Here is a 114,939-nt window from a genome sequence, read left to right on the forward strand (position 1 = left end):
TATAGGTAAGAAGACCGTTAAACGTTGTTGAGACAACTTCATTACCCGCAGCACCAAGTGCTGATTACTTACTAATTCCAGATTCTGGGTGACGCGATCAAACGCGGCGCCCACACAAGTCAAAGCTTGATGACCATAGCAAGTTGGTCCCACCCCTTCCCATCCCGAACAGGACCGTGAAACAACTCTGCGCCGATGATAGTGCTGCAACCAGTGTGAAAGTAGGTTATCGTCAAGCTAGTTATACTAAAAAGCCCCATTTGTCTGAGTACCGTAGCGTATTCAGTGCAAATGGGGCTTTTTTCCGTCTGTCGCCAGCCTTTGTGCTTTAGAATAACTTGCATAGCGTAGGAGCAATTCCATGGCAGGTTATGTAGCACGCGTTCTTGTTCTGTTAAGCCTGTTCTGGACTGGTGCCTCACTAGCCCTTGCTGCGCCGTTGAGTTTGCGCTTCGAACATCTGGGCGTGGAACAGGGCTTAACTCAGGAAACCGTTACCGCCATCCTGCAGGATAAGCAGGGCTATCTCTGGCTGGGTACGCAAGCGGGTCTGAACCGCTACGACGGCTACCGCATTACCGCATTCAAAAACACTCCCAATGACAGCGCCAGTCTGCAAGATAACTATATTCAGGCGCTCTACGAAGACGCGCAAGGCGCTATCTGGGTCGGTAGTCGCGGCGGACTGGATCGCTACGATGCCGCCACGCGGACTTTTGCACATTTGCTGGGACGTGAGCGCAGTATTTCCGTGACGGCCATCATCAGCGATGGCAAGCAGGGTCTGTGGCTGGCGACCACCGGGAACGGACTACTGCATTTCGATATCGCCAGCGGCGAGGTGCAGAGCTATCGTCATGCCGACCACGATGCGACCAGCATCATTCACGACCGGGTGAATGTGCTGCAGCTTGATCGCGCCGGCCAGCTGTGGATAGGGACGGATGCCGGACTCGATATGCTGCCGGCTGGCGCCAGCCGGTTCGAGCACATCACCATGGGCGATGGCAGTAATCCTGCCACGGTGATACAGGCTATTACGCTGTCCTCTGATGGCGTGCTGTGGGTGGGGAGTCGCGATGGTCTGCAGGCATGGCGTCTGCAGGGGAGCCGCGCCAGCCGGATGACGCTGGGCGCGCGCGATGATCTACATGGCGAACGGGTAGAAGCACTGCTGATAGACCGCGATGGTGTGCTCTGGGCAGGTACTTATGAGAATGGTCTGAAGCGGCGCAATACCGTTAGCGGCGGCTTTTATAGCTACCGCCATGTGGGACAGGACCGCCATAGTCTAGGGGACAATCAGGTCAATTCGCTGTATCAGGATCGCACCGGTACGCTATGGATAGGCAATTGGTACAACGGCCTCGATAGGGTGGACCTGCGCAGTGGCGGCTTTGAGCATTTTTCCGAACAGTCGGGTGTGCTGCCCAATGTGAGTAATAATAAGGTGCGGGCGATAGTTGCGGCGGGGCCTGATCAAGTTTGGATGGCGACGGCCCGTGGCCTGACGCTGGTCGATCTGGCGCGGGGCACCAGTAAGACAGACTTCCATGACGAGCACGATGCCACCAGCCTGCCCAGCAATGAAGTGCTGACGCTGGATACCGATACGCGCGGACGTCTATGGGTCGGCACGGTGAACGGACTGGCATGGCGCGATCCTCGCAGTGGCCGCTACACCCGGGTCGAACTGGATACGCTGCCAGAGTCGCGTCTATTGCAGCGTGTGCTGGCAGCACGCGATGGCACCGTGTGGGCCGCTTCACGGGCTGGCTTGCATCGTATCGCCGCCAGTGATGGCGCAGTGACGAGCTGGCATCATCAGGCTAGCGATCCCGATGTGCTCGATGGCCGCATCTATGCACTGCTGGAAGACCGCCAAGGCAAGCTGTGGATCGGTACCCAGAATGGTCTGGACTGTTTTGATCCGGCCACGGGCAGCTTCCGTAATTACCGCCATGTGGCCGGCGCCAGCGATAGTCTGATCCATTCGCGTGTGCACCATCTGTATGAAGACGAACAGGGGCGCTTATGGATAGGCACAGCGGCAGGGCTGTCCGTGGCCGAGCGCGCTGCCGACGGGGCACTGCATTTTCGCACTGTGCCGATGACGGCGGCGCGCGCGGCCGATCCTATCGGCGGCATACTGGGTGACCAGCAGGGTCGTCTGTGGATCAGTACCACGGCCGGCCTGACCATGCTTGATCCGCGCAGTGGCGCGTTCCGAGAATACACCGCGCGTGACGGACTGATTAACGGCTCCTACTTCATCGGTTCGGCCTATAAAGGGCCGGACAATATGCTGTACTTCGGTGGCCTGAGTGGTGTGACAGCTTTCAATCCGGCGAATATCCACGGCAATCCCGATGCCCCCGTTGTCGTGGTGACGGACTTCCTGCTGTTTAACCGTTCTATACTGAGCGGCACGGACCCGCGCACCAGAGTGCTGCCGGATGCGCTAACGCATGGCAAAGCACTCACGCTCGACTACCGTGACACGGTATTCTCCATCGAGTTCGCCGCGCTGCATTTTGCCGATCCGGGACGCAACCTGTATGCCTACAAGCTAGAGGGCTTTGATCCCGAGTGGCTGACGGTGGATGCGGGCAAGCGCTATGTGACCTATACCAATCTCGATCCGGGCCGCTATATTTTCCGCGTCAAGGCGGCCAATAAAGACGGCGTGTGGAGTCAGGAAGCCACGACGCTGGAAGTGATTATCGCGCCGCCCTACTGGAAGACCTGGTGGTTCCGGCTGGGATTGCTGGGCTGCGTGCTGGGCGGGGTGTATGGGCTGTTCCGTTTCCGCATGCGTATGCTGATCCAGCAGAAGCATGTGCTGGAAGCCACAGTGGGTAGCCGCACGCGCGAGCTGGTGCAGCAGAAGGAGTCGGTGGAACGGCAGAAGCGCGAAGTCGAGCATCAGAAGGAAAGCGTGGAGATTGCGCACCGGAATATTTCGCTGCTGTCGGAAATCGGCCGAGCCATCACGGCGAATCTGGATAGCGAAGCCATCATGCAGATGCTGTACAAGCATGTGCATGCGCTGATGGATGCCAGCGTCTTCGGCATCGGTATTTATCGCCCCGAGCAGGAGCTGATCGAATATCCGTTCGCGATGGAGAAGGGCAAGCGCTATGCGCCGTATGTGCGCAGCATGCGCGAGCCTAACCAGCTGGCCGTATGGTGCATCCAGCATGGCAAGGAAGTCTTCATCAATGACCTAGAACTGGAATACGGCCTGTATATCGCTCACCTCGAACATGTGACCAGCGCGGAGGATATGGGGACGCTGGAAGATGGTTCGCTGCCGACTGCGCCGCGCTCGCTGATCTATGTGCCGATCACGGTGGGCGGGCAGGTGCGCGGCACTATCACTGTGCATAGCTATCGTCCGCACGCCTATCATCGCATCGATGTGGACATGCTGACCACGCTGGCCTCGTATGTGGGGGTGGCGTTTGCCAATGCCGATTCCTACCGCAAGCTGCTGGACACCCAGCAGCAGCTGGTGGAGCAGGAGAAGCTGGCCGCGCTGGGGGCGCTGGTGGCCGGTGTGGCGCATGAGCTGAATACGCCCATCGGAAATAGTCTGGTGGTGGCCAGCACGCTGGAAGACAAGACGGAAGACATCCATCAGCTGCAGCAGACTAATTCGCTGCGCCGCTCCGATCTGGTCAGCTTCATCGATGCTGCACGCGAAGCTTCGACGCTGCTGATGCGCAGCCTGCAAGGTGCGGCCGAACTGGTGAACAGCTTCAAGCAGGTGGCGGTAGATCAGGCCAGTGCCAAGCGGCGGCCGTTCAATCTGCTGCAGGCTAGTCAGGAAATTGTGACGACCATGCGTAATCAGATCCGCAAGGCGGGCCACTCGATCGTGCTGGAAATGCCGGAAGATATACAGATGGATAGCTTTCCCGGTCCGTATGGTCAGGTGATTATCAACCTGATTAACAACACCCTGCTACATGCTTTCGAAGGGCGTAGCGGTGGCGAGATTCGTCTGTGGGCGGTGCGGCTGGGTACGGAGCGGGTACGTATCGTGTTTCAGGATGATGGCAAGGGCATCGCGCCCGAGCATCAGCTGCGTATTTTCGATCCCTTCTTTACCACCAAGCTGGGGCAGGGCGGTAATGGTCTGGGCCTGAGCATCACCTATAACATCGTCACGTCACTGCTCGATGGCAGCATACGGGTCGATAGCGAAGTCGATGTGGGCACGCGCTTCACCATGGACCTGCCGCTTAAAGCTAGCAAGGCTGGTGATTAGCGCGCGGCGCAAGCGCGAGGCGCAAGCGCGTGGCCGCTCAATTCAATTTGAACGAAGTCAGATAGGTGTCGATCTGTTCGGCCGCTAGCGACTGCGCCCGTCCCAGTATGATGACCTGATAGATGCGCTGATCGCGGGCGATCAGTTTGCCGATCAGGCGCGCGGGCTGGCCTTGCTGGCTGCCGTCCGCTTCGAATTCCAGCATGGACTGCAGGCCGGTGCTGCTGTCCTTGTTGCTGCGCAGGGTGGCACCGATATTTCTCAGTAATGCGCTCTGCATGGTCTGCAAAACTGTCATGGCACTGGCACCGTCGGGCAGGCGCGCGCTGCCTACGGCGAATACTACGCCGTCGATTTCTACCGCCGTCATGGTCATTTCCAGCTGCAGCGTATCGAGCGTGACGCTGCGCGTCTGGCTGGCCGGTTTGCCGGGGAATAGTATGCTGTAGGGCGCATCCTTGCTGCGGTAGTCGCGCCAGTCGTATTTGGGGCTGCAGCCGGCCAGCGTGGCGGCCAGCACCAAGGCCAGCATCGGGGCTAGCGTGGAACGGTAGATCATCGCTTAACCTTTTTTCTTGGATTGATTCTGCTCGGCTTTCCATGCATCGATGTGGGGCGCATGGCGCAGCACGCGCGAAGCCGGATCGATGGTGACGCGCGCATGTGGTGGCAGCGTCAGCGTGCCCTGGCCGTTAGTCATGGGCAGCCGTTCGATGCGGTCATTGACGCGCACTTCCAGCGGCATGGGGAAGTTGCCGCCATCTTTGAGCTTCCACGTCAGCGTCAGCTGGTCGCCATCGCGCTGCTCCAGCAGTTCCGGCAGCGCAGCGTGGTATAGATAGGCGTTGAAGAACCAGTCCAGATCCTGCTGGCTGATCTCCTTGCACAGGGCGATGAACTCTTTGCTGCTGCTGTAGCGCGGCACAAATTTGCCCGGCAGCGGCTGGTCGGTGCCGTACACCATGCGGCGCGTGGCGGCGAAGAAGGCTTCGTCGCCGATCAGGTTGCGCAGGGTGTGCAGGATCAGCGAGCCTTTGGTGTAGATGTCGTTGCCGGGGCCGCCGCGGCTTTCGTCATACACATCTTCGATGCGCTGGGTTTTGCCGCTGACGATGGGGGCTTTGTTGAGCAGCGATTTGCGGTGGTTGAACAGTTCGGACTGGAATTCGCGCTCGCCGCGCAACTGCTGCAGATACAGCGGCTGCATATAGCTGCCGAAGCCTTCGTGTAGCCACATGTCGTCCCAGTCGGCGTTGGTCATCTGGTTGCCGAACCATTCGTGCGACAGTTCGTGATGCAGCAGCCAGTCATAGCCTAGCGGTGATTTGACGTAGCCATTGCCGTAGGCGTTGATGGTCTGGTGCTCCATGCCCAGATGGGGCGTTTCGACCACGCCCATCTTCTCGTCACCGAAAGGATAGGGCCCGATGCGGCTCTCGAAAAAGTCCAGCATGGGGGCAAACTCGGTGAATAGCGCCTTGGCTTTTTCTTCATGGCCTCGCAGATACCATAGCCGCAGCGGGATGCGGTTGCCGTAGCGGCTGGCGTATTCGCCCGCCAGCACTTCGTAGGGGCCGATATTCAGTGCCACACCATAGGTACTGGGGTGCTTGGCGCGCCAGTGATAGGTGCGCCAGCCGTTGGCCTCCTCCATGCCCATCGCCACGCCATTGCCGGCCACCACCAGCGGTGCCGGTACGCTGATGTGTAGATCGATCAGTTCCGGCTTGCCCTGCGGGTGATCGATGCAGGGCCAGAAGAGATCGCAGCCTTCGCCTTCTACCGTGGTGCTGATCCATGGCTGGCCGTCGGCAGTTTTGCTCCAGGTGAAACCGCCATCCCATGGTGCGCGCTTGGCGACGTGGGGCACGCCGTGGTAGCGCAGGCGGATGCTGGTCTGGGCGCCAGCTGCCAGCGGCGCGGGCAGCGTCAGCGATAGCCGGCCCTCCGGATTGCTGATGGCAGTGGCGGGCAGGGCCACACCATCGGCCAGCGCTGCGTCGATGCTGAAGTTACGGTCCAGTTCCAGCACGATGCGATCGAGCGGGGCGCTGGCCGTAAAGGTCAGGGTGGCATCGCCCTGTATGCTGCGGGTGGCCGGATCGATCCGTAGCGCCAGATCGACATGCTGGAAGCGCACGGCCAGTTGTTCGCTGCTGCGCGGGCTGCCGGAATTAGCGGTGAAGTCGGTCAGGCTGGCGGGCGTGCTGGCGCAGCCTGCCAGTAGCGCGCTGCTGGCGATGGCGATGGCGAGTGTGTGGCGCAGGGGAAGACGGTTCATTGCGGCGTTGTGAGTTGAGGAGCTGCGCACAATATAGCAGCAAGGCCGGCGTAGGAGTGATGCTTAGCCGGCACTTAGACAGAATTTAGCATGGCAGATCGCGTTCACGCAGGGCGCGCTGATACTGGATGGCTTCGCGGATGTGGGGGCGCTGTATGTCCTTGCTGGCTGCCAGATCGGCGATGCTGCGGGCGATACGCAGGATGCGGTGGTAGGCGCGGCCGCTCCACTGGAAGCGCGCCATGCTGCGCTGTAGCACGGTGTGGCTGGCAGCATCGAGTCGGCAGTGCTGTTCCAGTTCCTGCGGGCTGAGTGCCTGATTGGGTTTGCCCTGGCGCTGGCACTGCCGCTCTGCTGCCTGCTGCACGCGGGCGGCAATGGCGCTGCTGCTTTCTGCGGCGCCGGCGGCGGCCAGCTGCAGTGGATCGAGCGCCGCGACTTCGAGCTGGATGTCGATACGGTCCAGCAGCGGGCCGGAAATGCGGCGCTGGTAGCGGGCGATCTGTTCGGGGCTGCAGTGGCAACGCGCGCTGCTATGGCCGGCATAACCGCAGGGACAGGGGTTCATGGCGGCGATCAGCTGGAAGCGGGCGGGAAAGTCGGCCTGTCGGGCCGCGCGCGAAATAGTGATCTGGCCTGATTCGAGTGGCTGGCGTAGTACGTCCAACACGCGCTGTTCGAACTCGGGCAGTTCGTCGAGGAATAGCACGCCATGGTGGGCCAGCGAAATTTCGCCGGGACGTGGGACGCTGCCGCCACCCACCAGTGCCACGCCGGAAGCTGTGTGATGCGGTGCGCGGAACGGGCGCTGGCGCCACAGGTCGAGGCGGAATTGGCCGCTGAGCGATTGCACGGCAGCCGCTTCCAGTGCTTCGGCATCGCTCATGGCGGGCAGCAGGCCGGGAAAGCGCATGGCCAGCATGGTTTTGCCGGCTCCGGGTGGGCCTACCAGCAGCACGTTGTGGCGACCGGCGGCCGCAATTTCCAGTCCCCGCTTTACCGCCTGCTGGCCTTTGACATCGGCGAAGTCGGGATAACGGCCCAGCTGGCGCAAGGGCGGCGGCGGGTGACGCTGCAGGCGGGCAGCGCTACCCTGCGCGCTGAAGTGGCGGCACACCTGCTGAAGCGAACTGGCCGGATAGATGGCGGCCGCGCTGACCAGCGCGGCTTCGTCGGCATTATCGATGGGCAGGATCAGGCCGCGCTGGCTGCCGTAGCGGCTACAGGCCACGGCCATGGCCAGGGTACCGCGGATGGGGCGCAAGGCGCCCGACAGTGATAGCTCACCGGCGAATTCGTATTCGTTCAGCTGGCGTGCCGGTATCTGGCCGGAAGCTGCCAGTACACCGATGGCGATGGGCAGGTCGAAGCGGCCGGATTCCTTGGGCAGGTCGGCCGGGGCGAGGTTGACGGTGATGCGCTGGGCGGGAAACTCGAAGCCGCTATTGATGATGGCGGCGCGCACGCGGTCGCGCGCTTCTTTGACTTCGGTATCAGCCAGACCCACGATGGCCAAGGCGGGCAGGCCATTGGCGAGATGGACTTCCACGCTGACTTCCTGCGCATCCATGCCTTCGAGGGCGCGGCTTTTAAGTACGGCGAGGCTCATGGCGGGCGTGATCGCTGGTGATCGCTGGATGGCTAGGCGCTGCGGTGAAACAGCATGCCGCCAGCGTAGGCCGATCGCGCCTTGGGATGTTGCGCCAGCCCAAACGGGTGGCGCGGCAGGGCAGACTTACTTGCCTCGATAGGGGCTTAGTTGCCGGCCTTGGCTTCCAGCTCGGCCAGACGGGCTTCCAGTGCTTCCAGTTTGGCACGGGTCTTGGCCAGCACCTGGGCCTGGATCTCGAATTCCTCGCGGGTCACCAGATCGAGTTTGGCGAAGCCCTGGGTCATCATCGATTTGACGTTTTTTTCGATGTCCTTGGCGGGCGAGTTTTCGATGGCCTGGCTGACCTTGCTTTGCAAATCATTAAAAAAAGTATTCATGTCCATCATGGTCCTCGGTCGGTGTTGCCACCCGCGCACCATTGCGGTGCGCGGGTGGCGTTAATCTGGTGCGAATGTTGCCTTGGAGATATGCGTCAACGAGAAAATTCTCACGTTTGGCCCACTGTTCCCAAGTTTGGCGCGTTGCAGGCCACATTTTGAGGCATCTCAAAAGCTGGCACGCAATCTGCTAAAGAAGGAGTGAACGCTGTTCATCGCTTCGAACAAACAGGATTTTAAACCGCAACTGCCATCTAAGTTCAACTTCAAGAGGAAAACTATTATGAAAAACCCGGGCAAGAACTTCACCCTGATCGCTGCGTTGACCTTAGCATTCGCCTCCATGAGCGCCTCCGTGGCGCAGGCCGAGGAAGCGACACCCGCTGCCGAAGCTAAACCCGACAATGAAGTGACGTTTAACGCGGCCATTGTCAGCGACTACCGCTATCGCGGCGTATCGCAAACCCGTCTGAAACCTGCTCTGCTGGGCGGCGCGGACTATACCAATAATCCGACCGGCTTCTACGCCGGTACCTGGCTGTCCACCATCAAGTGGACCAAGGACGCAGGCGGTTCCGGCGATGTTGAATGGGATCTGTACGCTGGTAAGCGTGGCGAGCTCGTCAAGGATGTGACCTATGACGTGGGCGGCCTGTACTACTTCTACCCATCGAATGGTCTGCACCCTAGCGCCAATACCTTCGAACTGTACGGCCAGATCGGCTACGGTCCGTTCACGGTCAAATATTCGCAATCGACCACCAATCTGTTCGGCTTTGCCGACAGTAAGAACAGTGGTTATCTGGACGGCAGCGCCAACTTCGAGCTGAGCGAAGGTCTGGTACTGAACCTGCACGCCGGTCACCAGAACGTGAAGAACAACGGTGCCGCCAGCTATAGCGACTACAAAGTCGGCGTGACCAAAGATTTGGGTGTGGCAACGGTGGCTCTGGCGGCGATCTACGCCGATTCCGATGCCTACACTGCAAAAGGTAAGAATCTGGCCAAGAAGGCGCTGGTTCTGACTGTCTCTAAAACCTTCTAAGCGAGGCCTGTATGAAACTGATTACCGCCATCATCAAGCCGTTTAAGCTCGACGAAGTCCGCGAGGCTCTGTCGGCAATTAACGTGCAAGGCATTACCGTGACCGAAGTGAAAGGCTTCGGTCGCCAGAAAGGTCACACCGAGCTGTATCGCGGTGCGGAATATGTGGTCGATTTCCTGCCTAAGACCAAAATCGAAGCCGCCGTCGATGACGCGGTGGTCGAGCAGGCCATCGAAGCGATCGAAGGGGCCGCCCGTACCGGTAAAATCGGCGACGGTAAGATCTTCGTATACAACCTGGAACAAGTTATCCGTATCCGTACCGGCGAAACCGGCAACGACGCTCTTTAAGGGGAAGCTAGATGAAGAAATTTGTTACGTCCTGGCTGGCTGGCGCCGCCGTACTGTGTGCGCTATCGGCGCCCGTGTGGGCCGAAGAGGCTAAACCGGCCGCTGCGGCGCCTGTGGCGGCGGCATCGGCCCCGGCCCCGGCCCCGGCTGATGCTGCCGCACCGGCCGCCGCTGCAGCCGCCTCGGCAGCGGCCCCAGCCGCTGCACCTGCTGCCGAAGCTGCAGCGCCAGCCGAAGCGGCTGCCGCACCGGCTCCTACCCCTAACAAGGGTGATACGGCCTGGATGATGGTCTCCACCATTCTGGTCATCATGATGTCGATTCCCGGTCTGGCTCTGTTCTACGGCGGTCTGGTACGCTCGAAAAACATGCTGTCGATTCTGCTGCAGGTGTTCACCATCTTCGCCCTGATCATCGTGCTGTGGTGCGTCTACGGCTACTCGCTGGCCTTTACCGAAGGCAATGCCTTCATCGGTAAATTCGACCGCCTGTTCCTGAACGGTATTTTCGATCCTGCCAAGGCCGCCTTCTCCACGGCTGCCACCTTCAGCAAGGGTGTGGTGATTCCTGAATATGTCTACGTGGTATTCCAGGCCACGTTCGCGGCAATTACCTGCGGCCTGATCGTTGGTTCCTTCGCCGAGCGCGCCAAGTTCAGCGCCGTGCTGGCCTTCGTGGTGCTGTGGTTCACCTTCGCCTACCTGCCAGTGGCTCACATGGTCTGGTTCTGGACCGGCCCTGACGCGATCAAGGATGCGGCCACTGCCGCCACCGAAGGCGCCAAAGCAGGCTTCCTGTTCCAGAAAGGTGCGCTCGACTTCGCTGGTGGCACCGTGGTGCACATCAACGCCGCCGTGGCTGGTCTGGTCGGTGCTTACATGATGGGCAAACGCGTGGGCTATGGCCGTGAAGCGATGGCACCGCACTCGCTGACCATGACCATGATCGGCGCTTCGCTGCTGTGGGTGGGCTGGTTCGGTTTCAATGCTGGTTCGGCACTGGAAGCTGGCGATGTGGCTGCGCTGGCCTTCGTCAACACGCTGCTGGCAACCGCTGCCGCTACCATGTCGTGGCTGTTCGGCGAGTGGATCATGAAAGGCAAGCCTTCCATGCTGGGCGCTGCTTCTGGCGCAGTAGCCGGTCTGGTGGCGATTACCCCCGCTTGCGGCTTCGTCGGTCCTATGGGTGCGCTGATCATGGGTCTGCTGGCCGGTGTGGTCTGCCTGTGGGGTGTGAATGGTCTGAAACGCCTGCTGGGCGCGGACGACTCGCTGGACGTGTTCGGTGTGCACGGCGTGGGCGGTATCCTCGGTGCGCTGCTGACCGGTGTGTTCGCTGCGCCATCGCTGGGCGGTCAGGGCATCTTCGACTACGTCACCAACAAAATGTCGGCTGATCCTTACTCCATCATCGGTCAGGTGACCACCCAGGCAACGGCGGTAGGTACCACCATCCTGTGGTCGGGCATCGTGTCGCTGATCGCTTACAAGCTGGTCGACATCGTGATCGGTCTGCGCGTACCGGAAGAAGAGGAACGCGAAGGTCTGGACATCACCAGCCATGGCGAGTCGGCCTACCACGCTTAAGCCAGACCTAGTCAGTATCTCGTAGTGCCCGCCCGTCGCGGCGGGTCTCCCCTCGGCGCCCCTCATTCGATGACGGGGCGCTTTTTTTATTTCCCGTCTTTAAATTAAGGTTTTTGCCCCGATATAGGCCATCTGCACGGTAATATCGACATTCCGGCATCCTCCCGCATCATTTAAGGACGTAAGTATGGTTCCCCATCTCGTTACGGCGCTCACCGGCCCGCTACTAGACCTCGAAGAGAAAATTCTGGCGGCCACGCCCGCCATCGAACGCTGGTTCCGGCTGGAGTGGCAGGAACATACCCCGCCGTTTTATTGCTCCGTGGACATGCGGAATGCGGGTTACAAGCTGGCGCCCGTGGATACCAATCTCTTCCCCGGCGGCTTCAACCATCTGGCCACGGAAATGCTGCCCCTGTCCGTGCAGGCGGCCATGGCGGCCATCGATAAATACTGTCCCGATGCGCGCAATCTGCTGTTGATTCCTGAAATCAAGCAGCGCCATCCTTCCTATTTGCAAAATGTTGCGCGGCTGATGCAGATTTTCCGCCAGACGGGGCTGCATGTACGGCTGGGTTCTTTGTCACCGGAAATTACCGAACCGACCCCGCTTGCATTGCCTGATGGGAATATGCTGGTGATCGAACCGCTGGTGCGTTCGCCTAACGGGCGCCGGCTGGGGCTGAAAGATTTCGATCCCTGCACGATTTTGCTGAACAACGATCTGTCGGATGGTATCCCCGAGATTCTGCAGAACATCCACGAGCAGAGCCTGTTGCCGCCGCTGCACGCAGGCTGGGCGCTGCGGCGCAAGAGCAACCATATGAACGCCTATGACGAGGTGGTCAAGAAGTTCGGCAAGCTGATCGGGGTCGATCCGTGGATGCTCAATCCTTTCCACGCCAAGTGCGATGCAGTGAATTTCCGCACGGGTGAGGGCTATGACTGTCTGGCCGCCAATGTCGATGCGCTGCTGTCCAAGATCAAGAAGAAGTACAAGGAATACGGCATCAAGGATCAGAAGCCGTTCGTGATTGTGAAACCCGATGCGGGCACCTATGGCACCAGTGTGCTGACCATCAAGGATTCCAGTGAAATCAAGGACTTGAGTCAGGAGCAGCGCGATCGCATGATCGTCTTCAAGGATGGCAAGGAAGTCACGGATTTCATCATTCAGGAAGGCGTGCCGACATTCGAGAGCATCAAGGACGATGTGGCCGAGCCCGTGGTCTACATGATAGACCGCTATGTGGTGGGCGGTTTCTACCGTGTGCATGCGGAAAAAGGCAAGGATCAGAATCTGAAAGCACCGGGTTCGCACTATGTGTCGCTGGCGTTTGCCCAGCAGCATGCCGTGCCCGACCTGAAAGCCAAACCCGGTACGGCCGCGCCTAACCGCTTCTATGTGTACGGTGTGGTGGCGCGGCTGGCGCTGCTGGCCGCTTCGCTGGAAATGGAACGCACCGACCCGAATCCCGAAGTGTATTAAGCACCTCCCCGATTACCCCAGAATGGACCTCTCATGAAGATCGCTTTCCTCGCCGACCCGCTGGCCAGTTTCAAGACCTATAAGGATTCCACCTACGCCATGATGGTGGAAGCGGCGCGTCGTGGCCATGCCGTGTATGCCTTCGAACAGCGCGATATGGCGCTGGAAAACGGCCGGGTGACGGCGCGCGTGGCCGCCATCACCCTGACTGGCGATGCGAGCGACTGGTACCGTGCGGCGCCGGCCGAAGAATGCGATCTGGGCCAGTTCGATGCCATCATCCAGCGCAAGGACCCGCCGTTCGATATGGAATACATCTACGGTACCTATCTGCTGGAACTGGCCGAGAAGCAGGGCGCGCGCGTCTACAACAAGCCGTCGGCGATCCGCGACCATAACGAGAAACTGTCGATTGCCCAGTTCAGCGAATTCACCACGCCGACGCTGGTGACCAGCGACGAGGCGCGCATTCGTGCCTTCCAGCAGCAGCATGGCGATATCATCCTCAAGCCGCTGGACGGCATGGGCGGCGCGGGCATCTTCCGCGTCACGGCCGACGGCATGAATCTGGGCTCCATCATCGAAACCCTGACCCGTCAGGGCAGCCAGACCATCATGGCGCAGCGCTATATCCCTGCCATCGTCAAGGGCGACAAGCGCATCCTCGTCATCGGCGGCAAGCCGGTGCCGTTTGCGCTGGCGCGCATCCCCCAGAATGGCGAAGTACGGGGCAATCTGGCGGCCGGCGGCGTTGGCGTAGCGCAACCTCTGAGCGAGCGCGATTATGAAATTGCCAATACGCTGGGACCGAAACTGGCCGCTCGGGGGCTGTTGCTGGTAGGATTAGATGTAATCGGCGAGAACCTGACCGAAGTCAATGTCACCAGTCCGACCTGCTTCCAGGAGATTACGGCGCAGACGGGCTTCCACGTGGCGGCCATGTTTGTCGATGCGGTGGAAGCGGCGGTGGCGCAGGATCTTGCAACCAATAATTAACATTTTTGCCGGAAAGTATTAAAAAATTCCGGTACTGACTGGCGGTTTAAGAATATGGTTGGCATACTGCTTATGACACATGCGCCGCTGGGGCAGGCTTTTATGGCTGCCTGCGCGCACGTGTTCCGTAGCCCCACCGAGCAACTGGAAGCGATCGATGTGATCGCCGATCAGGATCTGGGCGAAGTGCAGGCGCTGGCTGCGGCCGCCATCAAGCGGCTCGATACGGGCAGCGGCGTACTGGTGATGACGGATGTGAAGGGCGGTACTCCCGCCAATTGCTGCAACTGTCTGGCCGATGCGGGACGGGTGGAAGTCATCGCCGGCATCAGTCTGCCCATGCTGCTGCGTGCCATCACTTACCGGCGCGAAGCGCTCGATGTGGTGGTAGAAATGGCGCTGGCCGGTGCCCAGAGTGGGGCGGTGCGGGTGGATAACCGTATCCGCGTGGGTGCGGTGTAGGCGCCGCTTAGGCGCATTTCTGATTGAGATAAAACAAAAATGATTCAGCAAGAACTCGAGATTATCAACAAGCTTGGTTTGCATGCGCGTGCTTCCGCTAAATTCACCCAACTGGCAGCAAAATATCAGAGCGATGTCTGGCTCACCCGCAATGCGCGCCGCGTCAATGCCAAATCCATCATGGGCGTGATGATGCTGGCCGCCGGCAAAGGCGCCAAAGTGCTGCTGGAAGCCGATGGTGCCGACGAAGGCGATTGCATCACGGCGCTGACGGCGCTGGTCAACGACAAATTCGGCGAAGGCGAGTAATGCCGGGCGAACGCAGCCGCCTACGTAGCCCGAGCGGAGCGCCGGTCGCTTCGTTCACTCTGCACGGTATTCCTGTCTCGCGCGGGATTGCGATCGGTCGCGCCCACAAGCTGGCGCCAGCCGCACTCGATGTGCAGCATTATCTGGTGGCCGAGGAACTGCTGGAAGCGGAAGTACGGCGCCTGCAGGAAGCGCTGGCGCAGGTGCATGTGGAGCTACAGACGCTGTGGAACGAATTGCCCAAGGATGCCCCCACCGAGCTGGGCGCCTTCATCGATGTGCATGCGCTGATTCTGTCCGATCCCATGATCTCGGAAGAGCCGCTGGACATTATCCGTACCCGCCACTACAACGCCGAATGGGCGCTGCTGACCCAGATCGATGAGCTGTCGGCCCAGTTCGACGAAATCGAAGACCCCTATCTGCGCGAGCGCAAGGCCGATATCCAGCAGGTGGCCGAGCGGGTGCTGAAAGTGTTGCTGGGCACGGCCCAGACCCTGCCTGCACCGAGTGCGGGCGAGGATGATTTCCAGGCCCAGATGATCATCGTGGCGCACGATATCTCGCCGGCCGATATGCTGCAGTTCCGCGACCGCTCCTTCATCGGTTTCGTGACCGATGTGGGCGGGCAGAACTCGCACACGGCGATTGTGGCGCGCAGTCTGGATATTCCGGCGGCCGTGGGCATGGCCGGCGCGTCGACGCTGATCGAGCAGGACGACTGGCTGATCATCGACGGCGATGCCGGTGTGGTGATCGCCAACCCCAGTGCGCTGGTGCTGGAGCAGTATCGCGAGCGCCAGGCGGTGGCAGCGCGTGCGCGCAAGAAGCTGAATAAACTCAAGAAGACCCCGGCCATCACCAAGGATGGTACGGAGATCACCTTGCTGGCCAATATCGAACTGCCGGACGACTGTGCGGCGGCGATGGAGGCGGGCGCCAATGGCGTCGGGCTGTTCCGCTCGGAATTCCTGTTCATGGGGCGCGATAGCCGGATTCCGTCCGAGGACGAGCAGTTCGAGCAGTACAAGCGCGCCGTGGTGGCCATGAAGGGCCGCCCTGTTACCATCCGTACCCTCGATATCGGCGCCGACAAGCCGCTCGATCAGGGCGAGCAGACGGCGCTCAATCCCGCGCTGGGCTTGCGCGCGATCCGTTATTGTCTGGCCGAACCGCAGATTTTCCTGACCCAGTTGCGCGCCATCCTGCGCGCGTCGGCGTTTGGCAAGGTGCGGATACTGATTCCCATGCTGGCGCATGCGTTCGAGATCGACCAGTCGCTGGCCATGGTGGAGCAGGCCAAGGCGGCGCTGCGCGAACGGGGCGAGAAATTCGATGAGAATGTCGATGTGGGCGCCATGATCGAAATCCCGGCGGCGGCACTGGCGCTGCCCATGTTCGTCAAACGCATGGACTTCCTGTCGATCGGTACCAATGACCTGATCCAGTACACGCTGGCCATCGACCGGGTTGATTATGAGGTCGCACACCTTTACAATCCCCTCCATCCGGCCGTGCTGCAGTTAATCTCCATGACGATCGCAGCAGGGCATAAGGCCGGAATCGACGTGGCGGTGTGCGGCGAAATGGCGGGCGATATCAAGCTTACCCGTCTGCTGCTCGGCATGGGGTTGCGCGAATTTTCGATGCACCCGGCACAGCTGCTGTCGGTCAAGCAGGAAATCCTGAACAGCGACCTTGCGCGCATCATGCCGCAAACCCGCAAGATCATGCGCTCGATGGAACCCAACGTAATTGCAGACGCGGTCGAACAATTGCAGTTGATGTAGCCGAGGGGCTACCCAGACGGCGGAACCCATCCTCGCGGTTCCGCCTTGATAGATGGCCCGTGGGGCCGCCCCCTAAAAATACTGAAATAATGTCATCCTTAGGATACGTTTCTCCGCAAACCATGCATTTTGCGCAGCCGCTGCCGTTGCAGAGCGGTGCTTCGCTGCGCGACTACATGCTGATGTATGAGACCTACGGCACGCTGAATGCCGACAAATCGAACGCGGTACTGGTATGCCACGCGCTCAACGCTTCGCACCATGTGGCCGGCGTGTATGAAGGCCAGCCGAAAAGTCAGGGCTGGTGGGACAATATGGTCGGTCCCGGCAAGCCGCTGGACACCGATAAATTCTTCGTCATCGGAATTAACAATCTGGGCTCCTGCTTTGGTTCGACGGGGCCTATGCACACCAACCCCGCTACCGGCAAGCCTTATGGCGCGGCCTTCCCCGTGGTGACGGTGGAGGACTGGGTGGCGGCGCAGGCGCGTCTGGCCGATGCGCTGGGCATTACCCAGTTCGCCGCCGTGATGGGCGGTTCGCTGGGCGGCATGCAGGCGCTGGCCTGGTCCATCATGTATCCGGAACGGCTGCGCCACTGCATCGTGATCGCGTCTACTGCCAAGCTGTCGGCGCAGAATATCGCTTTCAATGATGTGGCGCGGCAGGCCATTCTGTCCGATCCTGATTACCATGGTGGCGACTTCTACGAACATGGCGTGGTGCCGAAAAACGGTCTGCGCGTAGCGCGCATGGTGGGTCACATTACTTACCTGTCGGATGACGACATGGCAGAGAAATTCGGTCGCCGCCTGCGCGATGCGGAAGCGGATGGCGCCGGCGATGGCGACTATAAATTCGGCTTCGGGGTGGATTTCGAGATCGAGTCGTATCTGCGCTATCAGGGCGACAAGTTCAGCGAATACTTCGATGCCAACACCTATCTCTTGATTACCAAGGCGCTCGACTACTTCGATCCGGCGCGCGCCCACGGCGGCGATCTGGCGAAAACGCTGGCTGTGACCCGTGCCAAGTTCTTCCTCGCTTCCTTTACCACTGACTGGCGTTTCTCGCCCGAGCGTAGTCAGGAAATCGTGCAGGCGCTGATTAGCAACCGCCGTCAGGTCACCTATGCGGAAATCGATGCGCCGCACGGCCACGATGCCTTCCTGCTGGACGACTCGCGCTACATGAATATGGTGCGGGCTTATTACGGCCAGGTGTGGGACGAGATCGGGGGCGGCAAATGAACTTTAACGATTTAAGCAAGGCGCGGCCGGATCTGGCCTTTATCGCTCACTGGGTGTCCGCCGGCGCGCATGTGCTGGACGTGGGCTGCGGCGATGGCGTGATGATGGAGTACCTGCAGAGCGATAAGCAGTGCAGCGGCTACGGCATCGAGATCGCCGACGACAAGGTACTGGAAAGTACCCGGCGTGGTGTGCGTGTGATCCAGCAGGATATGGAGAAGGGGCTGGCGCTGTTCGGCGATAACAGCTTCGATACGGTGCTGTGTCTGTCGTCGCTGCAGATGATGAAGCAGGTGGAAGCGCTGCTGCGCGACATCGTCCGGGTCGGCAAGGAAGCCATCGTGTCCTTCCCCAACTTCGCCTACTGGCCGCACCGTGTGGCGCTGCTCAAGGGCCGCATGCCGGTGTCCGAATCGCTGCCTTACGAATGGTATGACACGCCCAACGTGCGCTGCGCGACGATTAACGATTTCCGCGATCTGGCCGAGGAGTGCGGGCTGGAAGTGATGGAATGTGTGGCGTTGGCCGAGGGAGAGCGGGTAAACTTCCTGCCTAACTTGCGCGGCGATCTGGCCGTGTTCCGCTTACGTAGAAAGGCCTGACACTCATGACGACACAGGAAGCCGCAGGGGCGGCGCGCCACTGGCGCACCTATTTCAACCGCCGCACGGTGGCTATCCTGTTCTTCGGTTTCAGCTCCGGCCTGCCGCTGTACACGCTGATCTATCTGATGCAGGCCTGGCTGGCCAAGTCCGGTCTGGATGTAAAGGCGCTGGGGCTGTTCGCGCTGGTGACCTTCCCCTATACCTTCAAGTTCCTCTGGGCGCCCTTTATGGACCGCTACGCGCTGGGCGCGCTGGGGCGCCGGCGTGGCTGGATGGCGCTGACCCAGCTGGCGCTGTTCGTCGTGATCGGTGCGCTCGGCATGCTGGACCCGCAGCAGCAATTGCCGCTGATTGCGGGCGGGGTATTCCTGATCGCCTTCCTGTCGGCCAGTCAGGACGTGGTGATCGATGCCTACCGGCGCGAAATTCTGGCCGAGAACGAGCAGGGGCTGGGCGCGGCCATCATCGTCAATGCCTACAAGGCGGCCAGTCTGATTCCCAGCGCGCTGGGGCTGGTGCTGGCCGACAGCATGCCGTGGCAGGCGGTGTTCTGGATCGTCGCCGCGTTCATGCTGCCCGGTCTGGTCTGCACGCTGCTGGCGCACGAGCCGGCCGTGTATGGCGCGCCACCGAAGAATCTGCAGGAAGCCGTGGTGCTGCCGTTCCGCGAATTCATCGAGCGCGATGGCTGGCGTCAGGCCATGCTGATCATCGCTTTCGTGCTGCTGTATAAAATCGGCGACAGCATGTCGACCGCGCTGTCCACCAAGTTCTTCCTCGATATCGGTTTTACTACCAAGCAGATCGGGCTGGCCGCCAACGCCACGGGCTGGTGGGCTGCGCTGGCCGGTGGTGCCGTGGGCGGCATCTGGATGATTAAGCTGGGCATTAACCGTGCCCTGTGGGTGTTCGGCGTGCTGCAGGCGCTGGCCATCCTCGGCTTTGCCTGGCTGGCCAAGGTGGGGCCGGATATGTGGCTGCTCAGTGCTGCTTTCGGCTTCGAGGCGTTTGCCAGTCTGGGACTGGGCGCGGCTGCACTGGTGGCCTTTATGTCGCGTGCTACCGATCCGCGTTACACTGCCACCCAGTACGCATTATTTTCCAGTCTGGCTGCTGTGCCGCGTACGTTTATCAACTCTTCGGTAGGCTATATCGTGGCGCAGACGGGCTGGTTCTGGTTCTTTATTGTGTGCTTTATCATGGCCTTTCCTGCCATGATGATGTTGCCCAAAATCGCTCCATGGAACACTCGTGATGAAAAAGTCTAAATCTCTGACAGCCACGCTGGCGCTGGCCAGCTTGTGCGCCAGCCTGTGCGTCGGCCTGCCGGCGGCGGCGCAGGATGATGGCATCCCCGTTACCCGTATGTCGCGCCTGCGCGGCCTCGGTGGCGATGCGCGCCAGTTCGATCAGCAATCCAAGCTGCAGTACGACCAGATGCTGGCACAGGCGCACCAGAAGGATGCCGTGGCCACCGAGCGCAATCCGCAACTGATCCGCCTGCGCGCCATTGCCCAGCGCCTGATTCCGTTCACCACGCGCTGGAATCCCGATTCCGCCAACTGGAAGTGGGAAGTCAATCTGCTCAATTCGCCCACCGTGAATGCGTTCTGCATGCCCGGTGGTCGTATCGCTTTCTACAACGGCATTCTGACCAAGCTGAATCTGACCGATGATGAAGTGGCGATGGTGATGGGACATGAGATCGCCCATGCGCTGCGCGAACATGCGCGCGAACAGGCGGGCAAGAATGCCATCACGTCGGTTGGTGCGCGCATATTCGGTGCCATCGGTTCGGCCTATTTCGGGGTCGATCCGCGCTTGGGTGATGCGGCTGCTGGTGCCGTGGCCCAGGGCGCGGCGCTGAGCTTCTCGCGCGATGATGAAAGCGAAGCCGATCTGGTCGGCCTCGATCTGGCCGCCCGTGCCGGCTTCGATCCCCGTGCCGGTATCGCCCTGTGGCAGAAGATGGGTGCCGTGAACAAGAGCCAGCCTTTGCCTTTCCTGTCGACCCACCCAAGTGGCAGCAAGCGTATCGACGACATGGACAAGAATATGTATCTGGTGCTGCCGGTGTTCGCTCGTGCACGTGGTCTGGATCCGAATAATCTGCCGCCTTACCGCTCGCTGGCGCTGCCTAAATCCTGATGGCTGCAGCCCCACTGCCCATGCGCGACGGCGTCGCGCCCAGCTATCTATGGCTGCCGGAAGGGCAGTGGCCAGACTTGCTGACCTTTCTGCTGGCGCGTTTTCCCGATGTGGCCGAAGCCAGCTGGCGCGACCGCATGGCGCGTGGTGAAGTGGTCGATGGCGAAGGCAGGGTACTGGCGCCGGACAGCGCGTTCCGGCGTGGCATGCGGATTTTCTACTACCGCGAGCTGGCAGCGGAAACGCCGATACCGTTCAAGGAAGAAGTGCTGTTCATGGACCCGCATCTGCTGGTGGTGGACAAGCCGCACTTCCTGCCCATGATACCGTCCGGCCGCTTTCTGCACGAGACGCTGCTGGTGCGGCTGAAAAAGCAGTTCAATGAAGAGGAACTCACGCCTATCCACCGGCTCGACCGCGAAACAGCCGGGGTGGTGATCTTCTCGCGCCGGCAGGAAAGCCGTGGCGCCTATCAGTCGCTATTCCAGCAGCGCGTGATCGAGAAGGAGTACGAGGCGCTGGCAGCCCATCTGCATGGGCGCAGCTTCCCCTTTACCTACCGCAGCCGCATGGTGGAAGGCGATAAATTCTTCACGATGAAACAAGTCGAGGGTGAGCCAAATTCGGAGACGGTGATCGATGTGATCGAACAGCGTGCCGACTGCACGCTGTATCGTTTGCTGCCGCACACGGGGCGCCAGCACCAGTTGCGCGTGCATCTGGCGGCGCTGGGCATCCCGATTATCAATGATGCGTTCTATCCCGTTGCGCTCCCGTGCAAGCAGGACGATGTGTCGGCGCCCCTGAAACTGCTGGCGCGCCGCATCGCTTTCGATGATCCGCTGACGGGCCAGCGGCGCGAGTTTTTCAGCCGCCGCGCCTTGTGAGGCGGCACGGCGGTGCGGCGACCAAGCCGGGCCTTCAGGCGTAGGTGATGGTCAGCGGCGCGTGGTCGGAGAAGCGCTGCTCTTTGTAGATGGCGACCGTGGTGGCGGTAGCGGCGATGCCGGGCGTGGCCACCTGATAGTCGATACGCCAGCCTACGTTTTTGGCCCAGGCCTGACCGCGGTTACTCCACCACGTGTACTGTTCTTCGCGCGGGTCCAGACCGCGGTGCACGTCGACAAAGCCCACCTCGTCGAAGATGCGCGTCATCCAGGCACGTTCCTCCGGCAGGAAGCCGGAATTCTTCTTGTTGCCCTTCCAGTTCTTCAGGTCGATCTCTTTGTGGGCGATGTTCCAGTCGCCGCAGATCACCACTTCGCGGCCTTCTGCGTGCAGCGTTTGCAGGTGGGGCAGGAACAGATCCATGAAGCGGAACTTGGCTTCCTGCCGCTCCGGACCCGAGGAGCCGGATGGGCAGTAGACCGAGATCACCGTCAGATTGCCGAAATCGCAACGCACGTAGCGGCCTTCGGCATCGAACTCCGGTGCGCCGAAACCGATCACCACGCGGTCCGGTGCTACCTTGCTGTACACGCCCGTACCGGAATAGCCTTTTTTCTCGGCATAGTGGAAGTGGCCGTGATAGCCCTGCGGATTGAGGAACTCCGGCTGCATGTCAGGCGCTTGCGCCTTGAGTTCCTGTACGCAGACGAAATCGGCGTCCTGTTCGGCCATCCAGGTGAAAAAGCCTTTGCTGGCGGCGGAGCGGATGCCATTCAGATTGGCAGAGATAATTTTCGGCATAGTCAGTTCAGTGCAGTGAGACGCGCATAAATGCGACATTTTTTCGGAATGCGATAGTGTAGCGTTAAAATACGGGCATCATCACAATTAGGCAGAAATGAGGCAGCATGAATAACTTACGTCAGGACTTTATCGCGTTCTCCGTCAAAACCGGCGTTCTGCGCTTCGGCGAATTCACCACCAAGGCCGGCCGCCAGTCGCCTTACTTCTTCAACGCGGGCCTGTTCCATGACGGCGCCACGCTGGCCCAGCTGGCGCAGTTCTACGCCCAGACGCTGCTCGATTCGGGCGTGGAATTCGATATGCTGTTCGGCCCTGCCTACAAAGGCATTACGCTGGCTTCGGCCACCGCTGTGGCGCTGGCAGGCAAAGGCCGTAATACTTCCTTCGCGTTTAACCGCAAGGAAGCCAAGGACCACGGCGAAGGCGGTACCATCGTCGGCGCTAAGCTGCAGGGTAAAGTGGTGATCATCGACGACGTGATTTCGGCCGGTACTTCGGTGCGCGAGTCGGTCGACATGATCCGCGCTGCCGGCGCCGAACCATGCGCCGTACTGATTGCGCTGGACCGTATGGAACGTTCGGGCAAGGATGGCGAGCTGTCGCCTAATTCGGCAGTGCAGGAAGTGGCCAATACCTACAACATTCCCGTGATTTCGATCGGTAATCTGGATGACCTGTTCAGCTATCTGAATGGCGCTGGCGCTGATCCGCAACTGCTGCAATACAAGGATGCGGTGGCAGCCTACCGTACCCGCTACGGCGTCGCCTGAGCCGCGCCCGCCATGATGCGTTTTTCCGAAGACCGGCTAGCCAGTTTCCGTTGCGCGCAGGGTGAGCGCCGTATCCATATCTGGGAGCCGGAAGATTCGGCGCCGCGCGCGGTGATACTGGCCATACACGGCGGCATGGCGCATGGCGGTGACTATGTCACGCCAGCGCTGTACTTCCGCCAGCATGGCATTGCTACCGTGGCCTATGATTTGTGCGGCCATCAGGATGCGCGCCGCGTGGATATCCCCGGCTTTCACGTCTTCCTCGACGATAGTGTGCAGTTCCTGCAGTGGGTGAAGCAGAGCTATCCCGCTGTGCCGATCTATGTGATGGGCCATTCGATGGGGGCGCTGATTGCGACCCATCTGGGGCTGGGCCACTTCGCTGGCGATGCTGCTATCAAGGGCTTTATTCTGTCGTCGCCGTACTACGTGAATGCCATCAAGGTGTCGCCGGTGCTGCTGGCGCTGTCCGGTGTGCTGGGCGCGCTGGTACCACGCATGAAAGTGCCGCTGGCATCGCTGACCGATATGCTCACGCATGACAGCACGATCACGGCACGCCATCATGCCGATGAACGCGATGGCATCCGCGCGACGGAAATCACGGTGCGCTTCGGGAATGCGCTGACCCACGCCCAGCAAGGGCTGGCAGCACGGATGCCGGCATGGTCGCACCGGCTGTTTGCCGTTGTCGCTGGCGCTGATCAACTGGCCGATGCCGACGCGGGCGAGGCCATGCTGAAGCTGGTGCCGCCAGCGCTGCTGACCTATCAGCGCTATCCCGAGAATTTCCACGAGAACTTCAACGAACTCAATCGCGAGCAGATCTTCGCCGATATTCTGCAGTGGATGGCGCTGCCTGCCTGATTTAAAGCGTCAGGTGACACATGCATGCTGAGCGAGCAAGAACAGCAAGCAGATCAGACTGGTAGGCAGGCACGCATGCAGACGAGTCAGTCAGTAGGCGAGTTGGAGGGCAGTGGTAGGCGGGGCGGGTATTCTCTTTCTTTAATTTTGTCTATTTCGGTCTAAAACGGGCGGTTCCGGTCTAAATCAGTCCAGAAGTAGTAGAGTTTCCGAGATTTGAGACTAAAATCGCGCTTTATTACATTTCTTTAGACCTTTTTAGACTCTTCTCGGAAATTTTTAGACTGTTCCCGCTAGCGCCTCCTTAGTCATCAAGCGCTGTTGCTGGTTTAGTTCGAGGCGTGAGCGGTATTGATCGGCGCGGACCCAGTAGTCATCGCCAGGCAGTCGCAGCCATACAAAGCGCCATGCATTGCGTGCGCTGGCTTGCCGGTTGGTGAACTGGGATGGCGTCAGCGATTGTCCATCTTCGGCAATGATTTGCTCGCCGACTACGATGGCAAATTCCACCTTATTGCGATGGCTAGTACGCAGCTGGGTGCCGGCAGGCAGAAAGACATTTTTCCACTGAAATCCATGCAGCGCTTGCCCGTTCTTACGGGCAACAAGCCGTTCCTTATCCAGTGTCAGCCAGCGATGCAGCAGTTCCTGAATAAAAGCCTCCGGCTGGATGTCAGGCCGCGTTACCAGCAGATGCAGTTCGAGATCGAGATAGATATCGTAAGGCAGATAGATAGCCTGTTTCGCCACATAAGTCATATCCCTGTCCTCCCGGTAAGTGTCTAAAAGTTGGACAGACGAATCAAAAACTAGTTCGTTTTAGACTTTTTGAGGAAATTTCTAGACCGATTTAGACCGCAACTTCCCAGTTCTAGATCGGATTAGACTCAAACAGACCTAATTAGACTGAATTAGACTGTAGTTTTGTTTGGCAATCCCGGCACAGGTGGTCTTGCCTCATGCGGCTAGCGTATCAGGTGCTGATGGCGCTGGTGAAGGTAAGCCGGTTGCCGAACGGATCATGTACCGTCATATCGCGTGTACCCCACGGCATATCCTGCAATTCTGACTGGACGTGCGGGTAGTATGGACGAAAAAAAGGGACGCCATATGTGCGGCGTCCCTGATTTTGCCCTATCGGGTCTGGCGCTTGCTGTGTACCAGCTTAGCCGGCCAGCTTGGCTTTCAGCAGTTCCGTTAGCTGGGCCGGATTGGCTTTGCCGCGCGAAGCTTTCATGGCCTGACCGATCAGCGCATTGATGGCCGCTTCCTTGCCGGCGCGGTACTGCTCGACCGATTTCGCATTGTTGGCGATCACCTCGTTGACGATGGCTTCCAGCGCGCCCGTGTCGGAGATCTGTTTCAGACCTTTCGACTCGATCAGCTCATCGACCAGATTGTCGTTGGCCGATTTGGCCGCCCACATATCGCCGAACAGTTCCTTGGCGGTCTTGTTGTTGATGGTGCCGTCAGCGATACGCTTGATCATCAGAGCCAGCTGGGCTGGCGAGACGGGTGCGTCCGCGATATCCACGCCTTCGCGGTTCAGGGTGGACGACACATCGCCCATCAGCCAGTTAGCGGCAGCTTTAGCGTTTTCCTTGCCGGCGCTTTCCACTACGGCGACGAAGTAGGTCGCCATGGCTTTGGAGGCCGTCAGGATCAGCGCATCGTATTCCGGCAGCGCGTATTCGCTGATGAAGCGGGCGCGCATAGCCGCTGGCAGTTCCGGCATCGAAGCTTTGACTTGCTCGATCCACGCATCGGAAATAATCAGCGGTGGCAGGTCCGGGTCAGGGAAGTAGCGGTAATCCTGCGCGTCTTCCTTGCTGCGCATTTCGCGGGTTTCCTTGCGATCCGGATCGTACAGACGGGTCGCCTGCACCACCTTGCCGCCGTCTTCGATCAGCTCGATCTGGCGCCGCACTTCCACGTGCACGGCTTCCTCGATGAAGCGGAACGAGTTCAGGTTCTTGATCTCGCAGCGGGTGCCGAATTCCTTCTGGCCCTTCGGACGCACGGACACGTTGACGTCGCAGCGGAACGAACCTTCCTGCATATTGCCGTCGCAAACGCCCAGCCACATCACCAGCGAGTGCAGTGCCTTGGCGTAGGCCACGGCTTCCGCTGCGCTGCGGATTTCCGGTTCCGAGACGATTTCCAGCAGCGGCGTACCGGCGCGGTTCAGGTCGATGCCGCTCATGCCGGCGTAGTCTTCATGCAGCGATTTGCCGGCGTCTTCTTCCAGGTGGGCGCGGGTCAGGTTGACGGTCTTGGTGACGAATTCGCCATCCTTCTCGTAGCCGAAGGTCAGCGCGCCGCCGATCACCACAGGGTCTTCGAACTGGCTGATCTGGTAGCCCTTAGGCAGGTCCGGATAGAAGTAGTTCTTACGGGCGAACACCGATTGCGGCGCCACCTTGGCGCCCACGGCCAGACCGAAGCGGATCGCACGATCCACCGCCTGCTTGTTCATCACCGGCAGAACGCCGGGCAGAGCCAGATCCACCGGGCTGGCCTGGGTGTTGGCTTCGGCGCCGAACTTGATCGGCGAACCGCTGAAAATTTTAGATTCGGTCGTGAGCTGCACGTGGTTCTCAAGACCGATGACGACTTCCCATTCCATATTCTTCTCGCTGTATTGTGTGTCGTTGTTTGCTTAGATGCCGGCTGGCGCGCGCTTGTGCCAGTCAGTCGCCAGCTGGTACTGGTGGGCGACGTTGAGCAGCTTGGCTTCGCCAAAGTGTTTGCCGATGATCTGCAGACCCACGGGACGGTTGGCGTTTTTCTCGCCCTGACCGAAACCGCAAGGGATGGACATGCCGGGCAGACCGGCCAGACTGGTCGACAGGGTGAAGATGTCGGCCAGATAGGCGGCCACCGGATCATCCGATTTGTCGCCCAGATCCCATGCCACGGTCGGTGCCACTGGTCCCATGATGACGTCGCACACGGCGTTCGGGCCATTCAGCACGGCTTCGAAATCCTGCGCGATCAGGCGGCGGATTTTCTGTGCTTTCAGGTAGTAGGCATCGTAGTAGCCGTGGCACAGCACATAGGTGCCCACCATGATGCGGCGCTTGACTTCGGCACCGAAACCTTCGGCGCGGGTCTTGCGGTACATATCGGCCAGATCCTTGTAGTCGGCTGCGCGGTGGCCGTAGCGCACACCGTCGAAACGCGACAGATTGGACGACGCTTCGGCCGGTGCAATCATGTAGTAGGCCGGAATCGACAGCGCCGTATTCGGCAGCGAAATGTCGACCAGCGTGGCGCCCAGCTTTTCGTACTGTGCCAGTGCGGCGCGCACGGCCTGTTCCACGTCAGCAGCCAGACCTGCGCCGAAGTATTCTTTCGGTACGCCGATGCGCAGGCCCGTCAGCGGCTGGCCCAGTTCACGCGTAAAGTCTTCGTCCACGCCGCCCAGTTCCGGCGCCAGCGAAGTCGAATCACGTTCGTCGAAGCCGGCCATGGCGTTCAGCAGCAGCGCACAGTCTTCTGCCGTCTGTGCCATCGGGCCGCCCTGATCGAGCGAGGAAGCAAACGCGATCATGCCGAAGCGCGATACGCGGCCATAGGTCGGCTTGATACCGGTGATGCCGCAGAACGCAGCCGGCTGGCGGATCGAACCGCCCGTGTCGGTGCCCGTCACGGCCGGTGCCAGACGGGCTGCCACGGCCGCGGCCGAACCGCCCGAGGAGCCGCCCGGTACGGCGTTCTTGTCCCACGGGTTTTTTACGGCGCCGAAGGCCGAGTTTTCATTGGCCGAGCCCATGGCGAATTCGTCGCAATTGAGCTTGCCCAGCGTGACCATGCCGGCCGCGCGGAATTTTTCCACCACGGTGGCGTCGAACGGGCTCACATAGTTGGCCAGCATCTTCGAGCCGGCCGTGGAGCGCCAGTCGCGCGTGACGAAAATATCCTTGTGGGCGATCGGCACACCGGTCAGCGGGGTGGCGGTGCCGTTGGCGATGCGGGCATCGGCTTCGGCGGCCTGCGCCAGCGTCAGGGCGCGGTCCACGTGCAGGAAGGCGTTCAGATCGCTCTGTTCGATACGGTCTAAGAACTGGGTGGCCAGTTCGGTGGCGGTGATGGCTTTGCTTTGCAGCAGAGCGGATAACTCTTTAACGGTTTTGGTATGCATGTCGATTTCTAACGTTGATCGGTGTGTACAGAGTGGCGAGTAGCGCGCGGCCAAGGTGGCCGCACCCACTTACTCGATCACTTTCGGCACCAGATACAGGCCATCCTGGGTTTTCGGTGCCACCACCTGATAGTCGTCGCGGCGATTCGGCTCGCTGGCCACGTCTTCGCGCAGGCGCAGGGCGATGTTATTCATGTGCGCGGCCAGCGGGTGGCTGAGCGGTGCGACGCCGTCGGTGTCGACCGCCTGCATCTGCTCGGCCAGCGCGAAAATGCCATTGAGTTGTTCCAGCGCGGTGGCGGATTGCGCCTCGTTCATTTCAAGCTGGGCCAGTTTGGCAATGCGGGTTACGTCGGATAAGGTCAGAGACATGGCAAATGGCGCGGTCTAGCCGCGCAGGTTGTGTTATTTTAATGATAAAAATCCGCGGCCCTGGTCCGCAGGTGGATAAATTACGGACAAAAGCACGGAACAGCCGCCCAAACAGCGGCTTTCACCGATACACTTTAGGGTGGATATTCGGCAAATCGCAGTCAAATTATAAGGTAGAATGGCGGGTTGATGCGTTGTCGGCGCTGAATCATTGCTGCCGCCGCTACAAGACAGGATTTCTTTCTAACGGATTACGCGCACATTAGTGGCGCCACAGGACACACATGTTTGGTTTTTTACGTAGGTATATTTCCACCGATCTGGCCATCGACTTGGGCACGGCCAACACTTTGATTTACGTCCGCGGTCAGGGCATCGTTCTGGATGAACCCTCGGTCGTTGCGATCCGTCAGGAAGGCGGCCCGAACGGCAAGAAGACGATACAGGCAGTTGGTAAAGAAGCAAAACAGATGCTGGGTAAAGTGCCCGGCAACATCGAGGCGATCCGCCCGATGAAAGACGGCGTGATCGCCGACTTCACCGTCACCGAGCAGATGCTCAAGCAGTTCATCCGCATGGTGCACGACTCGAAATTCTTCCGCCCATCGCCACGTATCATCATCTGCGTACCGTGCGGCTCGACCCAGGTGGAACGCCGTGCGATCCGCGAATCGGCACTGGGTGCCGGCGCCTCGCAGGTTTACCTGATCGAAGAACCGATGGCCGCTGCCATCGGCGCCGGCCTGCCGGTATCGGATGCAACCGGCTCGATGGTGGTCGACATCGGTGGCGGTACCACCGAAGTGGGCATCATCTCGCTGGGCGGCATGGTCTACAAAGGCTCGGTGCGCGTGGGCGGCGATAAATTCGACGAAGCCATCGTCAACTACATCCGCCGTAACTACGGCATGCTGATCGGCGAACAGACCGCGGAAGCGATCAAGAAAGCCATCGGCTCGGCCTTCCCTGGCTCCGAAGTCAAGGAAATGGAAGTCAAAGGCCGCAACCTGTCGGAAGGTATTCCACGTTCGTTCACGATTTCGTCCAACGAAATTCTGGAAGCACTGACCGACCCGCTGAACAACATCGTCTCGGCCGTGAAGAACGCGCTGGAACAGACCCCGCCGGAACTGGGCGCCGACATCGCCGAAAAAGGCATGATGCTGACCGGCGGTGGCGCACTGCTGCGTGATCTGGATCGCTTGCTGATGGAAGAAACCGGCCTGCCGGTGCTGGTGGCGGAAGATCCGCTGACCTGCGTGGTACGCGGCTCCGGCATGGCACTGGAGCGGATGGACCAACTGGGCTCGATCTTCTCCTACGAATGATCCGACAAGACGGGGCCGCAGTGAGCGGCCCCGGTTTTTGGTGCTGAGTTGTTAGTCTCGTAGGCGCGCGAGCGCCGGATTACTGGAAGTCATGGAATACAGTCCTCCGCCACTTTTCAAGCAAGGTGCTCCGGCCCGGGTGAAGATGATGGTGTTTGCGTGCATCTCGATTGCACTGCTGCTGGCCGACTCGCGCGTGCGTACCCTGCAGACCGTGCGCAAGGTTGCCGGCACCATGCTGTACCCATTGCAGATGGCGGCCCTGATGCCGCGCGACGCTATCTATGGCGTCGGTGATTATTTCTCCTCGCTGTCCGCGCTGGAAAAACAGGTGCGCGAACTGAAACGCCAGCAGATTGCCAGCGCCTTGCTGCTGCAGCAGGCGCAGCAGCGCGTAGCGGAAAACAACCAGCTGCGCCGCCTGATCGACGCGCGCGAACATCTGCCCATCAAATCCATGCTGGCAGAAATCCTGTACGACGCGCGCGACGTCAACAGCCGCAAAATCATCCTCGACCGTGGTAGCCAGCAAGGGCTGGTACTGGGCCTGCCCGTGATCGACCATCAGGGCGTGGTAGGGCAGGTGACGCGGGTATTTCCCTTCACCTCCGAAGTCACCCTGCTGACCGACAAGGAACAGGCGATCCCCGTCCAGCTGCTGCGCAACGGCTTGCGCAGCGTAGCCTACGGACGTGGCAAAGCGGGTACGCTGGAACTGCGTTTCACGGCGCCTAACGCGGATATCCAGGTGGGCGACATCGTCGTCACCTCGGGTCTGGACGGGGTATATCCGGCCGGTCTGGCAGTGGCGCGCGTGACCCAGGTGGAAAACAGCGCAGCCGGCTCCTTCGGCGGCGTGATCTGCCAGCCGCTGGGCGGGATTTCGAATAACACCCAGCTGCTGGTGCTGCTGTCGCTGCCGGACATGCCACCCCGTCCGCCTGACGAAGAACAACGCCAGCTGCGCAAACACAATAACAAGATGGCGCCGATCAAGGATGCGCCCAAGGAGCCCGATGCTGCAGCTGCTGCGGCTGCCGCCGCCGCGCCAGTCGCTGCCGCTGGTGCTGCCGCCGCGCCAGCCGCAGCCGCTCCCGCTGGCGGCGCCGCCACTCCCACAGCCGCCGGCACGCCGCCAGCCGCTGCGGCGGGCAATGCTGCTACGCCTGTTGCCAACAATGCTGCCCCCGGCCTCATGCCGGTGATGCCGGCGGCACGTCCGGCAGCGGTCCCCACCGGCGTGACGGAAACCGCCACTCCGGCCGCTGGCGCCGCGCTGACAGGCGCGCCACCGGGAGCACGACCTGCCGCCGCTGGCGCAGCGACCGCGCCGCACGCCACACCGGCTGCGCCCCATGCTGCAGCGGCCGCGCCGCGCGCCGCTGCACCTGCACCTGCACCTGCACCTGCACCTGCACCTGAACGCGCCAAAGCCAAGGAGCCAGTACGATGAACCGTCCTTACTACATCCTGCTGCCGGTGAGCCCCATGTTCATCGCCTTCAGCCTGTTCTGCGCCTTTCTGCTTAACCTCCTGCCGTGGGGGAATTTCATCGGCGTGCCCGACTTCGTCGCGCTGGTGCTGGTGTTCTGGGGTATCCACCAGCCGCGCCGGGTCGGCATCGGCACCGCCTTCTGTCTGGGCCTGCTGATGGACGTGCATGATTCCACCCTGCTGGGCGAGAATGCGCTGGCCTACACCCTGCTGTCCTACTTCGCCATCATGCTGCACCGCCGGGTACTGTGGTTCCCGCTGGTGACCCAGGCCATGCATGTGTTCCCGCTGCTGCTGATGGCGCAGTCGGTGCAGCTGCTGGTGCGTTTCATCGTGTCGGGCAAATTCCCCGGCTGGTTCTATTTTGTCGAAAGTGCCGTCTCGGTGGTGCTGTGGCCACTGGCGACCTGGATACTGCTGGCGCCGCAGCGGCGTGCAGTGGACCGCGACCATACCCGTCCGATCTGATCCCGCACCGGCAGTATGACTGAGCTCAAGGACAATCAGCGCGAACTCTACCAGTTCCGCCTGCGCCTGACGGTGCTGGGCGGGCTGGTGTTCATCTGTTTCGGCCTGCTGCTGGCCCGCTTCATCTGGCTGCAAGTCTACAAGCACAGCGACTATGTGGCGCAGGCGGAAGAGAACCGCATCGCCATCGTCCCGATCGAACCGAATCGCGGCCTGATCCTCGACCGCAACGGCGTCATCCTGGCGCGCAACTACTCGGCCTTCACGCTGGAGATCACCCCGTCCAAGCTGAATGCCACGCTGGACGAAACCATCGACGAGCTGTCCAAGCTGATCACCATCGAAACCAAGGATCGCAAGCACTTCAAGAAGCTGCTGGAAGAATCGCGCGGCTTCGAGAGCGTGCCGCTGCGTAACCGCCTGACGGACGAAGAAGTGGCCCGCTTTACGGCGCAGCGCTTCCGCTTCCCCGGCGTAGAAGTGCAGGCGCGTCTGTTCCGCCAGTATCCGCTCGGTGAAATCGCTTCCCACGTGATCGGCTTCATTGGCCGCATCAACCAGTCCGAAGCCAAACTGATCGCCCAGATGGACGATGCCGCCAACTACAACGGCACCGACCATATCGGCAAGGAAGGGCTGGAAAAAAGCTACGAGAAGCAGCTGCACGGCATCACCGGCTACGAGGAAGTGGAAAAATCGGCCGGCGGGCGCGCCATCCGCACCCTGTCGCGTACCCCCGCCACGCCGGGCAGCAATCTGATCCTGTCGATCGATATCGAATTGCAGAAAGTGATCGAAGAAGCCTTTGGCGAATGGCGCGGCGCGCTGGTGGCGATCGAACCGGCCACGGGCGACATCCTGGCCTATGTTTCGCGCCCCGGCTACGACCCCAATCTGTTCGTCGACGGCATCGACAGCCAGAGCTGGAACGAACTGAATAATTCGCTCGACCGTCCCATGGTGAACCGCCCCCTGTCCGGCGCCTATCCGCCCGGTTCCACCTTCAAGCCCTTCATGGCACTGGCGGCGCTGGAGCTGCACAAGCGCACCCCCAGTCAGGCCATCTACGACCCCGGCTCGTTCACGCTGGGCGGCCACAAATTCCGCGACGATAAACCGGGTGGCCATGGCACGGTGGATATGTACAAAGCCATCGTCGAATCCTGCGATACCTATTTCTACATTCTCGGCAACGAGATGGGCATAGACGCCATCCACGATTTCATGAAGCCGTTCGGCTTCGGCCAGATCACCGGCATCGATCTCGAACACGAGAAGCAGGGCGTGCTGCCGTCCAAAGAATGGAAGGCTAACCGCTTCAAGAAAAATCCGGCGGCGCAGAAATGGGTGGGCGGCGACACGATTTCCATCGCCATCGGTAACGGCTATAACAACTACACGCCGCTGCAGCTGGCGCACGCGGTCGCCAATCTGGCCAACAACGGCGTGGTGATGAAGCCCCATCTGGTGAAGATTATCGAAGACAGCGCTACCCGTACGCGCAAGCTGACGGTGCCCAAGGAAAGCTACCGTATTCCGCTCAAGCAGGAAAATATCGACATCATTAAAAATGCCATGGTGGGCGTGACCCTGAGCGGCACGGCGGCGCGCGCATTTGCCGGCGCCGGCTATACTTCGGGCGGCAAGACCGGTACGGCGCAGCTGATCGCCATCAAAAAGAACGAGAAGTACAACGCCAATCTGATCGCCGAACGGCTGCGCGACAATGCGCTCTACACGGCGTTCGCACCGGCCGACAATCCCCGCATCGCGATTGCCGTGGTGGTGGAGAATGGCGGCTTCGGTGCTGGCGTGGCGGCACCCATCGTGCGCAAGGCGCTCGATTACTACCTGCTGGGCAAACGCCCGCATGAAAAAGAAACCACTGCCGTACCGCGCGAGGACGCCGAGCTGCGTTCCGTGCAGGACGTGCAGGCCGAGCAAGGCCTGAGCGACGAAAAACGTCCCGGCGCCGAGACCCCCGGCAACAAGGAATAAGGTATCCCATGCAAATCAACGAAAGGCGCTCGCTGTGGCGCCGCCTGCGTCCGTATCTGACGGTATTCGATGTACCGCTAGCCCTGATCATTACCGCGCTGCTGTCGGTCGGGCTGGTAACGCTGTACTCGGCCGGCATCGGCATACCCGGCAAGGTGGAAGACCAGCTGCGTAACATCTTCCTGGCCTTTATGGTGATGTGGATCGTGGCGAATATCTCGCCGCAGATGATGATGCGCATCGCCGTTCCCGCCTATCTGCTGGCGGTGGCGCTGCTGGTGGGCGTAGCCCTGTTCGGTACCATCAAACTGGGCGCGCGGCGCTGGCTGCATGTGGGGGTCGATATCCAGCCGTCCGAATTCATGAAGATCGCCATGCCGCTGATGCTGGCGTGGTTTTTCCAGCAGCGCGCCGGCCAGCTGCAATGGGTGCATTATGCGATTGCCGCCGTGCTGCTGGCGATCCCCGTCGGCCTGATCGTCAAACAGCCCGATCTGGGCACCGCGCTGCTGGTGGTGGCCAGCGGCTTTGCCGTGATCTTCCTGGCCGGGCTGGCGTGGAAGGCCTTGCTGGCGCTGCTGGTGGCCGGTGCCGCCAGCCTGCCCGTGATCTGGTCGGTGCTGCACGACTACCAGCGCGAGCGCGTGATGACGCTGATCGATCCCACTTCCGACCCGCTGGGCAAAGGCTTCCACATCATCCAGTCCACCATTGCCGTCGGCTCGGGCGGCATCACGGGCAAGGGCTGGACCCATGGCACCCAGGCCCACCTCGAGTTCATCCCCGAGCGCACCACCGACTTCATTTTCGCCGTGTTCTCGGAAGAATTCGGCCTGACCGGCAATCTGGTGCTGATGGTGCTGTATCTGCTGCTGATCGGCCGCGGGCTGGTGATCGCCGGCAATGCGCCGACCTTCTTCACCCGTCTGCTGGCCGGCGCCATCACCATGATTTATTTCACCTATGCCTTCGTCAACATGGGTATGGTCAGCGGCATCCTGCCGGTAGTGGGCGTGCCGCTGCCGTTCATGAGCTATGGCGGTACTGCGCTGCTGACGCTGGGGCTGGGCGCCGGCATCCTGATGAGCATACAGCGCCACCGCAAGCTGGTGCAGACTTGAGGCCTAGCGGGAGCGCAGCAGCATGATAGAGATGAAGGACACCGAGCGCGAGCTCGCGCAGTTCCGCGTCCGCATTACCGTGCTGGGCGCGCTGGTGCTACTGTGTTTCGGCCTGCTGCTGTTACGCTTGTTGTGGCTGCAGGTGATCAAGCACGACGAATTTGCCACCAAGGCCGATGAAAACCGTATCGCCCTGGTGCCCATCGTGCCTAGCCGCGGCCTGATCCTGGACCGCAACGGCGTGGTTTTAGCGCGTAACTATTCGGCCTTCACGCTGGAGATCACCCCGTCCAAACTGGCCGCGCCGCTGGATGAAGTGATCGACCAGCTGGCCCAGCTGGTGACGGTAGAACTCAAAGACCGCAAGCGCTTCCGCAAGCTGCTGGAAGAGTCCAAGAATTTCGAAAGCGTGCCGCTGCGCAACCGCCTGTCCGACGAAGAAGTGGCGCGCTTCACGGCACAGCGTTTCCGCTTCCCCGGGGTGGAAGTGCAAGCCCGCTTGTTCCGCCAGTACCCGCTGGGAGAAACGGCTTCGCACGTGATCGGCTACATCGGCCGCATCAACCGGGCCGAAGCCAAAGCGCTGGAAGAGGGCGAGGACAGTGCCAACTACAACGGCTCCGACTACATCGGCAAGGAAGGGCTGGAGAAAAGCTACGAAAAACATCTGCACGGGATGACCGGCTACGAGGAAGTGGAAGTGACTTCGCGCGGACGCGCCATCCGCACGCTGTCGCGCAAGCCGGCCGTGGCGGGCAGTAATCTGATCCTGTCGATCGATATCGAACTGCAGAAAGTGGTGGAAGAAGCGTTTGGCGAACGGCGTGGCGCGCTGGTGGCGATCGAACCATCGACCGGCGACATTCTGGCCTATGTCTCGCGGCCCGGCTACGACCCCAATCTATTCGTCGACGGCATCGACACGGCCAGCTGGAACGAATTGAATAACTCGCTCGACCGGCCCATGGTGAACCGCCCCCTGTCCGGCACCTATGCGCCCGGCTCCACCTTCAAACCTTTCATGGCGCTGGCCGCGCTGGAACTGGGTAAGCGCACGCCGACGCAGACCACGCCCGATCCCGGCTTCTACTACCTCGGTGGCCACAAGTTCAACGACGATCTGGTGGGCGGCCACGGCGCGGTAGATATGCGCAAGTCCATCATCGTCTCGTGCAATACCTATTACTACGTGCTGGGGCATGACATGGGCATAGACATGATCCATGACTTCATGAAACCGTTCGGCTTCGGCCAGCTGACCGGCATCGATCTGGAAAACGAAAAGACCGGCGTGCTGCCATCGCAGGAATGGAAGCGCAAGCGCTTCAAAGGTGCAGCCGGCAAGTGGGTGGGCGGCGACACCATCTCGGTCAGCAACGGTTCCGGCTACAACGCCTATACCCCGCTGCAGATCGCTCACGCCGTGGCCAACCTGTCCAACGATGGTGTGGTGATGAAGCCCCATCTGGTCAAGATTATCGAGCACGGCGCCACCCGCACCCGCTCGCTGACGGTGCCCAAGGAGAGTTATCGCATCCCGCTCAAGCAGGAGAATATCGACTTCATCAAGAGCGCCATGGTGGGCGTCACCAGCGAAGCGGGCGGCACCGGCTTCCGCGCCTTTAGCGGTGCCGGCTACACGGTGGGCGGCAAGACCGGCACGGCGCAGGTGATCACGATTAAATCGGGCGACAAATACAATGCCGCCAAGCTGGCCGAACGCCTGCGCGATAATGCGCTGTTCACGGCCTTCGCGCCGGCCGACAAACCCCGTATCGCACTGGCACTGGTGGTTGAAAATGCCGGTAAAGGCGGGCTGGAAGCGGCACCGATTGCGCGTAAAGCGATAGACTATTATTTGCTGGGCAAACGTCCGGCAGAAAAAGATACCACCAAAGTGGCGCGTGAAGATGCCGTGGCAGTGGTGCCGGTGGAAGGCGAGCTGCTGGAACAGCAGGCCGCAGCGGCCGAGCAGGAGCGCCAGTCGGCGCAGCCTGTCGCATCGCCGGCACCAGCGTCGCCTGCGCCCGCAGCGGCAGCAGGCGCGGCGCCGGCCCGAAAAAAACCGTAAGGAGACAGACATGCGTGACAACCGGAGTCGTATCCTCACATGGCTGGCCGCGCTGGCCCTGCTGGCGCTGGCCGGCTGTAACACGGCGCCGCTGGTGAGCGAGAGCGCCCGCACGCCACGTCCACCAGCCGCTAGCGCGCCCGTGCTGCGCGCTCCTGCGGCCAGCAAGCCGGCCACGGGCCTGCCGGATCTGCCACCGGCCAATTCCGGCCGTGGCGGCTATTATCAGGATGATGGCCCCGGCGACTCGCCGCCAGCGGATCTGGAAAACGTGCCCGATGCCGAAGTGCGCAACGACCCGCTGCTGCCGTTTTCCAACCGTCCCTACACCGTATTCGGCAAGACCTATACGCCGATCACCGATAACAAGCCTTACACCCAGATTGGCGTAGGCAGCTGGTACGGCAAAAAATTCCACGGCCAGCGCACTTCGTCCGGCGAACTGTACGACATGTACAAGATGACGGCCGCGCATCCCATCCTGCCGATCCCATCCTATGCCCGCCTGACCAATCTGGTCAGCGGTGCCGTGGTGATCGTGCGCATCAACGACCGCGGCCCGTTCCATGCCAACCGCGCCATCGACGTGTCCTACACGGCGGCGCTGAAACTGGGCCTGCTCGGCAAAGGCAGCCACGAACTGCAGATCGAACGCATCCTGCCGGACGAAGTGGACCGCATGCTGGCAACCCGTGGCGGCGTATCCACCACCGTGCCGCCCCGACTGGCGACGCAGGCGGCGCGCAACAGCGCCGGTGCCGGCCTGCTGGGGCGGGGCGATGCTGGCCCGCCGCTGCTGCTGACGGCGGCCACCACGCTGGGGACATCGGCGCCGGCCAATACCAGCGAGATCGAAGCGCTGATGCGTGACGACCGCGCTCCTGCCGAAGGTGAAGCCGCAGCGCCGGTCGCGGCCAATTTCTATCTGCAGCTAGGCGCTTATGCGCGTGCCGAGAATGCCGAAGCAGTGCGCAGCAAACTGCAAGGCACAGGTCTGAGCGGGCTGGAAGTGGTAAAGAATGGCGCCGTGCACCGGCTCTACACGGGACCGTTCGCAAGTCGTCAGGAGGCCCTGCAGGCGGCGCGCAGTCTGCCTGCTACGCTGAACTTGAAACCGATCGTGATCCAGCGCTAGCCTAGCCACGCGCAGAGCCAGCCGGGTCGCGCTGCCGATGGGTTATTTGCAGCTGCGCATTTCGGTGCCGGGGAAGCTGCTGCGCAGCTGTTCGAGGCGTACCTTCAGATCGGGATCGACTTCGCGGAACTGGAACGACAGCAGCTTGCTACCGCTCATGCGCGGTGCAATCTTGGCCGTACGTACGCCCTGTTTGCTCAGCGCCGCCAGCTGGTTCTGTGCCGCCGTTTCGGTTTTGAATACGCCCAGCGAAATAGCCCAGCGCATAGGCGTGTTATCGCTCATGATGAAGTAGTTACGCACGCCCAGCGCGCGCAGTTCGGCCGCCTTCTTCTCGGCGCCTTCCTTGCTGCCCTGTGGCGGCATGTACACCACATAGCTGGAAACTTCGCTGCCGGGCAGGTTGTGGCGCAGCTGGCGGTCGCCCAGTTTGAGCGGTGCCAGTACGGTTTCGAAGCGGCGCGCATCGGCCAGCACAAAGCTGGCGATCTCCACGCAGGCCAGAATTTCCGGTGCCGCTTTGGCGCCGGCCGCCGTACTGGCCGCAGCGCCCGCAGCAGCGCTGGCGCTGCTGGCACTATTGGCATTATTGGCGCTATTAGCCTTCTCTTCCGAAATGATCACCAGCTTATCGGCATTGAGCTGGTTGCTCAGTCGCTGCGGCTCGCGTTCGTTGCCGCTGAAATGGCCCAGATAACCTTGGCCATAGGCGTACAGCCCGGCATTGACTGCTAACAGCGACCAGAAAATAAATTTCAGCACGACGCTTTCCTCGAGAATGACATCTTAAGCGGCGCTGCCACTGGCAGCGTGCAGGCCGATCAGAACGATGTTGTCTACCGAGCGATATGGCACGGTGAGCATGGGCGCGATGAACTGGGCCGCGCCACCCGAGAGTATGCATTCGACTGCCTGATGGCGCTGGAACGCATGCTCGATGGCGCCGCTCTGCGCCGCCAGACAGCCACTCAGAATGGCATCGTCGGTGTTGTCGGCAAATCCATCCGGCAGCTTACCGTCTTGCGCGATCTGCGGCAACTGCGCGGTGTTGCGCGCCAGCGAACTGGCCATCAGACCCAGACCCGGCAAGATCATCCCGCCCAGGAAGCGGCCATCGGCCGTGACGGCATCGATGGTGGTGGCCGTGCCGCAGTTCGCCACGATCACGGCGCGCCCGCGCGCCAGCACATGGCCGGCGATGGCGGCAGCAAAGCGGTCGCAGCCCAGCTGGGCGGGATTGCGGTAGCCGTTGTGCAGGCCGGCCAGCTCGGCCACCGAAGCGAACCAGCTAATGGTCTGTTCGGGCAGCAGCATGGCGGGGAAGGTCCGCTGCAGCACGTATTCCAGCTGCACGCGCAAGGCATTGCCGGCCACGTTGGCGATGATGATGCGATCGACCCCATGTTCGGCCACGGCATCGTGCAGATGCAGTTCCAGTTGCGGCAGATCGGCATGGCTGACCGCACCATGGGCGAACCATGTGCCCAGCGCGGCGCCGTTTTCGACCAGCGCCCATTTGACCCGCGTATTCCCTGCGTCTATCAGTAATATCATATTATTCCGGATGGTTGGCGTTGGGTGTTGTCGCGCCCGCGCTGGCAGGGTGTAGCCGTAGCGAGACATCACCGGACAGGACTTCCACCCGTCCGGCCGGCGTATCGAGCAACAGGCGGCCGATGGCATCCACCCCCGCTGCGCGTCCTTGCTGCAGCACTTGATCATGGTCGAGTATCACCACCTCGCGCCCATGCCACGCATGCAGCGCATTCCAGCGCTCGCAAAATGGTGCAAAGCCGGTATCGTCGAATTCGGCCAGCACGGCGGCCAGCCGGCTGAGCAAGGCTGCCACCAGCTGCTGGCGCGGCATCTGCGCCAGCCATGGCGCTGCTGCCACGCTGCGGCCGATCTGCGCTTCCAGCTGGTCCGGCATCAGCAGATTCAGGCCCACGCCGATCACGGCCCAGATGGCGCCGTCCGTAGCGCGTTTCGCTGCCTGGCTTTCTACCAGTATGCCGGCCAGTTTGGCGCCGTCGCGTAGCAGATCGTTGGGCCACTTGATCTGCACCGGCACGCCGAGACTGCCTAGCGTTTCGGCCAGTGCCACACCGACCGCCATGGGCAGACCGGACATGCGATGCAGCGGGCCTTGGAAGCGCCACGCCAGCGAGAACATCAGCGCGGCACCGGGCGCTGACAGCCAGCTACGGCCGGCGCGGCCCCGTCCCGCAGTCTGCTGGTGCGCGATCAGCAGGGTAGGGCCGGCCAGCGTATCGATGCGGGCCAGCAGATCGGCATTGGTGGAGCCGGTCTGCTCGACGATTTCGATGGTGACATGGCTGGCACTGCTGGCGCAGGCGGCGCTGATGGCTGCCGCATCGCCCTGCTGCAGCGCTGTAGCTACTGCCGTATGCGCTGGCGTCATGCTGCACCCTTGTGCGGCGTATTTGGCGTATGTTGCGTATGTTGCGTATGTTGCGTATGTTGCGTATGCGGCTTGCGTGGCTTGTGCGGTGCGTTGCCGAAAGCCAGATCGTACAGCCAGTTGGGCAGCATGCGCAGCAGCTTGGCGACGATGCCCATCTGCCATGGGATCACCCGATAGCTGCTGCCACGCGCTATGGTCTGCACGGCCTTGCGGGCGAACTGCTGGACCGGCATCAGGAAGGGCATGGGATAGGGATTAATCTGCGTCATCGGCGTATCGATGTAGCCGGGACAGATGGTGACCACGCGGATCGCGTGCCGTTTGAGTTCCAGCCGCAGCGATTCGCAATAGCTGATCACGGCCGCCTTGGAGGCGCTATACGCTTCTGCGCCGGGCAGGCCGCGTATGCCGGCCACGCTGCCTATGCCCACCAGCCGCGCCGGCGTCCCCTGCGCCTTCATGGCAGGGATGAAGGGCGCAAAGGTGGCGGCCGTGGCCACCACATTGGTGGCGATCACGGCTTCGAATACGGGGATATCCTCGGAAAATTCCGTCAGCGTGCCGACCGAGATGCCGGCATTGGCCACCACCACATCGATGCCGCCCGCATGGTTGAGGAAATCCTGCGCGGCGGCCGCAATCGCCGCATGGTCGCGCACATCGACCGCATAGGCGCGGTGCCGCTCGGGGTTAGGCAGGCTGGCGATCAGCTGGTCCAGCACGGCGCTGCGGCGGGCCAGCAGGCCTAAGGTTGCACCCTGCGCAGCATATTCAGCGGCCAGTGCCGCGCCTATGCCGCTGGAAGCGCCGGTGATGAAAACCCGATCCGGCGCGGCGCCCCGTATGGTCATGCTTATTTCTTTTCCGCTTTGGCCTTGGCGACCAGCAGATCCATCACCTGCAGCGCCTGCGCGTGCAGCTGGGCTTCCGAACTGGCGCTCTTGCTGCCTTCGTTGGCCATGGTGGGCGAAGTGATGTATTTGCCGTCGATGGCGATCAGCGGCCACGAATCGACCGTGTAGGCATCCATCATGGAAATCGAGCGGCGCACGCTGCCCGCCACGCCGAAGCCGCGGTAGGTATCGATGAATTTCTGCTTGTCGATGCCCTGCCTGGCGATGAAGTCAAACACCAGCTCATCGCGGTTCATGCGGTTGCGATTGACGTGCATCTCCTGAAAGATCTTGCTGTGCATGGCGTCATTCATCAGCCCCATGGCGATCAGCGTGAAGTACATTTTTTCCTGCGGCAGGTCGGTGCCCTGACGGGAAATGTGCATGCGCTTGAAGACGATGTTATCGCCCTGTTTTTTCACCCATGCGCTCAGGTCGGGATCAAACGCGTGGCAGTGCGGGCAGGCGTAATCGAAGAACTCCAGCACTTCGATTTTCTTGCCCGCTTCCACCGGCTGCTGCTGCGCCAGCGTGCGGTATTCCACGCCATTTTTCGGGTCTGCCGGCGAGGCACTCGCCATCGCCACGGCACCCAGCATCACAGCACCTGCCAGCCATTTCATCAAACGCATAGAACTACTCCTGATACAAGAAGGTTAAATTCCGACGAATTGCTACGAGCTTATTGTTACGAGCTTATTTCTGGTTGCGCACCACGGCCACATCGATGCCGTTTTCCGACAGCTTGCTGCGCACCTTGTTCATGGCTTCCACCTGATTGAAGGGGCCCATGCGCACGCGGTGCAGCACACCGTTATCGGTGGCCCGGTCCGAGACATTGGCCTCGAAGCCCAGCAGCGCCAGTTTGGCGCGCGCGCTCTCGGCGTCGCTCACTTCGCGGAAGGCGCCGATCTGCAGATAGTAGATGTATTTTTCGTCGCCGCTATCGGCCGCCACCTTAGCCGCCGGTGCCGGCGCCACATTGGCTGCCGCTGGCGTGGTGGCTGGCTTGCTCTTATCAATTACGGGAGCTTGCGCGGTTGCTGGCGCCGTCGGAGCGGTTGGCGCTGTCGGCGTCGTTGGCGTTACCGCGCCCTGTATCTTGTCCACCACCGATTGCAGCGTATCGCTGGCAGGTGCTTTCGGCGCGTCCTTGGCAAAGTCGCGCGCCGCTTCGCGTGCCGCATCCTTGTTGCCATACATCGGCTTGTTCGGATCGGCCGTCTGTCCCGCCGTCGGCTCCGCCGTCTTGCTGCTGCGCCCCTTGTCAGTGAACGGGGTAGCACCCTTGTTGATGACGAGTGCCACCACCACGGCGATCGACAGGCCGATGACCAGCCCGATGACGATGCCGATGATGGTGTTGCCGCGCTGGCGTGCGCGGGCAGGAAGACGGGATGGGAAACTCATGGTGCGGGACATCCTCCGTAATTACATCTTGTTCGGGGCCGAAACACCGATCAGTGCCAGACCGTTGCGCAGTACCTGACGAGTGGCCACCATCAGCGCGATACGGGCCGCTTTCAGCGCTTCGTCGTCCACCAGCACGCGCTCGGCGAAGTAGAAGCTATGCAGGTTGGCGGCCAGATCGCGCAGGTAGAAGGCGATCTGGTGCGGGCCCAGTTCGGCCTGGGCACGGGCCAGCGTTTCCGGATAGGCGGCCAGCGTGGCCAGCAGGGCTGCTTCGGTCGGCGCCGTCAGTGGCGACAGATCGACATTGGCCAGTTCCGCTTCGTTGCCGGTCCATTGTTCCAGCATGCGGCAGATACGGGCGTGGGCGTACTGCACGTAGTACACGGGATTTTCGTCCGACGTTTTCAGCGCTACGTCGACGTCGAAGACGAACTCGGTATCGGCTTTACGCGAGATCAGGAAGAAGCGCACGGCATCGCGGCCTTTGGCGATATCGCCGCCACCCGACCATTCGATCAGATCGCGCACGGTGACGTAGGAACCGGCGCGCTTGGAAATCTTGACTTCCTCGCCGCCCTTCATCACGGTGACCATCTTGTGCAGCACGTAGTCAGGGAAGCCTTGCGGAATGCCCACGTTGACGGCCTGCAGACCGGCGCGCACACGGGCGATGGTGCCGTGGTGGTCGGAACCCTGCACGTTGATGGCCTGAGTAAAGCCGCGCTGGAATTTGACGATGTGGTAGGCCACGTCCGGCACGAAGTAGGTGTAGGTGCCATCCTTCTTGCGCATCACGCGGTTCTTGTCGTCGCCGTAGTCTTCCGTTTTCAGCCACAGCGCGCCTTCTTCTTCGTAGGTCTTGCCGGACTTGTTGAGCATGTCCACAGCCGCATCGACCTTGCCATCCGAGTACAGCGAGGATTCGAGGTAGTAGTTATCGAACTTCACGCCGAAAGCCTGCAGGTCGATATCCTGCTCGTTACGCAGATAGGTCACGGCGAACTGGCGGATCGAATCGATGTCTTCCACCTCGCCGGACGCCGTGGCCGGTGCGCCGTCGGAAGCGGAGACGGTTTTCTTCTGCATGAAGTCAGCCGCGATATCGGCGATGTAGTCGCCGTTATAGGCCGATTCCGGCCATGCTGCGTCGCCCGGTTTCAGGCCGCGCAGACGCGCCTGCACCGAGTTGGCCAGCGTCTGGATCTGCACGCCCGCGTCGTTGTAGTAGAACTCGCGGGTCACATCATAGCCTTGCGACTGGAACAGCGACGACAGCGCATCGCCCAGTGCAGCCTGACGGCCGTGGCCCACGTGCAGCGGGCCGGTCGGGTTGGCCGAAACGAATTCGATGATGACTTTTTTACCGGCACCGGCCGCTGCGCTGCCGAAAGTGGCGCCTTGTGCCAGCACGGCCTTGACCACGGCCTGCTTGGCCGCTGCACTGACGCGCAGATTGATGAAGCCGGGGCCGGCGATATCGGCCGATTCCACCAGACCCTGGGCAGCCGGATTGGCCAGCAGCGCGTCTACCACCTTGGTGGCTAGCTCGCGCGGGTTCATTTTCAGCTGTTTAGCCAGCTGCATGGCGATATTGCAGGCGACGTCGCCGTGCGAAGGGTCGCGCGGGCGTTCCAGCACCACATTGGCAACCACTTCGGTGCCGGCCAGCAGAGGGGCCAGAGCGGACTGGAACAGGGCGGAGATATCTTGTTTTTGTTGGGCGAGCATGGGCAATAGGGCGGTCTAGCCGCGCAATAGGTCGGGTTGGTCTATCCAGAAGCGAAAACGGCCGGTACGCTGGCACCGGCCAAACAGCGGTAATTATACTGGTTTGCCGACGGTGGGTCACCGCAGCGAACCCGGCGCGGCGCCGCGCTGCCGCCCCGTTGGCACTGCAACAGCATCGCCACGGCAGAGTCACTACTGTATACTGCGCGATTACTTGGTGATTTGTGTGTTTCCGCTGCCCCAGACCTGCAGCCACACTCGCGCCGGCCCACTCTGGAATTAGCATATGAACAAGCGTCCGACGCTCTCTCTGAAGACCCCCGCCAAGGCGGCAGCCAAGCCGGCAGCCAAGCCGGCCGGCAAGCCGGCGGGCAAGCCTGCAGCCAAGCCGCACGCGCCTGCGCTGCGTGCCAGCCATGCGCGCGAGCTGAAACCGGCCTTGCAGACCAGCTTCCAGACGGCGCTGAAAGGGGATTCGCTGGCCTACAGCCTGCTGGGCGCGGCACAGGCGGTGGCGCTGGTGCGCACCGGCACCAATCTGCCGCAGGCGCTGGCGCAGTTGTGGGCCCGTAGCGAGACCAGCCCGCAGGCGCGCGGCGCCATGCAGGACATTGCCTACCGCTGCATGCGCCAGCTCGGCCAGAGCGAAGCCCTGATTGCGCAGATGGCGCCGAAAGCCCCCGATCCGCTGGTGGCGGCCCTGCTGGCCTGCGCGCTGGCGCTGATGACGGCGCCCGATGCGGTCGCGCCGTACGAAGAATTCACCGTAGTCAACCAGACCGTGACGGCGGCTGAAGCCCACCCCGACACGGCGCGCGCCAAAGCCATGGTCAATGCCGTGCTACGCCGCTTCCAGCGCGAACGTGCAGCGCTGCTGGAAACTGCGCTGCTGCAACCGGTAGCGCAGTGGAATTACCCGCAATGGTGGATCGATGCGGCGCGCACGGCCTGGCCACGTGAATGGCAGGCCATCCTGACGGCCGGTAATGGCGCGCCGCCGCTGACCTTGCGCATCAATGCCCGTAAAACCAGCATGGAACAGTATCTGCAACGCCTGCAGCAGGCCGGCATGGCGGCCAGCGCCATCGGCCCGTATGCCGTGCGGCTGGAAAAACCCGTGGGCGTGCACCTGATTCCCGGTTTTGCCGAGGGCGTAGTATCGGTGCAGGATGCTGGCGCCCAGCTGGCCGCGCCGCTGCTCGATGTGCAGGACGGCATGCGTGTGCTCGATGCCTGCGCGGCACCGGGCGGCAAAACTTGCCACATACTGGAACTGGCCGATGCCAAAGTGACCGCACTCGATGCCGATCCCAAGCGGCTGGCGCGGGTGGGCGAGAATCTTGAGCGGCTGCAGCTGCGCGCCACGTTGCGCACCGCCGACGCGCAGAGCGCAGCATGGTGGGATGGCCAGCAGTTTGACCGCATCCTGGCCGATGTGCCGTGCACGGCCTCCGGCATCGTGCGGCGCCACCCCGATATCCGCTGGCTGCGCCGCAAGGGCGACACGCTCCAACTAGCAACACTTTCCGCCAAAATCCTCGACAATCTTTGGCAGATGCTCGCACCGGGTGGTAAATTGCTATTCGTGACCTGTTCGCTCTGGCCACAGGAATCCGAGGCGCAGGCCGCGGCATTCGCAGTACGGCATCAGGCTGTGCGGCTCGATGCCCCCGGTCAGTTGCTGCCCGGTGGCGTAGCGGGACAGGATCAAGACGGCTTGTTCTACGCCCTGTTCCAGAAAAATGCGTAGTTCCAGCTCCCTTTGCCCGCACCAACCAAGTACCGGCCCTGACGTGACACGACGAGTTCTTCGCCTGCTGATCGCCCAAATTCTGCTGATACTGGCGTGCCTATGGCCGCAGGTGGCGCGTGCCGACGGCGTGGAAATCCGCCGCGCCAGCATCGAGGCGAGCGAAGAGGGTTATCGTCTGAACGCACGCTACGGTTTCGAACTGAGCAGCGACATGGAAGATACGCTGCAACATGGCGTGTCGCTGTACTTCACCACGGAAGTAGAATTCACCCGCCCGCGCTGGTACTGGTTCGATGAAAAGGCGATTGTTGCGCGCCAGACCATTGTGCTCGGCTATAACGTGCTGACCCGCAAATACAGCGTCAACGTGAACGGCAGCCTGAAGCAGAACTATTCGTCCTCGCTGGAGGAAGCGCTGCTGTCGATCCGCAATCCCAACCGCTGGGTGGTGGCGCCCCGTTCGGCCCTCAAAGTGGGCGAGAACTACAACGTCAAGCTAAGCATGGGACTGGACACCAACTACATCTCCAAGCCGCTCAAGGTCAGCGCGCTGAATAACAGCGAATGGCGCTTGACCTCGGACAAGAAAATTTTCCAGTACAAGGCGGAGTAAGTGAATACAGCATTACGGTATGCATCCGTCGTTGGCGGCGTGGTTGTCAGCATACTGCTGTTCCTGCTGGCTTCCGCATCCGACAACTCCGGCTTCTTCGACCGTTACTATGGCTGGCTGCTGGGCCTGAATGCTGCCGTGGCCGTGGCCTTGCTGCTGCTGGTCGCGGTATCGCTGTTCCGGCTGTATGTACGCTTCCGGACGGGCGCCTTCGGTTCGCGCCTGATGACGCGGCTGGTGCTGCTGTTCGCTGCCATCGGCGTGCTGCCGGGGCTGGTGATTTTCTTCGTCTCCATCCAGTTCGTGTCCCATTCGATCGATTCGTGGTTTAACGTGCCGGTGGAAGAGGCACTGCAGTCTGGCATCAATCTGGGCCGCGCGGGGCTGGATACGGCGCTCAACGAATTGCAGGGCACAGCGCGGCGCACCGCCGATCAGCTGTCGGAACAGCCGTTCGGCACGGAGCGGGCCACGCTGGCCTATCTGGTCAAGCAGCAGTACGGCATGCAGAACGCCATCATCGTCGATGCCGAAGGAGGGCTGATCATCAGCGCCCGCGCCAGCCGGGGCGGCAACCTGAGTGCCGACCTGCCGACCAGCGAAATGATGGCCAAGGCCAAGAGCGATGGCCTGTATGGTGCGCCCGAAGGCGGCAACGAGTTGCGCAGCAATCTGATCAACGCGCCCGGCGGCTCGCGCGATGTGGTGCACCAGCTGCGCCTGCGCGTGGTGCTGCCCATCCCCGAACGGCCGCAGCCGAATGGCGTGCATCTGGCGCCCCGTTATCTGCAGCTGATCCAGCTGGCACCGGAACAGCTGGCGGCCGACGGTGAAACGATCCGCAGTGCCTATTCCGACTACAAGGAACGTTTCGTTGCCCGCGTCGGACTGCGCAAGATGTACATCGTCACGCTGACCCTGACCCTGTTGCTGGCCGTGTTTGGCGCCATCGCCAGCGCCTTCCTGATCGCCAGCGATCTGGCCCAGCCACTGCTGCTGCTGGCCGAAGGTACGCGCGCCGTGGCCGAGGGCGACCTGTCGCCGCGCCCCATCATGACTACCTCCGACGAACTGGGCACGCTGACCCAGTCGTTCAACATCATGACGCGCCAGCTGTTCGATGCGCGCACGGCGGTGGAGCTCAACCGCACCGCGCTGCAGAACGCCAAAGCCCACCTGGAATCCGTGCTGGCGAATATGTCGGCCGGGGTGATGGTGCTGGATCCCGAGTTCCATCTGGTCAGCTGCAATGATTCGGTCGAACGCATCCTGCAGCAGCCCGGCAGCGCGCTGCTGGGGCAGAAGCTGGACCAGATCGAAGGCTTGCAGGAGTTCGGCGGCGCCATCGTGGCCGCGTTTGCCGCCCAGAGTGCCCAGTCGGCCTCGGACCGCACCTTGCAGCGGCTGCACTGGCAGCGCCAGATCGAAGTGCCGCGCCGCACCGCCAGTCTGGATGATAATGACCAGACCTTGCTGGCACGGGGTTCGCGCCTGCCTATCGAAGGGGGCGAGAGCGGCTATCTGGTGGTGTTCGACGATATTTCCGACGTGATTTCGGCGCAGCGCTCGATTGCCTGGGGCGAAGTGGCGCGCCGTCTCGCGCACGAGATCAAGAATCCCCTCACGCCTATCCAGCTGTCGGCCGAGCGTATGCAGATGAAGCTTGACGGCAAGCTGGCACCGGCCGATAACGAACTGCTCAACAAGGGTACGGCCACCATCGTCAATCAGGTGGCGGCCATGAAGCGCATGGTGGACGACTTCCGCGACTATGCCAAGACGCCGCCGGCCCAGCTGGAACCGCTGGACCTGAATGCCCTGATCGAAGAAATTCTGCACCTGTATCTGGCCGGTGAAGACGATATCATCTTCCCGCAACTGGCGTCCGGTCTGCCGCTGGTGATGGGCGATGCGACGCAACTACGTCAAGTGATCCACAACCTGCTGCAGAATTCGCAGGACGCCATGGCCGAGCGCCCAGAGGGCGCGCCGCCCGCGCACATTGACGTGATCAGCGAAGCGATTCATTATCAGGGCGCCGACGGCAGCACGCGCACGGCAGTGCGGCTGGCGATCAGCGATAATGGCCCCGGATTTGCGCCGAAAATTCTGGCGCGGGCGTTTGAACCGTATGTCACCTCCAAGGCCAAAGGCACGGGTCTGGGCTTGCCGATGGTGAAAAAGATTATCGAAGAACATGGTGGACGGATCGATATTCAGAACCATGTCGATAGAAGTGGTGCGTCGGTAGTGATTTTGCTGTTAAAGTTAGCGCCGACGACGCACAATACCTAAGTTAGTACCTAAGTTAGTACCTGAGTTGCACGGATTAGAAAAATCATTGCCGGCTACAAGCTGGCGAAATGAGGAAGGCAAGGGAAGATGGCAAATATTCTGGTAGTGGACGATGAAATGGGTATCCGCGAGTTGCTCTCGGAGATACTGAGCGACGAAGGACATGCAATAACTCTGGCCGAGAACGCCCAGCAGGCGCGCGAAGCCCGTGCCGCCGGGGCACCCGATCTGGTGCTGCTCGATATCTGGATGCCGGATACGGATGGCGTGACACTGCTCAAGGAATGGCAGCGCGATGGCTTGCTGACTATGCCGGTGATCATGATGTCGGGCCACGCCACCATCGATACGGCAGTGGAAGCGACGCGCATCGGTGCGCTCAACTTCCTCGAAAAGCCAATTGCTTTACAGAAACTTCTGAAGGCGGTGCAGCAGGGCCTGACCCGTGCGCAGGAAACCGTACGGGCGCCGGCGCTGGCCAGCCGTCCGGTGGTGGCCAGTCCGGTGGAAGAAAGCAGCACCAGCAGCTTTGGTCAGCCTAGTCCGGCAGCAGCGATAGCCGTGCGTGGCGGCGCCACCATCGCCGGTGCCGACAACCACATGTTTAACCTGTCGTTCGATCTGCCTCTGCGCGAAGCCCGTGATGCCTTCGAGCGCATGTACTTCGAGCACCATCTGGGTCGCGAAGGGGGCAGCATGACCCGTGTGGCCGAGAAGACGGGGCTGGAACGTACCCACCTGTATCGCAAGCTCAAGCAGCTGGGCGTAGAGCCGGGCAAACTGGCCAAGAAAGGCGTGTAAGCCGGTGACCGGCGCAGCAGCACGCGCGCCGGTGCCCACCTGGCTGGCGACGGGCGCAGGGCGCGAAGCGGCGATTGCCGCCCGCCTTGGCGCGCCCGCTGCGCCGTCACCAGACGCTGGTTCCAGCGTCGTCATCCTCGAAGGCATGCCCACCGGGCTATCGCCGCTGGCCGATCTGGCCGATACCTCTCCTAGTGTGCAAGTGTTGCGAATTGCTCCCGGTTGCCTGCATTGCAGCGGCAATCTGGTTTTGCGAGTAACATTGAACCGTGTTCTGCGTCATCCGCCCGAGCAGCTATATATCGGGCTGGCCAGCGCCGAGCACCTTGAGCTGTTGCGTGACTTTTTACAGGCGGCCCCGTATGCCGCCTTGCTGGACCTGCAAGCTGATCTGGCGGCCTGAACCCTGCCGCCGGAGCGCCGGCCGCCGGATCGCCGGCCGCCGGATCGCCGGCCGCCGTACTTGTAAAAGGGCGTCACCAGCCCCACTTCGGTGGGGACGACGCAACCGACCAGTGTTACGTCCCTAGTGAAAGGAAGCAGCATGAACCTCATCTATAACAGCGAACAGTTCAGCGTCCTCGAGTTTGGTGTCGACCGCAGCCATGAAGCCTTGCGCTTTGGCGGCTATGAAATTGTCGACAAAGGGGGCAAACGTGAAATCTTCATCAACGGCATACTGGCGCAGAATTTCCGCCGCGACGTTAGCGAACTGATCGCGAGCGAACCGACGATGGCCGAGATCGACGAATTCCTCGGCAGCTACAACGAAGTCATGAGCTATCCCGCGACGCTGCACTGAGTTGTGGCCAGCGTCGTCAGGCCTAGTGGGCTTGGCGCTTTTATTTGCTATCAGTAAGCCCCTCGCTGCACATTACGAGGGGCTTATTTCTTTGCGCTGCATCGCAGAATGCCGTTTGTTTGGCATTTCATTAAACTTTACTTGCTCGTTACTACCAGGGTGTGCCTGCACGCAATCTCCTCGTATTTATCGGGGCAGGGAGATCAGGCAGTATCTGCGAGCAAAAAACGCCTTGGGTTGTTGTCTGGCAAAGGACACGATTTTGTGCATCCGTTTTCCAGCCAAAGCGACCTTGATCGAAGAATCCTTGCATGCACTACAGTTTTCGACGGGGCTTTACAATTGTGTCGTCGATCGCACAGGCAATCTGCGGGCGAATCTGGCGATGGAATATCAGGCGGCCAGCATGCTGGTTGCTCATCAGCACAGGTGGAAATTGCCAACGCGCGAAACAGGGGAGAATTGTCGGCGCCTGCGGCTGTATTCCCGTACCATATCTGCGAGTGGAGGAGCGCTAACATGGCATTTACGTTTGAAATTACGCAGATCAGCAGACTCGCTCAAGCCCATGTTGGAATTCTTGATGGGAAGCTGCTTGAAGGGGCGATAGTTACGGGAACCATCGTCCATCTGGTGCATGGCGACCAGCGCTTGCCGTTACGGGTGAAAGGCGTGGTACTGGATGCAGCAGGGCGGAGCGATGGTGCGCTGAGCGTTACGGTTGACTTGCGCGAGCAAGCGATGCAACTAGCCCGCGTTGGCGATAGGCTGACTGCAATGGAGCATTGAATTGCCGCGTGACAGCGGCCAGTGGTTATAATCGGGTGATGTGCCAATTACTCGCAATGAATTGCAATGTGCCCACCGACATTGTGTTCAGTTTTACCGGCTTCGCCATGCGTGGCGGCCAGACCGATACCCACCATGATGGCTGGGGCATCGCCTTTTTCGAAGGCGCCGGTGTGCGCCATTTCGTTGACCATCAGGCGGCCGTCAGTTCGCCTATCGCCGAACTGATCAAGCGCTATCCCATCAAGTCCAAGAACGTCATCGCCCATATCCGCAAGGCTACGCAGGGGCAGGTGGCGCTGGAAAACTGCCATCCTTTCGTGCGCGAGCTGTGGGGCCAGTACTGGGTGTTTGCCCATAATGGCGATCTGAAAGCCTTCGCGCCCGTGCTCGATGGCCCGTACCGTCCCGTCGGCAGTACCGATAGCGAGCTGGCGTTCTGCTACATCATGCAGCAATTGCGCAACCGTTTCGGCACCGAACGTCCCGCCCGTGCTGCCCTGCGTGCTGCGCTGGCCGAGCTGACGCAGGAAATTGCCGCCTATGGCACTTTCAATATGCTGCTGTCCTCGGGGGCCGAACTGTTTGCCCATTGCTCCACCAATCTCGTATATCTGGTGCGCCAGTATCCGTTTGACACGGCGCAGCTGTCGGATGAAGATGTGCAGGTGGACTTCTCGCAGGTGACGACTCCGAACGACAGGGTTGCCATCATTGTGACGCAGCCGCTGACGACCAATGAACAATGGACGGCGTTTCAGCCCGGTGAATTGAAAGTGTTCGTGGACGGCATGCCGGAAACGCAACTGTGATGTAAATATTTCAAGACATGGTCGCGTTTTAATGTCAAAATAACAGCATGGCGGACTATCGCCGCTTTTTTTACTGGCAAACGCGATGATCGAACTATCTCCCCGTGGCCCCGAAGCCGACAATTTGCGCGTGCGCGAATTCTATCTGGGACGGCAACCGATACTGGACCGTAACCAGTCGCTGTTTGCCTACGAATTGCTATTCCGCAATGCGCCGGTGGGGCCGGCCCGCGTCAGCAACGCGCTGACTGCCACCGCGGCCGTGATTGCCCATGCTTCGCAGCTGGGCATGGAGCGCACGGTGGGCGATGCGATGGGCTTCGTCAATGTCGATGCCGAAGTGCTCATGACGGACATCTTTTCCTTCCTGCCGCGCGAACGGCTGGTGCTGGAAGTGAGCGAGCAGACGCCGGTTACGCCCGTGCTGATCAGCCGCATGGCCGAACTGCATGCCCAGGGGTTCCGCTTTGCGCTGGACGAAGTGCAGGGCACGGCGCCGGGCCTGCACCGTCTGCTGCCGCTGGTCGATTATGTGAAGCTGGACGTACAGCAGGTAGATCTGTCCAGTCTGATGAAGCTGGCTCCCCGTTTCCGCGAAAGCCGCAAAACCCTGATCGCGGAAAAAGTGGAAACCCGCGAAGAATTCAAGAACTGTCTGGATCTGGGCTTCGACTACTTCCAGGGCTATTACTTTGCCAAGCCCGTCATCATGAGCGGCAAGAAGCTGTCGCCGTCGCAGCTGGCCGTGATGGAGCTGATGACGCTGGTCACCTCCGACGCTGACAATACCGAAATCGAACGTGCCATCAAACGTGACGTGTCGCTGGCGCTGAACCTGCTGCGGCTGGTCAACACGCCCGCCGTGGGGCTGCGCCACCGCGTCGACTCGCTCAGTCAGGCTGTGATGATCCTGGGGCGGCGCCAGTTGCAGCGCTGGCTGCAGATCATGCTGTATGCGGAGCCCAGCAAACGGGGCCATAGCATGACCCCGCTGCTGATGCTGGCCACTACCCGTGGCCGTCTGCTGGAGCTGCTGGCCGGTAAGCTGCGACCATCCCATCGCCAGTCGGCTGAAATCGCCTTCACGGTAGGCATCATGTCGCTGATGGATACCCTGTTCGGTCTGCCGATGGCCGACATTCTCGCGCAAATCCCCGTCAGTGCCGAAGTCACCAGCGCGCTGCTCGAGCGCGAAGGCTTCTTCGGCGATCTGCTACGGTTGGCCGAATGCATAGAACGCATCGAGGACCTCGATCATCAGCTGATGCCGACGCTGCGCGATCTGGCCGTTTCCACCGACGATCTGCTGGAACTGGAAATGGCGGCCTTCGAGTGGAGCGATAACGTGGTGCGTTACGCACTCTGATGTCGCCGGCCGCGCCGGTTTGTGTCGGCATCAGGTAGCATGTCCCGCGCCCGGCCAGTGCTTGTGCAGTTCCGGATCGGTACGCATTTCCCATAGCGCCAGTACCACCACCGCAATGCCGACGAGCAGCGAATTCCACATCAGTTCGCGGTTGTCGGCGATTTTCATCAGCCACGGTGACAGTGCCACCCACAGGCCGACGAGCAGATTCAGCAGCACTGCCCAGAAATAGGTTTTGTACAGGTCAAACGTGGCCAGCACGGCCATCACGGCGCCCGAGATCATGGCCGTTCCTGCCTGTATCGACGGGATGGGATAAGAGAAGACCCACGGCGAAACAAAGAACCACAAGCCCAGCAGCAGAATCAGCTGATCCTGCCAGCGCTTCAGGGATGGTTGGTTTTCCGGATGAGTTGCCATATACACCTCCTTGAGAGAGCCGCCGGATGGCGACGTTCCCGTTTAGGTTCGCTGTTGCGCGAAAAGTTCATATTTTTGTATTTCCCTTTAGCTATCTTGCCTAATTGGCATGCCCTCGCTATGCTGGCCGCTTATCGAAACACCAGCGACGGGAAAGCTTATGGCAGCGGTTCTACTTAGCGTCAATCAGCTCAGCAAATCCTACGGTGCGCGCAAGGCCGTGGATGGGGTGAGTTTTCAGGTACAGCAGGGCCAGACGGTGGGGCTGATCGGCCCTAACGGCGCTGGCAAGTCCACCACGGTGAGCATGATCTGCGGCCTGCTGCGCAGCGATAGCGGCAGCATTCTGCTGAACGGCGAGCCAGTCACGCAGGGCGCCAGTGCGGCCAAGCGGCTGATCGGCTATGTGCCGCAGGATCTGGCGCTGTACGAAGACCTGTCCTCGCTGGAAAATCTGAAACTGTTCGGCGCGCTGTATGGCCTCAAGGGCGCGCAACTCAAGCAGCGCTGCGAACAGGTGCTGGCGCTGGTCAACCTGAGCGACCGCGCGGGCGACAATCCTTCTACCTTCTCGGGCGGCATGAAGCGCCGGCTGAATATCGCTGCTGCGCTGCTGCATGAGCCGCAACTGCTGATCCTCGACGAGCCTACCGTGGGGGTGGATCCGCAAAGCCGCAATGCCATCTTCGATACGCTGGAAGCGCTGCAGGCGCAAGGCTGCGCGCTGATCTACACCAGCCACTACATGGAAGAAGTGGAGCGGCTGGCCGACCATCTGGTCATCATCGACCACGGCAAGGTGCTGGCCGATGAAACGCCCGCAGCGCTGTACCAGCGCCTGCCCGCGCAGGCCGCGCTGCAGGTGGAACTGGCGGCGCCAGCCGGTGCAGCGCTGCTGGCTGCGCTGTCCGGGCTGGACGGCGTGAGCAGCGTGCAGGCCAGCGGCCAGCGGCTCGACATCGGGCTGGCCGATGCGGCGCAGGCGGCGGCCGTGCTGGGCTGGCTGGCCGGTCAGGGCGTGACCCTGCTGCATTTCGCCACGGCGAAAACTTCGCTGGAAAACATCTTCCTCAACCTCACTGGCCGTTCGCTGCGCGACTGATCACCATGACTGCTCTGATAGCTCTGATCCGCAAGGACTTGAAACTGTATCTGCGCGACAAACGCGCACTGATGATGCACCTGCTGATGCCGGTAGTACTGGCCGCCTTCTTCGGTTCGCTGTTCGGCGGCGGGCCGGAAGCCAGTACCAGCAAGGTCGAAGTGGGCGTGGTACTGCTCGACCAGTCGGAGGTGGGCAAGCAGATTGCTGCCGGCCTGCAGGCTGATAGCGCACTCAAGGTCAGCCTGCTGGATGAAGGGGCGGCGCAGCAGCTGGTGCGCAAAGGCAAGCTGCCGGTAGCGGTGGTGATTCCGGCCGGCTTCGGCCAGAGCGCCGCCGACGCGCTGTTCAGCGGCATCGACAAGCCCAGCCTGACGGTCTACTACGATCCTTCCCAGTCGACCATGCTGGCCATGGTCAAAGGTCTGCTGACCCAGCAGGTGATGCAGGCCAGCAGCGCCGCCGCCTTCAGCTTCAAAGACAGCAGCCTCACCAGCAAACAATTGGAAAAAGTGGCCAGCAGCGATCTGGCTGCCAGCGACAAGGCGCAACTGAGCGACTTCCTCGGCAGTCTGAAAAAATATCAGGATCAGCGCGCTGCCAGTGCGCAGCAGGAACAGGCGGCAGGCAAGGCTGATCCCGCTCAGGCAGACAAGCCGGCGGGCGGCATGAGCGTGCCGTTCAGCACCAAGGATGAAGCACTGAGCAGCGGTCCCCGTTACAACGGCTATGCCCACTCGTTTGCCGGCATGGGCGTACAGTTCATTCTGTTCATGGGCATCGATATGGGCATCAGCATCTTGCTGGCGCGTCGTACCGGCATCTGGAACCGCCTGATGGCGGCGCCCGTCACGCTGACGACTGTGCTGCTGGGACGGGGCCTGTCCGGCGCGCTGATTGCGCTGGGGCTGATGTGCGCGCTGTTCGCCTGCGCCATGCTGATCTTTAAAGTCACCATCAGCACGCTGGCCGGCTTCCTGATACTAGCCACTAGTTTTGCCCTGATGACGGCGGCCTTCGGCCTGCTGATCGCTGCTTTCGGCAAGACGCCGGAAGCGGCCCGCGGCATGGCCGTGTTTGCCACCATGATCATGGTCATGCTGGGCGGCGCATGGGTGCCATCGTTTATCTTCCCCGAGTGGATGCAGCAGGTCACGCTGGCCATTCCTACCCGCTGGGCAGTAGATGGCTTCGATGCCGTGACGTGGCGCGGACTGGGGCTGGACGCGGCGTTGCCGCCGGTAGCCGTGCTGCTGGGCTTTGCGCTGGTTTTTGCCGGTCTTGCGATCTGGAAATTCCGCCGCGAGGCGCAGCAGTAGCGCAAATCAGCAGCTTCATCCGGTAACACGTAACGGGATGGCCGTCCGGCGCACGGGCTAAAGTTTCCTTGAATCAACCCGATATTTAAGGAAACATTCTGTTACGTGAGTAAACGATGGCTTTACCCATCCGGACGCTGATCGCGCATTGCGTGAATCAGGTCATACGCCAGTACTACCCCAGACAATACAGTTCGCTGTGTCATGTGTATGCCATCGTCGGTTCCAACCTGATCAGCATCGTGCTGGACCGCGTCTACCGCCCCGTGGCGGGGCTGGCCGCGGTCGACTGCGGTGCTGGCCAGTTGATGACCATGCTCGACAATGCCGCGTTTGCCCAGCCCGAAGGCGGCGCCTATCACTGCTGGATCGAGTCGGCCGATGATCTGGTCAGCGAGCGCGAAGTGGTCGATCTGACCTTCCGCCACAACCACACCTACGCCGAGCAGAACGGCTTCCGCTGGCAGCGTGCCTTGCCGCCGGATTTTTTGTGGGGTAAGCAGAGCAGCATCGTGGTGCAGGCACCGCTGCACGCGATACCGCGCGCCTTCCCTGAGGGCATGGTGTGGCTGCAGGAAACCGATGAAGGCTGGCAGTGGATGATGCGCCAGCTACAGCAGCACGAGAACGCGTTCGTGAAACTGACAGCGGAAGCGCTGAAGCTGTTTCAGGCCCATCTGGCGCCCGATTCGGCGCTGCTGGCCCGTGCGCCCGCCACGCAGACGCCCGCCACCTTGCTGATGGCGGCGGTTTAGCGCTAGCCCTGCGCCAGAGGCGGCAGGGCTGGCGAGCCGCGCTTGCGGCCCACGCGCGATCAGGACAGATTAGGTGCGAGCCAGCTTTCCAGCTGGGCTTTTTCGACCTGACGGCGTGCCGCCATATCGTCCAGCTGATCCTGACCGATCTTACCGACCACGAAGTACTTCGATTCCGGATGGGCGAAGTAGAAGCCGGAGACGGCTGCGCCGGGGTGCATGGCGAACGATTCCGTCAGCGTGATGCCCACGTTTTCCGCCTGCAGCGTCTTGAACACATCGCGTTTGACGGTGTGCTCGGGGCAGGCCGGATAGCCCGGTGCCGGACGGATGCCGCGATACTGCTCGGCGATCAGGGCGTTGTTATCCAGCGTTTCGTCGGCGGCATAGCCCCACAGGTCGGTACGCACGCGCTGGTGCAGATATTCGGCAAACGCTTCGGCCAGACGGTCGGCCAGTGATTTCAGCATGATCGACGAATAGTCGTCATGGGCGGCTTCGAAGCGCTGCTCGTGCTTCTCGATGCCCAGACCGGCCGTGACGGCGAACATGCCAATGTAGTCCTTCACGCCCGACTCTTTGCTGGCGATGAAGTCGGCCAGACACTGGTTAGGCCGCTGCACGCCATCCACCACCGGCTTGACGCCCTGCTGGCGCAGGCCGTAGTAGGTGAAGTCCACGGTGCTGCGGCTATCGTCCGTATAGATTTCGATGTCGTCATCATTGACGCTATTGGCCGGCAGCAGGGCGATCACGCCGTTGGCAGTGAGCCAGCGGCCATCGATGAGTTTCTTCAGCAGCGCCTGACCTTCGGCATACACCTTGGTGGCCGCTTCGCCCACCACTTCATCGGTGAGGATGGCAGGGAAGGGACCGGCCAGATCCCAGGTCTGGAAGAACGGACCCCAGTCGATGTACTGGGCGATGGTGGCCAGATCGACATTCTTGAATTCACGGCGGCCGATGAACTTCGGCTTCACCGGTGCCTGCGCACCGTCGAACGACAGCTTCATCTTGTTGGCGCGCGCCTGCTCCAGCGTCAGCATAGGCAGGGCTTTCTTGCCCGCGTGCTGGATGCGGATACGCTCGTAGTCTTCGGCGATTTCATCGATATACTGCTGGCGGCTTTCCGGTGTCAGCAGCGATTGCGCCACCGAGACAGAACGCGACGCATCCGGCACATACACCACCGGCCCTTCGTAGTTATGGGCGATCTTCACGGCCGTGTGGGCGCGGCTGGTGGTGGCGCCGCCGATCAGCAGCGGGATCTTCATCATGCGGAAGTGTTCGTCGCGCTGCATTTCCTTGGCCACGTGGGCCATCTCTTCGAGCGACGGCGTGATCAGACCGGACAGGCCGATGATGTCGGCGTTTTCCAGTTTGGCGCGCGCCAGAATTTCCGAGCACGGCACCATCACGCCCATGTTCACTACTTCGAAGTTATTACATTGCAGGACCACCGAGACGATGTTCTTGCCGATGTCGTGCACATCGCCCTTGACGGTGGCGATGACGATCTTGCCCTTCGGTTTGGCGACGATGCCGGTGCGTTTTTCTTCCGCCAGTTTTTCTTCTTCGATGAAGGGCACCAGATGGGCCACGGCCTGCTTCATTACGCGCGCCGATTTGACCACCTGCGGCAGGAACATCTTGCCCTGACCGAACAGGTCGCCGACGATGTTCATACCATCCATCAGCGGGCCTTCGATCACATGGATAGGCCGGCCATTGGCGGCCATCACCTGCTGGCGCATGGCTTCCGTGTCTTCGTTGATGTACTGGGTAATGCCGTGCACCAGCGCGTGCGCCAGCCGCTTTTCTACCGGCAGATTACGCCATTCCAGATTCTGCGCATCCTGCTTGCCGGCGCCGGCCTTCAGCGTGCCGGCGAATTCGATCATGCGTTCGGTGGCGTCTTCGCGCCGGTTCAGCACCACGTCTTCCACCCGTTCGCGCAGTTCGGCCGGCAGTTCGTCGTACACGCCCACCATGCCGGCGTTGACGATGCCCATGGTCATACCGGCCTTGATGGCGTGGTACAGGAACACGGTGTGGATGGCTTCGCGTGCCGGATCATTGCCGCGGAACGAGAACGACACGTTGGACACACCGCCCGAGACTTTGGCGTGCGGCAGATTCTCGCGGATCCAGCGGGTGGCGTTGATGAAGTCCACCGCGTAGTTGTTGTGTTCTTCGATGCCCGTAGCGATCGCGAAGATGTTCGGGTCGAAGATGATGTCTTCCGGCGGGAAGCCCACGGTCTCCGTCAGCAGCTTGTAGGCACGGGCGCAGATTTCGATCTTGCGCTCGAAGGTGTCGGCCTGACCTTTTTCATCGAAGGCCATGACGATCACGGCGGCGCCGTAGCTCAGGCACAGCTTGGCCTGACGGATGAATTCTTCCTCGCCTTCCTTCATCGAAATCGAGTTGACTACCGACTTGCCCTGCACGCACTTCAGGCCTGCTTCGATCACCGACCATTTGGACGAATCGATCATGATAGGCACGCGCGAGATGTCCGGTTCCGAGGCGATCAGATTCAGGAAGCGCGTCATGGCGGCCTGCGAATCGAGCATCGCTTCGTCCATATTGATGTCGATGATCTGGGCGCCGTTTTCCACCTGCTGGCGCGCCACGCTCAGAGCCTCGTCATACTGCTCGTTGAGGATCATGCGGGCAAACGCTTTCGAGCCCGTCACGTTGGTGCGCTCGCCCACGTTGACGAACAGCGAGGACTCGTCGATGGTGAATGGCTCCAGACCGGACAGGCGCTGCGCTACGGGCACTTGTGGTACCTGACGCGGTGTGGTGGTGGCGAGAATTTCGCCGATTGCGCGGATGTGATCTGGCGTGGTGCCGCAGCAGCCGCCGGCGATGTTGATGAAGCCCGCTTCGGCAAATTCGCGCAGCAGCGCCGAGGTATCGGCTGGCAGCTCGTCGAAGCCCGTGTCGCTCATCGGGTTAGGCAGGCCGGCATTCGGATAGATGCAGACAAAAGTATCGGCGATCTGCGACAGTTCTTCTGCGTACGGACGCATCAGCGCCGCACCGAGTGCGCAGTTCAGGCCGATCGTCAGTGGCTTGGCGTGTCGTACCGAATTCCAGAACGCTGGTACGGTCTGGCCGGACAGGATACGGCCCGAGGCATCGGTCACGGTGCCGGAGATCATCAGTGGCAGGCGTGGCTGGGCCGGATGCTGCTCGTAGAACTGGTCGATGGCAAACAGTGCGGCCTTGCAGTTGAGCGTATCGAAGATGGTTTCCACCAGCAGCAAATCGACGCCGCCGGCCACCAGACCTTCGACTTGCTGATGGTAGGCCGCGACCAGCTGGTCGAAGGTGATGTTGCGCGCGGCCGGATCGTTGACGTCAGGCGAAATCGAGGCCGTTTTCGGGGTCGGTCCCAGTGCGCCGGCCACGAAGCGCGGCTTGTCGGTGCTGCTGTATTTGTCGCAGGCAGCGCGTGCCAGCTTGGCTGCAGCCACGTTCATTTCATAGGCCAGATGGCCCATGTGGTAGTCGTCCTGCGCAATGGTGGTGGCGCCGAAGGTATTGGTTTCGATGATGTCGGCCCCGGCGGCCAGATAGCGCTCGTGAATTTCCTGAATCACCTGCGGCTGGGTCAGGGTCAGCAGTTCGTTGTTGCCTTTGACGAACAGTTCGCGCGCACCGGAATCGGCCGGTGCGGCAAAATCGATGAAGGCGCCCTGCGGGCCGCCACGGTAAGCCACTTCATCGAGCTTGTACTGCTGGATGATCGTGCCCATCGCACCGTCGAGGATCATGATGCGGCGCGCCAGAATTTCGCGCAGCTGGGCATCGGTCTTGGACATGACGGGGCGGGACACGGTGTTATTCATTTGTTACTCTCTGAGATCGTGGACAGGCAGGGTCCAGAAGTTGACGGCGGTCTAAGATTATACGGCATTGCAAAATTTGCTTCAGAAAAGCGCGGCGACTCAGCAACAAAATGCCAGTTTGGGCGTGTCGCCCACGCTAAGTTGTGAAACAATAGTGATGCCGTAGGGCAATGCGGCAACCCGTATAGTCGATGAGTGAAATATCCGCGTGGTGGATATTGCAACGCAAAGGAAGTTGACGATGGAACCATGGCATCACTTCCGCCGCACGCTGATCTGGCTGGCACTGGCGGCCTCGCTGCTGGCCTGCTCGTCAGGCAGCGAGGCACCGCCAGCCGCTTCGGCCGGACAGGTCAAGCCCGTGGCCGGCGCGCAGATGAGTTTCTACGCCGCCTCGCGCGCGGCCGAGCAGGTCAGCTTCGGACCGACCCCGGCACTGGTGGCTGAACTGCAGCAGAAAGGGCTGGCCGCATGGATCGATGCCCAGTTCGCGCTGCCACCTACCACTACGGCGGCGCCGCAGTGGGTGCGCTATTTCGATGGCAGTAATGATCTGGCCAGTAGCCGCGCCAATAATTATCCGGCCGAACAGTTCTGGTTGCGCGCGCTGACGGCGCCGGACCAGTTGCGCCAGCGGGTCGCCTGGGCGGTGTTCGAGTACATCCCCGTTGCGCCCGGGCAGCCGAATGGCGTGCTGCAGTACTACAACATGCTGCTCAATAATACCTTCGGCACCTACAGCCAGTTGCTGCGCGAAGTGACGCTGCAGCCCATGATGGGCTTCTATCTGAACAACGAGCTGAATCGTCCGCCTTCGCCCCAGTGTCTGGGCTGCACGCCGAATGAAAACTATGCGCGCGAGCTGATGCAGCTGTTCACCATCGGCGTGGTGCAACTCAATAGCGACGGCAGCGTGATCCGCGATGCGAGCGGCAAGCCGCGCGAGACCTATACCCAGAAAGACGTGGAAGCGCTGGCACGCGCGCTGACGGGCTGGCGCAATCCGTGGGATACCGAGCCGGACGGCAAGATGGCGAATTTCGACCAGCACATGACGCCCGAGCCGGAGTCCTTCCTGCATGATAGCAGTGCCAAAGTGGTGATGGGGCGCAGCATCGCGGCCGGTCTGAGTGCCGACGCCGAAGTCGATGCCGTGATCGCGCTGCTGATGCAGCATCCGAATATCGCCCCGTTTGTCAGCCTGCGGCTAATCCAGCATCTGGTGGCCAGCAATCCGTCGCCAGCCTATCTGGCCCGTGTCAGCGCCGTGTTCCGCGATAATGGCAAGGGCGTGGCAGGCGATATGAAGGCGGTCGTAAAAGCCATCCTGCTCGACCCGGAAGCGCGCGCCGGTGATGTGCCGGGCCAACAGACCCGTCAGTTCGGCAAGTTCCGCGAACCCGTGCAGTGGTTCAGTGCCATGCTGCGCGGTCTGGGCTGCCGTGCACCGCTGTATGGTAGCGGCGACCTGAGCGGCGGCGTAGTGAACACGCCGGGGCAGTCGCCTACCAATCCGCCGAATATCTTCTCGTTCTATCAGGCCACCGATCGTGTACCGGGTAGCAATCTGCTGGCGCCCGAACAGAAAATCGTCGGCACCATGGAATTGAATAGCCGTTTCGGCATCCTGAACTGGAATCTGCTTGACCCCAACAATCTGGCCAGTGCCAGCAACCGTGCCAATAGCGGCTGCGATGTGACGACCCCGGGCAAGCTGCTGCAGAGCGATCCCGCCGCGTTTCTGGACTGGGTCAGCCAGCGCTGGTTCCGCGGCGCCATGCCGCCCACCTTGCGCAGCAAAATGGCCAGTCTGCAGCAGTCGTCCACTTATGGCACTAGCGAAGAGCTGGCGCTGACCATGATCCAGTTTGCGCTGGCCAGTCCCTATTACGGAGCGATGCGATGAAACGACGCGATTTTCTGCGGGCCGGTGCGGCACTCGGTGGTGGCGGCCTGCTGGGGGCGCTAGGGCTGGGCCATGCAGCCGGCAGCGGCGACTACAAGGCGCTGGTGTATCTGTATCTGGGCGGCGGCAACGATGGCAATAACACCCTGATTCCCACTGACGCCGCCTATGACGATTATGCCGCTGCGCGGCCGATACTGGCGCTGCCGAAAGAATCGCTGGCGCCACTGAGCGGCAGCAGCGCCGGCCACACTTTCGGCCTGCATCCGGCACTGGCGCCGCTGGCGGAACTGTACAACCAGAAACGGCTGGCATGGATTGCCAACGCCGGCCCGCTGATCGTGCCCAGCACGGCCGAGCAGGTGATCAATAACGCCGTGCCGCTGCCGCCATTCCTGATGTCGCATAGCGATCAGACCGCCATGCAGCAGGGCTGGGGCGGCGACGCCGATGTCAGCGGCTGGGGCGGCCGGGCGCTGGAGCAGTTGCCGGCCAGTCTGCTGAATCCGCTGCGCGCCATGACTATGAGTGGCGATCGTACGCTGGTACTGGGTCGTAATTCGCCGGTCTCGCTGATGACGTCGGGCGGCATGCAGTACTGGGGCCGTGCCGATCTGGCCCAGCCGCAGTCGGAATGGACGCAGGCGCTGAACAGCATGGCGCACTGGCAGTTCGCCAATGATTACGAAACTGGCTTCGCCCGCAACTTCGGCACCAGCGTCGATGATGCGACCTTGCTGGTGAAAGTGCTGGCCAGTGCGCAGGCGCCCAAAGCCGATTTCGGCACCGGCTATCTGGCAGACAATCTGCGTTCGCTGGCTTCGGTGCTGCCGGTCTTCAAAGCCATGGGTTACCGGCGCCAGATCTTTCTGGTCAGCTGGGGCAGTTTCGATACCCACTATGGCCAGCGCGGTAGCGCGGCCCGCACGCAGGATGCCCAGCTGGCGCTGGTCGGCAAGGCGGTGGCGGCGTTCGATCAGGCCAATCGCGCCGCCGGTCTGGATAGCGATGTAACCACCCTGATGATGAGCGACTTTGGCCGTACCTTGCGGCCCGCTTCCGGTGCCGGTTCCGACCATGCCTGGGGCAATCACTGGTTTGCACTGGGCGGCGCGGTGGCCGGTGGTCAGGTGTTCGGCCAGTTCCCTAGTCTGGTACTGGGCGGGCGCGACGATGCTGACCCCGGTGGCGGTGGCCGTATGGTGCCCACCACCAGCACCGAGCAGGTGGCTTCCACCGTAATGCAGTGGATGGGGCTGCCCGCATCCTCGCTGCCTGCGGTATTCCCCAATCTGGCGAATTTCAGTTCATCCCAGCTGGGATTCCTTCGTGCTAGCTAACCTGCGGTAGAGAGAACATCATGCAAGTCAAAGGCACGGCAGGCGCAGACCTGTACGATCAGCAGAAACTGGGGATTAACGACTGGGTCGATTACGACGCGCTGGCGGGTGATGACATCATCCGTATGTACAACGGTAATGTAATTCCCGGCGCTGGCAACGACACCATAGAGAAATTTGCCGGCAATAGTGGCCAGAAACTGGGGGTGCACTACTGGGATGCACCGGCCGGCGTGGTGGTCGATCTGGCCGCCGGTACAGCGCAGGATGGCTGGGGCGGCACCGATAAACTGATCAATGTCGACGATGTGTCGGGCGGTGGTTATGCCGACCGCCTGTACGGTTCTGCCGGCGATAACCAGTTCTCGCCCGGTGGCGGGCACGACATCGTGGACGGACGGGGCGGCACCGACACGGTGATACTGCCGTGGGTGGCCGGCCATGTGGCGACGCTGGCCGATCTGCAGATCAGCGTTTCGCTCGATGGGACCCATGCCATGATTACGGCGCCTGCCGATAGCGGGTTTTCGCTCGAACTGAGCAACGTGGAGAAAATCGCCCTCAACTGGGATCAGCCACGTTTGCTGCTGACGGATTTCATCACGCCCCAGCAGATTGCCCAGCAGGCCATTGCGGCTGGTACGGCGCTGCGCTGGAATGCTGCGGCGGTACTGGGCAGCAGCGTCACGGTCAGCTACAGCTTTGTAACGACCGCACCGGCCAGCGGAGTCGGTGCCAGCGGTTTCCGCGCCTTCACGGCCGCCGAGCAGCAGGTGGTACGCAAGCTGCTGGCCGATACCAGCGCACTGTGCGGCATTACCTTTAGCGAAGTGAGCGACAGCAGCACCAGCCATGGCCAGATCCGCTTCGGCGTCAGCCAGCAGGCCAGCACAGAAGGGGTGGCATGGCTGCCCAACCAGAGCGGTGCCGGTGATCTGGCCGGTGACGTGTGGATGGACGTGGAATCGATGGCTAACCTGACGGCCGGTAGCGAAGGCTATGCGGCACTGCTGCACGAGCTGGGCCATGCGCTGGGCTTGCGCCATCCCACCAACAGCGATGCCGCGGATGCGTGGAGCAATGTGGTGGCGGCCGGTTTTAATAGCAAGCAGTTGTCGGTGATGGCATCGACGGCGTCTGGCGACGGTCTGTTCCGCAGCGACTGGGGACAGTACGATGTGCTGGCGTTGCGCTACCTGTACGGCAGCACGCTGCACGGGGGCGGCGATGACAATTACCAGCTGGGCGCGGCCAGCAGCACCACCGTGACGCTGACCGACGATGGCGGCACTGATAGCATCGATGCGTCGGCCGCCACGCTGGGCGTGCAGATCAGTCTGGTACCGGGCAGTCTGTCCAGCATCGGACTCACGCCGCAGGGCGTGGCCGCTGTCAACAATGTGGCGATAGTCGCGACTAGCTGGATCGAGCAGGCCATCGGTTCGCGCTATGACGATGTGATCACGGGGAACGAGCGCGACAATCTGTTGCAGGGCAATGGCGGCAACGATGTGATCGACGGCGGTGCGGGGCGCGATACCGTGCGCTTTGCCGGCAAGCTGGCCGACTACACGCTGGCCACCAGCTTTGGCAATTTGCAGGTGACGGCCAAAGACGGCATCTCCGGCTTCGCCACGCTGAGCAATGTGGAGCGCGTACAGTTTGCCGACCAGAGCATGGCGTTCGATATCAGCGGCACGGCGGGCAAAGCTTACCGCATCTATCAGGCAGCGTTTGACCGCACGCCCGATGCGAGCGGTCTGGGCTTCTGGATCAGCGTGATGGACAAGGGCTATGCACTGGTGGACGTGGCCGATGCTTTCATCAAGTCAGACGAGTTCGTCGCCCTGTATGGCGCCCAGCCCAGCAACGCTGATCTGCTCACCCACATCTACCAGAACGTGCTGCACCGTACGCCGGATGCGGGTGGCTATGCCTTCTGGCTGGGGGTGCTCGACCGCAATGCCGTCAGCCGTGCGCAGGTGCTGGCCGAGTTCAGTGAAAGTCCCGAAAATCAGGCGGCGCTGATCGGCGTGATCGGCAATGGTTTCAGCTATCAGCCTTTCGGCGGCTGAGGCTATACTGATGTCCTTGCATAATCTTGGACGTCGTCATGAATTTCCTGCCTTTGTGGCGCAGTGCCGTGCTGGCCTGCGCGCTAGTTTCCGTTTCGGCCAGTGCCGATAGTCTGGCCTCGTCGGCCTCCGGTGCCAGCTCCGCTTCCAGCGGCAGCGTATCCGATTCGCTGAGCAGCTCCAGCAACAGTTCGGGTGGCAACCAGCGCAAAGTGGCTGACGGTCATTACCGCATCATCGATATCGCTGCCACGCCCGGCCAGATCGGCCGTACCCGATTGACGCTGCAGGGAGAGCAGGCGCAGCAGGTGGTGCTGGATCTGCCGCACAGCACTTTCGCCGCCCAGCAGCTGGCACAGGGCGATAGCATGTATGCGCAGAATCGCGTGTACGGCATTGAGTTCGGTCGTGCCGACAACCGCCAGCCGTTCTATCTGGTGCTGGCCGATGCATGGTACGGCGAACTGGCCAGCCGCCCAGTCACGCTCTGATGCAGTTACGCGCGGCGGCGCTGGCATTGCTGCTGGCGACGGTGAACGCCACGGCTTCGGCTGCAGGCGCTGACTCAGGCTCCGGCTCCGGCCGTTTCTGCGACCGCACGCTGGCGCTGACGGCGCAGCAGCAGGATCGATTGCTACGCTTTGCTGCCGTGCTGCACGAAGAACTGGCGCTCGACGACGGTATCGTGCTGCTCAGCCGCTCGGGGCTGGATCTGTCGCGCTTTGCCATCCGCTATTCCCATGCCGCGCTAGGCTGGCGCTCGGAGCAGGGCGTGTGGTCGGCGCGCCAGCTGTACTACGCCTGCGATGAAGGCCGCCCGCGCATTTTCGATCAGGGTCTGGCCGGCTTTGTGCTCGGCACGGATGATGCTGCACTCGGCTACGTATCGCTGGTACGTCTGCCGGCCGATGCCAGTGCCGCACTGCGTGCGGCGCTGCTGGATGCCGAGCGCGTGCAGCAATTGCTGGCACCGCGCTACAGCGCCAATGCGTATGCCTACAGCCTGCGCTATCAGAACTGCAATCAGTGGGTGATGGAAATGCTGGCCGCGGGCTGGGGCGCGCTGGCCGCAGGCGATGATCTGCGCGCACGCGCGCAAGCATGGCTGGCACAGGCGGCGTATGTGCCGCAACCGGTGGAAGTGGGTTCGCGCTGGCTGATGCTGGCGGGACTGTTCGTGCCGCTCGTGCATCTGGATGATCATCCGGACGAAGCGCGCGCTGCCATGCGCTTGCAGGTCAGCCTGCCGGCCACGGTAGAGCAGTTTGTGCAGCAGCGTTTTCCTGCCAGTAGCCGAGTGGAACTGTGCCACGATGAACACCAGATCGTGGTGCATCGTGGCTGGTCGCCCATTGCTGCCGCTTGTGTGGCAGGGCCGGACGACCGTGTGATACCGCTAGCCGATTAGACTAGCGGCCTCGCACTTAAGCGATTTCGGAAACCAGATGCTCGCGCGAGCGGCGCACTTTTTTCAGGTTGACCAGCCAGTCGCCATCGTTGGCGCGATAGCCGAGTGGCAGGATCACGACGGAGCGCAGACCGCGCTCTTTCAGACCCAGAATCTCATCCACGGCAGCGGGATCGAAGCCTTCCATCGGGGTGGCATCGACCTGTTCTTCGGCCGCGGCCACCAGTGCCACGCCCAGTGCGATATAGGCCTGACGGGCGGCCGCGTCGAAGTTGGCCGCGTCACCGCGGGCGGCAACGATGCCTTTCAGCTGTTTGCGGTAGGCTTCCCAGCCTTCGTTGATGAAGCCGCGCTGTTCGTTGGTCAGGTCGAACATCATGTCGATGCGCGCTTCCGTGATATTGTCCCAAGCGGCGAACACCAGCAGGTGCGAAGCTTCCGTCACCTGTGCCTGATTCCATGCCACGGCCTGCATCTGGGCGCGTTTTTCCGGATTGGAGACCAGCAGCACTTCGAAGGGCTGCAGACCGCTCGAGGTAGGGGCCAGACGGATGGCTTCGAGGATGCGCTCGACCTTGTCGGCAGCAAGCTTTTTCGAGGCGTCGTATTTTTTGGTGGCGTAGCGCCAGTTCAGTTTGTCAATCAGCGTCATGGGTGGTGTTCCTGTGAATGTGTTGTCAGTCAAAGCAGAACCCGCGCTTTAGCGGGCTCTAGCATAAGACGTTAACATAAATTTTCAGGATGCGCTGAGCAGCCCCGCTTTTTACCGTGGGGCGCAGGCTGAACTACATCAGGCCAGCGTCTGGCCTTCGAGCGGGAAGCCTTTGATGAACTCGGCAGCAGGCAGGCGCTTGCCGCCCGGTTTCTGCAGCGAAGTCAGACGCAGTGTGCCCTGACCGCAGGCCACGATGATGCCGTGCTGGGCATCGGCGGCGAGGATCTGGCCCGGCGTGGCCCGACTGTCGGCCGACAGCACTTCGGCGCCCCACAGCTTGATGTGGACGCCGTTGACGCTGGCATGGGCGCCGGGGAAGGGATTGAAGGCGCGGATCTTGCGATCGAGTTCCACCGCGGACAGGCTGAAGTCCAGCGCCGCCTCTTCCTTGCTGATCTTGGCGGCGTAATTGACGCCTGCTTCCGGCTGCGGCACGGCTTCCAGTTGGCCATGCTGGAGCTGGCGCAAGGCCTGTACGATCATCTGGCCGCCCATGGCTGCCAGCTTGTCGTGCAGCGTACCGGTGCTGTCCTGCGCCGTGATGGGCAGGCTTTCCACCAGCAGCATGGGGCCCGTATCCAGTCCTTCTTCCATCTGCATGATGGTGATGCCGGTTTCCGTATCGCCCGCTTCGATGGCGCGGTGGATGGGCGCGGCGCCGCGCCAGCGCGGCAGCAGCGAACCGTGGATGTTCAGGCAGGGCTTGATGTCCAGTGTGCTGCGCGGCAGGATCAGGCCGTAGGCCGCCACCACCATCACATCATAAGGCGTGGCCAGCAGGCGCTCGTGTGCGGCCTTGGCCTGTTCGGCGCGCACCGGATCAGGGCTATCCATGCGAAGCGACAGCGGCTGCAGCACTTCCATGCCATGCGCCACGGCGTACTGCTTGACGGCGGATGGCTGCAGATGCATGCCGCGTCCGGCCGGACGGTCGGGCTGGGTCAGCACCAGCGGAATTTCAAAACCGGCCTCGTGCAAAGCTTGCAGGGCCACGGCGGCAAATTCCGGCGTGCCGGCGAAAATCACTTTCATGCGGGATTCCTGATCGATAACGTATCGGTAGCGTAAGTCGCGAGCACCCGCTTAGAAGCGGCGGCCTTGGGCGCGCAGCTGGGCCGCACGCTCCATGCCGCGCTCTTCCTTCAGCAGCTTGGTCTTGATGCGGTTGCGCTTGAGTGGCGACAGGTATTCGACAAAGACTTTACCTTTCAGGTGATCCATTTCGTGCTGGATGCACACGGCCAGCAGGCCATCGGCTTCCAGTTCGAACGACTGGCCCTTGGCATCCTGTGCGCGCACTTTGACGCGGGCAGGGCGCTCGACGCCGTCGTAAATGCCGGGCACGGACAGGCAGCCTTCGTCATACACTTCGCGCTCTTCGCTGGCCCAGATGATTTCCGGATTGATGAACACTTGCAGTGCATCTTTGGTTTCGGTGGTATCGATCACCACCACCTGCTCGTGCACGTCTACCTGCGACGCGGCCAGACCTACGCCCGGTGCGTCGTACATGGTCTCGGCCATGTCGGCCACCAGTTGTTCCAGACGCGCGTCGAACACGGTCACAGGCTGGGCCACCTTGTGCAGGCGGGGATCGGGGTAACGCAGAATATTCAGGATAGCCATAAAGGGTCGGTAACTCTCGAGGTAATACGACAGCTGTCGTAGTTGATAACTATGTGGTTGCCTTGATAACGCGGGCGGCAGTAACGGCACATCGCACTATGTTTATTGACCCGAAATGCAACACAGAGACACGGTGGTTTCGCTTGCTAGTTCAGGGTTTTGTGGGCAGAATTTGATTCAATTTGGCAACTTCAGCGACCTGTCTGGTGTAACGGCAGGAAGCTGTTTGCGGTGTGTGCCTGAGGCAGGTCGCGCAGCTAGTCGCGCAGGTCGAGCGGGCACACTTACTGGATCTCACTATGAAAAATTTTAGCACAGTCGGCCCCCGCTTAGCACGGACCGCGCGTCGCACGAGCCGCTGGACGTTCAACTCTCGCGCGCTGCTGGCCACGCTGGCGCTAGCCGGCAGCAGCTTGCAGGCTCCCGTCCATGCAGCGCCGGCAGCGTGCAGTTTCCGTGCCGATGCGCCGGACCAGCACAAAGTCGTGCGTGGCGATACGCTGTGGGATATCGCTGGCCGCTTCCTCGACCAGCCGTGGTGCTGGCCTACCGTATGGGGCATGAACCGCGACGAGATTGCCAACCCGCACTGGATCTATCCGGGTCAGATCATCTGGTTCGATCGCGCCGCTGGCCGTCTGCGGCTGGGCCAGCCGGTAGCTGTCAGCACCGATGATGGCAGCGGACTGGCCAGCGTGCGTCTGCAGCCGCAGGCGCGCGTGCTGGGCGTGGGAAAGGATGCCATCAGCAGCATCCCCGCCCATGTGATCGAACCGTTCCTGACCCAGCCGCTGATCATCGAAAACGAGGAGCTGACGGGCGCACCGCGCATCGTCGCCACGCCCGATAACCATGTGTTCATCGGCAAGGACGATAAAGCCTATGTGCGTGGCGCACTGAATGGCGCCACCGCGTTTCAGGCTTTCCGCCCCGGCAAGCCGCTGAAAGATCCGCAGACGGGACAGGTAATCGCCTATGAAGCCTTCTATCTGGGCACGCTGAGTCTGCAGGCTGAAGCGGCGTCCGGCAGCGATGTGCATACTTTCATCGTCCAGCATGCCAAGGAAGAAATGGGCAAGGGCGACCAGTTGCGTCCGCTGCCGCCCATGCCCATGCAGAACTTCGTGCCCCATGCACCGGCGCAGCCGGTGGCGGCGCGCGTGCTGGCCATTTACGGTGGCGTGAGCCATGCAGGACAGAATCAGGTGGTCAGCATTAATCGCGGCCAGCTTGACGGAGTCGATATCGGCGCCGTGCTGCAGCTTTACCATACAGGGAAGACTGTGAGCGACGAGACGGCGCCGAAAAGCTGGCTCGGTTTGCGTACACAGCAGGTCAAGTTGCCGGATGAAAAGGTGGGCAACCTGTTTATTTTCCGCGTGTTCAAGCATGTGTCGTATGGCCTGATCATGCAGGTGTCGGCGCCAGTGGAGGTGGGCGACTACGCCAGATCACCCGAGTGAGGTGTGCCGTGCCAGCCACGGATATCCAGCCTGAAGTAATACAGCCGGTCAGTGCGCAAGCGCTGGCCGGCTGTTTGCGTTTACAGCAGGTGGACGGCGTCGGCCTGCTGACGGCGCACCGTCTGTTGCGCCGCTTCGGCAGCTATGCGGCGCTGTTTGCCGCCGATTACGCCGCGCTGCTGGAGTGTGTGCGGCCGGCGCAGGCCAATGCCTTGCTGGCCGCACCGGCCGCCGCAGCACAGAACGCGCTGCTGGAGGCTACGCTGCGCTGGCAGGAACAGCCCGGCCATGCTTTGCTGGCCTATGGCGCGCCGGGCTATCCGCCCCTGCTGGCGCATCTGCCGGCGCCGCCGCTCCTGTTATATGTGCAGGGGCGGCGTGAGCTGCTGACGCGCACGGCACTGGCCATGGTGGGGTCGCGCAACGCCAGCCAGCAGGGCCGGCTGACGGCACAGCGCATGGCGCAGGCGCTGTCCGAAGCGGGGCTGACCATCGTTTCCGGGCTGGCGCTGGGCATCGATGGCGCGGCCCACACGGGCGGGCTGGCGGGGCCGGGCAGTACGGTGGCCTGCATCGCCACGGGCGCCAACCGCATCTATCCGGCTGCCCATGGGGCGCTGGCAAGGCGCATTGCGGCCGAAGGCTGCATCGTCAGCGAGTTTGGGCTGGGTACGCCACCGCTGCGCGATAATTTTCCACGCCGCAACCGCCTGATCAGCGGGCTGGCGGCTGGCGTACTGGTGGTAGAAGCGGCCGCCAAATCCGGCTCGCTGATTACGGCGCGGCTGGCCGTGCATCAGGGTAAGGAGCTGTATGCCATGCCGGGCTCCGTGCACGCTACATTGGCCAAAGGCTGCCACCAGCTGATCCGGCGCGATGGCGCCAAGCTGGTCGAAAGTGCCGACGACATACTGGTCGATCTGGGGCTGCTGCAACAAGCCGGTGCCGGCTATACCCAGCCGGACGACAGTTTTGTCGATCCGTTGTTGCAGGCACTGGGCCAGCAGAGCGCCACGGCCGATATGCTAGCGGCGCAACTGGGCCAGCCCGTGGCCGACCTGCAGGGGCAGTTGCTGGCGCTGGAACTGGCGGGGCTGATCGAGCGGCTGGCCGGTGGCCAGTTTCAACGCGTGTGGCACGAATAGACACGAGTGGGAACTATTGGGGGCTGCTGTGCAGGACAAAGCCGTGCATTGACTTGTCGGCGCGCGGCCATAGCTGATAGAGTAGAGCCATGTTCGATATCCTTGTCTACCTCTACGAAACCTATTACCGTCCGGATGCCTGTCCGGAACCGGTGGCGCTGGCCAAGAAACTCTCGGCCATCGGCTTCGATGACGTGGAAATATCCGAAGCGCTCGTATGGCTCGGTGATCTGACCGCCATGGCCGGCGTGGAACATTCGCTGACGGCGGCTTCCACCGGTACGCGTTTCTATGTGGACGAGGAGCATGATGCGCTGGGGACTCAGGCCATCGGCTTCATCCAGTTCCTCGAGTCGGCCAAAGTGCTGTCGCCGCTGCAGCGCGAAATCGTGATCGAACGCGCACTGTCGCTGGACGAAACGCCGATTACCTTGGCCAAACTCAAGGTGATCGTGCTGATGTTGCTCTGGAGTCAAGGTAAAGAGCCAGATGCCCTGATGTTCGACGACCTGTTCGGCTCGGACGAAGATCAAGCCCCGCGCTTGCTGCACTAAACTTGCAGTTTTGAAAACATTGCGCGCCACAGTGGTGCGTAAGCCGCTTGCAGTGCTGCCCGCAAGGCGCTTATTATTGGCGCTTTGAAGTAGTCACTTTGACAATTTCCGTCGTGTCCTTCTTGCCTTCAGGCGCGCAAACGTGCAGACTGCGCGGCGAGCCATGTATGATGCGCATGCTGCACCGACCCCAAAAGTGTTAAAAACGAGATACAGAATATGACAAAAACCCTCATCATCGCCGAGAAGCCTTCTGTCGCGAACGACATCGCGAAGACGCTGGGCGGCTTTACCAAGCACGATGAGTACTTTGAATCCGACGAGTTCGTGCTGTCCTCCGCCGTCGGTCACCTGCTGGAAATCGCTGTTCCGGAAGAACATGATGTCAAGCGTGGCAAATGGAGCTTCGCCCACCTGCCCATGATTCCGCCGTATTTCGCGCTCAACCCGATCGCCAAGACGGAAGCGCGGCTCAAGGTGTTGAACAAGCTGATCAAGCGTAAAGATGTCACCACCCTCATTAACGCATGTGACGCGGGCCGCGAAGGGGAACTGATTTTCCGTCTGATCGCCCAGAACGCCAAGGCCAAGCAGCCGGTCAAGCGGCTGTGGCTGCAGTCGATGACGCCGGGCGCGATCCGCGAAGGCTTCGCCCATCTGCGCAGCGATGAAGACATGATGCCGCTGGCCGATGCCGCGCGCTGCCGCTCGGAAGCGGACTGGCTGATCGGGATTAACGGCACCCGCGCCATGACGGCGTTCAACTCGAAAGAGGGCGGTTTCTACCTGACCACGGTCGGTCGGGTACAGACCCCGACGCTGTCCATCGTGGTCGAGCGCGAAGAGAAGATCAAGAAATTCGTGCCGCGCGACTTCTGGGAAGTGCGCGCCGAGTTCGTCTGCGCTGCCGGCGTGTACGAAGGTCGCTGGCTGGACACCAAATTCAAGAAGGACGAGAACGATCCGGAGAAGCGTGCCGAGCGCCTGTGGAGCAAGACGGCGGCCGATACCATTGCGCTGGCCGTGCGCGGCAAGCAGGGCAAGGTCACGGAAGAAGCCAAGCCGACCACCTCGATGGCGCCGGCCCTGTTCGATCTGACCAGCCTGCAGCGCGAAGCCAACTCGCGCTTCGGCTTCTCGGCCAAGAACACGCTGGGTCTGGCACAGGCCCTGTATGAAAAGCACAAAGTGCTGACCTACCCCCGTACCGATTCGCGCCACCTGCCGGAAGACTATATGCCGACGGTGAATCAGGCGCTGGAAGTGGTCAAGGAAAATCCTAACTACCACCAGTTCGCCAAGCAGATTCTGGACAAGGGCTGGGTCAAGCCGAACAAACGGATCTTCGATAACACCAAGATTTCCGATCACTTTGCGATCATTCCTACCACCATCGCACCGAAGAATCTGTCCGAGCCGGAACAGAAGCTGTACGACCTCGTCGTGCGCCGCTTCATGGCCGTGTTCTTCCCTGCGGCCGAGTTCCAGGTCACCACGCGCTACACGGAAGTGGCCGGCCACCAGTTCAAGACTGAAGGCAAGGTGATGACCAATCCGGGCTGGCTGGCCATCTACGGCAAAGAGGCCGACGCCAAAGACCCGAACAGTGCCGATGGCGATGCTAAAGGCAATCTGGTCCCCGTCGCCAAAGGCGAATCGGTCCTGACTGATCAGGTACATGCCAACGGTCTGGTCACCAAACCGCCAGCACGCTATACGGAAGCGACGCTGCTGTCGGCCATGGAAGGCGCGGGCAAACTGGTGGAAGACGATGAACTGCGTGACGCCATGGCCGGTAAAGGTCTGGGCACGCCAGCGACCCGTGCGGCCACCATCGAAGGCTTGCTGACGGAACGCTATCTGCTGCGCGAAGGGCGCGAGCTGATGCCGACCGCCAAAGCGTTCCAGCTGATGACCCTGCTGCGCGGTCTGGGCGTGAACGAACTGACCGCACCGGAACTGACGGGCGAATGGGAATACAAGCTGTCGCAGATGGAAAAGGGCAAGATCTCGCGCGATGAATTCATGCGCGAAATCGCCCAGATGGCGCAAGTCATCGTCAAGCGTGCCAAGGAGTACGACAACGACACCATCCCCGGCGACTACCATACGCTGCACACGCCGTGTCCGAACTGCGGCAGCGTGGTGAAAGAAAACTATCGCCGCTTTGCCTGCACCAAGTGCGAATTCTCGATGAGTAAAACGCCGGGCAGCCGCCAGTTTGAAATCGAGGAAGTGGAACAGCTGCTGAAAGACCGTACCATCGGTCCGCTGCAGGGCTTCCGCTCCAAGATGGGCCGTCCGTTTGCCGCCATCCTGCGCATCGTGCGTGACGAAGACATCAGCAACTTCAAGCTGGAGTTCGACTTCGGCCAGAACGATGATGCCGAGGATAGCGAGCCAGTTGATTTCAGCGGCCAGACGCCGCTGGGCGCCTGCCCGAAATGTCAGGGTGGCGTGTACGACATGGGGCTGGCCTATGTGTGCGAAAACACCGTCGCTAAGCCGAAAACTTGCGACTTCCGCAGTGGCCGCATCATTCTGCAGCAGGAAATCCTGCCCGAGCAGATGGCCAAGCTGCTCAACGACGGCAAGACTGATCTGCTGCCGGGCTTTGTCTCGCAGCGCACCCGCCGTCCGTTCAAGGCTTTCCTGACGCGCGGTAAGGACGGCAAGATCAGCTTCGAGTTCGAGGAGCGCAAAGCCAAGGCGCCGGCCAAAGGCAAAGCCGCTGCGGCGGCAGAAGTGGCCGATGGCGCCGACGAGGCAGCAGCCGCACCGGCCAAGAAAACGGCCGCCAAGAAAGCTGCGCCAGCCAAGGCCGCTGCAGCGAAAAAGCCAGCAGCCAAAAAAGCTCCCGCCAAGAAAGCCGCCGCCAAATAAAACCCCGGGGTCAGGTCGGGCAAAGTGTCGGTGTCAGGTCGGGCAAAGTGACAGGCTCGACCATACGACTGCCGAGTCTGTCACTTTGCCCGACCTGACCCCGACTTTTATAACGGTAGCAGTTCGACGCCGGTCATGTTGTCGCGCGGCTTGCGGTCGATCAGCTTGTTGTCGGGATCGATACCCGCCTTGGCCGGCCGGCCGTTGACGATCACCGTGTACAGATTGTCCTTGTGGGTCATCAGTTTGCGCTCGCGGTACAGGCTGTTGCCATCCTTGTCGTCGATACCGACTTCTATCCAGTCGCGCAGCAGCATGTCCATTTCGGCGCCCTGTTCGTCGGCGCGCACTTTGGCTGCGCTGACGCTGAACGCCACTTCGTAGCGCCCATCCGGCAGGCGGCGCGCACTGGCGGCAACAGCATGGTTCTCGTACAGCACGATCTGGTTGAAGACATCGTCGATCAGGTAGGCGTAGTCGGCCGGGGTGATCTTGCGCAGCGCTTCGATCAGCACTGTCACCGATGGGTAGGGGCCGGCACGGTGGTGGTACTCGGCCAGCATTTCCTTCAGCGCGGCATTGATACGCGCCTCGCCTATGGCTTCCTGCAACTGGTACATGGCCAGACTGCCTTTGCGGTACTGGATGTAGTTCTGGTTTTCATTGTCAGCCAGCGGCAATTCCTTCTTGCGTTCGATGGCGCGTCCCATCAGGTATTGGTCGAGGTCGTAGCGCAGGAAGCGCCGCATGCGCTCCGGCCCCACGTTCTTTTTCATTACCATCAGCGCCGAGTATTCGGCCAGCGTTTCGCTCAGCACGGTAGCGCCGCGCGTGTTGCCGCCCACTAGCTGATGGCCCCACCACTGGTGCGCCACTTCGTGTGCGGTGACGTAGAACGGGTAGTCGATGTCCTTGGGATTGCGGTCGTTGACCTTGGCAATGAAGCCCAGCGATTCCGAATAGGCGATGGTGGTGGGCAACGATTGGGCATAGCTGGCGTAGCGGGGGAACTCGACGATGCGCACCAGCTTGTTCTGGTAGGGACCGAAGTTGCGCGTGTAATAGTCCAGCGCTTCCTTGATGCCCTTGCTCATGCGATCAAGGTTGTAGCTATGGCTGGGGTGGTAGTACAGCTCGATGCTGACATCCTGCCACCAGTCGCGTTTGACCTGATAGCGCGCCGACTGGAAGGCGTACAGATTGAGGATGGGCTGCTCCATCCGGTAGTGGTAATAGTGGCGGTCCTTGCTGCTCCATTGCTTGACCAGCGTGCCCGGCGCGATGGCGATCTGGTCGGCACTGGTGCTGACGGTGGCATCGAAACTGATCCAGTCGGCATCGTTGCTGATATTGTTGTTGGCCAGGCCGGCCACATCGTCGCGCGCAGGCAGCAGGTCGCGTGCCGGCAGGCCGTGCTTCTTGCGGTCGTTGGCATCCTGCAGTTCCAGTGCACTCTGGTAGCCGATATGGGGCAGTACGGCGTTGCTGAAGAAGGTGCCGTTGGCCACCACGGGGGTATCTTCGCCCAGCCCCAGTATGCCTTGCGGCCGGAAGCTCAGATCGAAATCCATCGCCAGCTTGTCGCCCGGTGCCAGCGGCGTCACCAGCTTGTAGCTGTAGAAACCCAGCAGGCTGTCGCGCAGGCCGGCGCGCGTGGCCTGACTGAAACGCACATTCAGGCTGGACGCCTTCGGGTCCTGATACAGGATCACATCGGTGACGGGCTGGCTGCCCTTGTTCTGCAGCAGGTAGCGCCCTTTGACTGTCAGCGCACGCTGGGCCGGTTCGATCGCTACGTCCAGCTTGACGTCGGTGACGCGCGCCTGCGGCAGCGCCAGATACTGGCGGTACTGGCGTTCGTAATCGGCCAGTCCGGCGTCCTTCTGGTAGGCCGACTGGTAGCGGTTGAGCACGTGGGTGCTGTAGTACAGCACGCTGCCAGCCGAGGCGAACACCAGCAGACCGATTGCGAAGCCCCCCAGCACGGGCGCCGTCAGCCCCTGTCGCGCCAGTTGCAGCCGCTGGGCCCAGTTATGCGGCGTGCCACGCGACCAGAACAGCAGCGACAGCAGCACCAGTATCAGCGACGGGCCGCTCCAGTACAGCAGATACCAGTGCTCGCGCGTCAGGTAGTGGCCGTAGCCATTCATGGCCGAGTAGACGAACGTGGGGGTATTGCCGAAGTTGAGCATGGGGTCCTGCAGCCCCAGCGAACTGGCGACGATGCTGAGGATGTAGTACACGATCATGGCGAAATACGCCAGATAGCGCTGGTTTAGTAGCACCTGCAGCGCAATCGCCAGCACCGCATGCAGCGCATACTCGGGCAGCAGCACGAGGAACAGATGGTGCGCATACAGGCCCGGTTCGAGCAGGAAATAGCCCTGCGCAATCTGGATGCTCATACCGCACAGCATCACCACCAGCATCAGCAGCGCCTGCAGGCCGATCAGGGCCAGCAGCTTGGCCAGCAGTGGCAGCCAGTTGGGAATGGGGAGGGCGTCGAACATCTGGCTGATGCGGGCTTCCCGTTCACGCCACACCAGTTCGCCCGCATACAGGGTGGTGACGATGAACATGAACAGGGCAAAGGTTTCGCTGATCGATTCCAGTACCAGATAGGTGACGGGGTAGGTGGGGGTACCGTACAGCGAGCCCAGTTCCAGTGCACTGGCATACATCATCAGCACGCCGGCCAATACGATGGCGAGGAAGTAGATGTTCTTCGTGCTTTCGCGTACGTTCATCCAGCTCATTTTGGCCAGCAGCAGGGGCAGGCTGCGGCCGGCAAAGTCGGGCGCCTGACGGGTCTGCTCGGCCGTGCTGCTCAGTGCAATGGCGGCTTCGCCTTCAGTGCGGGCACGGCCCGTGTCGATGCTGGCGATGAAGTGGAAGCGCCAGTAGCCGATCAGCAGGCCGATGATGGCGAACGAAGCCCACATCAGGCGATTGACCAGATACACGCCTTCCGGCCAGAACATGCGGGTATTGCGCTCGATGATGGGCCAGTATTCCGTCACACGGCCTACCGCCATGGTGCCGAACGGATCGATCAGGGCGGCCAGCGTTTTGTAGTCGAGGTCGCGCGCCAGACCGGGCGCCACCAGATAGGCCACCAGCATCACCACGCTGGAGATATACACGGGCAGCATGCGCCGGCTCAGTGCCGCCAGCATGAAGAACACGGCGCCGAAGATCAGGATATTCGGCAGCACCACCAGCAGATACGGCAGCAGATAGGCCAGCAGCTGAGGCTGGGCCAGCTTGTCGGGATCGATGCCGGGCAGGTAGCGCCCCGCCCACGCGCCCAGCATGATGCTGGTGAAAATGATGGCCAGCGTCAGATAGGCGCCGAGGAAGCGGCCGAACATGTACTGGGCTTTGCTGATGGGCGCACTGAAGAAGAAGTGCTGCATGTCGTATTCGAAATCCTGCTGCACCGAGCGGCCCATCATGGCGGCAATCACCACCACGCCGAACGAGCCCAGATAGCTGGCGGTCAGCATCAGCGAGCGGGGCGAATCGATCATCACGCCGCCGAAGCTGACATTGGCCTGCTTCAGGGCGCCGCCGGCAGCCGCCATCCACAGCAGGGCCAGCGCGAAGAAACCGGCGAAATACACCCAGGTGGAGAGCAGCTTGAGGCGCTGGCGCGCTTCAAAGGAGGCGATGGCAAACATGGCTAGTCCTTAACTGCACTGGCTGTCGGCCTGATGGCGGCCGGAAATGGTGGCGAAGTACACGTCTTCCAGATCGCCCAGCGTTTCCTCGAAGCCGTCGCCCGGATCGTTTTCGCTGTACACGTGGATCAGCGTGCGGCCCGATAGCAGGCGCGAGGAAATCACCGGATGGCGCAGCTGGAACGAGGGCAGGTCGCGCTTGTCGATGAAGCGGGCCCAGATCTTGTCGCTGACATCGTGGATCAGTTGCTGGGTGGGGCCGCACAGCAGCAGGTGGCCTTTGTTGATGATGGCCATGTTGGCGCACAGGTCGGCCACGTCGCTGACAATGTGGGTGGACAGGATCACTGTCTTGTCTTCGCCGATATCGGACAGCAGGTTGTGGAAGCGCACGCGTTCCTGCGGGTCGAGACCGGCCGTGGGTTCGTCGACAATAATCAGCTTAGGGTCGCCCAGCAGCGCCTGGGCGATGCCGAAACGCTGGCGCATACCGCCCGAGAAGCCGCCCAGCCGCTGATGGCGGACTTCGAACAGATTGGTCTGCTGCAGCAAGCCGTCCACCACTTCACGCCGGCGTCCGCGGCTAGACAGACCTTTCAGTTCGGCCAGATGGTCGAGCAGCTCGTAAGCCGTGACTTTGGGATACAGGCCGAAGTCCTGCGGCAGATAGCCGAGCAGGCGGCGCACGGCGTCTTTTTCATCAAGTACATCAATATCGTCGAGGAAGACGGAGCCGGAATCGCATTCCTGCAGCGTGGCGAGGGTACGCATCAGCGTCGACTTGCCGGCGCCGTTGGGGCCGAGCAAGCCGAACATCCCGCTCGGGATGGTCAGCGAAATATTGTCCAGCGCCACTACGCCATTCGCGTAGGTCTTGGACAGGTTGCTGATACGTAATTCCATACTGACTCCTGTGGCGGGCATGGCCCTGTTTCTGCGTAGCTATACACTTTACACAGATGGCATTGTATTGAACTTGTGCAGGACATGGGTGCGGATTGCGATAGTCGGCAAAAAGATTGCGCCAAGCTGCAAAAAAGCCCACCTGGATTGCAGCCGATTTCTTGTGCTTGGAGAAATACCCACACTCTAGCGCGGTTCTGTATCCGCACAGCATCGAATATGGGAAAATGGCTGCATGAATCCTGAGTTGCAAGAAAAGATACTGGCCGTCACCCGCTGTGGCGTGGACCGGCATGAATCCACCGGCTTTTTCCGCGTGGCGCTGGGGCTGTATTACCTGTCCGGCCTGATGACCAAGGAAACCCTGGATTTCAAGCGGCTGGACCGGCAGTTCAACCGTTTCATCTATCACACCATCGGCAAGGGCCACAGCATCACCAGCATCCTGCAGTACATGAGCGGGGAAAAAGTGGTGCCCGTGCTGGAATCCAAGCGCTTTCTGCGCGCCTTCGGCGAATACTGTACCGAGGTGCCACTGGAGAACATTCCCTTCCTGCTGGGGCTGAATCTGAGCGTGGCAAAAGACATCTCCAAGATCGATGTACGGGGCCCTGTGGCCGACTACATCGAACGCCAGCGCCAGTTGCGCGAGGCGGCCGAAGAGGCTGCGCAGGCTGCAGCCGATGCCGGTGCCGAAGGTGCTCCGGCGCGTGCCAGCGAGTAAAAATCAGCGGCAGCGCCGTATAATATGCGCTCCCATATTCTCGAGTTCGTCATGGCTTACAAGCACACCCCGATCGACCGTTTTATCTCTGGCGCCGACAAGGCTTTGCGTGTGATCACAGGCGTAGCTTCGGCATCGCGGCCGACGCCGGCGCAGCACATCCCCGACGCGGAAATGAGCGACGCCGAGCGCCGTCATAGCGCCGGTCTGATGCGCGTTAATCACGTGGGCGAAGTGTGCGCGCAGGCGCTGTACAACTCGCAGGGGCGTTTCGCCAAGACCGATGAAATCCGCGCCCAGTTCGAGCAGGCCGGACGCGAGGAAGAAGACCATCTGGCGTGGACGGCCCAGCGGCTGGACGAGCTGGGTTCGCATATCAGCGTGCTTAACCCGCTGTTCTATGCGGGTGCGTATGCACTGGGTACGGTGGCGGCCGTGATCGGCGACAGCACCAGTCTGGGCTTTGTGGTGGAAACGGAACGGCAGGTGGAGGCTCATTTGCAGAGCCATCTGGACAAGCTGCCCGAGCAGGATGCCAAGTCGCGCGCGATTGTCGACCAGATGCGTATCGATGAAATCGAGCATGGCGCAGCTGCGCAGGCACTGGGGGCGAGCAACACGCCCGCGCCCGTGCAGGCAGTGATGGCGGTGATGGGCAAAGTGATGACCAGCACCGCGTATTACATCTAAGCTTACATCTAGGGTGACAACTTAGCGCAGCGTTTAAAACTGCATCCAGATCAAGCTTCGATAATTTCGAAGGAGTGGGTGATGTTGGCAGTTTTCGCAAGCATGATGGAAGCCGAGCAGTATTTCTCGTGCGACAGTTTGACGGCGCGCTCCACCGCTTCCGGTTTCAGGTCTTTGCCCGTGACGGTGAAGTGGAAGTGGATGTTGGTGAAGACCTTAGGCTCCGTCTCGGCCCGTTCGGCTTTCAGCGTGCACTCGCAGCCACGTACATCGGCGCGGCCTTTTTTCAGGATCAGCACCACGTCATAGGCCGAGCAGCCGCCCGTGCCGAGCAACACCATTTCCATCGGGCGAGGGGCCAGATTATGGCCGCCGCCCTCCGGTGCGCCATCCATGTTGACCAGATGGCCGGAACCCGTCTGTGCCAAAAAACTCATGCCCGAAGGGCCATTCCAGCTAACTTTGCATTCCATCGTGCTCTCCGCGTGTAAAGGTTGGCCGTATTGTAATGGACTGGCGCGGGGCTGGCAGGCGAGCGCCACTGCAGCATGGCGAATCGGGCGGGAAAGCGCATCCAGCCTTGACTCGGGACGGATTTGGCGTTTATACTTGTCGGCTTTCCATTCGCTCAGGAAAGTAAATAAGAAGGCCGAGTCCGCTGAAGCTGTGGCGGAACCACCATTTGAGCGTGTTTTACTTATTAGGAAGTCAACATGAAAACTTTTTCCGCCAAGGGCCATGAAGTCCAGCGCGATTGGTTCGTGATTGACGCGACGGACAAAGTCCTCGGACGTGTTGCCAGCGAAGTGGCACTCCGACTGCGCGGCAAACACAAGCCAGAATTTACTCCTCACGTCGACACCGGTGACTACATCGTCATCGTGAACGCAGGCAAACTGCGCGTGACCGGCACCAAAGCAACCGAGAAGACCTACTACCGTCACTCGGGCTACCCAGGTGGCATCTACGAGACCAACTTCCTGAAAATGCAACAGCGTTTCCCAGGTCGTGCTCTGGAGAAGGCCGTTAAGGGCATGCTGCCAAAAGGCCCACTGGGCTACGCAATGATCAAGAAGCTGAAAGTGTACGCTGAGGGTACTCACCCACACGCTGCTCAGCAACCTAAAGCACTCGAAATCTAAGGAACTGACATGATCGGTAACTACAATTACGGCACCGGCCGTCGCAAGAGTGCAGTAGCTCGTGTGTTCATCAAAGTTGGCACTGGCCAAATCATCGTCAACGGCAAACCAGCTGCTGAATACTTCTCCCGTGAAACCGGCCTGATGGTAATCCGTCAACCGCTGGAACTGACCGGCAACGTTGAACGTTTCGACATCAAAGTCAACGTACACGGCGGCGGTGAGTCGGGTCAAGCAGGTGCAGTTCGTCACGGTATCACCCGCGCTCTGATCGACTACGATTCGGGCCTGAAAGGTGACCTGGCACGCGCTGGCTTCGTAACCCGCGATGCACGTGAAGTTGAACGTAAAAAAGTTGGTCTGCGCAAAGCACGTCGCGCAAAACAATTCTCGAAGCGTTAATCGCCTTTGGTCGACACGGTCTCTGTACCGTGTCTTCCCTGCGGCAGCCGCCACACCCTTGGGTCTGGCGGCTGTTGTGTTTTCGAGGGTTGTTAAAGCTTCAATTAGCTGTCATAATTGAAAGTTTCCACATTCGAAAATACGCCCATGAAACGCTTCTTGTCTGCTGTTCTGCTGGCCGCCGCCGTTGTGGCTGCACCCGCCCAGGCCCAATCGTCGGCATCTGCCGGGATCGACGGCTATGCCCACTGGTCGCAAATTGCCTTCAATTCGACCGACTACAACAACTACCCGACCTTCAGTTTCACTTCGCTCCAGAGCGACACGACGGTGCGTTACTTCGCCAATCTGAGCGCGGTGCCGGTAGAACTGAAGGGCAGCAGCGCGGATTCCCTGAGCACCTACTTGCCGGTTGGTAATAACGGTGCGCTTGCACGGTCGTCCAGTGTAACGAACTCGGCCGAATCGTGGGCGGACCAGGGGCTGGTCTACAGCAGCGCCAGCACCAAGATCACTTTTATTGCCAGCAATGGTTACACCGAATTCTCCATCCCCCTGATTGCCAGTGTCATGACGATGAATGGCGGCTGGGGGCACGCCAATGTCTCGGTTACGGGTGCGGTGTTTGTGGGCAGCCAGTTCATTCCGCTGTCCTACAACCTGGAAACCAGCACGGGCAGCCTGCACGAGACCATGCGCGGCGCGTTTGGCACGGCGCCGGGCGCGACAGCCTACGGCTATCTGAACATCGTTTCGCAATCCTGGGCCAACGCCCCGACGCCAGTGCCGGAGCCTGCTACCTACGGCATGCTGCTGGCGGGTCTGGGCCTGCTGGGCCTGGTGCGCCGCGCACGTCGCTAAACTGATGTGAGGTGCGGCGCGTGACGCCGCTACCTGATAAAATGGCGGGTCATGCGCGCATGACGCGCCATTTTTCTTTTGTAAGGGACAAACAACATGATCAAAGTGGGCATAGTTGGCGGCACCGGTTATACCGGCGTGGAATTGCTGCGACTGCTGGCCGTTCATCCTGATGTAGAGCTGACGGCGATTACGTCGCGCAAGGAAGATGGTCTGCCCGTGGCCGACATGTTCCCGTCGCTGCGCGGCCGCGTGAATCTGGCGTTCTCCTCGCCCGACAAAGCTGATCTGCGTCAGTGCGACGTAGTGTTCTTTGCCACCCCGCACGGTGTGGCCATGGCGCAGGCGCCGGAACTGCTGGCAGCAGGCGTGAAAGTGATCGATCTGGCGGCCGACTTCCGCATCAAGGATCGCGCCGTGTTCGAGCAGTGGTACAAGATCGAGCATACCTGCCCGGAGCTGCTGGAAGAAGCTGCTTACGGTCTGGCCGAACTGAACCGCGACGCCATTAGCAAAGCCCGTCTGGTGGCCAATCCGGGCTGCTACCCGACCACCATGCAGCTGGGCTACTACCCGTTGCTGAAAGCGGGCGTGATCGACGCCGCTGGCCTGATTGCCGACTGCAAATCGGGCGTGTCCGGTGCTGGCCGCAAAGCGGAAATCGGCACGCTGTTCTCGGAATCCAGCGACAACTTCAAAGCCTATGGCGTGGCCGGTCACCGCCATACGCCGGAAACCGTGGCGCAACTGCAGAAATTCACCAGCGCGCCGGTAGAACTGGTGTTCACTCCGCATCTGGTGCCTATGATCCGCGGCATGCACTCGACCCTGTACGGCCGTCTGACGCGCGACATCAGCAATGAAGAACTGCAGGCCCTGTTCGAAGAGCAATACAAGGATTCGGCATTCGTCGACGTGATGCCGTTCGGTTCGCATCCAGAAACCCGCTCCACTCGCGGCTCCAACATGCTGCGTCTGGCGCTGCACCGTCCGGGCAATGGCCGCACCGTGATCGTGCTGGTGGTGCAGGACAATCTGGTGAAAGGCGCTTCCGGTCAAGCCGTGCAGTGTATGAACCTGATGTTTGGTCTGGCGGAAAATACGGGCCTGACCCAGATCGCGCTGTTGCCATAATAAAAGGTTGCGCAATCGGCCGCGCTTTGCTTGTAAAACTGCTGCCCTTGCGTCACCCCTCCACGCGCTACGGCGCGGCATGGAAAACCCTGCTAGCACTAGGGGATAACGGGCGTCAGCCCTGTTCTGCCCCGTGGCGCAGGCAGGCGGAAAATGATGCTTCCAAATGCATGATTTCCGCCAAAGGTCTATAATGGATCAAATTGTTCTACCTAGGAGTCTGAAATGAACGCTGTCGCCGACGCACAAGATGTAATGCCAGCACCGATTATCTTCACCGATAGCGCGGCTGAGAAAGTCGCACAACTGATCGAGGAAGAAGGCAATCCGGATTTGAAACTGCGCGTATTCGTACAGGGTGGCGGCTGTTCCGGCTTCCAGTACGGTTTCACCTTTGATGAAATCGTCAACGAAGACGACACAACCATGGTGAAAAACGGCGTTCAGTTGCTGATCGACTCGATGAGCTACCAGTATCTGGTGGGTGCCGAGATCGACTACAAGGACGATCTGGAAGGTGCACAATTCGTGATCAAGAATCCGACCGCGAGCTCGACTTGCGGCTGCGGTTCCTCGTTCTCGGTCTAAGGACCCAGCGCCGGCTCTCGCCGGCAACAAAAAACGGCGGGCAACTCCGGTTGCGCCGCCGTTTTTTTATTCCGCAATTCGGGGTCAGGTCGGGCAAAGTGTCGGTGTCAGGTCGGGCAAAGTGACAAGCTCTACAAAACGACTGTTGAGTTTGTTCCTTTGCCCGACCTGACACTTGCACTTTGCCCGACCTGACCCCGCTGTTTAGGCGGGGTAGAGGGCGCCGAGGATGCGGCTGCCGCTGGCGCCTGTAACGGCGGGCAGGTTGCCGGCCAGTCGGGCGGTGAAGCGCTGGCCCAGCCAGGCGAATGCGAGCGCTTCGACGTGGTTGGGGGCGATGCCCAGCGCCGCCGTCGATTGCACGCTGGTGTGCGGGCCCAGTGCGGCCGCCAGTTGCTGCATCAGCAGGGCGTTGTAGGCGCCGCCGCCGCACACATACACGGCGCTGGCGCGGGCGCCAGCGGCGTCGCTGCGGATGGCTTGTGCCAGTGTCTGCGCTGTCAGCGCGGCCAGTGTGTGCTGGATGTCGGCCGGACTGGCACTGGCAGCGGCTGGGCAGGCCGCCAGATGCTGCTCCAGCCATGCCATGTGGAATAGGTCGCGCCCCGTGCTTTTCGGTGCGGGCAGGGCGAAATATGGTTCGCTCAGCAAGTTGGCTAGCAGGGCCGGTACCAGCTGGCCGCTAGCTCCCCATGCGCCATCTGCATCATATTCGCGCCCCAGATGGCGCTGGATCCAGCCGTCTAGCAGGGCATTGCCGGGGCCGGTGTCGAAGCCGCGTACGTCTGCGCCCGACAGGATGCTGATGTTGGCGATGCCGCCGATGTTGGCGACCACGCGGGTTTGCTCGGGATGGCTGAACAGGGCGTGGTGGAAGGCCGGCACCAGTGGTGCGCCTTGCCCCCCAGCCGCCACGTCGCGGCTGCGGAAGTCGGCAATCACGTCGATGCCGCACAGTTCGGCCAGCAGGGCCGGGTTGTTGCTCTGGCGCGTAAAGCCCAGTTCGGGGCGGTGGCGGATGGTCTGGCCGTGTACGGCCACGGCGCGGATCTCGTTGCGGGCGTGTCCCGTCTGCGCCAGCAATTGGGCGATGCAGTCGGCGTAGACGCGCGCCAGTGCGTTGGCGGCGAGGGCTTCCCGTTCGATTTCATTGTCGCCGGCCGCCTGTAGTGCCATCAGCTGGCTGCGCAGGGCGGGCGGGAAGGCGAGAAAGGCGGCGCCTAGTGTGGCGATGCCGTCAGCGTCGATACGCGCTAGCGCGGCGTCGACGCCATCCATGCTGGTGCCCGACATCAGGCCGATGAACAGACCCATGTCGTGCGGGGCTTACTTGGCAGCGACGCGGGTACCGCGCGAGCCGCCCGGTTGCAGCAGGGCGAAGCGGTGCGCCATGTCGGAAGCGTAGGCTTTGAAGCGGCTCATTTCGGCGGCCGTCAGCGGGGCCTGCTGCTGCACGTTCATGGTGTTGGGGTCGCGCGCATCGCCGCCGACGCGGAATTCGTAGTGCAGGTGGGCGCCGGTCGACCAGCCGGTGGTGCCGACATAGCCGATCACGTCACCCTGGCTGACTTTGCTGCCTTTCTTGATGCCGCTGGCGAAACGGCTCATGTGTGCGTAGGCGGTGGTGTAGTTGGCCCAGTGTTTGATGATGATGAAATTGCCATAGCCGTTCTGGGTGCCGGCGAAATCGATTACGCCATCACCGGCGGCGCGGATTGGTGTGCCAGTGGCTGCCGGGAAGTCGATGCCTTTGTGGGCTTTCCACTGACCGGAAATCGGGTGCACGCGCATGGCGAAGCCGGACGAGATACGGGAGAATTCGACGGGCGATTTGAGGAAAGCTTTTTTCAGCGATTTGCCGTCGAAGCTGTAGTAGCCGCCACCCTGTTTGCTTTGCGGATCTTCGAACCAGACGGACTGGTAAGTATTGCCTTTGTTGGTGAATTCGCCTGCCAGTACACGGCCGGCGCGCACGAACTCGCCGTCCTGCCAGAAGGTTTCATACACCACGTTGAAATGGTCGCCCTTTTTCAGGTCGCCGCGGAAGTCGATGCTGGTCGAGAACATCTCGACGATCTGTTTGACGATGCTGTCCGGCAGCTTGGCGCCGTCTTCGCTGGAGTCGGTCGCCGCGTACAGCGTGGAATTAATGGTACGGGCATGCATTTCCACCCGGCGTTCCAGTTTGGCCGCTTCTTCCTGTGCGACGAAACCTGTGCCTTTGCGGGTGATGCGGATATTCTTGACGGGGATGTCCTTGCCATCCACCACCACGGCGCGCAGCCATTGCAGGTTGCCGTCTTCGTCGGTCTGAGCCTGCACGCGCTTGCCGGCCTTGAGCTGCATCACGCCTTTGGCGACGCTGTCTTTCTTGATGAAGGTTTCGGCTGCTTCGTCATCCACGCCCAGACGGGTGAGCAGGGTGGCCAGCGTGTCGCCGGCGCGGATTTTCTCTTCGTGGACGAATTGTTCGGTAGCGGATTTCTGTTCGATGGCGGCGATCTGGGCGCCCAGATCAGGCGCAACAACGTCTTCCTGAACCGACTTCACGGGCAGATCCGATGCATCAGGCGCCAGTGGGGCAACGCCGGCAGCACCAAAAGCACATACTGCAAGAAACAATGCAGACGCGCTGATAATGCGCGCTTTGCGCGTCGAACCTAGCAGACTGAACAAGCGTGAGCTTGTGATTTTATGTATTTGGTTCATGCAATCAGTTAAAATTTGCCGCTTGAACTATTCGATAGGGTTTTATTTCTTCTTCTTGTGGTCTAAGTTCGTTTTCATACGGCAATATTGATCGATCGAGGATTATATCAAATTCTATCCGCTACTTACCCATTTCTGAAAAATACCGCCCTAAAATTATGACTACTAATATATCGACATCGCCGGCCGCGACTGAAGCCCTGCCCCTGACAGATGGTGTACTGGAGGCGCTTGCCATCACGAAACGGGGTGTTGATGAGTTGCTCATTGAAAGCGAGTTCGCCCAGAAGCTGGCCCGCTCGGAAAAGTCCGGTGTGCCGCTGCGCATCAAACTGGGACTTGATCCAACCGCTCCTGACCTGCACCTGGGCCACACGGTGGTGCTCAACAAAATGCGTCAATTGCAGGATCTGGGCCATCAGGTGATTTTCCTCATCGGTGACTTCACTTCCATGATCGGTGACCCGTCCGGCCGCAATATGACCCGTCCGCCGCTGACGCGCGAGCAGGTCGAGCAGAACGCCATGACGTATTTCAAGCAGGCCTCGCTGGTGCTCGATCCGGCCAAGACGGAAATCCGCTACAACTCCGAATGGTGCGATCCGCTCGGCGCGCGTGGCCTGATCAAGCTGGCCTCGCACTACACGGTGGCGCGCATGATGGAACGTGATGATTTCAGCAAGCGTTTCAAGGGTGGGACACCGATTGCCGTCCATGAGTTCCTGTATCCGCTGATGCAGGGCTACGATTCGGTGGCGCTGAAGGCCGACCTCGAACTCGGTGGTACCGACCAGAAATTCAATCTGCTGGTGGGCCGCGAGTTGCAGAAAGATTATGGTCAGGAACCGCAGTGCATCCTGACCATGCCGCTGCTGGAAGGGCTGGACGGTGTGGAGAAGATGTCCAAGTCGAAGAATAACTACATCGGCATCACGGAAGCGCCGAATACCATGTTCGCCAAGATCATGAGTATTTCCGACACCATGATGTGGAAATATTACGAGCTGCTGTCGTTCCGCTCGCTGGCCGATCTGGCCGCGCTGAAAGCCACGGTGGACGGCGGCGCCAATCCGCGCGATGCCAAGGTGGCACTGGCGCAGGAAATTGTCGCGCGCTTCCACTCGCAGGCTGCGGCCGAAGAAGCGCTGAACGATTTCGTCAATCGCTCCAAGGGCGGGATTCCTGACGATATCGCGGAACTCACCGTGCCCGGTGCGCCGGCCGGCATCCAGCAGTTGCTGAAGGCGGCCGGTCTGTGCGCCTCCGTATCGGAAGCGGGCCGCATGATCGAGCAGGGCGGTGTGCGTATCGATGGCACCGTCATCAGCGACAAGACCTTGAAAGTGGAAGCGGGCACCATGGTGCTGCAAGTGGGCAAGCGCAAGTTTGCCCGCGTGACGCTGACGGCATGATAGGCCTGCTGCAACGGGTCAGCAGCGCCAGTGTGGTGGTCGATGGTGCCACTATCGGCGCCATCGAGGCCGGACTGATGGTGCTGGTGTGCGCCGAGCGCCACGATAGCGAGCAGGAGGCCGATGCGCTACTGAACAAGCTGCTGGCCTATCGCGTGTTCGCCGACGAGGCGGGCAAGATGAACCGCAGCGTGACGGATACCGGCGGTGCGCTGCTGCTGGTGCCCCAGTTCACGCTGGCGGCCGACACCAATTCCGGCACGCGGCCATCGTTCACGCCGGCCGCCGCGCCGGCCGATGGCAAGCGGCTGTTCGATTATTTTCTGGCGCAGGCACGACTGCGTCATCCCAAGGTCGAGTGCGGCCAGTTCGGCGCCGACATGAAAGTTTCGCTGACCAATGACGGCCCCGTCACGTTCTGGCTGCAGACCCGTCCCAAGATTGCATGAGTAACAATACAATGAGCAGTACTAGCAGGACCACTCGCGCCGATGCCAGCACCATCTTGCTGATCCGTCATGGCGAAACGCCATGGAATGCCGTACGCCGCTTGCAGGGCCATACTGATATCCCTCTCAATCAAGAAGGCGAGCGGCAGGCCGCTGCGCTGGCGCGCGCGCTGCTGGAGCAGGGTGTGGACGTGCTGGTGGCCAGCGATCTGCAGCGCGCCATGCAGACGGCGCAAGCGCTGGCCGATCTGCAGGCAGGGCTGGCGCTGCAGACCGATGCGCGGCTGCGCGAGCGGTGCTACGGTGTGTTCGAGGGCATGCTGTATAGCGAAATTGCGCAGCAATATCCGGACGACTATGCGCGCTGGCAGGCGCGCGAGGTGGATGCCGTGATGCCGGACGGCGCACGGCCAGCGGAAAGTTTCCGCCAGTTCTATCAGCGCTGTCTGGGCGGCATCGCCGACTGGGCCCAGCGTCATCCGGGCCAGACCATCGCCATCGTCGCGCATGGCGGGGTGCTCGAATGTGCCTACCGCGCCGCACGCGGCATGAGCCTCGACAGCCCGCGCGATTTTCAAGTCAAGAACGCCAGCATCAACTGCTTTGTGTGGGATGGTGCGCAGTTGCAGCTTGAGCACTGGGGTGATGTGGCGCATCTGGCACCCACCGCGCTGGACGACATCATCTAGGCGCAGCAACTGGCGGTTGCGTCAGGCTGGCGAGCGCAAGTATCAAAAATAGTGCTTATTATTTGAGCAGCTGATAGGTTAAAATAGAGGGTTCCTTCCCTCGCTACAGATATTTCCAGTGCAAATCGGTCCTTATGTCCTGCGCAACAACGTTTTCGTCGCTCCCATGGCGGGTGTGACGGATCGTCCGTTCCGTCAGCTGTGCAAACAGCTGGGCGCTGGCTATGCCGTGTCGGAAATGGCGGCTTCCAATCCGCGTCTGTGGGCGACGGAAAAGAGTTCGCGCCGCACTGATCACACGGGCGAGATGGAACCGAAAGCCGTGCAGATTGCCGGTGCCGATCCGCAGGATCTGGCCGATTGCGCCCGCTTCAACGTCGAGCGCGGTGCCCAGATCATCGATATCAATATGGGCTGCCCGGTGAAAAAAGTCTGCAATGCGTGGTGCGGTTCGGCCCTGCTGCAGCATGAAGAACTGGTGCAGACCATCCTGAAGACGGTGGTGGCGGCAGTCGATGTGCCCGTCACGCTGAAATTCCGTACGGGCTGGGACCGTGCCAACAAGAATGCGCTGACCATCGCCAAGATGGCCGAAGACGCCGGTATCGCCATGCTGACCTTGCATGGCCGCACGCGCGCCGACGGTTACAAGGGCGAGGCCGAATATGACACCATTGCGGCGGTCAAGCGCTCGGTTTCTATTCCCGTGGTGGCCAATGGCGATATCACCACGCCGGAAAAAGCCCGCTACGTACTCGATTACACGGGTGCCGATGCGGTCATGGTAGGGCGCGCCGCGCAGGGCCGCCCGTGGATCTTCCGCGAGATCGACCACTATCTGCGCACGGGCACGCATCTGCCGCCGCCGCTGGTGGCCGAGGTGGCCCATCTGATGGACGAGCATCTGCGCGCCCATTACGCCTTCTATGGCGAATATCTGGGCGTACGCACGGCACGCAAGCATATCGGCTGGTATGTGCGCGAACTGCCCGGCGGCGAGCCGTTCCGACAGCGCATGAACCTGCTGGAATCAACCGAAGAACAGTTGCAGGCCGTGGCCGAATTCTTCGAATCGCAGGCACAGTACGGCGAGCGGTTACAATACTGCCCTTCGCCAGCGCCGGAAGCCGAGCGAGAGGCGGCCTGAACTGGTCGCCGGCAATAAAAAAGACGTCAAAAAGTCGCATAAGAACGGTGAACACAGTGGCCATAAGCCCTTGGTGATTCATCCGCATTTACAGTACATACAGCAAAGCATACAAAATGAGCAAAGAAAGTATCCAGGAAGTAGTTCAGAAGAGCCTTGAAGAGTACTTCAACGATCTGGGCGAGCAGCAGGCTTCGAATATTTACGACATGGTCGTGCTGACGGTAGAAAAGCCGATCCTGGAAGTGGTGATGCACCGCGCCGATGGTAACCAGTCGCATGCTGCGCAGATGCTGGGCATTAACCGTAATACCCTGCGCAAGAAATTACAGGAACACGGTCTGCTGTAAACCGCGCTCTTTCCGGCATCAGTGGCTGGGGACGGCCGCTGTGGCCGGCCGTCAGATATTTAACCACCAGTCCAGTTCACGCTGGACGCCACTAGCCTGAAAAGCCATGATTAAACAAGCTCTCATCTCCGTATCCGACAAAACCGGCGTGCTCGATTTCGCGCGCGCCCTGTCCGCCATGGGTGTCAACATCCTGTCGACCGGCGGCACGGCCAAACTGCTGGCCGACAACGGCGTTGCCGTGACCGAAGTAGCCGATTACACCGGCTTCCCGGAGATGCTCGATGGCCGCGTCAAGACCCTGCACCCGATGGTGCACGGCGGTATTCTGGCGCGCCGCGATTTCCCAGAGCACATGGCCAAACTGGCTGAGCACAAGATTCCGACCATCGATATGGTGGTGGTCAATCTGTATCCGTTCCAGGCCACCGTGGCCAAGGATGACTGCACGCTGGAAGACGCCATCGAGAACATCGATATTGGCGGTCCGGCCATGCTGCGTTCGTCGGCGAAAAACCACAAGGACGTGGTGGTGATCTGCGATCCAACCGACTACAGCAAGGTGCTTGACGAGATCAAGGCCAATGATGGCGTGGTCAGCTACGACACCCGCTTCGGTCTGGCCACCAAGGTGTATTCGCACACGGCGCAATATGACGGTGCGATCGCCAACTACCTGACTAGTCTGGATGCCAGCCGCAGCCATGCAGCCCGCGGTACCTATCCGCAATCGCTGAATGTGGCGTTCGAAAAAGTGCAGGACATGCGCTACGGCGAAAACCCGCACCAGTCGGCGGCGTTCTACCGCGACGTGACGGCTACCGCCGGCGCACTGGCCAACTACCGCCAGCTGCAGGGCAAGGAACTGTCGTTCAACAACATCGCTGATGCTGATGCCGCATGGGAATGCGTGAAGAGCATGGGCGGCTTCGACCAGAGCGCTGCCTGCGTGATCGTCAAGCACGCCAATCCTTGCGGCGTGGCACTGGGTGCCAACGCAGTCGATGCGTACAAGCGCGCGCTGCAGACCGACCCGACTTCGGCTTTCGGCGGCATCATCGCCTTCAACGTGGAAGTGGATGGCGCTGCCGCGACCGAACTGGCCAAGCTGTTCGTCGAAGTGCTGATCGCGCCGTCGTTCACGGCTGAAGCCAAACAGATTCTGTCGGCCAAGCAGAACGTGCGTCTGCTGGAAATCCCTCTGGGCACGGGTGTGAACGGTATGGACTTCAAGCGCGTGGGTGGCGGTCTGCTGGTGCAGTCGGCTGACGCGAAAAACGTGCTGATCTCCGACCTGAAAGTCGTCACCAAGCTGCAGCCTACCCAGCAGCAACTGCAGGATCTGATGTTCGCCTGGCGCGTGGCCAAGTACGTCAAATCGAATGCCATCGTGTTCTGCGGTAATAACATGACGCTGGGCGTGGGCGCTGGCCAGATGAGCCGTATCGATTCGGCCCGTATCGCCTCCATCAAGGCGCAGAACGCCGGTCTGAGCCTCGAGAATTCGGTGGTGGCGTCGGACGCCTTCTTCCCGTTCCGCGACGGTCTCGATGTGGTGGTCGATGCGGGCGCACGCTGCGTGATCCAGCCGGGCGGTTCGATGCGCGATCAGGAAGTGATCGATGCCGCCGACGAGCGCGGCGTGGTGATGCTGTACACGGGCACCCGTCACTTCCGTCATTAATCCGCGAGCTTTGATTCGCTAGCTTTGCGCTAGCTTCGACAGTGTGGCGATCTGGTTCAGGTCGCCACACTGTTTTTATATACAGCATTCAAGTTTCGCGGTTACAATCGCGGAATGATAATTCTCGGCATAGACCCCGGCTTGCGCACCACCGGCTTTGGCGTCATCCAGCAGCACGGTAGCAAGCTGCGCTACATCGCCTCCGGCACCATCAAGAGCGGCGAGGGCGATCTGCCGACCCGCCTCAAAGTCATCCTCGACGGTGTGGCCGAAGTGGCGCGCACCTATCAGCCCGACTACGCAGCCATCGAGCAGGTGTACGTCAACGTCAATCCTCAATCGACTCTGCTGCTGGGGCAGGCACGCGGTGCGGCTATCTGCGCGCTGGTGTCGGCCGAGCTCAGCGTGGCGGAATATTCGCCCACCCAGGTCAAGCAGGCTGTGGTGGGCACGGGGCGCGCCGTGAAAGCGCAGGTGCAGGACATGGTGGCGCGTCTGCTGGCGTTGCCCGGCTTGCCCGGCACCGATGCCGCCGATGCGCTGGGCGTGGCGATCTGCCATGCCCACAACCGCGAAACCCTGACCCTGATCCGCAGCCAGAGCGAACGGCGTGGCTTGGCCGGCGCTGCCGCAGCGGGCAAACGCGCCGGTTCCGCCGTAGGCACAGGCGCAGACACAGCATCCCACGGCCCGCTGGCCGGCTTGCGCATGCGGCGCGGCCGGCTGGTGGGCTGAACTACTCTTAAAGGCATTCCACCATGATCGGTCGTCTCTCCGGTATTCTGCTCGAAAAAAATCCGCCCCAGTTGCTGGTCGATTGCGGTGGTGTCGGCTACGAAGTCGATGTCTCCATGACCACCTTCTACAATTTGCCCGGGGTGGGCGAGAAGGTGGTGCTGTTCACCCATCAGGCTATCCGCGAAGATGCCCACTTGCTGTTCGGTTTCGGCAATGCCGAAGAACGGGCCGTGTTCCGCCAGCTGATCAAGATTACGGGCGTGGGTGCGCGTACCGCATTGTCCATCCTGTCTGGCATGTCGATCGCCGATCTGGCGCAGGCCGTGACGCTGCAGGAATCGGGCCGGCTGGTGAAAGTGCCGGGCATCGGCAAGAAGACGGCCGAGCGCCTGCTGCTGGAACTCAAAGGCAAGCTGGGCGCCGATATTGGCGCGGCGGGCGCCCATGCTGTGCCTGATGCACAGTCGGACATTCTGAATGCGCTGCTGGCGCTGGGCTACTCCGACAAGGAAGCCGTGCTGGCGTTGAAGACGGTGCCCGCTGGCGCCAGCGTTTCGGACGGCATCAAGCAGGCACTCAAGGCGCTCTCGAAAGGCTGAGCGTAATCCGCTGCGTGGGAAGCGATGCGGCTCGGCGCTAGGGCTGTAGCGTGGCGCGTAGCGCTTCAACGGTCTGCACCACGACTTCGGGCGCATCCTTTTGCAGATAGTGGCCCGACTTGGCGACTACCTGCAACTGGGGCGCGCCGCTCAAGCGCAGCCAGTCTTTGCGTAACTGGTCTAGCATGGTGCGGAAGGCGGGGGTGGCGCCCGTTTCACTGATACCGCTGACCAGCAGACGGACGGGCATGGCCAGCGGCTGGCGCTGGTCGAGCTGGTCGAGGCAGACGGCCTGATCGCGGAATTCGCGCCGCGTGGCACTGTTCAGGCTGATGGCGTTCATGCTGCGTACGACGGCGGCCAGTGCGGGCACCTGTTGCTGCATGCTGGCCCAATGTTCGGGGTGGGTAGGGTCTAGCAGCACCATGCCGGCCACTTCCTGCGGATAAAGCCGCGCATAGACGTACTGGTATAGGCCGCCTATCGAGTGGCCCACCAGCAGATAGGGCGGGGCGACCTGCTGTTGCTGTAGCAGCGCGTGCAGTTCGCGCGCGATGGTGCAGGGATCGCGCGCACCGTCGACGCTGGCGGCACTGCCGTAGCCGGGGCGGTCGTAGGCGAACACGGGGCCCAGCTGCTGCAAGGCTGGCAGGACGGGACGCCAGGCACTCTGGCCATCGCCCAGGCCAGCCTGCAGTACCACGGTGGGGGCTGCTGCTGCGCTGGTGCACAGCAGTACGGCGGCAAACAATGCAGACAGATGGCGCGTCATAAGGCGTGACTTAGGGCGTGACTCAGGGCGTGACATAAGGCGGTATTCTTTTATGGTGAGGTGTGTGGCCCGCACAGTCTAAACCAGATGAAAAGGCCCGCGCGCAGGCCACCCTTGATAAAATCATTACCTGAACTTTAGACTGGCCCGGCATGACTATCCAAACCGACAATTTCACTGAACAGCGCATCATCGATGCGGCACCGGCCTCGCCTAACGAGGAGGCCATCGAGCGGGCGCTGCGACCCAAGCTGCTCGATGAATATGTCGGTCAGGCCAAGATCCGCGATCAGCTGGAAATCTTTATTTCGGCGGCGCGCAAGCGTAACGAGGCGCTCGACCATACCTTGCTGTTCGGCCCGCCCGGGCTGGGCAAGACCACGCTGGCCAACATCATTGCGCGCGAGATGGGCGTGAACCTGCGCCAGACTTCCGGCCCCGTGCTGGAACGTCCCGGCGATCTGGCGGCACTGCTGACCAATCTGGAAGCCAACGATGTGCTGTTCATCGACGAGATTCACCGGCTCTCGCCCGTGGTGGAGGAAATCCTGTATCCGGCGCTGGAGGACTACCAGATCGACATCATGATCGGTGAAGGGCCGGCGGCCCGTTCCGTCAAGCTGGATCTGCAGCCGTTCACGCTGGTGGGCGCGACGACCCGTGCCGGCATGCTGACCAATCCGCTGCGCGACCGCTTCGGGATTGTGGCGCGGCTGGAGTTCTACAATACGCAGGAGCTGACCCTGATCGTCAAGCGCAGCGCCATGCTGCTCAAGGCAAATATCGACGAGGAAGGCGCGCATGAGATCGCGCGCCGCGCCCGTGGTACGCCGCGGATTGCCAACCGGCTGCTGCGCCGCGTGCGCGATTATGCGGAAGTCAAAGGCAATGGCGATATCACCAAGGCCATCGCCGATGCGGCGCTGGTGATGCTCGATGTGGATACGGTGGGCTTCGATGTGATGGACCGCAAGCTGCTGGAAGCGGTGCTGTACAAATTCGGCGGCGGTCCCGTCGGCATCGGCAATCTGGCGGCGGCCATCGGCGAAGCGGCCGATACCATCGAGGATGTGCTGGAACCGTATCTGATCCAGCAGGGCTATCTGCAGCGCACGCCGCGTGGCCGCGTGGCCACGGCGGCGGCGTACAAGCACTTCGGCGTGAATCCGCCCCGTACCAATCCCAACGGCGAGCTGTGGGAACTGTGATGCAGATCTGGGTGGATGCCGACGCCTGTCCTGCCGTCATCAAGGAAATTCTGTACCGCGTGGCCGAGCGGGTGGCCGTGCCGCTGACGCTGGTAGCCAACCAGTTGCTGCGCGTGCCGCCATCGCGCTATATCCGTGCCGTGCAGGTGCCGTCCGGTGCCGATGTGGCTGACCGCGAAATCGTGCGCTTGCTGACTGTTGGCGATCTGGTGGTGACGGGCGATATCCCGCTGGCGGCCGATGTGCTGAAGAAGGGCGGCTATGCGCTTAATCCCCGTGGCGAGTTTTACACCGAACACAATATCGAACAGATGCTGACCATGCGCGCTTTCATGGATCAGTTACGCGGCAGCGGCGTGGATACGGGCGGGCCGGCTGCCTTCAGTCAGAGCGACCGGCAGAATTTCGCTAACAGTCTGGATCGCCACATCAGTAAAGTGCAGCGCGAGCAGGCGCGCCAGCAGGCTGCCGGATCAGGCGGCGACTGAGTGGGCGACTGAGGCGGAGATTAAGCCGGTGGCGTGTTGTCCTGTTCCGGCGCCGGCAGGCGCATGGTGGGAACGTAACGGCATAGATACAGCGTTACGCCGCAACCTATGCAGAACAGCATGATCTGCAAGCCGGTTCTATGTACCACGTAGGCAGAGTAGCCCAGTGATGCCCACATCAGTACCACTATCCAGACTTTGGCGCGCAGGGGAATGCCGTAACCGAGCTCGTAGTTGCGTAAATAGCGCCCGAACACGGGATTGGTGATCAGCCAGTTGTGCAGCCGCGTGGAGCCGCGCGCAAAGCAGGCTGAAGCCAGTAACAGGAAGGGCGTGGTGGGCAGCAGCGGCAGGAAGATGCCCAGTACCCCAAGCACCACGGCGATGGTGCCGATCAGATTCAGCAGGATTTTCATGCCCTGCATGGTAACACTGGCCCGCTGAACGGTCAGCGGGCCGAAGAACTAGAGGGGCAGCCCGCTTATTCCTGACGCAGCCAGACTTGCGAACGGCCCAGCATCGGTACGCCGATGTAGCCGCGCACGTTGAGTTTCTTGCCGTTGTCGCTCAGGTGCATTTTGCTCTTGTAGACCTTGCCGTTGTCCGGATCCAGAATTTCGCCGCCCGTGTAGGTGTCGCCATCTTTTTTCAGGCCGGACATGAATACCATGCCGATGATGGGCTGGTTCTTGCGCGCATCTTCGCACTTCTCGCATTTCGGATTCTGGTCTTCGTTCGGTGCGCGGAACAGTTGTTCGATCTTGCCTTGCAGCGTGCCATTGCTTTCCGAGATGCGGATCAGCGCTTTCGGCTTGCCCGTCACGTCATCGATATTCTTCCACAGGCCCACCGGCGAGCTGTCATCGGCAAAAGCCGGGGCGATGCTGACGGCAGCGGCGAGGGCGAAAGCGAACCATTTCATTGCATGTCTCCAGAGTGAATTTTAGTGTCCGACGAGTGTAGCAAATAAAATGACCGTTCGTGCTATTTTTAAGCAACTGTCGTGAAAATGCTAAAAACGGCTATTATTTGCGGCTGGAAACACCGAATGCCCGCACATTTACTACAGGAACCACATGAGCACGCCAAACCTGCCTACCTACGCTGATGTACAGGCCGCCGCCGCCCGCATCGACGGTTATGCCCACCGTACGCCCGTCATGACTTCGCGTACGGCCAATGCCGAATTCGGTGCCGAAGTGTTTTTCAAATGCGAGAATCTGCAGCGCATGGGCGCCTTCAAATTCCGTGGTGCCTACAATGCGCTGGCGCGGTTCGATGCGGCACAGCGGCGGGCCGGGGTGGTGGCTTTTTCGTCCGGCAACCACGCGCAGGCGATTGCCCTATCGGCGCGGTTGATGGGCATACCGGCCACCATCGTCATGCCGCAGGATGCGCCGGCTGCCAAGGTGGCGGCGACGCGGGGCTATGGCGCAGAAGTGGTGCTGTACGACCGCTACAAGGAAGACCGCGAGGAAATCGGCCGCCAACTGGCGCGCGACAAAGGCATGACCTTGATCCCGCCCTATGACCATGCCGACGTGATTGCCGGGCAGGGCACGGCCGCCAAGGAGCTGTTTGAAGAAGTGGGGCCGCTCGACAGCCTGTTCGTCTGCCTCGGCGGTGGTGGTCTGCTCGGTGGTTCGGCGCTGGCGACGCGGGCACTGTCGCCGCAGACCCGCCTGTACGGCGTGGAGCCCGAGGCGGGCAATGACGGTCAGCAATCGTTCCGCAGCGGCAGCATCGTCCACATCGACACGCCGCAGACCATCGCCGACGGCGCCCAGACCCAGCATCTGGGCAATCTGACTTTCCCTATCATCCGCCGCGATGTGGACGATATTCTGACCGTCAGCGACGCCGAGCTGCGCGCCGCCATGCGCTTCTTCGCCGAGCGCATGAAGATCGTCGTCGAGCCGACTGGCTGCCTCGGCTTTGCTGCCGCGCGCGCGATGAAAGACCAACTGCAAGGCCAACGCGTAGGCATCATCCTCAGCGGCGGCAACGTCGATATCGCACGCTATGCCGCGTTGCTCGCCGAATAAAATTGGGGTCAGGTCGGGCAAAGTGCAGTTTTTGAGTAATCTCAAATGCAAACAGGGGTCAGGTCAGGCAAGTGACACTTGCCCGACCTGACCCCTGCACTTTGCCCGACCTGACCCCTAGGGTTAGGCTGGCAGTTTGGCGAACTGCTCGCGGATCTTGGCCAGCGTGGCGCTGAAGTTGGCCACGCGTTCTTTCTCTTGCGCGACCACTTCGGCCGGTGCGCGGGCGACGAAGCTTTCGTTCGACAGCTTGCCGTTGGCCTTGTTGATCTCGCCTTCGAGACGGGCGATCTCTTTGCTCAGGCGCTCACGCTCGGCTTTCACGTCGATTTCCACTTTCAGCATCAGTTTGGTGGTGCCGACGATGGAGACAGCGGCCGGCGATTCCGGCAGCACGTCGACAATCTGCACTTCGGCCAGCTTGCCCAGCGACTGGATGTACGGTGCGAACACGCTCATCGCTGCCTTGTCGTCGGCATTGCCCGGTTCCACGATCAGCGGTACGCGCAGCGATGGGGCCAGCTGCATTTCGCCACGCAGGTTACGGGTGGCGTCGGTCAGCGCTTTGAGCTGCTGCATCCACGCTTCGGCCGTTTCGTCGATCTTGGCCGGGTTGGCGATCGGGTAAGGCTGCAGCATGATGGTGTCGCCCGTTTTGCCAGCCAGCGGTGCAACGGCTTGCCACAGCGCTTCGGTGACGAACGGGATGATAGGGTGGGCCAGACGCAACACCACTTCCAGTACGCGCAGCAGGGTGTGGCGGGTGGCGCGTTGCTGGCCTTCCGTGCCGCTCTGTACCTGCACCTTGGCTACTTCCAGATACCAGTCGCAGTATTCGTCCCAGACGAATTTGTAGATGGTCGAGGCGATGTTGTCGAAGCGGTAGTCTTCGAAGCCTTTGGCCACATCGAGTTCGGCTTTCTGCAGCAGCGAGATGATCCACTTGTCAGCCATCGACAGGTCGGCCTCGTTGGCGCTGCAATCCTTGCCTTCCGTGTTCATCAGCACGAAGCGGGTGGCGTTCCACATCTTGTTGCAGAAGTTGCGGTAGCCTTCGGCGCGGCCCAGATCGAAGTTGATGTTGCGGCCCAGCGAAGCGTAGGACGCCATGGTGAAGCGCACGGCATCCGTGCCGTAGGCAGCGATACCTTCGGGGAATTCCTTGCGCGTGGCCTTGGCGATTTTCTCGGCCGCTTTCGGGTTCATCAGGCCGGTGGTCCGTTTTTCTACCAGCGCTTCCACGCCGATACCGTCGATCAGGTCGATCGGGTCCAGCGTGTTGCCCTTGGATTTGGACATCTTCTGGCCTTGCGAATCGCGTACCAGGCCGTGCACGTACACCGTGTTGAACGGTACTTTGCCCGTGAAGTGCGCCGTCATCATGACCATGCGCGCGACCCAGAAGAAGATGATGTCGAAGCCCGTTACCAGCACGGACGAAGGCAGGAAGGCTTTCAGGTCCGGCGTTTCGTTCGGCCAGCCCAGGGTGGAGAACGGTACCAGTGCGGACGAGAACCAGGTGTCGAGCACGTCGTTGTCGCGGCGCAGCGGGCCCGTGCTGCCTTTGGCGGCGGCCTGTGCCTGTGCTTCCGCTTCCGTCTTGGCGACGAAGACGTTACCCGCATCGTCATACCATGCAGGAATCTGGTGGCCCCACCACAGCTGACGCGAGATGCACCAGTCCTGAATGTTGTTGAGCCACTGGTTGTAGGTGGTGCTCCAGTTCTCCGGCACGAATTTGATTTCGCCCGTCGCGACTTTTTCCAGCGCCACTTCGGCGATCGATTTGCCCGGATTGAAGGTGCCTTCCGGTGCCGGTTTGCTCATGGCGACAAACCACTGGTCGGTCAGCATCGGTTCGATCACCACGCCGGTACGGTCGCCACGCGGTACCATCAGCTTGTGCGGTTTGACCTGTTCCAGCAGGCCCTGGGCTTCCAGATCGGCGACGATTTTCTTACGCGCTTCGAAGCGGTCCAGACCGCGGTAAGCTGCCGGTGCGTCGTCGGTAATCTTGGCTTCCAGCGTCAGGATAGACGGCATACCCAGATTGTGGCGCTGGCCGACGGCGTAGTCGTTGAAGTCGTGCGCAGGCGTGATTTTCACGCAGCCGGTGCCGAATTCTTTGTCGACATAGCTGTCGGCGATGATAGGGATTTCACGGTCGCACAACGGCAGCTTGAGCATCTTGCCGACCAGCGGCTGATAGCGTTCGTCGGTCGGATCAACGGCCACGGCGACGTCGCCCAGCATGGTTTCCGGACGGGTGGTCGCTACCGTCAGGGTGCCGCTGCCATCGGCCAGCGGGTACTTTATGTACCACATCGAGCCATCTTCTTCTTCCGATACCACTTCCAGATCGGATACGGCGGTACCCAGCACGGGGTCCCAGTTGACCAGACGCTTGCCGCGGTAGATCAGGCCCTGCTCGTGCAGGCGCACGAACACTTCCGTCACCACTTTGGAGCGGGTTTCGTCCATGGTGAAGTACTCGCGTTCCCAGTCCGGCGAGGCGCCCAGACGGCGCATCTGGCCCGTGATGGTGGAGCCGGATTTTTCTTTCCACTCCCAGACTTTCTTGATGAAGGCGTCGCGGCCCAGATCATGGCGCGACACTTTCTGCGCGTCCAGCTGGCGCTCCACCACGATCTGGGTGGCGATACCGGCGTGGTCGGTGCCCGGGATCCAGGCCGTGTTGTGGCCCAGCATACGGTGGTAGCGGGTCAGACCGTCCATGATGGTCTGGTTGAAAGCATGGCCCATGTGCAGGGTGCCGGTCACATTCGGCGGCGGCAGCTGGATGCTGAAAGAAGGTTTACCGGCGTCCAGCGAGGCGCGGTAGTAACCGCGTTGTTCCCACTCGCTGCGCCAGAACTGTTCAATGTCGGCAGGCTCGAAAGACTTGGCTAATTCCATGATTTGACAAATTAAATTGGCGAAAACAGCCATTATAGATGACTCGACGGGCCAAACGTCAGGCGTGGCGGGCTTTTTGATTGACGAAGCCGGTTTTTTACCGACAAGATAGGCACATAACCGCACTCTGGAGTCTTGCATGTCTGATCAAATCCCTGCTTTTGAAACTTTATCCGTCACGCTGGAGGGGGCAGTCGCCATCGTGCGCCTGAACCGCCCCGATAAGCTGAATGCGATGAATCTTGCCATGTGGAATGAATTGCGTAGCGCCTTCCAGTTTCTCGACGGCCTGCCCGCCGCCCGTGCCATTGTGCTGGAAGGCGAGGGGCGCGGCTTTACTGCCGGTATCGATCTGCAGATGATGATGGGGCTGGGCAGCCAGATCCAGAACGATTGCGATGGCCGCATGCGCGAATCGCTGCGCCGTATCATTCTCGATCTGCAAGACTGCCTGACCAGTCTGGAGCGCTGCCGCAAGCCGGTACTGGCCGCCGTGCATGGCGCCTGTGTGGGCGGCGGCATCGATCTGATCTGCTGTGCCGATATGCGCTATTGCTCAGCCGATGCGTGGTTCAGCATCAAGGAAATCGATATCGGCATGACGGCCGATGTGGGTACGCTGCAACGTTTGCCTAAGCTGATAGGCGATGGCATGGCGCGCGAACTGGCTTATACTGCGCGCAAGGTGGATGCGGCCGAGGCCAAGGAAATCCGGCTGGTGAACCGCGTGTTCGAGACGCCGGAAGCCTTGCGTGAGGGCGTGCGCGCTATTGCTGCGGAGATCGCGACCAAGGCACCGCTGGCCGTGCGCGGGGTGAAGGAGATGATTACTTATGCGCGCGACCATAGTGTGGCTGACGGCCTCAACTACGTCGCCACGTGGAATGCCGCCATGCTGATGTCGGCCGATCTGCAGGCCGCCATGATGGCCGGCATGAGCAAGACGACGCCGACTTTCAAGGATTGATAGTTCACCACCGTGGCGGGAGCGCCTTGCGCGGGTAGGCGCTGGGTGCACCCTCTCGGTGTGCTCATATTCTAGAACGTTCTATTTTTTCTCAGTCGCACTTCTATTTTCTTCTATTTTTCCTATTTCTGAACTCTGCGGGTATGCGCGTGTCTAAATTTAGGAAAGCAGAAGGAAATAGAAGGAAAAATATAAGGAAATAGAACATGGACGCGACGGAGATGGTACCCCTCGATAGCCTCTTGTTGCAGCGGTTAAAGGAGCAATTAGCGCGGCGCGGCGGCGCGCCGGACCTGCAACATGCGCTGCAAGCAGCGGTAGAAATGTGGCTGGCCGAGCAAGTGAAGTTGCAGATCGGTGGCGACCCCGCCAGCGTGCGCGGTTATCAGTGGAAGTCGGTGTTTCTGCCGGACGGCACTTTACTCTGCACCAATAGCTATGGCGAAGATCGCTATGCGCGCGTTTGCGGACAAAAGATTATCTGTGAAGGCAGGGTGGTCTCACCGAGCCGCTTTGCCAACTGGTCGCGCCGCGGCACGCGCAATGCGTGGAATGACATCTACTTGCGCCGCCCGCAGGACAAGTTCTACATGCTGGCTAGCCGCTTGCGCGCGCAGGTCGCACAGGAGCTAGAAAGGTGCACTGGCGCGCTGCCTGTTCCGGCTGCGCCGTCCTGCACGGCATCGCTGGGCATGGCGAGTGCATCGGCCGCTACTGCAGCCTCGTTCGATGCACCATCGCCCCCTGCATCGTCCAACCTGCTGGCGGAAATTCTGCTCGCCGTTGTCGCCGCCGTGCAGTCGAACGAGCCGGTCAAGTCGGCATTGGCGACGCTATTACCGCAGCCGCTTGCTACGCCGGAGCGTGATTGCAGCAAGGGCGAGGGCTGGGATCTGCCGGAACGGCGCAAGTTCCGCTTCCGTCTTGAGGATGTGGCATTCAGCTGATTCAGCTATTGTCGGCGTGCTAAGACGCGGCGTATAATCGGCGCGCTGCCGCAAGGTAGCAAACGCTAGGGGTCCTGTGCATCACTTTGATGCGCGGGTGAGAAATACCCTCCGAACCTGATCTGGATAATGCCAGCGAAGGGAAGCTAAGGATAGCGCCGTCACACCGCGGAAACACCGCCGAAACACCACCATAACGCACCGGAGTATTCCGGGCATCGCGTCAACTGGAGTGTTCGTGATCGCCGTCCTACCTCCTTTGCTGGCTCCTGTAGCCAACCAAGGAGCCAAATGAACGCCAACGCCAAATTCCTGTCTGCCACCGCCACGGTGGATAGTGCAGCCATCCAGCCTTTACCCAATTCGCGCAAAGTGTATGTGCAGGGCAGCCGTCCCGACATCCGTGTGCCCATGCGCGAAATTATGCAGGCCGATACGCCTGCTTCCTTCGGCTTCGAAGCCAACCCACCCGTCTATGTCTATGATACTTCCGGTCCCTATACCGATCCCGATGCGGTGATCGATATCCGTTCCGGTCTGGCGGCCACACCGCGCCTGCCGTGGATACTGGAGCGCGACGATACGGAAGAACTGGACGGCCCCACTTCCGAATATGGCAAGGCGCGACTGGCCGATCCTGCACTGGCCGAACTGCGCTTTAACCTGCACCGCCAGCCGCGCCGCGCGCGCGCCGGCAAGAACGTCACCCAGATGCACTATGCGCGGCAGGGCATCATCACACCGGAAATGGAATTTGTCGCAATCCGCGAAAACCTGCGCCGCAAAGAGTATCTGGAACAGTTGAAGAACTCCGGTCCGAATGGCCAGCGACTGGCCGACTTGATGGGACGCCAGCATCGCGGCCAGTCTTTCGGTGCCAGCATCCCGGCCGAGATCACGCCCGAATTCGTGCGCGAGGAAATCGCCCGTGGCCGCGCCATCATCCCGGCCAATATCAACCACCCCGAAGTGGAGCCGATGATCATCGGCCGCAACTTCCTCGTCAAGATCAACGCCAACATCGGCAACTCGGCGGTGACGTCCTCGATCGGCGAAGAAGTGGAGAAAATGACGTGGGCGATACGCTGGGGCGGCGACAACGTGATGGACCTGTCCACCGGTAAGCACATCCACGAAACGCGCGAATGGATCATCCGTAACAGCCCGGTACCGATCGGCACTGTGCCTATCTATCAGGCCCTGGAAAAGGTCAACGGCAAGGCCGAAGACCTGACGTGGGAAATTTTCCGCGATACGCTGATCGAACAGGCCGAGCAGGGTGTGGACTACTTCACCATTCACGCCGGCGTGCTGCTGCGCTATGTGCCGATGACGGCCAAGCGGCTGACGGGCATCGTCTCGCGCGGCGGCTCCATCATGGCCAAATGGTGTCTGGCGCACCACAAGGAATCCTTCCTGTACGAGCACTTCGAAGAGATCTGCGAAATCATGAAGGCCTACGACGTCGCCTTCTCGCTCGGTGATGGCCTGCGTCCCGGTTCGATCTACGACGCCAACGACGAAGCCCAGCTGGGTGAACTGAAGACGCTGGGCGAACTGACCCAGATCGCCTGGAAGCACGATGTACAGGTGATGATCGAAGGGCCCGGTCACGTGCCGATGCAGCTGATCAAAGAGAATATGGACCTGCAGCTGGAACAGTGTCACGAAGCGCCGTTCTACACGCTGGGACCTTTGACTACCGATATCGCCCCCGGCTATGACCACATCACGTCCGGCATCGGCGCTGCGCAGATCGGCTGGTACGGCACAGCCATGCTGTGCTACGTCACGCCGAAAGAGCATCTGGGCCTGCCCGACAAGAACGACGTCAAGGATGGCATCATCACCTACAAGATCGCCGCCCACGCAGCCGATCTGGCCAAGGGCCACCCCGGTGCGCAGATCCGCGATAACGCGCTGTCCAAAGCGCGCTTCGAATTCCGCTGGGATGACCAGTTCAATCTGGGCCTCGATCCGGATAAGGCGCGCGAATTCCATGACGAGACCCTGCCCAAGGATTCGGCCAAAGTGGCGCACTTCTGCTCCATGTGCGGGCCGCATTTCTGCTCGATGAAGATCACGCAGGAAGTGCGCGACTTCGCTGCCGCCAATGGCGTGACGGATGGCGCCGCGCTGCAGCAGGGCATGCAAGTGAAGGCCGTCGAGTTCATCCGCGATGGCGCCCAGCTGTATCACAAACTGTGAGGCCGGCATGAGCGAGATCGAACACGAAACTGCCATCGACAGCGAAATGGAAATTGAGCTCAATGGCGCGCCATATCGCGTCCCGCCGCAGCACACGCTGGCACAGCTGATCGACGCGCTGGCGCTGACAGGGCAGGCGCTGGCGCTGGCCGTCAATCGCAGCGTGGTGCCGCGCCAGCAATGGCCGCAGCGCCAGTTGCAAGCGCAGGACAAGGTCGACATCGTGCGCGCCATCGGCGGCGGCTAAGCACGCCGCGCCGCCTATGCGCTCGCCCAACCCATATAACGGATCAAGGAAAACCTCATGAACAGCATTAACCGTAACGAAGGCGCGGCCGCCGCATCGGCCGCACAGGACCTGCTGACTATCGCCGGCAAGACTTACCGGTCGCGCCTGCTGGTCGGCAGCGGCAAATACCGCGACCTACCGCAGACCCGCGCAGCGACCGACGCGGCCGAAGCGGAAATCATCACCGTGGCTATCCGCCGCGTCAACATCGGCCAGGACCCCAAAGCCCCCAGCCTGCTGGACGTGCTGCCGCCGTCGCAGTACACCATCCTGCCGAATACGGCGGGCTGCTACAACGCCAAGGACGCTATCTACACACTGCAGATGGCACGCGAACTGCTGAACGGCCACAAGCTGGTCAAGCTGGAAGTGCTGGGCGACGAAAAAACGCTATTCCCGAATATGCCGGAAACCCTGATCGCGGCGGAAGCGCTGGTGAAAGATGGCTTCGACGTGATGGTGTATTGCAGCGACGACCCGATCCAGGCGCGCATGCTGGAAGAGATCGGCTGCGTCGCCGTGATGCCGCTGGCATCGCTGATCGGCTCCGGCATGGGCATCCTCAATCCGTGGAACCTGTCGCTGATCATCGAACAGGCGAAAGTGCCGGTGCTGGTGGATGCCGGCGTCGGCACCGCCTCCGATGCGGCCATCGCCATGGAGCTGGGCTGCGACGGCGTGCTGATGAACACCGCCATCGCCGGTGCGCAGGATCCCGTGCGCATGGCGCGTGCCATGAAGCTGGGCGTGCAGGCAGGCCGCGAAGCGTATCTGGCAGGCCGCATCGCGCGCAAGTTCGCCGCCTCGCCATCCTCGCCGATGGCTGGCCGGCTGGCATGACAGCCCGGCAGGAGCGCCCGTGCGTGCTGGTGTTTGCCGGACTTGATCCGTCCGGCGGCGCCGGCCTGAGCGCCGATCTGCAAGCCATCGCAGGGCAGGGCGCCCATGCGCTGACGGTGGCCACAGCGCTGACGGTGCAGGACAACGACCGCGTGTGGGGCGTGCACCCCGTCGCGGCAGGACTGCTGCGCCAGCAGGCGCTGGCGCTGATCGACAAGTTTGCGATCAGCGCCATCAAGATCGGCATTACCGGCAGCGCCGCGAATGCGCAAGCGATTGCCGAGTTGATCGTGCAACTGCGGCGCGATCAGCCGCAGCTGCCCGTGGTGCTGGACCCTGTGCTGGCCAGCGGCCATGGCGATCTGCTGTCGCGCGACGATGCCGTGCAGGCGCTGGCACCGCTGCTGCCACTGGCCACTGTGCTAACGCCGAACGAACCGGAAGCGCAGGCGCTGACCGGTCTTGCTACGGCGCCGCAGCAGGTGCAGCGGCTGCATCAGCAGGGCTGCCAGCATGTACTGCTGACGGGCGGCCATAGCACAGGCGAGGCGGTGCTGAATCGGTGGTATGGCGGCGATGCCAGTGCGACCCTGCGGCGCGAGTGGCGCTGGCTGCGACTGGAAGGCGGTTTCCATGGCAGCGGCTGCACGCTGGCGGCGGCCATCGCTGGCCAGCTGGCCATGCAAGTGCCGCTGGCACTGGCGCTCGATGCTGCGCAGGCGTATTGCCACACGGCGCTGGACTCGGCCTACGCCATCGGCACGGGTCAGCGCATCCCCGCGCGTACCACTTACTTCTAATACGCAAGCTATAAACGCCAGCGCTGATGCTGGCGATTTTTTGATCGAAACTTTTACACTGAAAGTCGAGTGCACACCATGCAAGGACTGTATCTGGTCACCCCCAACTGGGATCACACGCAACGTCTGCTCACCGTCACTGAACAAGCCTTGCAGGCGGCGCAGGGCTGCCAGCCCGGCATTGCTATGCTGCAGTACCGCCACAAGCACGCTAGCCCCGCATTGCGGCTGGAGCAGGCCAGCGCCTTGCGTCAGCTGAGCCGCCAGTACGGCGTACCGTTCATCGTCAACGATTTCGTCGAACTAGCCGTGCAGGTGGGCGCAGACGGCGTGCATCTGGGCGCCAGCGATGCCGCGCTGGCAGCGGTGCGCGCCCAGCTAGGGCCAGACGCCATCATCGGTGCTTCCTGCTATGGCGAACTGACGCTGGCACTGGCGGCGCAAGCGGCCGGTGCCAGCTATGTGGCGTTTGGCGGCTTCTATCCGTCGCGTGTCAAACAGTATGCCGTGACCACCGCGCCAGCCATACTGGATCAAGCGCGGCAGCAGATCCATCTGCCGCAAGTGGTGATAGGCGGCATGACGCCGGCACTGGCGGCACCGCTGGTGGCGCGCGGCGCGCACATGGTGGCGGCCATCAGTAGCGTGTATCTGGCGGCAGATTTGGCGGCCGGTCCGGTGGCCGATGATGCTGCGCCCGATGCGACCCAGCTGGCCGCTGGCGCGGCCGCCGTGCAGCAGGCCGTGGGCGAATTCCTGCAACTGTTCAGGCCTGCGCCTGTTGTTTAAAGGTGCATGAAAGCGCGCAAAAAACTCGCTGTGCAACGGAAAGTCGCACGAAAGCCTTACAGTAGGTGAAGTTTTCGGCCTTATAATAGGTCGTTAGTTTTAGCCAAGGTTGTTGCACATGAATGGTTCTTCCAGCGCCAAACGTCTGATACTGATCGTCGATGATGACCAGTTACTGCTTGATTTTCTCGGTGAAGTGCTCGGCCACGCCGGCTACGACGTCCTGAAAGCCCTATCGGCCGAGCAGGCGCTACAGTTGATCAGCCAGCGCGAACCCGATCTGGCGCTGCTCGACATCCACATGCCCGGCATGAACGGACTGGAACTGGCCAAACAGCTGCATGCCAGTTCTTCCGTGCCCTTCATGTTCCTGTCCGGCCGCGGCGATGCCGATGCTGGCAAGCAGGCGGCCGCCTATGGCGCGGTGGGCTTCCTTGTCAAACCGGTCGATGAAAAGCATTTGATGCCGGCTTTCGCGGCCGGTCTGGCCCGTGCCGACGAAATCCGCCAGCTGCGCCGTACCGAACTGAATCTGAACGCCGCCCTCGCTTCGGGCCGCGAAACCAGTCTGGCCGTAGGCTTGCTGATGTGTAAGTTCCAGACTGACCGCAATACCGCCTTTGAAGTGCTGCGCGACCATGCCCGGTCCAATCGCCGCAAAGTCAACGAAGTGGCCGATCAGTTGCTGAGCGCGGAAGAAACCCTGAATGCGCTACATGCGGCCTTCAATCAGCGTCTGAAAAAGTAAACGTCGGCAGGATTTTTTTTTGGCATTTACTTAATTTACAACTAATTTGCCCCGTCGTCTGTTGTAGACTGTTGGTTAGCAGAACGAAATACCTGCTAGCAACATTGTGCGACGGGCTAGTTTAGCCATATCCCGCTAGTCTCCCCGAACGCGCCGTCACCGCCTCCGCCCCGCGGTGACACGTCCAGCGTCCGGCCCAACTCCGCCGACTTATGCATGGCCGCGTTTGCCTTGTGCTATGCAGAGCCACCCGTATTCCTTGCGGAGACACAGAAATGAGTCGAACCATGTCCGACCAGCAGGCGGCTGAAATTGAATGGTCCTTACTGGAACAGCCGGAGCTCGGCATCGCCGCCGAAGTGCCGCGCGTGCTGCTGATCGATGCCGATGCCGATGCCGTACTGGTGCTGACGGCCTTGCTGGTGCCGGAAAATCAGGTATGTGTGGCAGACAGTCGCGCCGCCGCCGTAAGCCTGCTGCAGCAGGATAGCTATGCACTGGTGGTGCTCGATCCTGCCGTGCCCGCTCTGGACACCGATGCCGCCATCGCTGCTGCCAGCGCCCCGACGGAAGCCGTAGCTGAAGCTGAAGCTGCGTTGGTCACCCCTGCGCCTGCGCCGTCGCAGCCGGATCTGCTGGCACTGGTGCGCCAGTATCACGGCGAAGCGCCGCTGCTGCTGTATTCGGCGCTTGCGCCACACACTATCGCCGGTGCGCGCGGCCTGTCCTATCTGGCCAAACCATGGAGCACCCCGCGCCAGTTGTGGCATGCCATCAGCGAATTGCTGGGCAGTGGTGCCGTGCTGCGCAGCGTGGCTGCAGCCGGCAAGGAAAACTCGGCGCTGGTATGATGTCGTACCTGTGCGGTGCCTAGTCGCCGCACTTACCGCAATCACCAGCCAGAGGATATTCGATGAAAACCAAAGCAGCCGTAGCATGGCAGGCGGGCAAGCCGCTAACGATAGAAGAAGTTGAACTGGGTGGCCCGCGCGAGGGCGAAGTTCTAGTCGAAATCAAAGCCACCGGCATCTGCCATACCGATTACTACACCCTGTCCGGCGCCGATCCGGAAGGCATCTTCCCCGCGATTCTGGGCCATGAAGGCGCCGGTGTGGTGGTGGATGTGGGGCCCGGCGTGAAGTCGCTGAAAAAGGACGACCACGTCATCCCGCTGTACACGCCTGAATGCCGCCAGTGTAAATTCTGCCTGTCGCAGAAGACCAATCTGTGCCAGTCGATCCGCTCTACCCAGGGGCGCGGCCTGATGCCCGATGCCACCAGCCGTTTCTCGCTCGATGGCAAGCCGATCTACCACTACATGGGCACTTCGACCTTCTCCAACTACATCGTGGTGCCGGAAATCGCGCTGGCCAAAATCCGCAGCGATGCCCCGTTCGACAAAGTCTGCTACATCGGCTGCGGCGTGACCACGGGCGTGGGCGCCGTACTGTTCACCGCTAAAGTGGAAGCGGGCGCCAACGTGGTGGTGTTCGGTCTGGGTGGTATCGGCCTGAACGTGATTCAGGCGGCGCGCATGGTGGGCGCCGACAAGATCATCGGGGTGGATATCAATCCGGCCCGTCAGGAGATGGCGCGCAAGTTCGGCATGACTCACTTCATCAATCCGACCGAAGTGGAAAACGTGGTCGACGCCATCATCCAGCTGACCGACGGCGGCGCCGACTACAGCTTCGAATGCATCGGCAACACCACCACCATGCGCCAGTCGCTCGAGTGCTGCCACAAGGGCTGGGGCCAGTCCATCATCATCGGCGTGGCGGCGGCCGGTCAGGAAATTTCCACCCGTCCGTTCCAGCTGGTGACGGGGCGGGTGTGGAAGGGTTCCGCCTTCGGCGGCGCGCGTGGCCGTACCGATGTGCCGAAGATTGTCGACTGGTATATGGAAGGCAAGCTCAACATCGACGACCTGATCACCCACCGTCTGCCGCTCGAACGCATCAACGAAGGTTTTGACCTGATGAAGAGCGGCGAATCGATCCGTTCCGTCGTCCTGTACTAAGCCTCACCACCGCACTGCGCTTCCTCTGTGCGATGTAGATAAAAAGTTCTAGACATCGCAATCTAGATAATTTATTCTACATCTACACATCGGGAGCGCAGCATGTCTTTACACCGCCAACACCACATCACGCCGCAGGCAGGCTGCCATGCATAATCTGCTGGAAGCCCTCGTTGCCGCGCTCGGCTGGGCGCTGTTGAACTTCGTCTGGCAGGGTCTGCTGATCGGCTGCAGCGTGGCGCTGGCCATGCAGTTGCTGCGCCGCGCCCGCCCACAGACCCGCTATGCCGTCGCTTGCGCGGCCATGCTGCTGTGCCTGATCCTGCCGTTGGCCAGTGTGATCACCAGTTTGCAGCAGGGCGTCCTGAATGGCAGCCAGAGCGGCCAGAACAGCAGTGCCAGTGGCCGGATGCTGGGTAGCCTGCTCACCTCCCTTTCTGCCAGCGACAGCCGACATGACGGCGCAGCGGCTAGCCAGGCTGCTACGCATGACGCCGAGTCGGCCGGCTGGCGCGCACTGCTGCAGCTGGGCGGCGCGCTGCAGGACGACAGCGAGCGCTTGCTGCGCCAGCAATTGCCGTGGATCGTCGGCCTGTGGCTGGCCGGTGGCGTGCTGATGACGCTGCGTCTGCTGCTAGGCCTGCAGTGGGTGGCAAGCCGCACCCGCCGCAGCGCCTACACCATCAACCATTACTGGCAGCGCCGCATGGCCATGCTGGCCAGCCGCTGCGACATGCGGCGCGATGTCCGCCTCGGCGTGGCCGAAGGCATCGATAGCCCCATCACGGCAGGCTGCTGGCGCCCCATCATCCTCGTACCAGCCAGCCTGATCAGCGGCATGCCGCCCGATCTGCTGGAAGCGCTGCTGGCGCACGAACTGGCGCACATTCGCCGACACGATTATCTGGTCAATCTGCTGCAAAGCGCGATCGAGATACTGCTGTTCTATCACCCTAGTGTTTGGGCCTTGTCACGCAGGATACGTATAGAGCGAGAACAAATCGCCGACGATCTCGCCGTGGACATGCTCGGCCAGCCGCAAAAGCTGGCACAAGCTCTGGCGCAACTGGACCAGTTCCAGTTCGACAGTACCCAACTAGCCCACGCGGCTCACGGAGGAAATCTCATGTCTCGCATCCAGCGCCTAGTGCGCCCCCAATCTGTCCCGGCCAGCCGCAAACTGGCCTTGCCCCTGCTGGGTCTGTTCGCAGCCGGCGTCATGCTGTATGCCCATGCCACGGCCGAACCGGCCACCAGCGGCGCTGCCGCGCCTGCCGCGCAGGCTGCCATCAGCCCGCCAGACGTCTTGCCAGCGCCAGATGCCGTTGCGCCGAAGGATGCTGCTACGCCGAAGGATGCCGCACCAGCCAAGGATGCGCTGCCAGCCAAGCCAGCGGCGCTCGTCAAGGACATGCCGCCAGCCCCGCCGGCACCACCCGCGCCGCCAGCACTAGCCGCACGTCCTGCGCCACCGGCCGTGCCTGCGCAGGCCGTACCGGCAGTGCTCGCCGTTCCAGCATTGCCTGCTTTACCAGCCGCTCCAGCCTCCCATGCTGTACCAGCTTTACCGGCGGTGCCCGTTGCACCCGCGCCGCTGCTGCAGGCGGACGACAGCAAGGGCGCCACGTATGTGATGTTCCATGACGAGAAGCGCACGATGACGGGGCGCGTGAGTAGCCGCGACCGTGCCGCGATCGACGCTGC

General features: G+C 61.3%; 103 protein-coding genes, 1 rRNA gene and 1 riboswitch (1 of these 105 only partly in view). Of the genes, 74 read left to right on the forward strand and 30 right to left on the reverse strand.

Going from position 1 to position 114,939, the window contains the following annotated elements:
* Positions 1-125: 125 nt before the first annotated feature.
* Both rrf and ABNT42_RS17120 read left to right on the forward strand, forming a co-directional pair.
* Positions 126-238 (forward strand): 5S ribosomal RNA (gene rrf / locus ABNT42_RS17115).
* Between the two features lie 123 nt (positions 239-361).
* On the forward strand, positions 362-4,273 hold the full coding sequence (locus ABNT42_RS17120) for a two-component regulator propeller domain-containing protein (protein ID WP_348698976.1): 3,912 nt from the start codon (positions 362-364) through the stop codon (positions 4,271-4,273).
* Between the two features lie 37 nt (positions 4,274-4,310).
* On the opposite strand, the gene ABNT42_RS17125 is transcribed toward ABNT42_RS17120, so the two are convergent.
* From ABNT42_RS17125 to ABNT42_RS17140, 4 genes are all read right to left on the reverse strand, one after another.
* A complete protein-coding gene (locus ABNT42_RS17125; RefSeq protein ID WP_348698978.1) occupies positions 4,311-4,832 on the reverse strand; it encodes a hypothetical protein in 522 nt (173 codons plus the stop codon).
* Positions 4,833-4,835: 3 nt separating this feature from the next.
* Positions 4,836-6,554, reverse strand: coding sequence for a M1 family metallopeptidase (locus ABNT42_RS17130; protein ID WP_348698980.1), 1,719 nt, complete (start codon positions 6,552-6,554; stop codon positions 4,836-4,838).
* 85 nt (positions 6,555-6,639) lie between these two features.
* Positions 6,640-8,163 (reverse strand): YifB family Mg chelatase-like AAA ATPase, encoded by a 1,524-nt coding sequence (locus ABNT42_RS17135; RefSeq protein ID WP_348698982.1) that lies wholly within the window; start codon positions 8,161-8,163, stop codon positions 6,640-6,642.
* Between the two features lie 146 nt (positions 8,164-8,309).
* Positions 8,310-8,549, reverse strand: coding sequence for an accessory factor UbiK family protein (locus tag ABNT42_RS17140; RefSeq protein WP_155436807.1), 240 nt, complete (start codon positions 8,547-8,549; stop codon positions 8,310-8,312).
* Positions 8,550-8,826: 277 nt separating this feature from the next.
* Here ABNT42_RS17140 and ABNT42_RS17145 point away from each other — a divergent pair, with 277 nt between their 5' ends.
* The 13 genes from ABNT42_RS17145 to ABNT42_RS17205 all read left to right on the forward strand — a co-directional run bounded on the left by ABNT42_RS17145 (position 8,827) and on the right by ABNT42_RS17205 (position 21,460).
* A complete protein-coding gene (locus ABNT42_RS17145) occupies positions 8,827-9,588 on the forward strand; it encodes a TorF family putative porin (RefSeq protein ID WP_348698985.1) in 762 nt (253 codons plus the stop codon).
* An 11-nt stretch (positions 9,589-9,599) separates the two neighbouring features.
* Complete coding sequence (locus tag ABNT42_RS17150) at positions 9,600-9,938, forward strand: P-II family nitrogen regulator (protein ID WP_107878151.1); 339 nt, start codon at positions 9,600-9,602, stop codon at positions 9,936-9,938.
* An 11-nt stretch (positions 9,939-9,949) separates the two neighbouring features.
* The gene (amt, locus tag ABNT42_RS17155; RefSeq protein WP_348698987.1) at positions 9,950-11,524 is read left to right on the forward strand and encodes an ammonium transporter; all 1,575 of its coding nucleotides are present in this window, start codon (positions 9,950-9,952) and stop codon (positions 11,522-11,524) included.
* A 187-nt stretch (positions 11,525-11,711) separates the two neighbouring features.
* A complete protein-coding gene (gshA, locus tag ABNT42_RS17160; protein WP_348698988.1) occupies positions 11,712-13,013 on the forward strand; it encodes a glutamate--cysteine ligase in 1,302 nt (433 codons plus the stop codon).
* Between the two features lie 33 nt (positions 13,014-13,046).
* The gene (gene gshB, locus ABNT42_RS17165; protein WP_348698990.1) at positions 13,047-14,009 is read left to right on the forward strand and encodes a glutathione synthase; all 963 of its coding nucleotides are present in this window, start codon (positions 13,047-13,049) and stop codon (positions 14,007-14,009) included.
* A 54-nt stretch (positions 14,010-14,063) separates the two neighbouring features.
* The gene (locus tag ABNT42_RS17170; RefSeq protein WP_155436797.1) at positions 14,064-14,471 is read left to right on the forward strand and encodes a PTS fructose transporter subunit IIA; all 408 of its coding nucleotides are present in this window, start codon (positions 14,064-14,066) and stop codon (positions 14,469-14,471) included.
* 39 nt (positions 14,472-14,510) lie between these two features.
* Complete coding sequence (locus ABNT42_RS17175) at positions 14,511-14,780, forward strand: HPr family phosphocarrier protein (RefSeq protein WP_155436796.1); 270 nt, start codon at positions 14,511-14,513, stop codon at positions 14,778-14,780.
* Entirely contained in the window at positions 14,780-16,570 is a 1,791-nt protein-coding gene (gene ptsP / locus ABNT42_RS17180; protein ID WP_348698992.1) for a phosphoenolpyruvate--protein phosphotransferase, read from the forward strand. The genes ABNT42_RS17175 and ptsP overlap by 1 nt, the downstream gene beginning before the upstream one ends.
* A gap of 89 nt (positions 16,571-16,659) precedes the next feature.
* Positions 16,660-17,820: a homoserine O-acetyltransferase gene (locus tag ABNT42_RS17185; protein WP_348698994.1), complete on the forward strand. Its 1,161-nt coding sequence runs from the start codon at positions 16,660-16,662 to the stop codon at positions 17,818-17,820.
* Positions 17,817-18,422: a methionine biosynthesis protein MetW gene (gene metW / locus ABNT42_RS17190; RefSeq protein WP_348698997.1), complete on the forward strand. Its 606-nt coding sequence runs from the start codon at positions 17,817-17,819 to the stop codon at positions 18,420-18,422. The genes ABNT42_RS17185 and metW overlap by 4 nt, the downstream gene beginning before the upstream one ends.
* 5 nt (positions 18,423-18,427) lie before the next feature.
* The gene (locus ABNT42_RS17195; RefSeq protein WP_348698999.1) at positions 18,428-19,693 is read left to right on the forward strand and encodes an AmpG family muropeptide MFS transporter; all 1,266 of its coding nucleotides are present in this window, start codon (positions 18,428-18,430) and stop codon (positions 19,691-19,693) included.
* Positions 19,680-20,573 (forward strand): M48 family metallopeptidase, encoded by an 894-nt coding sequence (locus ABNT42_RS17200; protein WP_348699001.1) that lies wholly within the window; start codon positions 19,680-19,682, stop codon positions 20,571-20,573. The genes ABNT42_RS17195 and ABNT42_RS17200 overlap by 14 nt, the downstream gene beginning before the upstream one ends.
* Positions 20,573-21,460, forward strand: coding sequence for a pseudouridine synthase (locus ABNT42_RS17205; protein ID WP_348699003.1), 888 nt, complete (start codon positions 20,573-20,575; stop codon positions 21,458-21,460). Before ABNT42_RS17200 ends, ABNT42_RS17205 begins: the two co-directional genes overlap by 1 nt.
* A gap of 34 nt (positions 21,461-21,494) precedes the next feature.
* Here the strand turns inward: ABNT42_RS17205 and ABNT42_RS17210 are convergent, their stop codons facing one another.
* Positions 21,495-22,262, reverse strand: coding sequence for an exodeoxyribonuclease III (locus ABNT42_RS17210; RefSeq protein WP_348699004.1), 768 nt, complete (start codon positions 22,260-22,262; stop codon positions 21,495-21,497).
* Positions 22,263-22,369: 107 nt separating this feature from the next.
* Here ABNT42_RS17210 and pyrE point away from each other — a divergent pair, with 107 nt between their 5' ends.
* Together pyrE and ABNT42_RS17220 are read left to right on the forward strand one after the other, a co-directional pair.
* On the forward strand, positions 22,370-23,035 hold the full coding sequence (pyrE, locus tag ABNT42_RS17215) for an orotate phosphoribosyltransferase (protein WP_161041279.1): 666 nt from the start codon (positions 22,370-22,372) through the stop codon (positions 23,033-23,035).
* Between the two features lie 12 nt (positions 23,036-23,047).
* Positions 23,048-23,905, forward strand: a complete 858-nt coding sequence (locus ABNT42_RS17220) for an alpha/beta fold hydrolase (protein ID WP_348699006.1) — start codon at positions 23,048-23,050, stop codon at positions 23,903-23,905.
* Positions 23,906-24,184: 279 nt separating this feature from the next.
* On the opposite strand, the gene ABNT42_RS17225 is transcribed toward ABNT42_RS17220, so the two are convergent.
* The 4 genes from ABNT42_RS17225 to gatC form a co-directional block, all read right to left on the reverse strand.
* A complete protein-coding gene (locus tag ABNT42_RS17225) occupies positions 24,185-24,664 on the reverse strand; it encodes a hypothetical protein (RefSeq protein WP_348699008.1) in 480 nt (159 codons plus the stop codon).
* 406 nt (positions 24,665-25,070) lie between these two features.
* Positions 25,071-26,531 (reverse strand): Asp-tRNA(Asn)/Glu-tRNA(Gln) amidotransferase subunit GatB, encoded by a 1,461-nt coding sequence (gene gatB, locus ABNT42_RS17230; protein WP_348699009.1) that lies wholly within the window; start codon positions 26,529-26,531, stop codon positions 25,071-25,073.
* 33 nt (positions 26,532-26,564) lie between these two features.
* Entirely contained in the window at positions 26,565-28,049 is a 1,485-nt protein-coding gene (gene gatA, locus ABNT42_RS17235) for an Asp-tRNA(Asn)/Glu-tRNA(Gln) amidotransferase subunit GatA (protein ID WP_348699010.1), read from the reverse strand.
* 69 nt (positions 28,050-28,118) lie between these two features.
* Entirely contained in the window at positions 28,119-28,421 is a 303-nt protein-coding gene (gene gatC / locus ABNT42_RS17240) for an Asp-tRNA(Asn)/Glu-tRNA(Gln) amidotransferase subunit GatC (RefSeq protein ID WP_348699012.1), read from the reverse strand.
* A gap of 284 nt (positions 28,422-28,705) precedes the next feature.
* Here gatC and ABNT42_RS17245 point away from each other — a divergent pair, with 284 nt between their 5' ends.
* From ABNT42_RS17245 to ABNT42_RS17275, 7 genes are all read left to right on the forward strand, one after another.
* The gene (locus tag ABNT42_RS17245) at positions 28,706-29,749 is read left to right on the forward strand and encodes a rod shape-determining protein (RefSeq protein WP_008445008.1); all 1,044 of its coding nucleotides are present in this window, start codon (positions 28,706-28,708) and stop codon (positions 29,747-29,749) included.
* A gap of 91 nt (positions 29,750-29,840) precedes the next feature.
* Complete coding sequence (gene mreC, locus ABNT42_RS17250; protein ID WP_348699014.1) at positions 29,841-31,202, forward strand: rod shape-determining protein MreC; 1,362 nt, start codon at positions 29,841-29,843, stop codon at positions 31,200-31,202.
* Entirely contained in the window at positions 31,199-31,711 is a 513-nt protein-coding gene (gene mreD, locus ABNT42_RS17255; protein ID WP_348699016.1) for a rod shape-determining protein MreD, read from the forward strand. The genes mreC and mreD overlap by 4 nt, the downstream gene beginning before the upstream one ends.
* A gap of 15 nt (positions 31,712-31,726) precedes the next feature.
* Positions 31,727-33,709, forward strand: a complete 1,983-nt coding sequence (gene mrdA / locus ABNT42_RS17260) for a penicillin-binding protein 2 (protein WP_348699018.1) — start codon at positions 31,727-31,729, stop codon at positions 33,707-33,709.
* 8 nt (positions 33,710-33,717) lie between these two features.
* Entirely contained in the window at positions 33,718-34,830 is a 1,113-nt protein-coding gene (gene rodA / locus ABNT42_RS17265) for a rod shape-determining protein RodA (RefSeq protein WP_348699020.1), read from the forward strand.
* 22 nt (positions 34,831-34,852) lie between these two features.
* Positions 34,853-36,901, forward strand: coding sequence for a penicillin-binding protein 2 (gene mrdA, locus ABNT42_RS17270; RefSeq protein WP_348699022.1), 2,049 nt, complete (start codon positions 34,853-34,855; stop codon positions 36,899-36,901).
* Between the two features lie 10 nt (positions 36,902-36,911).
* The gene (locus ABNT42_RS17275) at positions 36,912-38,036 is read left to right on the forward strand and encodes a septal ring lytic transglycosylase RlpA family protein (protein ID WP_348699023.1); all 1,125 of its coding nucleotides are present in this window, start codon (positions 36,912-36,914) and stop codon (positions 38,034-38,036) included.
* 42 nt (positions 38,037-38,078) lie between these two features.
* Here ABNT42_RS17275 and ABNT42_RS17280 read toward each other — a convergent pair whose 3' ends face one another.
* From ABNT42_RS17280 to argS, 7 genes are all read right to left on the reverse strand, one after another.
* Positions 38,079-38,798 (reverse strand): SPOR domain-containing protein, encoded by a 720-nt coding sequence (locus ABNT42_RS17280; RefSeq protein ID WP_348699025.1) that lies wholly within the window; start codon positions 38,796-38,798, stop codon positions 38,079-38,081.
* Positions 38,799-38,822: 24 nt separating this feature from the next.
* On the reverse strand, positions 38,823-39,590 hold the full coding sequence (locus ABNT42_RS17285) for a type III pantothenate kinase (protein ID WP_348699026.1): 768 nt from the start codon (positions 39,588-39,590) through the stop codon (positions 38,823-38,825).
* Between the two features lies 1 nt (position 39,591).
* Complete coding sequence (locus ABNT42_RS17290; protein ID WP_348699027.1) at positions 39,592-40,458, reverse strand: biotin--[acetyl-CoA-carboxylase] ligase; 867 nt, start codon at positions 40,456-40,458, stop codon at positions 39,592-39,594.
* Entirely contained in the window at positions 40,455-41,312 is an 858-nt protein-coding gene (locus ABNT42_RS17295; protein ID WP_348699029.1) for an SDR family oxidoreductase, read from the reverse strand. The genes ABNT42_RS17290 and ABNT42_RS17295 overlap by 4 nt, the downstream gene beginning before the upstream one ends.
* Positions 41,313-41,314: 2 nt before the next feature.
* On the reverse strand, positions 41,315-41,986 hold the full coding sequence (locus ABNT42_RS17300) for a thiol:disulfide interchange protein DsbA/DsbL (protein ID WP_348699031.1): 672 nt from the start codon (positions 41,984-41,986) through the stop codon (positions 41,315-41,317).
* A gap of 64 nt (positions 41,987-42,050) precedes the next feature.
* Positions 42,051-42,764, reverse strand: a complete 714-nt coding sequence (locus tag ABNT42_RS17305) for an SPOR domain-containing protein (protein ID WP_348699033.1) — start codon at positions 42,762-42,764, stop codon at positions 42,051-42,053.
* 21 nt (positions 42,765-42,785) lie between these two features.
* Complete coding sequence (argS, locus tag ABNT42_RS17310) at positions 42,786-44,495, reverse strand: arginine--tRNA ligase (protein ID WP_348699034.1); 1,710 nt, start codon at positions 44,493-44,495, stop codon at positions 42,786-42,788.
* Between the two features lie 286 nt (positions 44,496-44,781).
* On the opposite strand from argS, the gene rsmB reads away from it, so the two are divergent.
* The 9 genes from rsmB to ABNT42_RS17355 all read left to right on the forward strand — a co-directional run bounded on the left by rsmB (position 44,782) and on the right by ABNT42_RS17355 (position 53,726).
* A complete protein-coding gene (rsmB, locus tag ABNT42_RS17315) occupies positions 44,782-46,245 on the forward strand; it encodes a 16S rRNA (cytosine(967)-C(5))-methyltransferase RsmB (RefSeq protein ID WP_348699036.1) in 1,464 nt (487 codons plus the stop codon).
* A 43-nt stretch (positions 46,246-46,288) separates the two neighbouring features.
* A complete protein-coding gene (locus tag ABNT42_RS17320) occupies positions 46,289-46,861 on the forward strand; it encodes a DUF4390 domain-containing protein (RefSeq protein WP_348699038.1) in 573 nt (190 codons plus the stop codon).
* Positions 46,862-49,156, forward strand: a complete 2,295-nt coding sequence (locus ABNT42_RS17325; protein ID WP_348699039.1) for an ATP-binding protein — start codon at positions 46,862-46,864, stop codon at positions 49,154-49,156.
* Positions 49,157-49,243: 87 nt separating this feature from the next.
* Positions 49,244-49,957, forward strand: coding sequence for a response regulator (locus ABNT42_RS17330; protein WP_348699041.1), 714 nt, complete (start codon positions 49,244-49,246; stop codon positions 49,955-49,957).
* A gap of 4 nt (positions 49,958-49,961) precedes the next feature.
* Positions 49,962-50,360 carry a GTPase gene (locus ABNT42_RS17335; RefSeq protein WP_348699042.1) on the forward strand — a complete coding sequence of 133 codons (399 nt, stop codon included), beginning with the start codon at positions 49,962-49,964 and terminating at the stop codon, positions 50,358-50,360.
* A gap of 141 nt (positions 50,361-50,501) precedes the next feature.
* A complete protein-coding gene (locus ABNT42_RS17340) occupies positions 50,502-50,759 on the forward strand; it encodes a DUF3567 domain-containing protein (RefSeq protein ID WP_348699043.1) in 258 nt (85 codons plus the stop codon).
* Between the two features lie 519 nt (positions 50,760-51,278).
* Positions 51,279-51,548 (forward strand): hypothetical protein, encoded by a 270-nt coding sequence (locus ABNT42_RS17345; RefSeq protein WP_348699045.1) that lies wholly within the window; start codon positions 51,279-51,281, stop codon positions 51,546-51,548.
* Between the two features lie 38 nt (positions 51,549-51,586).
* Complete coding sequence (locus ABNT42_RS17350) at positions 51,587-52,360, forward strand: class II glutamine amidotransferase (RefSeq protein WP_348699047.1); 774 nt, start codon at positions 51,587-51,589, stop codon at positions 52,358-52,360.
* Between the two features lie 85 nt (positions 52,361-52,445).
* Entirely contained in the window at positions 52,446-53,726 is a 1,281-nt protein-coding gene (locus ABNT42_RS17355; protein WP_348699049.1) for an EAL domain-containing protein, read from the forward strand.
* A gap of 30 nt (positions 53,727-53,756) precedes the next feature.
* Here ABNT42_RS17355 and ABNT42_RS17360 read toward each other — a convergent pair whose 3' ends face one another.
* The gene (locus tag ABNT42_RS17360) at positions 53,757-54,146 is read right to left on the reverse strand and encodes an SPW repeat protein (protein ID WP_348699051.1); all 390 of its coding nucleotides are present in this window, start codon (positions 54,144-54,146) and stop codon (positions 53,757-53,759) included.
* A 160-nt stretch (positions 54,147-54,306) separates the two neighbouring features.
* Between ABNT42_RS17360 and ABNT42_RS17365 the strand changes: the two genes are divergently transcribed.
* The 3 genes from ABNT42_RS17365 to ABNT42_RS17375 all read left to right on the forward strand — a co-directional run bounded on the left by ABNT42_RS17365 (position 54,307) and on the right by ABNT42_RS17375 (position 57,322).
* Positions 54,307-55,248 carry an ABC transporter ATP-binding protein gene (locus tag ABNT42_RS17365; RefSeq protein ID WP_348699053.1) on the forward strand — a complete coding sequence of 314 codons (942 nt, stop codon included), beginning with the start codon at positions 54,307-54,309 and terminating at the stop codon, positions 55,246-55,248.
* A 5-nt stretch (positions 55,249-55,253) separates the two neighbouring features.
* Positions 55,254-56,567 (forward strand): ABC transporter permease, encoded by a 1,314-nt coding sequence (locus ABNT42_RS17370; RefSeq protein ID WP_348699054.1) that lies wholly within the window; start codon positions 55,254-55,256, stop codon positions 56,565-56,567.
* Positions 56,568-56,683: 116 nt separating this feature from the next.
* Positions 56,684-57,322 (forward strand): hypothetical protein, encoded by a 639-nt coding sequence (locus tag ABNT42_RS17375; RefSeq protein ID WP_348699056.1) that lies wholly within the window; start codon positions 56,684-56,686, stop codon positions 57,320-57,322.
* A 59-nt stretch (positions 57,323-57,381) separates the two neighbouring features.
* On the opposite strand, the gene metH is transcribed toward ABNT42_RS17375, so the two are convergent.
* Positions 57,382-61,182 (reverse strand): methionine synthase, encoded by a 3,801-nt coding sequence (gene metH, locus ABNT42_RS17380; RefSeq protein ID WP_348699058.1) that lies wholly within the window; start codon positions 61,180-61,182, stop codon positions 57,382-57,384.
* Between the two features lie 241 nt (positions 61,183-61,423).
* Here metH and ABNT42_RS17385 point away from each other — a divergent pair, with 241 nt between their 5' ends.
* The 5 genes from ABNT42_RS17385 to ABNT42_RS17405 are packed head-to-tail and all read left to right on the forward strand — an operon-like array spanning position 61,424 to position 67,911.
* Complete coding sequence (locus ABNT42_RS17385; RefSeq protein WP_348699059.1) at positions 61,424-63,088, forward strand: DUF1800 domain-containing protein; 1,665 nt, start codon at positions 61,424-61,426, stop codon at positions 63,086-63,088.
* Positions 63,085-64,428: a DUF1501 domain-containing protein gene (locus ABNT42_RS17390; RefSeq protein WP_348699060.1), complete on the forward strand. Its 1,344-nt coding sequence runs from the start codon at positions 63,085-63,087 to the stop codon at positions 64,426-64,428. Before ABNT42_RS17385 ends, ABNT42_RS17390 begins: the two co-directional genes overlap by 4 nt.
* Positions 64,429-64,448: 20 nt before the next feature.
* Complete coding sequence (locus tag ABNT42_RS17395) at positions 64,449-66,503, forward strand: DUF4214 domain-containing protein (RefSeq protein ID WP_348699062.1); 2,055 nt, start codon at positions 64,449-64,451, stop codon at positions 66,501-66,503.
* A 38-nt stretch (positions 66,504-66,541) separates the two neighbouring features.
* Complete coding sequence (locus ABNT42_RS17400) at positions 66,542-66,994, forward strand: hypothetical protein (RefSeq protein WP_348699064.1); 453 nt, start codon at positions 66,542-66,544, stop codon at positions 66,992-66,994.
* Entirely contained in the window at positions 66,994-67,911 is a 918-nt protein-coding gene (locus ABNT42_RS17405) for a DUF2145 domain-containing protein (RefSeq protein ID WP_348700109.1), read from the forward strand. Before ABNT42_RS17400 ends, ABNT42_RS17405 begins: the two co-directional genes overlap by 1 nt.
* Positions 67,912-67,927: 16 nt before the next feature.
* Here the strand turns inward: ABNT42_RS17405 and ABNT42_RS17410 are convergent, their stop codons facing one another.
* The 3 genes from ABNT42_RS17410 to def all read right to left on the reverse strand — a co-directional run bounded on the left by ABNT42_RS17410 (position 67,928) and on the right by def (position 70,252).
* On the reverse strand, positions 67,928-68,563 hold the full coding sequence (locus ABNT42_RS17410; protein ID WP_348699066.1) for an NAD(P)H-dependent oxidoreductase: 636 nt from the start codon (positions 68,561-68,563) through the stop codon (positions 67,928-67,930).
* A 138-nt stretch (positions 68,564-68,701) separates the two neighbouring features.
* A complete protein-coding gene (gene fmt / locus ABNT42_RS17415) occupies positions 68,702-69,658 on the reverse strand; it encodes a methionyl-tRNA formyltransferase (protein ID WP_348699068.1) in 957 nt (318 codons plus the stop codon).
* Positions 69,659-69,709: 51 nt separating this feature from the next.
* Entirely contained in the window at positions 69,710-70,252 is a 543-nt protein-coding gene (def, locus tag ABNT42_RS17420; RefSeq protein ID WP_348699070.1) for a peptide deformylase, read from the reverse strand.
* 299 nt (positions 70,253-70,551) lie between these two features.
* Here def and ABNT42_RS17425 point away from each other — a divergent pair, with 299 nt between their 5' ends.
* The 4 genes from ABNT42_RS17425 to ABNT42_RS17440 all read left to right on the forward strand — a co-directional run bounded on the left by ABNT42_RS17425 (position 70,552) and on the right by ABNT42_RS17440 (position 76,297).
* Entirely contained in the window at positions 70,552-71,715 is a 1,164-nt protein-coding gene (locus ABNT42_RS17425; protein WP_348699072.1) for a LysM domain-containing protein, read from the forward strand.
* 8 nt (positions 71,716-71,723) lie between these two features.
* On the forward strand, positions 71,724-72,860 hold the full coding sequence (gene dprA / locus ABNT42_RS17430) for a DNA-processing protein DprA (RefSeq protein WP_348699074.1): 1,137 nt from the start codon (positions 71,724-71,726) through the stop codon (positions 72,858-72,860).
* 89 nt (positions 72,861-72,949) lie between these two features.
* The gene (locus ABNT42_RS17435; RefSeq protein WP_348699076.1) at positions 72,950-73,414 is read left to right on the forward strand and encodes a DUF494 domain-containing protein; all 465 of its coding nucleotides are present in this window, start codon (positions 72,950-72,952) and stop codon (positions 73,412-73,414) included.
* Positions 73,415-73,633: 219 nt separating this feature from the next.
* A complete protein-coding gene (locus ABNT42_RS17440; protein ID WP_348699078.1) occupies positions 73,634-76,297 on the forward strand; it encodes a DNA topoisomerase III in 2,664 nt (887 codons plus the stop codon).
* 107 nt (positions 76,298-76,404) lie between these two features.
* Here ABNT42_RS17440 and ABNT42_RS17445 read toward each other — a convergent pair whose 3' ends face one another.
* Positions 76,405-79,977, reverse strand: a complete 3,573-nt coding sequence (locus ABNT42_RS17445) for a M1 family aminopeptidase (RefSeq protein ID WP_348699080.1) — start codon at positions 79,975-79,977, stop codon at positions 76,405-76,407.
* Between the two features lie 9 nt (positions 79,978-79,986).
* On the reverse strand, positions 79,987-80,880 hold the full coding sequence (locus ABNT42_RS17450) for an ABC transporter ATP-binding protein (protein WP_348699081.1): 894 nt from the start codon (positions 80,878-80,880) through the stop codon (positions 79,987-79,989).
* Positions 80,881-81,115: 235 nt separating this feature from the next.
* Here ABNT42_RS17450 and ABNT42_RS17455 point away from each other — a divergent pair, with 235 nt between their 5' ends.
* Together ABNT42_RS17455 and coq7 are read left to right on the forward strand one after the other, a co-directional pair.
* Positions 81,116-81,604 (forward strand): hypothetical protein, encoded by a 489-nt coding sequence (locus tag ABNT42_RS17455; RefSeq protein ID WP_348699083.1) that lies wholly within the window; start codon positions 81,116-81,118, stop codon positions 81,602-81,604.
* A 51-nt stretch (positions 81,605-81,655) separates the two neighbouring features.
* A complete protein-coding gene (gene coq7, locus ABNT42_RS17460; protein WP_348699085.1) occupies positions 81,656-82,294 on the forward strand; it encodes a 2-polyprenyl-3-methyl-6-methoxy-1,4-benzoquinone monooxygenase in 639 nt (212 codons plus the stop codon).
* A 50-nt stretch (positions 82,295-82,344) separates the two neighbouring features.
* Here the strand turns inward: coq7 and ABNT42_RS17465 are convergent, their stop codons facing one another.
* Positions 82,345-82,767 (reverse strand): OsmC family protein, encoded by a 423-nt coding sequence (locus ABNT42_RS17465; RefSeq protein WP_348699087.1) that lies wholly within the window; start codon positions 82,765-82,767, stop codon positions 82,345-82,347.
* 240 nt (positions 82,768-83,007) lie between these two features.
* On the opposite strand from ABNT42_RS17465, the gene rplM reads away from it, so the two are divergent.
* From rplM to erpA, 5 genes are all read left to right on the forward strand, one after another.
* A complete protein-coding gene (gene rplM, locus ABNT42_RS17470) occupies positions 83,008-83,436 on the forward strand; it encodes a 50S ribosomal protein L13 (protein ID WP_155434244.1) in 429 nt (142 codons plus the stop codon).
* 9 nt (positions 83,437-83,445) lie between these two features.
* Positions 83,446-83,838: a 30S ribosomal protein S9 gene (rpsI, locus tag ABNT42_RS17475; protein ID WP_154382826.1), complete on the forward strand. Its 393-nt coding sequence runs from the start codon at positions 83,446-83,448 to the stop codon at positions 83,836-83,838.
* A gap of 147 nt (positions 83,839-83,985) precedes the next feature.
* Positions 83,986-84,699 (forward strand): PEP-CTERM sorting domain-containing protein, encoded by a 714-nt coding sequence (locus ABNT42_RS17480; RefSeq protein ID WP_348699088.1) that lies wholly within the window; start codon positions 83,986-83,988, stop codon positions 84,697-84,699.
* 96 nt (positions 84,700-84,795) lie between these two features.
* On the forward strand, positions 84,796-85,833 hold the full coding sequence (gene argC, locus ABNT42_RS17485; RefSeq protein ID WP_348699090.1) for an N-acetyl-gamma-glutamyl-phosphate reductase: 1,038 nt from the start codon (positions 84,796-84,798) through the stop codon (positions 85,831-85,833).
* A gap of 225 nt (positions 85,834-86,058) precedes the next feature.
* The gene (gene erpA / locus ABNT42_RS17490; protein ID WP_155434246.1) at positions 86,059-86,421 is read left to right on the forward strand and encodes an iron-sulfur cluster insertion protein ErpA; all 363 of its coding nucleotides are present in this window, start codon (positions 86,059-86,061) and stop codon (positions 86,419-86,421) included.
* A gap of 204 nt (positions 86,422-86,625) precedes the next feature.
* On the opposite strand, the gene ABNT42_RS17495 is transcribed toward erpA, so the two are convergent.
* Both ABNT42_RS17495 and ABNT42_RS17500 read right to left on the reverse strand, forming a co-directional pair.
* Positions 86,626-87,735 carry an anhydro-N-acetylmuramic acid kinase gene (locus ABNT42_RS17495; RefSeq protein WP_348699093.1) on the reverse strand — a complete coding sequence of 370 codons (1,110 nt, stop codon included), beginning with the start codon at positions 87,733-87,735 and terminating at the stop codon, positions 86,626-86,628.
* A gap of 12 nt (positions 87,736-87,747) precedes the next feature.
* Positions 87,748-89,130: a peptidoglycan DD-metalloendopeptidase family protein gene (locus tag ABNT42_RS17500; RefSeq protein WP_348699095.1), complete on the reverse strand. Its 1,383-nt coding sequence runs from the start codon at positions 89,128-89,130 to the stop codon at positions 87,748-87,750.
* 158 nt (positions 89,131-89,288) lie between these two features.
* On the opposite strand from ABNT42_RS17500, the gene tyrS reads away from it, so the two are divergent.
* The 8 genes from tyrS (at position 89,289) to ruvA (ending at position 96,198) form a co-directional block, all read left to right on the forward strand.
* Complete coding sequence (gene tyrS, locus ABNT42_RS17505; protein ID WP_348699097.1) at positions 89,289-90,542, forward strand: tyrosine--tRNA ligase; 1,254 nt, start codon at positions 89,289-89,291, stop codon at positions 90,540-90,542.
* Positions 90,539-90,991, forward strand: coding sequence for a D-aminoacyl-tRNA deacylase (gene dtd / locus ABNT42_RS17510; RefSeq protein ID WP_348699099.1), 453 nt, complete (start codon positions 90,539-90,541; stop codon positions 90,989-90,991). Before tyrS ends, dtd begins: the two co-directional genes overlap by 4 nt.
* Before the next feature lie 11 nt (positions 90,992-91,002).
* Complete coding sequence (locus ABNT42_RS17515) at positions 91,003-91,680, forward strand: histidine phosphatase family protein (RefSeq protein ID WP_348699101.1); 678 nt, start codon at positions 91,003-91,005, stop codon at positions 91,678-91,680.
* Between the two features lie 118 nt (positions 91,681-91,798).
* A complete protein-coding gene (gene dusB / locus ABNT42_RS17520) occupies positions 91,799-92,827 on the forward strand; it encodes a tRNA dihydrouridine synthase DusB (protein WP_348699103.1) in 1,029 nt (342 codons plus the stop codon).
* 116 nt (positions 92,828-92,943) lie between these two features.
* Positions 92,944-93,177: a helix-turn-helix domain-containing protein gene (locus tag ABNT42_RS17525; protein ID WP_155434252.1), complete on the forward strand. Its 234-nt coding sequence runs from the start codon at positions 92,944-92,946 to the stop codon at positions 93,175-93,177.
* 106 nt (positions 93,178-93,283) lie between these two features.
* Positions 93,284-94,861, forward strand: coding sequence for a bifunctional phosphoribosylaminoimidazolecarboxamide formyltransferase/IMP cyclohydrolase (purH, locus tag ABNT42_RS17530; RefSeq protein ID WP_348699105.1), 1,578 nt, complete (start codon positions 93,284-93,286; stop codon positions 94,859-94,861).
* Between the two features lie 114 nt (positions 94,862-94,975).
* A complete protein-coding gene (gene ruvC, locus ABNT42_RS17535; RefSeq protein ID WP_348699107.1) occupies positions 94,976-95,596 on the forward strand; it encodes a crossover junction endodeoxyribonuclease RuvC in 621 nt (206 codons plus the stop codon).
* Positions 95,597-95,619: 23 nt separating this feature from the next.
* Entirely contained in the window at positions 95,620-96,198 is a 579-nt protein-coding gene (ruvA, locus tag ABNT42_RS17540) for a Holliday junction branch migration protein RuvA (protein ID WP_348699108.1), read from the forward strand.
* A gap of 37 nt (positions 96,199-96,235) precedes the next feature.
* On the opposite strand, the gene ABNT42_RS17545 is transcribed toward ruvA, so the two are convergent.
* Positions 96,236-96,970, reverse strand: a complete 735-nt coding sequence (locus ABNT42_RS17545) for an alpha/beta hydrolase (protein WP_348699110.1) — start codon at positions 96,968-96,970, stop codon at positions 96,236-96,238.
* A gap of 152 nt (positions 96,971-97,122) precedes the next feature.
* Between ABNT42_RS17545 and ruvB the strand changes: the two genes are divergently transcribed.
* A complete protein-coding gene (gene ruvB, locus ABNT42_RS17550) occupies positions 97,123-98,178 on the forward strand; it encodes a Holliday junction branch migration DNA helicase RuvB (RefSeq protein WP_348699112.1) in 1,056 nt (351 codons plus the stop codon).
* A complete protein-coding gene (locus tag ABNT42_RS17555; RefSeq protein ID WP_348699113.1) occupies positions 98,178-98,666 on the forward strand; it encodes a YaiI/YqxD family protein in 489 nt (162 codons plus the stop codon). Before ruvB ends, ABNT42_RS17555 begins: the two co-directional genes overlap by 1 nt.
* A gap of 20 nt (positions 98,667-98,686) precedes the next feature.
* On the opposite strand, the gene ABNT42_RS17560 is transcribed toward ABNT42_RS17555, so the two are convergent.
* Together ABNT42_RS17560 and ABNT42_RS17565 are read right to left on the reverse strand one after the other, a co-directional pair.
* Entirely contained in the window at positions 98,687-99,082 is a 396-nt protein-coding gene (locus tag ABNT42_RS17560) for a YbaN family protein (RefSeq protein ID WP_348699115.1), read from the reverse strand.
* 65 nt (positions 99,083-99,147) lie between these two features.
* Positions 99,148-99,588: a DUF2147 domain-containing protein gene (locus tag ABNT42_RS17565; protein WP_348699117.1), complete on the reverse strand. Its 441-nt coding sequence runs from the start codon at positions 99,586-99,588 to the stop codon at positions 99,148-99,150.
* Between the two features lie 154 nt (positions 99,589-99,742).
* Here ABNT42_RS17565 and ABNT42_RS17570 point away from each other — a divergent pair, with 154 nt between their 5' ends.
* Complete coding sequence (locus ABNT42_RS17570) at positions 99,743-100,711, forward strand: threo-3-hydroxy-L-aspartate ammonia-lyase (RefSeq protein ID WP_348699119.1); 969 nt, start codon at positions 99,743-99,745, stop codon at positions 100,709-100,711.
* Between the two features lie 123 nt (positions 100,712-100,834).
* On the opposite strand, the gene ABNT42_RS17575 is transcribed toward ABNT42_RS17570, so the two are convergent.
* A complete protein-coding gene (locus ABNT42_RS17575) occupies positions 100,835-103,627 on the reverse strand; it encodes a valine--tRNA ligase (protein ID WP_348699120.1) in 2,793 nt (930 codons plus the stop codon).
* Between the two features lie 139 nt (positions 103,628-103,766).
* Between ABNT42_RS17575 and ABNT42_RS17580 the strand changes: the two genes are divergently transcribed.
* From ABNT42_RS17580 to ABNT42_RS17630, 11 genes are all read left to right on the forward strand, one after another.
* A complete protein-coding gene (locus ABNT42_RS17580; protein ID WP_348699122.1) occupies positions 103,767-104,594 on the forward strand; it encodes a crotonase/enoyl-CoA hydratase family protein in 828 nt (275 codons plus the stop codon).
* Positions 104,595-104,800: 206 nt separating this feature from the next.
* Positions 104,801-105,541, forward strand: a complete 741-nt coding sequence (locus ABNT42_RS17585; RefSeq protein WP_348699124.1) for a hypothetical protein — start codon at positions 104,801-104,803, stop codon at positions 105,539-105,541.
* Between the two features lie 57 nt (positions 105,542-105,598).
* Positions 105,599-105,702, forward strand: a riboswitch (TPP riboswitch).
* Positions 105,703-105,832: 130 nt separating this feature from the next.
* Positions 105,833-107,749 (forward strand): phosphomethylpyrimidine synthase ThiC, encoded by a 1,917-nt coding sequence (thiC, locus tag ABNT42_RS17590; protein WP_348699126.1) that lies wholly within the window; start codon positions 105,833-105,835, stop codon positions 107,747-107,749.
* Between the two features lie 7 nt (positions 107,750-107,756).
* Positions 107,757-107,996 (forward strand): sulfur carrier protein ThiS, encoded by a 240-nt coding sequence (gene thiS / locus ABNT42_RS17595; protein ID WP_348699127.1) that lies wholly within the window; start codon positions 107,757-107,759, stop codon positions 107,994-107,996.
* 57 nt (positions 107,997-108,053) lie between these two features.
* Complete coding sequence (locus tag ABNT42_RS17600) at positions 108,054-108,878, forward strand: thiazole synthase (RefSeq protein ID WP_348699129.1); 825 nt, start codon at positions 108,054-108,056, stop codon at positions 108,876-108,878.
* Positions 108,875-109,678 carry a hydroxymethylpyrimidine/phosphomethylpyrimidine kinase gene (locus ABNT42_RS17605; protein ID WP_348699131.1) on the forward strand — a complete coding sequence of 268 codons (804 nt, stop codon included), beginning with the start codon at positions 108,875-108,877 and terminating at the stop codon, positions 109,676-109,678. The genes ABNT42_RS17600 and ABNT42_RS17605 overlap by 4 nt, the downstream gene beginning before the upstream one ends.
* 78 nt (positions 109,679-109,756) lie before the next feature.
* The gene (gene thiE / locus ABNT42_RS17610; RefSeq protein WP_348699132.1) at positions 109,757-110,467 is read left to right on the forward strand and encodes a thiamine phosphate synthase; all 711 of its coding nucleotides are present in this window, start codon (positions 109,757-109,759) and stop codon (positions 110,465-110,467) included.
* Positions 110,468-110,585: 118 nt separating this feature from the next.
* Complete coding sequence (locus ABNT42_RS17615) at positions 110,586-111,215, forward strand: response regulator (RefSeq protein WP_155434267.1); 630 nt, start codon at positions 110,586-110,588, stop codon at positions 111,213-111,215.
* A gap of 275 nt (positions 111,216-111,490) precedes the next feature.
* Positions 111,491-112,066, forward strand: coding sequence for a response regulator (locus ABNT42_RS17620; RefSeq protein WP_348699135.1), 576 nt, complete (start codon positions 111,491-111,493; stop codon positions 112,064-112,066).
* Positions 112,067-112,128: 62 nt separating this feature from the next.
* A complete protein-coding gene (locus tag ABNT42_RS17625; protein WP_348699136.1) occupies positions 112,129-113,235 on the forward strand; it encodes an S-(hydroxymethyl)glutathione dehydrogenase/class III alcohol dehydrogenase in 1,107 nt (368 codons plus the stop codon).
* 148 nt (positions 113,236-113,383) lie between these two features.
* Positions 113,384-114,939 carry the 5' portion of a M56 family metallopeptidase gene (locus tag ABNT42_RS17630; protein WP_348699137.1) on the forward strand. The gene runs 667 nt beyond the window's last position, so 1,556 of the gene's 2,223 nt are visible here — the first part of the coding sequence; the start codon lies at positions 113,384-113,386; its stop codon lies beyond the right edge, outside the window.

Source organism: Duganella fentianensis, from assembly GCF_964031615.1.
Lineage (GTDB): Bacteria > Pseudomonadota > Gammaproteobacteria > Burkholderiales > Burkholderiaceae_D > Rugamonas > Rugamonas fentianensis_A.

Bases quoted from the DNA above. Each gene is read 5' to 3' on its own strand.
- ABNT42_RS17120 (WP_348698976.1), top strand. From the start codon at position 362: ATGGCAGGTTATGTAGCACGCGTTCTTGTTCTGTTAAGCCTGTTCTGG.
- ABNT42_RS17125 (WP_348698978.1), bottom strand. From the start codon at position 4,832: ATGATCTACCGTTCCACGCTAGCCCCGATGCTGGCCTTGGTGCTGGCC.
- ABNT42_RS17130 (WP_348698980.1), bottom strand. From the start codon at position 6,554: ATGAACCGTCTTCCCCTGCGCCACACACTCGCCATCGCCATCGCCAGC.
- ABNT42_RS17135 (WP_348698982.1), bottom strand. From the start codon at position 8,163: ATGAGCCTCGCCGTACTTAAAAGCCGCGCCCTCGAAGGCATGGATGCG.
- ABNT42_RS17140 (WP_155436807.1), bottom strand. From the start codon at position 8,549: ATGGACATGAATACTTTTTTTAATGATTTGCAAAGCAAGGTCAGCCAG.
- ABNT42_RS17145 (WP_348698985.1), top strand. From the start codon at position 8,827: ATGAAAAACCCGGGCAAGAACTTCACCCTGATCGCTGCGTTGACCTTA.
- ABNT42_RS17150 (WP_107878151.1), top strand. From the start codon at position 9,600: ATGAAACTGATTACCGCCATCATCAAGCCGTTTAAGCTCGACGAAGTC.
- amt (WP_348698987.1), top strand. From the start codon at position 9,950: ATGAAGAAATTTGTTACGTCCTGGCTGGCTGGCGCCGCCGTACTGTGT.
- gshA (WP_348698988.1), top strand. From the start codon at position 11,712: ATGGTTCCCCATCTCGTTACGGCGCTCACCGGCCCGCTACTAGACCTC.
- gshB (WP_348698990.1), top strand. From the start codon at position 13,047: ATGAAGATCGCTTTCCTCGCCGACCCGCTGGCCAGTTTCAAGACCTAT.
- ABNT42_RS17170 (WP_155436797.1), top strand. From the start codon at position 14,064: ATGGTTGGCATACTGCTTATGACACATGCGCCGCTGGGGCAGGCTTTT.
- ABNT42_RS17175 (WP_155436796.1), top strand. From the start codon at position 14,511: ATGATTCAGCAAGAACTCGAGATTATCAACAAGCTTGGTTTGCATGCG.
- ptsP (WP_348698992.1), top strand. From the start codon at position 14,780: ATGCCGGGCGAACGCAGCCGCCTACGTAGCCCGAGCGGAGCGCCGGTC.
- ABNT42_RS17185 (WP_348698994.1), top strand. From the start codon at position 16,660: ATGTCATCCTTAGGATACGTTTCTCCGCAAACCATGCATTTTGCGCAG.
- metW (WP_348698997.1), top strand. From the start codon at position 17,817: ATGAACTTTAACGATTTAAGCAAGGCGCGGCCGGATCTGGCCTTTATC.
- ABNT42_RS17195 (WP_348698999.1), top strand. From the start codon at position 18,428: ATGACGACACAGGAAGCCGCAGGGGCGGCGCGCCACTGGCGCACCTAT.
- ABNT42_RS17200 (WP_348699001.1), top strand. From the start codon at position 19,680: ATGAAAAAGTCTAAATCTCTGACAGCCACGCTGGCGCTGGCCAGCTTG.
- ABNT42_RS17205 (WP_348699003.1), top strand. From the start codon at position 20,573: ATGGCTGCAGCCCCACTGCCCATGCGCGACGGCGTCGCGCCCAGCTAT.
- ABNT42_RS17210 (WP_348699004.1), bottom strand. From the start codon at position 22,262: ATGCCGAAAATTATCTCTGCCAATCTGAATGGCATCCGCTCCGCCGCC.
- pyrE (WP_161041279.1), top strand. From the start codon at position 22,370: ATGAATAACTTACGTCAGGACTTTATCGCGTTCTCCGTCAAAACCGGC.
- ABNT42_RS17220 (WP_348699006.1), top strand. From the start codon at position 23,048: ATGATGCGTTTTTCCGAAGACCGGCTAGCCAGTTTCCGTTGCGCGCAG.
- ABNT42_RS17225 (WP_348699008.1), bottom strand. From the start codon at position 24,664: ATGACTTATGTGGCGAAACAGGCTATCTATCTGCCTTACGATATCTAT.
- gatB (WP_348699009.1), bottom strand. From the start codon at position 26,531: ATGGAATGGGAAGTCGTCATCGGTCTTGAGAACCACGTGCAGCTCACG.
- gatA (WP_348699010.1), bottom strand. From the start codon at position 28,049: ATGCATACCAAAACCGTTAAAGAGTTATCCGCTCTGCTGCAAAGCAAA.
- gatC (WP_348699012.1), bottom strand. From the start codon at position 28,421: ATGTCTCTGACCTTATCCGACGTAACCCGCATTGCCAAACTGGCCCAG.
- ABNT42_RS17245 (WP_008445008.1), top strand. From the start codon at position 28,706: ATGTTTGGTTTTTTACGTAGGTATATTTCCACCGATCTGGCCATCGAC.
- mreC (WP_348699014.1), top strand. From the start codon at position 29,841: ATGGAATACAGTCCTCCGCCACTTTTCAAGCAAGGTGCTCCGGCCCGG.
- mreD (WP_348699016.1), top strand. From the start codon at position 31,199: ATGAACCGTCCTTACTACATCCTGCTGCCGGTGAGCCCCATGTTCATC.
- mrdA (WP_348699018.1), top strand. From the start codon at position 31,727: ATGACTGAGCTCAAGGACAATCAGCGCGAACTCTACCAGTTCCGCCTG.
- rodA (WP_348699020.1), top strand. From the start codon at position 33,718: ATGCAAATCAACGAAAGGCGCTCGCTGTGGCGCCGCCTGCGTCCGTAT.
- mrdA (WP_348699022.1), top strand. From the start codon at position 34,853: ATGATAGAGATGAAGGACACCGAGCGCGAGCTCGCGCAGTTCCGCGTC.
- ABNT42_RS17275 (WP_348699023.1), top strand. From the start codon at position 36,912: ATGCGTGACAACCGGAGTCGTATCCTCACATGGCTGGCCGCGCTGGCC.
- ABNT42_RS17285 (WP_348699026.1), bottom strand. From the start codon at position 39,590: ATGATATTACTGATAGACGCAGGGAATACGCGGGTCAAATGGGCGCTG.
- ABNT42_RS17290 (WP_348699027.1), bottom strand. From the start codon at position 40,458: ATGACGCCAGCGCATACGGCAGTAGCTACAGCGCTGCAGCAGGGCGAT.
- ABNT42_RS17295 (WP_348699029.1), bottom strand. From the start codon at position 41,312: ATGACCATACGGGGCGCCGCGCCGGATCGGGTTTTCATCACCGGCGCT.
- ABNT42_RS17300 (WP_348699031.1), bottom strand. From the start codon at position 41,986: ATGCGTTTGATGAAATGGCTGGCAGGTGCTGTGATGCTGGGTGCCGTG.
- ABNT42_RS17305 (WP_348699033.1), bottom strand. From the start codon at position 42,764: ATGAGTTTCCCATCCCGTCTTCCTGCCCGCGCACGCCAGCGCGGCAAC.
- argS (WP_348699034.1), bottom strand. From the start codon at position 44,495: ATGCTCGCCCAACAAAAACAAGATATCTCCGCCCTGTTCCAGTCCGCT.
- rsmB (WP_348699036.1), top strand. From the start codon at position 44,782: ATGAACAAGCGTCCGACGCTCTCTCTGAAGACCCCCGCCAAGGCGGCA.
- ABNT42_RS17330 (WP_348699041.1), top strand. From the start codon at position 49,244: ATGGCAAATATTCTGGTAGTGGACGATGAAATGGGTATCCGCGAGTTG.
- ABNT42_RS17340 (WP_348699043.1), top strand. From the start codon at position 50,502: ATGAACCTCATCTATAACAGCGAACAGTTCAGCGTCCTCGAGTTTGGT.
- ABNT42_RS17345 (WP_348699045.1), top strand. From the start codon at position 51,279: ATGGCATTTACGTTTGAAATTACGCAGATCAGCAGACTCGCTCAAGCC.
- ABNT42_RS17350 (WP_348699047.1), top strand. From the start codon at position 51,587: ATGTGCCAATTACTCGCAATGAATTGCAATGTGCCCACCGACATTGTG.
- ABNT42_RS17355 (WP_348699049.1), top strand. From the start codon at position 52,446: ATGATCGAACTATCTCCCCGTGGCCCCGAAGCCGACAATTTGCGCGTG.
- ABNT42_RS17360 (WP_348699051.1), bottom strand. From the start codon at position 54,146: ATGGCAACTCATCCGGAAAACCAACCATCCCTGAAGCGCTGGCAGGAT.
- ABNT42_RS17365 (WP_348699053.1), top strand. From the start codon at position 54,307: ATGGCAGCGGTTCTACTTAGCGTCAATCAGCTCAGCAAATCCTACGGT.
- ABNT42_RS17370 (WP_348699054.1), top strand. From the start codon at position 55,254: ATGACTGCTCTGATAGCTCTGATCCGCAAGGACTTGAAACTGTATCTG.
- ABNT42_RS17375 (WP_348699056.1), top strand. From the start codon at position 56,684: ATGGCTTTACCCATCCGGACGCTGATCGCGCATTGCGTGAATCAGGTC.
- metH (WP_348699058.1), bottom strand. From the start codon at position 61,182: ATGAATAACACCGTGTCCCGCCCCGTCATGTCCAAGACCGATGCCCAG.
- ABNT42_RS17385 (WP_348699059.1), top strand. From the start codon at position 61,424: ATGGAACCATGGCATCACTTCCGCCGCACGCTGATCTGGCTGGCACTG.
- ABNT42_RS17390 (WP_348699060.1), top strand. From the start codon at position 63,085: ATGAAACGACGCGATTTTCTGCGGGCCGGTGCGGCACTCGGTGGTGGC.
- ABNT42_RS17395 (WP_348699062.1), top strand. From the start codon at position 64,449: ATGCAAGTCAAAGGCACGGCAGGCGCAGACCTGTACGATCAGCAGAAA.
- ABNT42_RS17400 (WP_348699064.1), top strand. From the start codon at position 66,542: ATGAATTTCCTGCCTTTGTGGCGCAGTGCCGTGCTGGCCTGCGCGCTA.
- ABNT42_RS17405 (WP_348700109.1), top strand. From the start codon at position 66,994: ATGCAGTTACGCGCGGCGGCGCTGGCATTGCTGCTGGCGACGGTGAAC.
- ABNT42_RS17410 (WP_348699066.1), bottom strand. From the start codon at position 68,563: ATGACGCTGATTGACAAACTGAACTGGCGCTACGCCACCAAAAAATAC.
- fmt (WP_348699068.1), bottom strand. From the start codon at position 69,658: ATGAAAGTGATTTTCGCCGGCACGCCGGAATTTGCCGCCGTGGCCCTG.
- def (WP_348699070.1), bottom strand. From the start codon at position 70,252: ATGGCTATCCTGAATATTCTGCGTTACCCCGATCCCCGCCTGCACAAG.
- ABNT42_RS17425 (WP_348699072.1), top strand. From the start codon at position 70,552: ATGAAAAATTTTAGCACAGTCGGCCCCCGCTTAGCACGGACCGCGCGT.
- ABNT42_RS17435 (WP_348699076.1), top strand. From the start codon at position 72,950: ATGTTCGATATCCTTGTCTACCTCTACGAAACCTATTACCGTCCGGAT.
- ABNT42_RS17440 (WP_348699078.1), top strand. From the start codon at position 73,634: ATGACAAAAACCCTCATCATCGCCGAGAAGCCTTCTGTCGCGAACGAC.
- ABNT42_RS17445 (WP_348699080.1), bottom strand. From the start codon at position 79,977: ATGTTTGCCATCGCCTCCTTTGAAGCGCGCCAGCGCCTCAAGCTGCTC.
- ABNT42_RS17450 (WP_348699081.1), bottom strand. From the start codon at position 80,880: ATGGAATTACGTATCAGCAACCTGTCCAAGACCTACGCGAATGGCGTA.
- ABNT42_RS17455 (WP_348699083.1), top strand. From the start codon at position 81,116: ATGAATCCTGAGTTGCAAGAAAAGATACTGGCCGTCACCCGCTGTGGC.
- coq7 (WP_348699085.1), top strand. From the start codon at position 81,656: ATGGCTTACAAGCACACCCCGATCGACCGTTTTATCTCTGGCGCCGAC.
- ABNT42_RS17465 (WP_348699087.1), bottom strand. From the start codon at position 82,767: ATGGAATGCAAAGTTAGCTGGAATGGCCCTTCGGGCATGAGTTTTTTG.
- rplM (WP_155434244.1), top strand. From the start codon at position 83,008: ATGAAAACTTTTTCCGCCAAGGGCCATGAAGTCCAGCGCGATTGGTTC.
- rpsI (WP_154382826.1), top strand. From the start codon at position 83,446: ATGATCGGTAACTACAATTACGGCACCGGCCGTCGCAAGAGTGCAGTA.
- ABNT42_RS17480 (WP_348699088.1), top strand. From the start codon at position 83,986: ATGAAACGCTTCTTGTCTGCTGTTCTGCTGGCCGCCGCCGTTGTGGCT.
- argC (WP_348699090.1), top strand. From the start codon at position 84,796: ATGATCAAAGTGGGCATAGTTGGCGGCACCGGTTATACCGGCGTGGAA.
- erpA (WP_155434246.1), top strand. From the start codon at position 86,059: ATGAACGCTGTCGCCGACGCACAAGATGTAATGCCAGCACCGATTATC.
- ABNT42_RS17495 (WP_348699093.1), bottom strand. From the start codon at position 87,735: ATGGGTCTGTTCATCGGCCTGATGTCGGGCACCAGCATGGATGGCGTC.
- ABNT42_RS17500 (WP_348699095.1), bottom strand. From the start codon at position 89,130: ATGAACCAAATACATAAAATCACAAGCTCACGCTTGTTCAGTCTGCTA.
- tyrS (WP_348699097.1), top strand. From the start codon at position 89,289: ATGACTACTAATATATCGACATCGCCGGCCGCGACTGAAGCCCTGCCC.
- dtd (WP_348699099.1), top strand. From the start codon at position 90,539: ATGATAGGCCTGCTGCAACGGGTCAGCAGCGCCAGTGTGGTGGTCGAT.
- ABNT42_RS17515 (WP_348699101.1), top strand. From the start codon at position 91,003: ATGAGCAGTACTAGCAGGACCACTCGCGCCGATGCCAGCACCATCTTG.
- ABNT42_RS17525 (WP_155434252.1), top strand. From the start codon at position 92,944: ATGAGCAAAGAAAGTATCCAGGAAGTAGTTCAGAAGAGCCTTGAAGAG.
- purH (WP_348699105.1), top strand. From the start codon at position 93,284: ATGATTAAACAAGCTCTCATCTCCGTATCCGACAAAACCGGCGTGCTC.
- ruvC (WP_348699107.1), top strand. From the start codon at position 94,976: ATGATAATTCTCGGCATAGACCCCGGCTTGCGCACCACCGGCTTTGGC.
- ruvA (WP_348699108.1), top strand. From the start codon at position 95,620: ATGATCGGTCGTCTCTCCGGTATTCTGCTCGAAAAAAATCCGCCCCAG.
- ABNT42_RS17545 (WP_348699110.1), bottom strand. From the start codon at position 96,970: ATGACGCGCCATCTGTCTGCATTGTTTGCCGCCGTACTGCTGTGCACC.
- ruvB (WP_348699112.1), top strand. From the start codon at position 97,123: ATGACTATCCAAACCGACAATTTCACTGAACAGCGCATCATCGATGCG.
- ABNT42_RS17555 (WP_348699113.1), top strand. From the start codon at position 98,178: ATGCAGATCTGGGTGGATGCCGACGCCTGTCCTGCCGTCATCAAGGAA.
- ABNT42_RS17560 (WP_348699115.1), bottom strand. From the start codon at position 99,082: ATGAAAATCCTGCTGAATCTGATCGGCACCATCGCCGTGGTGCTTGGG.
- ABNT42_RS17565 (WP_348699117.1), bottom strand. From the start codon at position 99,588: ATGAAATGGTTCGCTTTCGCCCTCGCCGCTGCCGTCAGCATCGCCCCG.
- ABNT42_RS17570 (WP_348699119.1), top strand. From the start codon at position 99,743: ATGAGCACGCCAAACCTGCCTACCTACGCTGATGTACAGGCCGCCGCC.
- ABNT42_RS17575 (WP_348699120.1), bottom strand. From the start codon at position 103,627: ATGGAATTAGCCAAGTCTTTCGAGCCTGCCGACATTGAACAGTTCTGG.
- ABNT42_RS17580 (WP_348699122.1), top strand. From the start codon at position 103,767: ATGTCTGATCAAATCCCTGCTTTTGAAACTTTATCCGTCACGCTGGAG.
- ABNT42_RS17585 (WP_348699124.1), top strand. From the start codon at position 104,801: ATGGACGCGACGGAGATGGTACCCCTCGATAGCCTCTTGTTGCAGCGG.
- thiC (WP_348699126.1), top strand. From the start codon at position 105,833: ATGAACGCCAACGCCAAATTCCTGTCTGCCACCGCCACGGTGGATAGT.
- thiS (WP_348699127.1), top strand. From the start codon at position 107,757: ATGAGCGAGATCGAACACGAAACTGCCATCGACAGCGAAATGGAAATT.
- ABNT42_RS17600 (WP_348699129.1), top strand. From the start codon at position 108,054: ATGAACAGCATTAACCGTAACGAAGGCGCGGCCGCCGCATCGGCCGCA.
- ABNT42_RS17605 (WP_348699131.1), top strand. From the start codon at position 108,875: ATGACAGCCCGGCAGGAGCGCCCGTGCGTGCTGGTGTTTGCCGGACTT.
- thiE (WP_348699132.1), top strand. From the start codon at position 109,757: ATGCAAGGACTGTATCTGGTCACCCCCAACTGGGATCACACGCAACGT.
- ABNT42_RS17615 (WP_155434267.1), top strand. From the start codon at position 110,586: ATGAATGGTTCTTCCAGCGCCAAACGTCTGATACTGATCGTCGATGAT.
- ABNT42_RS17620 (WP_348699135.1), top strand. From the start codon at position 111,491: ATGAGTCGAACCATGTCCGACCAGCAGGCGGCTGAAATTGAATGGTCC.
- ABNT42_RS17625 (WP_348699136.1), top strand. From the start codon at position 112,129: ATGAAAACCAAAGCAGCCGTAGCATGGCAGGCGGGCAAGCCGCTAACG.